Source organism: Sphingomonas bacterium (assembly GCF_903642285.1).
Classification (GTDB): Bacteria; Pseudomonadota; Alphaproteobacteria; order Sphingomonadales; family Sphingomonadaceae; genus Sphingomonas.
Genome location: NZ_CAHJWJ010000002.1, coordinates 56,633 through 171,975 on the forward strand (window position 1 = coordinate 56,633; position 115,343 = coordinate 171,975).

The following is a 115,343-nucleotide window of genomic DNA, read 5'->3' on the forward strand; positions in this document are numbered from 1 at the left end:
GACTGAGGCGTAGATCGTCTTGTTGTCAGCCCAGCGCCAGTTGGCCGTCGCGCGATACGTGCCATAGGAGTAGGTCGCCGACGGCGAGCGAACGACATTCGTCAGGAAATTGATCAAGTCGGCCGACTTGTCCTCCCAACTCCAGCGGGCCTGGCCTTCGATATCGAAGGTCGGGGTCAGCTTGAGCGTACCCAGGCCGAAAACCGATTTGGTCTTGGTTCGCTCGACGGTGCTCGTGTCGAGACTTCTTGCCGTCTCCGCCGGTCCGGTGCCTGAACTTGCGATCTGGGTGCCCACCCGGTCGTAATAATAGCCGCCGGTGGCCCAGTCGAATACGCGATTATTGTACGATTCCAGCCGCAGTTCCGAACTCCATTCGCGGGTCGGACCGACGAACGGCTGGGTGAAGATGCGGGAGGCCGTGGGTTGGGCACCGCCGCTGGCGTCCAGCGTCTGGTCCTGCAAGGCGAAGGCGTTGTATTTCGCGTACGAGCCGGTGAGCCGCGCGGTCACGGTGCCGAAATCATAGGCCAGCTTGCCGATCCCCAGATCGGTGCTGCGCGTCGAATAGGACGCGGGATCGACGTCCACCTCGGCCGGCGCGTTGAGCGTACCGCACCGATAGCGCATATTCGTGATGCCGCGCGCCGTCAGCGTGGGGATGCTGTTAAGCCCACCGCAATTGTTGGGGAAGATATAGTTCGCGCTGCCATCCTGACGATCGTCGTAATGATAATAGAACAGGTTGGCGGACAGTGCGTCGGACGGTTTCCAGTCGAGCATCGCCGACGCCGAGACCTTATGGTCCCAGCCGCCCAGGCGGCTCCCCTGCGAATTCGCGACGGTGCCGCCGAAATGCGAATAGCTGCCGACCACCTGGAAGCCCAGCGTGTCGGTTAGCGGCCCCGCAATCTTGCCCGACACCTCGTACAGATCGTCGGTCCCGACGCTCGCCTTCACGCGACCGGTCAGATGGTCGGTCGGCGTATCGAGCACATAGTTGATCGCGCCGGCGAAGGCGTTGTTGCCGTATAGCGCGCTCTGTGGCCCCTTGATGACCTCGACACGGGACAGATTGAAGAAATCGATGTCCAGGTTCGACTTGGCGGACAGATACACGCCGTCCAGGAACACGCCGACATTGTTGTCGAAGGTGGTCGTCGTCACGTTGGTGACGCCGCGGATCACCGGCGCGCCCAGGCCGCCGGCGTTGCCGGCGTTGTAGGTGAGGCCCGGGGTGAGCCGGGCAAGGTCGGCGATGCTCTCGACGCCGGCGCGCGTCAGGCTCTTTTGCGTCTCGACCTCGACGGTCGCCGGGATCGACTGGAGCGATTCCTCGCGACGTCGGGCCGTGACCAGGATGTCGCCATCCGCCGTCGTCCCGTCCGACGGCGCCGCGGACACCTGCGCCTGCGCTGCGGCGGCCGAGACCGGTACCTCCTGTGCCAACGCAGATTGTGTCGCGATCGCTGCCAGGACGATTGCCGTACCGCTCATAAAATATGATTTCATGCCAACGCCCCCTTGTGCTGATCGTCAGGTGGCAACCGTTTTGACGGTCTTGCCAGCTGTCACGGTGCTGTCACGCGATTGGTAAGGCGCAAACACATCGTCGCCGCGATATTCGCAGTGCGATCATTGAACCGCGATGGTGGATCGTGCGGCCGATCTATACGATATCTGGAGGAACGGTCCGGAGATAGCGATGCAGTACGAGCTGGCACAACGCGGTCGCGCGATGATGGATTTCGAAGTGACGACCCGACTCGCGGCGGCGGCGCTGCACCGCGCGGCGGAGGGCGAGCTGGCGGATCGCGGCATCACGGCCGATACCTTGCCCAAGGATATGGAGCAGCGCCACGACGTGATCGATACGGCGTTGAAGGACTCGCCGGTCTTCCAGGCGCGGCAGTTGCTGGGGGAATGGTGTGCCAAACAGCATGGCCGTGCCGCCGAGCAAGCCTTTGCCGAAATCGCCGACACCCTCGTCCCCGAACTGGAGCGGTTGCGCGAGGGCGGTACGACGATCACCCGGCACGATGATTATGCCGCGCCCAAATACTGGTCGGACATATGGTTTCACCGCACCCGTGGCGGCTGGGATGCCGACGTGTATAACGGCTTCGTGCACGGCGAGCTGGTCCACAAGCGATATGTCTCCAAGGTATTCCCCGGCGACATCTACGGTTCGCGTCGCGTCGTCCTGAAGGACCTGCCCCGCGACGACTATCGCCGTATCCTGGAGATCGGCACCTCGTCCGGTCATCACACGGTGGCGATCGCGGAGGTCTTTCCCGACGCCCGGCTGACCGGGATCGACCCGTCGCTCAGGATGCTCGAACAGGCGCAGCGCGTCGCCAACGAACAGGGGCTTGCATGGGACCTGCATGTCGGCGTCGGTGAGGCCCTGCCGTTCGCGGAAGCCAGCTTCGATCTGGTGACGGCCTATGCCATCCACCACGAGATGCCGCCGCGGATCATCTCGGCCATCTTCGCCGAAGCGTTCCGGGTGCTCGAACCCGGCGGCGACATGGCGATGGCCGACGTCACGCGCACCGGCGATCTCGACCGGCTGGCGGCATGGCGGATGGACTGGGCGGCGAAATGGGGCGGCGAACCGTTCTGGCGCGCGACCGCCGGGCTCGACATGGTGCCGATGGCCGAAGCGGCGGGCTTCGTCGATGTGCGGGGCTATGCGCCGAACCCCGGGCGCGATCCCTATGTCATCTACGGCCGCAAACCGGCATGAGCGGCGGTGCGGATCGTACCGCCGGCCGCCGGATCCTGCCCGAATCGCGGATCGACGATCTGGGGGAGGCGATCCTGGCGCTGACCCGCGAAATCTGGGTGCTGACCGATCGGCAGGCGGTACTCGAAGCGGTGCTGGGTCAGGCGGGAATCGATACCGGCTCCATCGATCGCTACCAGCCCGACGCTGCGATGACCGCACGATTGGCGGACAGGCGGCAACAGTTGATCGACAACATTCTGTTCGCGCTGAAGGCGAAATAGCAGCCTCGACGCTGCTATTTGCAGTCGATTCTCGTCCGTATCGCGGTCCATGCCTTCGCCTTGGCGGTATCGCCGGGATACAGGCCGGCCTGAAGGAACGTCACGACCGCCGTCCTGACCAGCGCCAGCCGCGCCGGGGTGGCGTCCCCAGTCGGCGGTCGGAGCGGCCCATCGATCCCGCCGATATAATGACCCGCGCCAGCGACCGTCATCAGACAGATGCCGCGTCCCGGCTGACTGCGACGATAGCCGTCGGTCAGCCATACCGGCCCCTGCGGCAGCGCCCAGACATTGTCGTTGCCGCCGACGATCGTCAGAACCGGGCCGCGCATGGTCGACCAATCGACCTTGAGATAGGGCGACTGCCGTTTCCAATTGTCGGTCAGCCCGTCCTCATGGCCCGGCGGCGACAGCAGGACCGCCGCCTTGATCGTCGGCTCATCGGCGTGCATCGGCTTGCCGCTGGCAGGATCGATCACGGTCGCCCCCATCACCGTCTCTGCGGTATGTCCGCCAAAGGAGTGCCCGACCACCGCGATCCGGTCGGCGTCGACCCGCGCGCGCAGACCCGGCACCGACCCGGTCACGATACCCTGATGCCCGGCGATCCACCGCACCTGCGCGATGCGCTTGCGCCAGCTATCGGGGTCGCTGGGACCCGGCGGCGCAAAGCCGTCGATCGACGCGTCGGGATGGTCCGGCTGGATCACGACGAACCCGGCCGCGACCATTGATCGGACGAGCGGCTGATAATCCTCGCGCGACAGATGAAAGCCGTGGGACAGGATGACCACCGGCATTTTCCGGCCCGTCACCAGGTAGCTGATCCGCAGCGTCAGGCCGCCGGCGCTGCCGTCGTCGACGACCACGGGATCGACCGTCGCGATCCTGGGCGCGGCGATCGGCCCTGCGTCCGTCGGCGTCGTCGCTATCGTGATGGCGAGCGCCGCGATCAGGCCGATCCGTCTGTACACTCGGTCGCTCCTCGCAATGGCGTTGCGATCGAACCTAGCTTGCGGCGACGCGCGCACGACCGCTATCATCCGCCTGTTCGCCAGGCGACCAGCCCGGTGGATCGGCGGGGGTGACAGATACGTGGCTGAACGGGACATGAAAGACGAGGCGCTGGATCGCGGTATCCCGATCCGGTCGATCAGCCGCGCGATCGCGGTGCTGCAGGCGATCAACCGGGGCCAGTCGCTCAGCATGATGGAGATCGCCAAGGCTTCGGCGGTGCCCTACCCGACCGCCTGCCGGATCGTGCAGACCCTGCTCCACGAAGGTCTCATCGAGCGCGAGGCGTCGCGCAAACGCTATCAACCGACCGCGATGGTGCAGACGCTGGCGCATGGGTTCCAGGGCCATGGCGCGTTGGTCCATGCGACCCGCCCGCATATCGCCGCGCTGACGCGCGAGATCGGGTGGCCGATCTCGCTCACCACGCATGTCGGAAGCGCGATGGTGATCCGCGATTCAACGCACGCGCAGACGTCGCTCACCTTCAACGCCTATTTTCCCGGCTACGCCATGCCGATCCTCGAATGCGCGGCCGGGCTCGTCTATCTAGCGTTTGTGGACATCGCCGAACGCAACACGATCCTGAACAGTCTCGCCTATCTCGACGACGACGATTCGCGTCACATGCTGCAACTAGCGCGCGAGGGCGGGCTGATCGATACGGTGCGCAGTTCGGGCTATGCGGCGCGCGGTTTCAACCGTTTTACGCAGAATCCGGGCAAGACGTCGTCGATCGCGGTGCCGTTGTTCGAACAAGGCGCGATTGCGGGCGCACTGACGCTGGCGTTCTTCGCGTCGGCGATCAAGATCGGCGATGCCGTGAAGCTATTCCTACCGGCACTGAACGCGTGCGCGACCGCGATCACCGAGGATCTGGATGCCGATCCGGTTGCGGCGGCAGGATAAGGATCAGGCGATCGCCGCCTCGTCGCGCAGGCTGAGGATCATCGCCTGGCGCAGCAGATACTCGCGACGCTGCGCCGCATCCGACAACAGCCCCTCCAGCCTGCGTTCCTGCGGAGTCGTGCTGTCCGAGCCACCCGCTTCGAGCATCTGCTTGTTGCTGATCGTCTGCGCCTGGACGAACTGCTGGGTGATCGCGCGGCGTTGCCGCTCGTATCGATCGAGCAGGGGGGCGGGGGCTTCGCCGTGGTTGATGATTTCCTGGAGCTTGCCGGTCAGGTTCCAGGCGTCATGCACCCCCGAATTCATACCGAATCCGCCAAGCGGGTTGTTGAGGTGCGCGGAATCGCCTGCCAGCAGCACGCGGCCCCGGCGGAACTGCCGCGCCACGCGCTGGTGCACGCGGTAGATCGTACGGTGATACGTCTCGACCGGCGTCTCGTCGCCCAGCAGACCGGCGAACACCCGGTCCTTGCTGCCATCCGACAGCAATTTCGCATCGTCCTGCGTATCGGGTGCAGGGACCAGGACCCGCCAAAGCCCCGGCACGCGCAGCAATACGCACCATTCCTCGGCATCCGCGACGTAATTAACGTTAGCGAGACCGGGTATCCGCGTTTCTATGGGAAAGGCGGTCGACAGCGTAAGGAAACGTTCGGGATAGGTGAAGCCGTCGAATTCGATCCCCAGCCATTTGCGGATCGTCGAATTGGCACCGTCGGCGGCGATGACGTAATCGGCGCGGTAACGCTCGATCGCGATCGGGCCCTCGGCACTCACCGAAACCCCGGTTTCGTCCTGCTCGATCGTCACGACACGTCGCTGGAACCGGACGTCGCCATGCGGATGCGCGGCAATCCGCTCGGTCAGCAGCCGCGACAATTTATACTGCTCGCATTGCAGCCGGTACGGGTAGGGGGTCGCATCGCCGATCTCGCCCAGATCGAGTTCGACGACGTTGCCGCTGCGGCGGTTGCGATACTGGTAGACGGGTGCCTTCAACCCGATCGCTTCCAGTTCCGCCAGAACGCCCAGCGCCGCCATCATCTCCAGCGTCGGCGGGTGGAAGGTCGATGCGCGCATGTCCTCCGGGCAACCGGCATTGGCATCGATCAGCAGCGTGTCGATTCCCGCCTGCGCCAGGCGATACGCCGCCACCGCGCCGACCGGTCCGGCACCGACGACGAGAACGCGTGTCGTCAGGGTCGCGCCGCCGGTTCCATCATTGGACATCGTCATCGCCGCGGTCAGGCCGGATCGACCAGAAGGCGCATTTCGACCACGGCAGCGTCGGCGCGGTGCACACTCGCCGCCCGATATTCAGGTGCCGCGATATAGGCGCGGGCCGCCTCTGCGGTATCGAACCGCGTCACGACCACCCGTTCACCCACGGGACTGTCGCCCTCCAGCACTTCCACCACCGGCCCCCGCACGAGCGGCGTCCCGCCGAAACGTTCGGACAGGCCCGCGATACCCTTGCCGTATAGCGCGAATTTGTCGGGATCGGTGATGCGTACCGTCGCCACGATATAGGCTGCCACCCGAAGATCCCCCGTCCTGTCGACACGTCGCTGCCGCCACCTGATGGCACCGACCTTTGCGAGACGCGCGCGGGCGGTCACGGTATATCCGTCAGGCGAACACAGCGAAGGGACGGATTTGCGCCGACCATGATCTCGCGACACCCCTTCGTGGCATTCGTACCGAGCAGGCCGGAGGAACACGATGACCGATTCCCTGGGCAGCCGGATGAAATTCGCGGTGGTGGCACCGTCCACGAACACCAGCGTCGAACCCGAATATGCCGCGATGCAGCCGCGCGGCGTAACCAATCATTTCAGCCGGATCGCGATCCCGAATACGAAGGTGACCGACGACGACAGCTTCATGGTGATGCTGCAGTCGATTCGCGACGCGACGTTCGACGCGGTCGACGTGTCGATGTCGATGGACCCGGGCTGCGTCGTGATGGGCATGTCGGCCGAAACCTTCTGGGACGGTGCCGAGGGCGCGGCGCGACTTCACGCAAAGATGGTCGAGCGCACCGGCGGCGTGCCCGTCATCATGGGATCGACCGCGGTCGATGCCGCGATCAAGGCATATGAAAGCGTCGGTGCGCCCATCCGCAAGATCGGCATCGTCACGCCGTACATGCCGGTCGGCGACCGCAACGTGAAGAAGTTCTTCGAGGATCAGGGCTATGAGGTGGTCAACCTCGTCGGCCTCAAATCGCCGTCGCCGATGCTGATCGCGCACGAGAGCAAGCAAACGTTGAAGCGCGCCGCGATCGCGGTGTCGGGCGGGGTCGATGCGGTGATCCAGGCCGGCACCAATCTCGCCTTCGCCGAAGTCGCCGCGATCGCCGAATTCTGGCTGGAAAAACCGGTGATCGCGATCAACACCGCGACCTATTGGCATGCGCTGCGGAGCATGGGCATCATGGATCAGAGGGACGGGTTCGGCGCGCTGCTGAGCCGGCATTGAGGACGACGCGATGGATTATGATTACATACCGCTACCCGCCCGCCAGCCGCTCGTCTGGCCGCACAATGCGCGCGTCGCGCTCATCCTGACGTTCAACCTCGAAACCTGGGACCTGACCAAGGACACGACCAAGCCCTATTATGCCGGTGGTCCGTCGATCCTGCCCGATATCCTGCCCGGCGATACGCCCGATTTCCCCAATTACAGCTGGCGCGAATATGGCCAGCGCGTCGGTATCTGGCGGCTGTTCGAGCTGTTCGACCAGCTGGGCGTCAAGGCGAGCTGCACCACCAACGCCGTCACCTTCGAACGCCGCAAGGCGATGACCGATGCGGTGCTGGAGCGCGGCTGGGAATTGCTGACCCATAATTGGGAGCAGGGCGAATTGCTGACCGATTTCGCCAAGGACCCCGCAAAGGAGCGCGAGATCATCCTGCGCACGCTCGACCAGTTCGAGAAATTCACCGGGCGCAAGTCGAAGGGCTGGCTGTCGTCTTCGCTGCGCGGCACGCTCCAGACCGCCGACATCCTCGCCGAACAGGGCTGCACCTTCTACTGCGACGTCATGAACGACGATCAGCCCTATCTGCTCCGTACGCCGCATGGGCCGATCGTATCGACGCCCTATTCCAACGAGATCAACGACTTCACTTTCATCACGCGCAAGAATTTCACCACCGACCAGTTCGCGCAGGCGCTGATCGAGGAACTGGACGTGCTGTACGAAGAGGGTGCCACGACCGGCCGGATCATGAATGTCGGCCTGCATCCGCATGTTTCCGGCCGCGCGCACCGCATCCGTGCGCTGCGCGAATTCATCAACCACGCGAAATCGCTGCCCGGCGTGTGGTGGGCGACGCGCGAGGAGATAGCCGACTGGTATCTCGCCAATCATGAAAGCCATATTCCCGGCCAGCTGGGATGACGCTCAGCGACCGGCTCGCGATCGGTGCGGACGGACGGCGGCCGGCGATGCAATGGCCGGGATGCTGGGACGGCCTCAGCGCGCTGCTGATCGAACGCGCCGGATTCGAGGCAGCGTTCCTGAGCGGCGCGGCGCTGTCGATGGCGCGGCTCGGTCGGCCCGATATGGGGCTGGTAACGGCAAGCGAGCTGATCGATGCCGTGTCGCAGATCGTCGACCGCATCGATATCCCGCTGATCGTCGATGGCGATACCGGTTTCGGCAACGCGCTGACGCTGCGACGCACGCTGCGCCAGCTCGAACGCGCAGGCGCGGCGGCGGTGCAGATCGAGGATCAGGTCTTCCCCAAACGCTGCGGCCATATGGCAGGCAAGCGCGTGGTACCGCTGTCGGAAGGCGTCGGGCGGATCAGGGCGGCGATCGACGCTCGCGAGGCGATGCTCGTGATCGCACGCACCGATGCGCTGTCGATCGAAGGGCTCGATGCCACGCTCGACCGCGCCGAGGCGTATCTGGCGGCGGGCGCGGATCTGCTGTTCGTCGAAGGACCGCGCACCTTTGCCGAGGCGCAGGCGATCGCCGATCGCTTCGCCGCGCGCGTGCCGCTGGTCCATAATCTCGTCGAAGGCGGCGTGACGCCCGGCCCGGACACCGCGCCCTTCTTCGCGATGGGCTATGCCGCCACGCTTCATCCGTTGCTGCTTCTGCACGGTTTCGCAGGTGTCGCACCGCGCTGGCTGTCGGTCCTGCGCGATACCGGATCGACCGCGACGCTGGCCGACGAAATCGCCGACCTGGCATATATGAACAGGCTGACCGGGGCGGACGCCCTGCTGCAGGATGCCGCCCGCTATGACTGACGCACCGCTCGACCATGATTACGCCGCGGCCGGCTTCAACGGCACGCTTCCGTTCGGCGTGTCGCCCGCGCTACTGATCGTCGATGTCGTGATGGCCTATATAGATCCAGGCTCGTCGCTCTATCTGGGGCCGGACAATGCCCTCGCGCCGTTGGCGCGGCTCGCGGACGCGTCAAGGGCCGTGGGTGCGCCGGTGATCTTCACGAACATCAGCTATGCCCCGGGTGGCGCGGAGGGTGGCATGTTCTATCGCAAGGTGCCCGCGCTCAAGGCGTTCGTGGCCGGATCGCCGCTCGGCGCTTTTCCGCCCGGACTGCAGCCGGAGCCGGGCGATCATGTCCTCGGCAAATTCTACCCGTCGGCCTTCTTTGGCACCGCGCTCGCGCCGATGCTGTCGACGATGGGCGTCGATACCGTGCTGATCGGCGGTTACTCGACTTCGGGTTGTGTCCGTGCAACCGCGCTCGATGCGCTGTGCTCCGGCTTCATTCCCTATGTCGTGAGCGATTGCTGCGCCGACCGCGATACGCGCCCGCATGCGGCCAACCTGTTCGACATGCAGGCGAAGATGGCGGAGGTCGTCGATTGCGACCGCGCCATCTCCTTGCTCGACCGTCAACGGCCATCGGCAAAGAATCGACAGGGAACGGGATGTCAACCGCAGACTGGATCGCAACCATGATGGGAATACCCGCTTGATGTTCAAATCACCGCTCGACGCGATGCAGGCAACCTCGCGGCGGCAAATTCTGGGTATCGCGGTGAGCAGCCTAGCGATGCCGGTCCGTGCAACGGGCGTTCGTGATTCCCGGTTCACGCATGTCGTCGTCGGTGCTGGCACCGCGGGATGCGTGGTCGCGAGACGGTTGAGCGACGATCCGGCGAACAGGGTGCTGCTGATCGAAGCAGGCGGCGCATACCAGCCGCCCGCGATCGACCTGCCCGCGAAGTGGTTCGGGTTGAGCGGTACGGCGATCGACTGGCGTTTCATGACCGCAGCGCAATCGCATGCCGGTAACCGTATATTGCCCGTGCCGCGAGGAAAAGTCCTAGGCGGATCGAGCGCTATCAACGCGATGATCCATCACCGCGGCACGGCCGCCGACTATGACCGCTGGGCCGCGCTAGGCGCGACAGGGTGGAACCAGGCGGTCATGGCACCGATGTTCCGCCGCTCCGAACGCTGGCTCGGTCGGCCAGATCCGCGTCGCGGCGCGAACGGCCCGACCTCTGTCTTGCCGGTCGAGGAGCCGACTGCTGCGGCATTGCGCTTCATCGATGGCGCGAAAAGCGCCGGCTATGTCCAAACCAACGATCTCAACACTGATCCTGCCGCGAGCGTCGGGCTCAATCAACTGGCGTTCGACGGGCAGCATCGCATGTCAAGCTACCGTGCCTATCTGGTTCCGGTGCTCGGCCGGACCAATCTGACGATCATGACCGGCGTTCAGGTCACGGCGCTGGATATCAAGGGATCGTGGTGCCGCGGCGTGCGCTACCGGGACGCAGGTGGTGAGCGGTTGGCGCTGGCCGACCACGAGGTAGTAGTCGCCGCAGGAGCGATCCAGTCGCCTCAGCTGCTGATGCTGTCGGGTGTCGGCCCCGCCGCCCATCTGAGGGCGGTCGGCGTCAGGCCGATCGTCGATCTCCCCGGCGTGGGCGGGAATCTGCACGAACACATGATCTTTCCGGGAGTGTCGATCGAAGCCAGGGCCCCCTTCGAACCCTCCCGCCTGATGGGCGTGGACGCCGTGTTATATGCCCGGTCGCCGCACGCGACGAAACCTCGGGACATCATGCTGAACTTCGCGGTCAATGCCGGGAAGGGACCGGGGTCGGCGATGGCGGGGGGCGGGTGCAGGGCATCCTTCTCATATCTCGCCCCCCACAGCAGAGGTCGTGTGTCGCTCGCCAGTGCCGATCCGGCGACGCCTCCGATCATCGATCCGAACGCGTTCGGCGACGGGCGCGACCTTGCCGGCTCGCTGGCGTCGCTCGAGGTGGCGCGTGCTATCCTGAACGGTCCCGCCTTCGCCGATGTTCGCCTGCGGGAGATCAATCCCGGGCCCGCCGCCGTGTCCGCCGACGACTTGCGCGCATATCTGCTGCGGACGGCGGTTATGTTCGGCCACTCGGTCGGTACGTGCCGGATGGGCAACGATGTCGACGCGGTCGTCGATCCTCTCCTCCGTGTACACGGCATCGACCATCTTCGCGTCGTCGATGCCTCGGTCATCCCGGAGATTCCTTCTGCCCCGACGAACGCCACGGTCCTGGCGATTGCGGAACGCGCCAGCGATCTGATTGGGAGACAGGATGCGGGCTAATGGACTGGAAATCAGATGCCAAAGGAGCCAACCCGACTTGGCATTGGAGAAGACCAGCGCGTAACATGCCTTGAGCGGTCGCCCTGTCGTTGCCACGGAGAACCAGTCGTGGGCGAGCAATCGTTCGGCGCGGGGGCGTGTCTTCGCTGCCTGATTGTCGCTCGACGACGGGTCGGATCGACAGCCTTATAGGCTATCGATAACGGATGTTGCTTCCTGCTATGACGTCGAGCGTCCAACGTCGTTGCCGCTAGGTGCAGGAGCGCGTAGCACTTCGGCTTTTGAAGTATCAGGACTTTAGCAGTCTGGCTCGGGGGCTTTCGTCGGAATGTTCGTTATGTCGATCGCGCTCGGCGGATGCTTGAAAGGCCCGCCGGTGGAATTCGGACTCACCGAGGATACCGGCGGACATATCACCTATGTGCTCGGTGCAGCGGTGGCGCTCGCTCGGCGCAGCGATGTCGATAGGATCGAAATCGTCACCCGGTTGATCGACGATCGGACGCTGGGCGCGGCGTATGCCGTACCCGAAGAGCGTATCGCACGCAAACTGTACGTACGTCGTCTCGATACCGGCGACCGTCGCTACCTGTCGAAAGAGGCGGGCGTTGCCGATCGCCCGGCGTTCAGGAGCGCACTAATCTGCTACATCGCGGGTTTGCCGCGCATGCCCGACCTGATCCACGCGCATTTCGCCGATGCGGGTGAGATTGCCTTGGCAGTACGGGATCGGTTCGGGATCCCTTTTGTCTATACCGCACATTCGCTCGCCATCGAAAAGGCGGCGATTGCAAGCGACGAGACGTCTCTCGCGGTGCGAATACGGGAGGAGGATCGGATCATCGGTGCCGCCGATGCGGTTATCGCCTCGTCGCGCGACGAGGCCGAGCGGCAGTTGATGTTGTATCCGTCCGCCTGTTCTTCGCGGATCCATTCCATTCCTCCCGGCGCTTCGCTCGACGGCCAGCAGCACGAAAACTTGGCGGAAGCGGAGCGGCTGGTCGCGCCCTTCCTTCGCGATCCCGCAAAGCCGATGATCCTCGCCATCGCACGGCCGGTCGCCAAGAAAAATCTTGCCGGACTGATCGAACTCTATGCCCTGGACGCGGACCTGCGCGCGCGCGCCAATCTGGTCATTCTCGCAGGGCTTCGCGACGGTCCCGGCACCGGCGAATGCGAGCAGCGGCAGGTGATCGGCTCGCTGCTCGAGCATCTCGACCGGCATGATCTCTACGGGTCGCTCGCGCTGCCCAAGCGGCACCGTCAGGAGGACGTCGCGTCGCTCTACGGTCTGGCGCGCGAGACCGGCGGAGTGTTCGCCAATGCGGCGTTCACCGAGCCCTATGGTTTGACGCTCACTGAGGCGGCGCTGCACGGCCTGCCGGTCGTCGCGACATGCCATGGCGGCGCGCCGGACATCGTCGCGGGCCTGGGTCATGGGTCGGTCGCCGATCCGCGAGACCCCGCCGGTTTCGCTGCGGCAATCCGCGCCCTGCTCGACGATCGCGGTCGTTGGGAGAAGGCGTCCGAGGCCGGTCGCCGCAACAGTAGGGCGCTAAACTGGAACAGCTATGCCGAGCGTTTCGTCGCGGTCATCAAACCGCTGATTGTCGAACAGTCTCTTCCAAGGGGCGAGCAATCGCCGACGCGGTTGCTTCTGTGCGACATCGATAACACCGTCACGGGATGTCGCATCGGTGCGAGCGAACTGGCGCGGTACCTCGCGCGGGAAGTGCCGCTCGGATTCGGCGTCGCTACCGGGCGATCTTTGCAGGAGGCGTTGCGACTGCTGCGCGAATGGCAAATGCCGGACCCGCATGTGCTGATCACGTCCGTAGGCTCCGAAATCTATTGGTGGGAGGCCGGGCGGCTCGTTCCCGATGTCGCGTTCCGGGCCCATATCGATCAAGGCTGGGTGCCTGAACTAGTCGAGGCGCGAGTCGCGGCGATTCGTGACGTTCGGCCGCAACGGCCGGTCGAACAGCGCCGTCACAAACGCAGCTATCTGGTCGATGATCCGTCGGTCGTCGCCGCCGTCCGCGATGCGGTGGCGGACTTGCCGGTGCGTGTCGTCTACAGCCACGGCCGGTTCCTCGACATCCTGCCCGAAAGCGCGGGCAAGGGCATGGCGATGATCTGGGCGGCGCGCCGTCTCGGTATCCCGCGCGACCGGGTCTACGCCGCCGGCGATAGCGGCAACGACCTCGACATGCTGGCGATGTGCCGCAATCCTATTCTCGTCGCCAACCACAGCGATGAGCTTGCCTCGCTGGCGCGATCCGCTGGTGTCTATGTCTCGCGCCGCGCGCATGCCGCCGGCATTGTCGAAGGAATGCGCGCCTATGCGGGCCGCGTTGCGGCATGACCTGTCCGATCGGGTATTTCGTCCATCACCAGGGCCGCGGCCATGCCGAACGCGCGGCCGCCATCGTCAACGCCTTGTCGCCGGACAGGCCGGTGACCATATTCTCCGCACGCACCGACATCTTTCCGCCGCTTCGCCCGAACGTCGTGGTCCAGGCGATACCTTCCTTGTTCGAGGCACCAGCCGACCTCATCGCGCGGCCGGTTCTGGCAGTGGCACGCACCCCCTCGACCTTGCACTGCGCCCCGCTCGGCTGGGCCAGCATCACGCGGGCGGTGGCGTCGATCAGCCGCTGGTTCGACGCGGTTCGGCCCGCATTGTTCGTAACCGACGTCTCGGCGGAACTCGCACAACTGGCGCGTATCGCGTCGATACCCTGCGTGCCGGTGTTGCAACATGGCGATCGTCGCGACCCCGGGCACATGGCCGCTTATGAATCGGCGGTCGGCATTCTTGCGCCCTATGCGCCCGCGCTCGAACAGGCGGATCGCCCCGACTGGATGCGGCGCAAGACATATTATGCGCCGGGCCTCGGCGTTCCGACGTTCGTCTGCACCAGGCAGGAGGCGCGCGAAACGCTTGGTCTTGCGCAGGACGCCGACATCGTCCTTGTCGTGTCGGGCGGCGGCGGAACCGGCACGCCCGCCGCGCCGCTGACGATCGGTGCGCGCGCCGATCCCGACGCACTGTGGCTGACGATCGGCATGGTGGAGCATCAATGGCACGAGACATCGCCCGGCAACCTTCGCCATCTCGGCTGGGTCGATGACCCGGCGACCCATATCGCGGCGGCCGACCGCATCGTGTCGTCGGCCGGCGATACCACGGTCCATATGATCGCGGCCGCCGGCCGGCCGTGGATCGTCATTCCCGAATGGCGCTATTTCGACGAGCAATTGTGGAAGGCGCGCCTGCTCGCGACGGCGGGGGCCGCGGTCGCGCTCGAGCATTGGCCCTCGCATGTCGGAAGCTGGACCGATGCCTGGGCACGTGCGATAGCGCTCGACCTGGCCGCGCAGCATGCGCTGGTCGACCCGTTCGCCGCGGACCATTGCGCCGCGTGGCTGGAAGCGCTGGCCGATAGCGTCGCCGCCGATCCCGCATGTTCACCTGTCCAGGGAAGCCGTTGATGAGCCTGTCCATTTGCACCATCGGCCATGGTCGGGCCGATCATCTGCTGAACCTGATCGAAGGCCTGCGGCGGCAGGTTCTGCCGCCCGCCGAAATCGTGATCGCGGTCATGCAGGACGACCCCTACGACCTTCCCGACGCCGGCTTTCCGGTGCGCCAGATCATGATGGACGACCGCGGTCTGGCACTTGCCGCCGCGCGCAACGCCGCCGCGCAGGCCGCAACGAGCGACAAGATCGCCTTTCTCGACATCGATTGTATTCCGGCACCGGATTTCGTCGCCGATTATACGAGCCTGCTCGATCGCGGCGAGGCACTATTGATGGGCGAGATGCTGTATCTGCCCGCCGGCGCGACACAGGACGGCATCGATTACGACCGCTTCGCCGGCACCGCCGTTCTTCATTCGGAACGGGCGGGGCCGCCCGACGACATGATCGGCGAATGCAGCGACTATCGCTGCTTCTGGTCGCTGAACTTCGCGATGCACCGCGCCGCGTTCGACCGGGTCGGCGGGTTCGACGAGCGCTACCGCGGCTATGGCGGCGAGGACACCGATTTCGGTAGGGTCGTGTCGATCAGCGGGCTGCCGATCAGATGGTGCCGCGGCGCGCTCGCCTATCACCAATATCACCCGCATCACATGCCGCCCGTCCATCACATCGACAGCGTCATCGCCAACGCCACGCTGTTCGCGGAAAAATGGGGCCATTACACGATGGAGCATTGGCTGCAGTGTTTCGAGCTGATGGGGCTTGTCCGGATGGACGGCCCGCGCCCGGTGCGCGTGCGGGAGGTAACCGAGGACGACTTGGCGTTGACTCGCCAGCAAGCGCATGAACCCTATGCGAGCGCTGCAACCGTATTCCGGCTGCTGACCGGGCGCGCGGCTATGGCTGCGGCGTAAGCGGCTTCGTAACCGTCGAGCATCGCGTCGACCGAGAAGACCCGTTCCACGCGCTGACGGCACGCCCGCCGCGACAGACCCATCGCCGCATCGATGGCACCCGGCAGTGCGTTCGCATCCTGCGCAAGCACGCCGCAATCGCCGATCACCTCGCGCATCGCCCCGCGATCGATCGCGGCGACGGGGACGCCGCACGCCATCGCCTCGACATTCACGAGGCCAAACGGTTCGTCCCACATCGGCGTCGACACCAGCACCGACGCAGCCCCGAGCATGCTCGCCAGCTCGGGGCCATGCAGGAGGCCGCGATAGATTCGGTCCGCGTCGAGCCGTGGCGCGACCTCCGCATCGAAATAATCCATGCAATCGATCGGCCCGACGACATCGAGTGGAATACCGAGCGTTTTTGCGGCCTCGATCGCCACCGCCGTTCCCTTGTTGGGCGTCACTCGACCACACCAGACGGCACGTCCGTTGCCTTGCGGCACGAACGGCCATGCCGCGAGATCGATGCCGTTATATACGACCGTCGCCGAGCCCGGGGGAACCGACCACCAGCTGGCCAGATGCGCATGCGACGTCGTCGTCTCACGCAGCCACGGCACCGCGTTGCGGGCCACCGCATCCGCGAGCCCGCCAAACGGTGGAATATGAAGCGAGGTCACCATCGGCTGACCGACCCGCGCCGCCCAGTTCAGCAAGGTCGGATGCATCGTATTGTTATGAACGACGTCGAAACCGTCACGTTCGATCATCATGGCCGCGGTTTCGAAAGCATCGTCCTGTATCTGCGACAGCTCGGCCGAATTCATCCACAGCGCCCATGGCAGCGTCGTCTCGTGATGGCGAGGTGTCAGCGCCCGCAGCGGCAGCGTCGCGTCGCTGTCTCCGGCGGCGAACAGCGTGACGTCGTGCCCCCGTGCCACGAGCGCCCGGGTCAGCAGATGGCTATGCGCCTCCATGCCCCCCATGAACGGCGGCGCGATCGGGTAGCGGAGGTGAGCGACGACGGCGATGCGCATTTCGATCGTCTTAGAAAGGGTCCGGCATCGATGTCCACCGTCCTGTAGCGGTTTATCGATATCGTTTCCCGCTGGAGTGGATATTCAGCCGTCGGGTTTTGATGTCCCGTAAAGTCCGGAGGGTTCGGCAGGGACCCGGTGTCGTATCCTGACCGGCAGTGGACACTACCCAAGCTTCAACCGCACGAATGCCATGCCGCTCGTGCGGTCGCCGCCATAGGACGGGTCGAGCCCGCCGGGGGTAAGCGAGCGCGCGACGAGGCCACCAATGCCGACCTTCACGTTGCGGGTCAGTCGGAAGTCGCGGATCGTCCCGACCGATGCCTTGCCGACCGTGAATTGGGGACCATGAATCTGGCCTGGCGCGGGCAGCAGTTCATCGGTGTCGATCCGCTCGGCCCGTGCGAACACGGTCCAGCGATCGTCCGGCTTCACCGTCGCTTCGATCAGATAGGCGTCGAGCCCGGGACCGCGATGTCCGTCCGCATCGATCTCCGTCTTGCGGCCCCATGCGGCCGTCGCCGCGAAATAGCCGCGCGCGCCGATCGCCTTCGTGTAGATCGCGCTTGCCGACCAGCGCTCCTGATCCTCCTGCGGGGTAAGCTGCTCGGGCGATTTGATCCGCGCCCATGATGCTTGCAGTGCCAGCGTTGCGGTCGGGTTCCAGCTTGCGCGGACGGCCGTGGAGTCGAACCTGGGTGCCTCGATGTCGTAGCGGTTCTGGTCCGGCTCGCGCCCCTTGAACCGTGACGCCTCGATCTTGACGCCGTCTTCGATCAGTCCTGCGGTCACGACGCCGAAGGTGATGTGGGTGGAATCGAACCAGTGATGCGTGATCGGCGCTTCCGGCGAGTCCATGATCGACAAGCGGTGCATGAACGACCCGGGGCCGAATGCGGGTTCGCCCGGCAGCCCCGCGTAGACGAACACCGATGCGTCCTCGCCGATGCGACGGCTGTAGGAACCGGACAGCTCCATGAATAGGTCGTGCGGGTGCTGGCGGTCTACCAGCGGCGTCCGCCCGTCGGCGGTCTCCCCGGCCGCGAGCAGCAGCGGATAGCCGCGGCTGCCCATCAACGGGTCGGGCGACAGCATCGCGCGGAACGCCACGGTGTCGTGCGCGCTGAGCGCATTTGTCGCCATGCCCATCACCATACCCGAGGCGAAGAAACGATCGCCGCCGCGTGGGCCGCTCTGGTCGTCGTACACGCCGTTTAGCATCGCTTGGCCCATGATCGTCCAGTTGCCCGCCATTCGCATCACGCCCTGCACCGGGCTCGCATCGGGTTGCCACGCGGTTCCCGACGCCTCGCGCATCATCGAATAGGGACCGAACGCGGCGGGCATCCGCATCGTCTTCCGGTCGCCGTCCGTCATGCTCATGCCGGGCATAGCGGCCATGCCGTCATGCCGGTCCGCCGATGTCTCTGCCGGAGCGGGGGTGGGCGACGGGGCGGGGGCGTTCGGCATGGTCATGCCGGGCATGGCCTGCGCGAATGCCGATCCCGGTGCCGGGAGGGCCATGGCCGCAAGCAAAAGACGGGTATGCGCTCGGGCAGTAAACCGCTGCATGACGAACTCCGGGCCGACGATCCAGCCTATGCCAAAGTGCCCCCTGGGGGTATGTAGGTATCTATGGCGTTAAATGCTTGCCCGGACCACCCCCATGCCGATCATCGCAAACAGCTTGGTCGCCTGCACCGCGTCGAAGGCCAGGTGCGCGGCATCGCCGCGATGGTCGAGGACGGGCGCTACTGCATCGACATTCTGACGCAGCTTCACGCGGCGCGCGCCGCGCTCGCGCGTATCGAACGCGACGTGCTCGACGATCATGCCGCCGCCTGCGTCGCGCAGGCGGTCGCGTCGGGTGACCCGGAGGCGCAACGGGCAAAGCTGGCCGAACTGACCGAACTGCTGCGCCGCGCGCTTCGCTGATCCCGCGTTGCCCCGGCTTAACGCGCCATGCCGTCCAACCGGCTTTCCAGGCCATGGAACGCGAATGCCTCGATGGCATCGCCGAGGCGGTCGACCGTAAGACCCTTGGCATCCGGAGCCCATTTCGCAAGCCAGATCAGCGTTCCGAGCAGCAGTTGAACGACAAGTGCGCTTTCGCATGGGGCAACGCTGCCATCGGATATGCCCTGATCGATCAGCGTTTTCAGCTTGTCGCTGAGTCTGTCGCCCCATGCGCCGATCTTTATTCTCTGCATCTCTTCGAGGTATGAGTAGTCCCCGAAATATAATTGCTGACCGTTCTGTGTGGAGTCCTCGAGGAAGGCGTGAAGGAACCGGCGTAGTTTCTCGATCCCGGTTCCATCCGCTTGATCGGTCTTTTCGAGCAGTCCTTCGAAGCGCTCCAGCGAGGATACGTGACACTCGTAGACCAACGCCTGCTTATTGGGGAAATAATAGTAAAGCGTCGCATCTCGAAGGTCCAGGCTGGCGGCGATTTCCGTCATCGTCGCCAATGCAAAGCTCTTGGCGTTGATGATGCCGGTTGCGGCGCGCATGATCTCGAGGCGTTTCTTCGCGGACTTGCGGCCCCGCGCGGTCGGTTTCGGTACCGCGTTCACACCCTGTTCCATTCACCGCTCCCAAGCGCGCGTCATCCGGCATCCGTTCATAGGCATGCGAACCGAACCGGCAAGAACCGAAGCCGCTAGAAACTCTAGGTTGCATTAGGTTTTCGTTTGGCGCATCAGGACGGCGATAAGTCCCGGATGACTCGGGGCGGTCGGAACCTAGGAGCGGTTGATGGGCATCGGTAAATTGGCAGGGGTATCGTTGTTCGCGCTGGTGGCGAGCCAGCCGGCGTTCGCGCAGTCGGGGGTGCCGACGGCGAGCCAGGGCGCGGAGACGCAATCGGTCAATGAGCGCGACAGCGCCGCCAAGGCCAACCCCGCTCCCGGTCGCGCGGCAGCCGACGCCGTCCAGTCCACCGACGACATCGTCGTGACCGCCAACAAGCGCGAGCAGACGCTGCAGGACGTACCGATCTCGGTCGCGGTGACCAGCGAGCAGACCATCGATCGTGCGCAGATCCGCGATCTGGTCGATCTCCAGTCGGTCGTGCCTTCGTTGAAGGTCCAGCAGTTCAACACGGTCGGCCAGACCAATTTCATCATCCGGGGGTTCGGCAACGGCAATGGCAATGTCGGTATCGAAGGATCGGTCGGCGTCTTCATCGACGGCGTGTACCGATCGCGCAGCGCCGCTTCGCTGAACGACCTTCCCGAAGTCGAGCGGATCGAGGTGCTTCGCGGGCCACAATCGACATTGTTCGGCAAGAACGTCTCCGCGGGTGCGATCAACATCGTGACGAAGCGTCCGCAGTTCGATGTCGGCGGGCGGCTCGATCTGACCGTCGGCGATTATGGCGAACTCATCGCGAAGGCGACCGCGACCGGACCGCTCAGCGACACGGTCGCCATCCGTCTTTCCGGCACGGTGGACGAGCGCGACGGATATGAACACAATGTCGTGACCGGGCACAGCATCAACGACCGTAACCGTCAGTCGGTGCGCGCGGACATCCTGTGGAACCCCGTCGACCGGTTGTCGGTCCGGGTCATCGCCGATTACAACGAAATCAACGAGCGCTGCTGCGGCGCGGTACAGCTGTTCAACGGCCCCGCGACGCAATTCATTGCCGCACCGCCGCCGTTCGGTCTGGGTGCCGCGGTGACCGACCCCGCAACCAAATATAGTCGCAATATCGCCTTCGACCGGGACCCGACGAACCACATCGTCGGCAAAGGCATATCGGGCGAGATCGATTACGATCTGAGCTTTGCCAAATTCACGTCGATCACCGCGTACCGAGACCAGCGTGACGATACGACGGAAGACGTCGATTTCACGGGCGCAGACCTGTCCTACCGGGCTGACCAGACGCATACCAAGACGTTCACCCAGGAGGTCCGGCTGACATCGAGCGGAAAGGGTCCGTTCAGCTGGCTGATCGGCGGTTTCTACGACCACGAGAATCTCGACACGAGCAGCCAGATCAGCTTCGGATCGCAGATTCGTGCCTTTGCCGATGCGCTGAGCGGGCCGTCAGCCGCTTTCGCCGGCAAGTCGAACTTGTTCGCGCTAGAGTACTTACAGAGCCTCGTTACGCCTTCGATCAAGCCGGGTTCCACTTACTTTGCTGCGGGGCAGGGAGTAATTGCTCCTTACACGTTAAAGCAGGACTCTTTCTCCTTCTTCGGCCAGGCCGACTACAAGCTCTTCGATCGACTTACATTAACGGGAGGCGTCGCCTATCTCAGCGATCGAAAGGCTTCGACGTCTAACATTGTCCTTACCGATGCGTTCTCACAGCTCAACTTACAAAACGTGCCTCAGTTGGCGACACTCGCAGCGCTGGGCGTCCCTGGAATTACCGCCAATTCGTTCGGTGCGCTGGGCGCGCTTCAATTCTTTTACGGCAATGCGCCGACTCACGGACCGGTCAATTACCCCAATGCCAACGAGTCCGGCATCCTGAAGGGCGACAAGGTTACCTATCTGGGCCGTGCGACTTACGACCTCGGCCCGGTCAACATCTATGCAAGCTACTCGACGGGGTGGAAGGCGGGTGCGTTCAACCTGTCGACCGATGCGCGGGCCCCCGACGCGAACGGCATCGGTCGCACTGCCGATCCCGAGAACGTTACGCTCTACGAAGTCGGGGCCAAGGCGGCGTTCCACGGCGGCTATCTGAACCTCGCGGTGTTCAAGCAGACGATCAAGGGTTTCCAGTCGAACGCCTTCACGGGCACCGGCTACAGCCTGGTCAATGCCGGGCAGGAGTCGGTGAAGGGAGCCGAGATCGAGGCGGCGTATCGCCCGATCTCCTGGCTGTCGCTGACCGGTGCCGGAACCTATCTCGACCCCAGATACGATTCGTTCCTGCGCGCGCCCTGCGTCAGCTTCGATACGGTGCAGTGCCCGCTCGATCCGACGACGGGTCAAACGCCGCCGTTTCGTAATCTTTCGGGCCAGCGCCCGGCCGGTATCCCCAAATGGAGCACGTCTGCTTCGGCGACGATCAATCACGATTTCGGCACGTTCGGGGCGTTCCTGCGCGGCGAGTATGATTATTCGAGCCGGACGCAGCTGATCGATGTCGTGCCCGCGCAATATGGCAGCACCGAAACCAGCAACGTGAACGCCAGCCTCGGTTTCGCGCTGCCGCCACAGAAGATCGAGCTGCTGTTCTTCGTGCGCAATCTGACCAAGCACAACACACTCGTCGGAGCCTTCCCGACCGTCGCGCAGACCGGGAGTTACACTGGGTACACGAACGACCCGCGGACTTATGGCGCGACGCTGACCAAGCGTTTCTGAACCAATAAAGGAGAACGAAACCACCATGTCAGATCTGCCCGACACGAATCAGGCGCTGGATTTGGAGCAGTTGCGGGATCGCTACCGGGCCGAACGCGACAAACGCACGGCGGCGGGCACCGGCGAGCGGCAGTATCGCGACGTGGCGCAGGGTTTCGCGCATCTGCTCGACGATCCGTACGGCACCGCGCCGGAGCGTTCTGCGCTGAACGACGAAGTCGACGTGCTCGTGGTGGGTGCCGGGTTTGGTGGCATGATGGTCGCCGCCCGGCTCCGCGAGGCGGGCATCGCGAAAGTGCGTATCGTCGACGCTGCCAGCGATGTCGGCGGGACGTGGTACTGGAACCGATATCCGGGTGCCGCATGCGACGTGGAATCCTACATCTATTTTCCGCTGCTCGAGGAAACGGGCTACATGCCGGTCGAGCGCTATTCGAAGGCAGCCGAGATCCGCGCGCATACCAAGCGCATCGCCGAGCATTACGATCTGTACCGCGACGCGTTGTTCTCGACGCAGGTGAAGGCGCTCGATTGGGACGCGGCGGCGGCCTGCTGGACGGCCCGCACCGACCGCGGCGATGTCATGTCCGCGCGTTTCGTCGTGCTGACGACCGGACCGCTCAACCGTCCAAAGCTGCCCGAAATTCCCGGCATCGACGATTTTGCCGGCCACAGCTTCCACACCAGCCGCTGGGACTATGCCTATACCGGCGGCAGCGCGACGGAACCGCTGTCGGGTCTTGCCGACAAGCGCGTCGGGCTGATCGGTACCGGGGCCACTTCGATACAATGCGTCCCGCCGCTTGCCGCGTCCGCCAAGCATCTGACGGTCTTTCAACGCACGCCCTCGTCCGTCGATGCCCGCGACAACAGCCCGACCGACCCCGCATGGGCGGCGAGCCTCCAGCCCGGCTGGCAGCAGCGGCGGATGGAAAACTTCACCGCGCAGTTCACTGCCGCGCTGCCGCCGCACGACGAGGTGAACGACGGCTGGACGGTACTGGCCCGCGCCGTACGCGAAAAACTCGCCGACAATCCGCAGGGTCTGGATCCCGGCACGCTCCTCGAACAGGCCGATTTCGAGAAGATGGCGCAGATCCGGGAGCGCATCGGCAGGATCGTCGAGGACCCGGCAACCGCGGAGGCGCTGAAGCCGTGGTTCAGTCTGTACTGCAAGCGGCCGTGCTTCTCCGACCTGTATCTCCAGGCGTTCAACCGGCCCAACGTCACGTTGGTGGAAACGGCGGGATACGGCATCGATCGGATCACGCCGGGCGGTGTCGTCGTAGGCGATGTGGAATATCCGCTCGATTGCCTGATCTTCGCGACGGGGTTCGAGACGTCGACCAGCTATGCCAAACGTTCTGGCATGACGATCCACGGCGTCGGCGGCCAGTCGCTGACGGACAAATGGGCGAAGGGCATGTCGACGCTTCACGGCATGCATACCCGCGGTTTCCCCAACCTGTTCGTCATCAGTCAGGCACAGGCGGGCATGTCGCCCAACTTCCCGCACATGCTGAGCGAACAGTCGCTGCACCTTGCGCACATCGTCGCCGATTGTGCCGCGAGGGGCGTCCGGACGATCGAACCGTCCGAGGAGGCGGAAGGCGATTGGGTGCGGACGATCCTGCTGATGGCGGAAGGCCGGCGCAAGTTCATCGAGGCCTGCACGCCCGGATATTACAATAACGAAGGACGCGCCTCCGAAGCCGCCGCGCGGGGATCCCCGTTCGGTGCCGGCCCGACCGAGTTCGTGAAGCTGCTGCGCGTCTGGCGCGAGCAGGGCGATCTGGCGGGCATGGAGCTTGACGGCGAGCACGCGCGTGGCACCGCAAAGGAAATGCAATGACCGTCGCCGCTGGCCGCAAGTCGATCTTCATAACCGGGGCCGCGTCGGGGATGGGCCGCGAAACCGCGCTGTTGTTCGCCGAAAAGGGCTGGTTCGTCGGGGCCTACGACGTCAATCGGCCCGGTCTGGATGCGCTTCGCGACGACATCGGCGAGGCGAACGGATTGTTCGAGGTGCTCGACGTCGCCGAGCCGATGTCGTGGTCGTCAGCCATCGACCGGTTCGCGGAAGCGACGGGCGGCACGCTCGATCTACTGTTCAACAATGCCGGCATCGGCACCAGCGGCCTTCTCGACGAGCAGTCGTGGGACGACGTGATGCGGATCGTGAACATCAACTTCATCGGCGTGATGCTGGGCGTTCGCGCCGGCACTCCGTTGCTGAAACGGACACCGGGCTCGCTGTGCCTGATCACCTCGTCGTCCTCGGCGATCTTCGGCACCGCGGGCATTTCGGTCTATTCGGCGACGAAGCACGCGGTACGCGGATTGACCGAAGCGCTGTCGATCGAGCTCAAGCGGTACGGCGTGCGGGCCGCCGATCTCCTGCCCGGGCTGATCGATACCCCGCTGCTTTCGGACGGCATGCGCCGGATGGCACCGGGCGAGGGCATGTGGCGGCTGGTGAAGCCGCGCGAGGTCGCGGAGACGGTATGGGCCGCTTATGGTGCCGACACGCTTCACTGGTACATTCCCGCGGAGCTGCGGAATTTCCATCTGCAGGTCGTCGCCGAACCAGAGGTCGTTCGTGAAGAGCGCACCGCCTTGCTCGCAGCGATGACCGCCGCGGGCTGATCAACAAACGAGGCCGTCAATGTCGATACTCGAGACTATTTCCGCAGTCGTGTCGCCCGCCGCCAGCGACGACGATGCGATCAAGCGGCTGGATGCGGCGTATCGCGCCCAGCGGGCCGCGTTCGCCAGGGACCGCCGGCCGACGATCGAGGCCCGCCGGGAACGGCTGGGTGCGCTGATCGGCATGATGCTGGCCAATCGCGATCGTATCTCCATCGCGGTCGCCGAGGATTTCGGTGCCCATCCCAAGCCCGCTTCCGATCTGATCGAGGTGCTCGGGGTGGTCGGTCGCGCCCAATATGTGCTGGAAAACCTCGAACAGTGGATGAAGCCGGATCCGCGGCATACCGATGCCGCGATGCTCGGTACGGGAACCGCGTTCGTCGACTACCAGCCCAAGGGCGTCATCGGGAACATCGTTCCCTGGAACTTCCCGTTCGATCTGTCGGTCGGGCCGATGGTCGACATGCTGGCGGCCGGCAATCGGGTGATCGTCAAGCCTTCCGACTATACGCCCGCGTGCGCCGCGCTGCTCGCCGAGATGGTCGCCGCCGCATTCGATCCCGACCTCGTCACCGTCGCGGTCGGCGGTCTGCAGCTCGCAAAGGCGTTCTCGTCGGTGCCGTGGGACCATCTGCTGTACACGGGTAGTCCATCGGTCGGCCGACAGGTCATGACCGCGGCCGCTGCCAACCTGACCCCGGTGACGCTCGAACTCGGCGGAAAATGTCCCGCGATCATGACGCCGGGGTCGGTGACCGCGGAGAATGTGGAGTCGGTCATCGGCACCAAGCTGGTCAAGAACGGGCAGATGTGCGTGTCCGTCGATTACGCGCTGGTGCCGCGGGCGGATGTCGATGCGTTTGTGGACCATGCAAGAACGTATATGACACGTGCCGCACCCGATTATTCGCGCGGCGAAGACTGTACCGGCATGATCTCGCTACGGCATCTCGATCGTATCGAGGATATGCTGACGGAAGCGCGGGACCGGCAGTTGCGGATCGTCGCGCTCGAGGAGGATGGCCGGATCGACCGCGACACCCGTCGCATGCCGGTGTCGCTCGTCATCGATCCACCCATCGAACTGCGGATCATGCAGGAGGAGATTTTCGGTCCGATCCTGCCCGTCGTGCCGTATGACGATCTTGGGCTGGCGCTGGATGCCGTCAATTCCGGTGATCGCCCGCTCGGGCTTTACGTGTTCGGCGCCGATAAGGCGGTCACCGATCATGTGCTCGCATCGACGCATTCGGGCGGGGCCGCGGTCAATACCTGCGCCATCCAGAGCGCGCTGCCCTCGACGGGCTTCGGCGGCTCCGGTATGAGCGGGATGGGACGGCACCACGGCATCGAAGGGTTCCGCGAATTCTCCAACCCGCGCGGCGTCGTCGTGCGTGGTGACGGGGATTTGATCGATGTGTTCTATCCGCCCTATGCGAAGGCGGCAGGACTGGTTCAGGCCGTCTTGTCGGGTTCGTAAGGGAGGGTTCATGACCGCTGAGCATTTCGACATCGCTACGGATGCAGGGCGAAATTTCCTGACCGTGTCGATGCGCGGCCATTGGACGACCGAGACGGTGAACGCCTACAGGAAAGCGGTCATCGCTGCGGTCAGCGGGATGCTCGCAGCGGGAACGCAGCGCGGCGATCTGCTGACGCTGGTCGATGCGCGCGACCTGAATGCGCAGTCGCAGACCGTCGTCGCCGATTACAAGGCCAGCATGGACCGGGACGGACTTGTCCCGCGGCGATTGGCGACGCTCGTCTCCAGCGCCCTGCTCAAGCGGCAGGTGGACCGTATCGCAATCCCTAATCAGCGGGTGTTTACGGAAAAGACGGAAGCCATGGCCTGGCTGTTCGCGCCGGCCGACCCAGAGTGACCGAACAGCCGGTCCCGCCGTTCGAATCGCCCGTCGCCGCGCGATTGGGCGGAGCCGCCTGGGCCTGGGCCGCATTCCAGGGTGGGCGCGATCCCTACATCATCCTCGTCGTCATCTACATCTTCGTTCCCTATCTCGCGACCAGCGTCATCGGTGATCCGGTTCACGGGCAGGCGGCGGTGGCGGGCGGTGCCAAATACGCCGGCTGGATCGTCGCGCTCACCGCGCCGCTACTAGGCGCGACGGTGGACCGGATGGGTGCGCGCAAGCCGTGGCTCGCGGGCGTGGTCGCGATCATGCTACCGCTGCTGATCGCATTGTGGTGGGCCAAGCCCGCCGGAGCGGGACTGGACATCGGCACGATTATCGCCATCCTCGCCGCGCTGTCCGCGCTGTTCGCCTATTCCGAGACGCTGCACAACGCGCTGCTGGTGCCCGCTGCTGGCATGGCCAAGGCGGGATCGGCGTCGGGTTTGGGCCTGGCGTTCGGCAACTTCATGTCGGTCACCGCGCTCGTCTTTGTCCTGTGGGCGTTCGCGCTGCCCGCCAAGGGCGGCGGCGGGCTGGTGCCCACCGCGCCGCTGTTCGGGCTCGACGTGGCCGCGCACGAGCAGGACCGGATCGTGCCGGTGATCGCCGCCGTCCTGCTCGCGCTCGGCACGTTGCCGCTGCTCTTCCGGGTGCCGGACGTGGCCGCGACCGGGATCGGCTTCGTTCGGGCGCTGCGCTTGGCGGCGACCGACCTTAAGACACTGGTGCTGGAAGCACGGGGGCACCGCGATGCGTTGACCTATCTCGCCGCGCTGATGCTGTTCACCGACGGGCTGACGGGCATCCTGCTGTTCAGCGGGGTCTATGCGGCGGGCACGATGGGATGGCACACGCTGGAACTGCTTGTGTACGGCATGGTGTTGTGCGTGTTCGCGGTGGCGGGCGGCTTGCTCGCCGGCTGGCTGGACGGGCGGGTGGGTCCCCGGCGCGCGCTTCAGATCGAGATCACGGGCGTGATTATCGCGTTCCTGCTCCTGCTCGGCAACACGCCGTCGCTGCTGCTGTACCGGCCCTATGATCCTGCAGCGCATCCGCCGATCTGGAGCGGCCCGATCTTCCGGACCGCGCCCGAGCTCGCGCTGATCGGCTGCGCGATGCTCGCGGCGGTGACGGTGACCGCGGCTTACTCCTCCCGCCGCACGATGCTGACGCGGGTCGCGCCGGCGGACAAGATCGGCGTCTTCTTCGGCCTGTTCGTGATCGCGGGCACCGCGACCATGTGGCTCGGGCCGCTGCTCGTTCAGGTGACGACCGCGGCGACCGGATCGCAGCGCGCGGGGCTGCTGCCGATCGTGGGGCTGCTGGTCGCCGGCCTGCTGGTGCTCATGCTCGTCCGTGGCGGTGGCCGATATGCCGAGGATCGGAGTGCTGCGGGATCATATCGGTGATGCGGCCTTCGTATCCGATGAACAACGGAACGTTCCGTTGATAGGACGGCGTAGCGGGCGACCCCCTTCAGGCGGAAAACGAGTGGAAACGACCCGGGCCGCGGCAGTCGAATCGCTCGTTGACGAGACGAGCATGCCGGGCGCGGTCGGCGCGCACCCGGCCGATCTCGTCACCGACGCCGCGCGGCGGTTCGGTCGCCGGGTCGCCTACACGCTGGTCGCGCCGGACGGGGGCTGCGAAACGCTGAGCTTCGACGAGGCAGACCGACTTTCGGACGCGTTCGCCGGGTTCCTGATCGCGACGCTGGGCCTCAAACCCGGAAATGTCGTTGCCGTACAGCTCGCCAACGGCCTGCCGTTCCCCATCGTCGTGTTCGGGGCGTGGAAGGCGGGTCTGGTCGTGTCGCCGATCAACCCATATTACACCGTCACGGAAACCCGGCGGCAATTGCTCGACTGCGACGCACGCGTGCTCGTGGTCGATGCAGCATCGGTCGGGTCGATCCAGAGCGAGTGCGGTATCCCCGATCTCGGCATGATCGCGGTGCACGGGCCGGGTCTGAAGTTCGATGCCGCCGGCGATCAACCGATCCATGCGCCGTCGGGAGGAAAAGCCGAACGCTGCTGGACGTTAGCCGCCGCGTTGGATGGCGAATATCCTGCACCCCATGTCCGCCACCCCGTCGCCCTCTATCAATATACGGGCGGGACGACGGGCAACAGCAAGGCCGCTATCATCACCGCGGCCAACCTCGCGGCGACCAAATCCATGGTCTCGGGCTTCTTCGCGGGTCATGGTTCGCCGATAGCCGGCGGCACGGCGCTCACGGCGTTACCCCTGTATCACGTCTTCGCCTTCCTGTTCGGCATGCTGGTCTATATCGACGCCGGGACCAACAACGTGATCGTACGAGCCGCCGCGCCGGTCTCCAACTTGCGGCCGGCGTTCGAAGGGTTCGAGATCGACTGGATGGCGGGGGTCGACACGCTCTACGGTGGTCTACTCGGCGAAGAATGGTTCAAGGCATCTCCGCCGCGTATGAAGTTCGCGATCGCCGGCGGCGCGGCGCTTCGTCCGACCGTGGCGCTGGAATGGGAACGGCTCGTCGGTCCGTTGCTCGAAGGATATGGGCTTACCGAGACGACCGGTATCGTCAGCTGCAATCCGCCGACGGCCGCCCGTCGCATCGGATCGATCGGGTTGCCGGTGACGTCGTCCCAGGTGCGTATCGTCGACGAGGCCGGGGCCGAAGTCGCACCGGGTACTTCAGGCGAGCTGTTGGTGCGGGGTCCGCAGGTCGCTGCGGGCTACCTCGATCGGGCGAACGACGCCGATGCGTTCTTCGGTGGCTGGTTCCGAACCGGAGATGTCGTCGTCGTCGATTCGCTGGGGATGCTGACGATCATGGATCGCAAGAAGGACATGATCCTCGTGTCGGGTTTCAATGTCTATCCCAACGAGGTCGAAGCCGTACTCGCTACCCATCCCGACGTCGCCGAAGCCGCCGTCATCGGGATCGCAAGCGAGCGTACCGGGGAAGCGGTTCGGGCGTACGTCGTTTTGCGAAAGAACACGGCCAATGCCAGCGAACTGGACCGCCATTGCCGATTGTCTCTCGCCGCGTACAAGGTGCCGAAGGAGTTTGTCATTCGGCCGCATCTTCCCAAATCGCCGGTCGGAAAGATCTTGCGTGCGCAATTGCGAACATCGGCTGCCAGTCGATGAAGAGATTCGGTGCCCGCTCTTCGGGCGTCCCTCATTTCGGTGCGGGGTCGCCCGCCGCGATCACCGTGGCGCTTTGCACGATACGTTGACCGTCGGCGAAGGTGAAGGTGAAAGTCATCGCGCCGCCGGGCTTGATACCCGGGTTCACGCTGGACAGCATGACGTGCCGCCCGCCGGGCGCGAAGCGGACCAGGGTCTTGGCCGGGATGTCGATACTGGCAAGCGGCGTCATCGTCGCCATTTGGCCGGCCGTACCCGATTGATGCATCTCGGCCCGGATCGCCGTGTCGGTGGCGACCGAGATCAGCTTGGCCGGCGCAGGCCCGCCATGGACGTCGAAATACGCTGCCGCCGGTCCGGTGGCGACGGCGTTCAGGCGCACCCAGGCCGCATCGACATATAGCGGCTTCGGTTTCGAACAGCCCGCCAGTGCGAGTGCGGCGAACGACAGGGCGACGACAGGGCGCATGGTATTCCTAGCGGCGGTTGGGCCATGCTGCGATGGTAGAACGCCGGCAATCTTGCGGCAAGCCGAACCCCTCCTATATCGCGCCCAGTAACGGAGATGCGCGTCGCCGTAACGGGACGCGGATTTCCTTGGGCATTATCTTTGTGAGGGGCTGTAGAGCACACATGGCTAAAGTAATCGGTATCGATCTCGGAACCACCAACAGCTGCGTTTCGGTGATGGAGGGTGGCAAGCCCAAGGTGATCGAAAACGCGGAAGGCGCGCGCACCACGCCGTCGATCGTCGCCTTCGCCAAGGACGGCGAGCGATTGGTCGGGCAGCCGGCCAAGCGGCAGGCGGTGACGAACGGCGACAACACGATCTTCGCGGTGAAGCGCCTGATCGGCCGCCGCTTCGACGATCCGGTGACCAGGAAGGACACCGAGCTGGTCCCCTACGCGATCGTGAAGGGTCAGAACGGCGACGCTTGGGTGAAGGCGGGCGGCAAGGATTATTCGCCGTCGCAGATCAGCGCGTTCACGCTGCAGAAGATGAAGGAAACTGCCGAGAGCTATCTCGGCGAGACGGTGACCCAGGCGGTCATCACCGTGCCGGCCTATTTCAACGACGCACAGCGCCAGGCGACCAAGGACGCCGGGCAGATCGCCGGCCTGGAAGTGCTGCGCATCATCAACGAGCCGACCGCGGCGGCGCTAGCGTACGGACTGGAGAAGCAGGACGGCAAGACGATCGCGGTCTATGACCTCGGCGGTGGTACGTTCGACGTGTCGATCCTGGAGATCGGCGACGGCGTGTTCGAGGTGAAGGCGACCAACGGCGACACCTTCCTGGGCGGCGAGGATTTCGACAACAAGCTGGTCGAATATCTGGCCGAGGGGTTCAAGAAGGACGAGGGCATCGACTTGTCGAAGGACAAGCTCGCGCTGCAGCGTCTTAAGGAAGCCGCGGAAAAGGCGAAGATCGAGCTGTCGTCGGCGGCATCCACCGAGGTCAACCTGCCCTTCATCACGGCGGATCAGAATGGCCCGAAGCATCTCGTCAAGACGATCAACCGCGCCGATCTGGAGCGTCTGGTCGATAGCCTGATCCAGCGGACGATCGAGCCGATGAAGAAGGCGTTGGCGGATGCCGGGCTGAAGACCGGCGACATCAGCGAAGTCGTCCTGGTCGGCGGCATGACCCGCATGCCCAAGGTGCGCGATGCGGTGAAGGCGTTCTTCGGCAAGGATCCGCATACCGGCGTCAACCCGGACGAGGTCGTGGCGATGGGCGCGGCGATCCAGGCGGGCGTGCTGCAGGGCGACGTCAAGGACGTGCTGCTGCTCGACGTGACGCCGCTGTCGCTCGGCATCGAGACGCTGGGCGGTGTCTTCACCCGGATGATCGATCGCAACACGACGATCCCGACCAAGAAATCGCAGACCTATTCGACCGCCGACGACAATCAGGGTGCCGTCACGATCCGCGTGTTCCAGGGCGAGCGCGAGATGGCTGCCGATAACAAGATGCTCGGCAATTTCGATCTCGTCGGCATTCCGCCGGCACCGCGCGGCGTGCCGCAGATCGAGGTGACGTTCGACATTGACGCCAACGGCCTCGTATCGGTCAGCGCCAAGGACAAGGGCACCGGTAAGGAGCAGCAGATCCGGATCCAGGCATCCGGCGGTCTGTCCGATAGTGACATCGACCAGATGGTGCGTGACGCCGAGAAGTTCGCCGACGAGGACAAGAAGCGTCGTGCGGGTGCCGAGGCGAAGAACAATGCCGAGAGCCTGGTGCACACCACCGAACGGCAATTGGTCGACAACGGCGACAAGATCGATGCATCGCTGAAATCCGAGATCGAGGCGGCGATCGCCGAGACGAAGACCGCGATCGAGGGCGGCGAGCCCGATGCGATGAACGAGAAGTCGCAGGCGTTGGCCCAGGTCGCGATGAAGATGGGTCAGGCGATCTACGAGAAGCAGCAGCAGGCCGAGGCGTCTCCGCAAGGTGGCGACACGCATGGCGAGCCGGCCAAGGACGATGTCGTCGACGCCGAATTCTCGGAAGTCGACGAGAAGTAAGAGTGATGCCGTCCTATCCTTCCGCGGGTCGGACCGTCGTGAGGACCTTCACTCGATCCGTCATGCCGGGCTTGTCCCGGCATCCATCGCGCCGCGTGTCCATCAGGCGATGGGACTCGCGGAGGGATGGACCCCGGGACGAGCCCGGGGTGACGGCGGTAGGGTCGTACGCTCTGGCTGGATTGGGGTCGCGGGCGACAACCGGGGGCGGTCAATGAGCACGCAAGTCGATTATTACCAACTGCTCGAATGCGAGCGCAGTGCGGACGCGACGACGATCAAATCGTCGTATCGAAAACTCGCAATGAAATATCATCCCGACAAGAATGCCGGATGCAAGGACAGCGAGTCGAAGTTCAAGGCCGTCAGCGAAGCCTATGACGTCCTGAAGGACCCGCAGAGGCGCGCTGCCTATGACCGGTTCGGCCATGCTGCGTTCCAGAATGGCGGCAGTGGTGCGAACGGTGGAGGCGCGCAGGATTTCGGTGGATTCTCCGACATCTTCGAAAGCGTCTTCGGCGAATTCATGGGCGGGCAGCGTGGCGGTGGCGGTCGTCAGGCGCAGCGCCGCGGCGCGGATTTGCGCTACGACATGGAGATCACGCTCGAGGAGGCCTATCACGGCAAGTCGACCGAGGTAACGATCGACGTCTCCGCGCCGTGCGACACCTGTCACGGCGCAGGTGCACGGCCCGGGACCCAGGCGAAGACGTGCCAGCAGTGCGGGGGCCATGGCAAGGTACGGGCGCAGCAGGGGTTTTTCGTCGTCGAGCGTGCCTGCCCGATCTGCCAGGGCGCGGGTGAAGTGATCGCCGATCCGTGCCCCGATTGTCGCGGCGAAGGCCGGGTGGAGAAGACCAAGACGCTGTCGGTGAACGTCCCCCCCGGCGTCGATGAAGGCACGCGGGTCCGGCTGACGGGCGAGGGCGAGGCCGGCGCGCGAGGGGCACCAGCGGGCGATCTGTACATTTTCCTGCACGTGAAGCGGCACCAGCTGTTCGAGCGTGAAGGTACGACCTTGTTTGCGCGCGCACCGATCAGCTTCACGACCGCATCGCTCGGCGGGACCATCTCGATCCCCGGGCTCGACGGGCAGACGCACGACATTCGGATCCCCGTCGGCATCCAGTCGGGCAAGCAGCTCCGCCAGCGCGGTGTCGGCATGCCCGTGCTGCAAGGCAGGGGGCACGGCGATCTGGTCGTCCAGATCGACGTCGAGACACCGACCAAGCTCAGTCTTCGCCAGAAGGAATTGCTGGAGATGTTTCGCGAGACCGAGACGGGCGACGAGTGTCCGGCGAGCCAGGGCTTCTTTGCCAAGCTGAAGGGTGTGTTCGCTGGAGAGTAGCGCTGCCGCGAGGGTGCTCAGGCCTTCACGACGTTCTCGCGCGATACGATGAAGTCGCAGCCGTGCAGGTCGAGGAACGACTCCTCATCGGGCCTGATCCGCTGAAGATATTCGGAATCGGAGAAGCAACGCTCCAGCGCCTCGACATCGTCGAACCAGAGTTCTGTCACGCCATCATACTTGACCGGGGGCATGCCCGGCAGCTCGACAGGCAACGCATGCTGCTGAACGTAGCGCCGCACCGTCGCCTTAACCACCGCCACCGACATGAATAGATCGGCATGGATGTTCCGGTGATGCTCGACGAACTGATCATGGGTCAGCGACGGCTTGCGCTTCAATAGAATGGTGAACTTGACCATGATCTGTCCTCTGCCGGGCGCCGCCGGCGGGACGATGCGTTGCTCAAACGGCGGCGGTGGTGCCAAGTTCCCGGCCGTCCGCCCGCGTGGAACGGCGAAGGCGATCGTCAACCCTGCCCTTGCCGCCCCTTCGCGTCGAAGGGGCGGGGGCCGATGGATCAGAGGGTGGAAATGACCACCCCGACCACCAGCGCCTGGGCCGCGATCGCCAGCATGGTGCTGGCCACGGTCTCGAACATGCGCATGGTAAGTCTCCAATGCCGGTGATATATCCGACAAGGGGGATGTGGGTATTATTGCCAAGTTGCGCAATATTGTTTCGCGTTGCCGCGATTGCATCAAACGCAATCGTGTCAGGGTAGCGTTTCGGCAGGGCCGACGCCCCACAGATTGCCGGTCTCCACGAATCCGGCCTGCCCCTTGACGTCCAGCCGACACCATCCGCTCCCGCATTGCCCGATCCGGCCGACGACGCCGGGGGCCGCGCGCCATACGAGATGAGAGTTTGCACTTGGCTGCTCGTGCATTTCCACCGGCTGCGACGAGCGGACGATCGCGGTGCGCGCGTCGCGAAGCAGCCGGTCCTCCATCCAGCCCTGCACGCCATCGGGGTCTTCGATCTTGCGCCATGCCTTGTACGTCGCGATGACACGGACGGGCAGGTCGGCGCGCTGGTAAAGCCAGCTGGCGGGGTAAATCCGGGCGGGGCCCGTTCGCATGCGTGCACGCCCGGCACCGATCGATGCGAAATAGGGCAAGGTTCGCTTCGTGCTTGCCCCGAGCGTCGCGGTCGGCACCGCGATCAGCAACACCGTGCCGCCGAGTACCGCTTTCGCCGCGAGAGATCTGATCACCTGATGCATCCATGCCTCCTATCGCGAGGTCGGCCCCGGCATCAACCACCGTTGACGCCGCCGCGCCCCTTCGCCAAGTCATGCGCGATGCCCGACACGCGCCGCTGCCCGGACCCGAAGGTCGTCGTGACCCGCGAACTGCCCGATATCGTGATGGCGCGGATCGATGCGCTGTTCGACGCGACCAACAACCGCACGGATGCCGAGATGACGCGCGATCAGCTGGCCGATGCGATGGCGGCCTGCGACGTGCTGGTCCCGACCGTAACCGATGAGATCGACGCTGGGCTGATCGCGGACGCCGGCGATCGGCTTCGGCTGATCGCGAATTTCGGTGCGGGCGTCAATCATATCGACCTGAAGGCGGCGCGCGCGCGCGGTATCATCGTCACGAATACGCCAGGCGTCCTGACCGAAGATACCGCGGACATGACGATGGCGCTGATCGTATCGGTGCCGCGACGGCTCGCGGAGGGCGAGAAGCTCGTCCGGTCAGGCGAATGGAAAGGCTGGAGCCCCGGCGGGATGCTCGGCCACCGGATCGGCGGCAAGACACTCGGGATCGTCGGCATGGGACGGATCGGCCAGGCGGTCGCGCTGCGCGCGCGGGCGTTCGGTCTGTCGGTCCATTACCATAATCGCCACCGATTGCCCGCGGTGCTCGAGGCGCAGCTGGCCGCGACGTGGCATCCCGATCTGGACGATATGGTGCGCGCGATCGATATCCTGACCATCCACACCCCGCGCAATGCCGATAGCGAGAATCTGATCGATGCCCGGCGCATCGGGCTGCTGCGCGCGCATGCGTATGTCATCAACGCCAGTCGCGGCGGCATCCTGGACGAAAATGCCCTGGTCGATGCGCTGGAAGGGGGGCGGCTGGCGGGGGCCGGGCTCGACGTATGGCGTCACGAACCGACGATCGATCCCCGGTTGCTGGCGCTGCCCAACGTCGTCATGACCCCGCATATGGGTTCGGCCACCTATGAGGGTCGTGTCGCGAGCGGGGAGCGGGTGATCGCCAACATCCGTATGTGGGCCGACGGGCACCGGCCGCCGGATCAGGTATTGGAGGGGTGGGCTTAAGGCTCGCTGCCTAAAGCGTCGCACCGTCGCGTCGAGAGCCGAACCGCGATGTATCCCGTCCGTTACGATATCCGTCTTAAAGATGAGGATTGTCGGGGGACAACGGTCGCATCATCAATCCCCCGTTAGGATACGGTCCACCAACTGCTTCACGCTCGGTACGAAGCCGTTGGAATAGAACGGGTCGCGCTTGAAACTGTACGCCGTGTGTCCCGCGAACATCAGGTTCCGTTCGGTATCGCCGCCATGCGCAATGTCTTGCAGAGTCTTCTGGATGCAGAAGCTGCGCGGATCGGCCAGACGGCCGGTCGAATTGGTCTCGGTGTCCGCCCAGCTGGAGAACGCGCATTGCGACAGGCAGCCCATGCAATCCGCCTGGTCCTTGCGGATCATCTGCTTGTCGGTCGGCGTCACGAACACGAGCGTATTGTCCGGGGTCTTCAACGCGTCGGTGAAGCCTTCGCCGTACCAGGCGCGCGCGCGCAGCAGGTCGTTGCGGGTCACCCAGAAATTCCGCCCCTTCACGCCGACGTCGAGCTGGAAGACATGATCGCCCGCTTCCTGCGTCGAGAACGCGATCTGTCGATCGGAGCGTGCTTCGAGATGGCGGAGAAACGGATTGCGCACCGCCGACGAATAGAACCCGGTCGGCGAGAAACGATGGAGCAATATCTCGCCCTCTTCGAGCGTCGACAGCCGGTCCTTCCACCCCTGCGGGATCGGGCTTTCCCGCGTCAGCAGCGGTCGCGTTCCGTACTGGAACATGATCGCGCCGAGTTCGGGGTTGTCGATCCAGTCGTTCCAGTCGCGCAGGTACCAGACGCCGCCGGCCATCACGATCGGCGTCGTGTCGGGGATGCCGCCTTCGCGCATCGTGTCGCGGAGCGCCTTGACGCGCGGATACGGGTCCTCGGGCTTCAACGGATCCTCGGCGTTGGACAGGCCGTTATGCCCGCCCGCAAGCCAGGGGTCCTCGTACACCACCGCCGCCAGCCATTCGGCCGCCTTGGAATAGGCACGCTTCCATAGCGCGCGAAAGGCGCGGCCGGAGCTGACGATCGGCAGATAGCTGACATTGTACGACGCCGCGATCTCGCTCAGCTTGTACGGCATGCCCGCGCCGCAGGTGACGCCGGCGACAAGCCCGCGGGTGCGTTCCAGGACGCCGTGCAGCACCCGCTGCGCCCCGCCCATTTCCCACAGCACGTTGATATTGATCGCGCCCTTGCCGCCTGCGATGTCGAACGCGCGCTTGACCTGCTGCACGGCACCCTCGATCGCATATTCGATCAGTTCTTCATGCCGTTCGCGCCGCGTCAACGTGCGGTAGATCTGGGGCACGATCTTGCCGTCGGGATCGTAGCTGTCGGCATTCACCGCGGATACCGTACCGATGCCACCCGCCGCGGCCCAGGCGCCCGCGGACGCGTGGTTGGTCGCGGCGACGCCCTTGCCGCCCTCGACGAGCGGCCAGACTTCGCGGCCATTATAGACGATCGGATTAAGGCCTTTGAACACGGGAACGGGCTTCCTTTCGAGCATCAGCTACGTTGCGCTATAGCGTAAGGTTGCGTTCGGGCGAGCGAAACCTGGCTAGGCCAAAGCCCCGAGGCGGCCCATTGCACCCTCGTACAAAGCACGATACCGGGCGATCATCAACGTCTCGTCATATTCGGCGCGCGCCTTCGTCCGGTTCGCGGCACCCACCGTCCCGCGCAGATCGGCGTCGAGCAGCAACGGCTGGATCGCATCGCGCAAAAACACTTCGCCCGCCGCCTCCGCGATGAACGGCGCGTTTTCGGGTGCGACCATCAGCGGCACGTCGCCCACCGGCGGCGCGGCGATCGGCAATCCAGCCGCCATCGCTTCGACGACGGAGATCGGGAATTGCTCGCTCAGTGACGAGAGCGCAAGGATATCGAACAGCCCGACATAACGGTGCGGCCGATCGAGGAAACCCGGCATCACCAGCCGGTCCGCGATCCCCATCGCCGCCGCGGCCTGGCGGATCGTGTCGCGTTCCGGCCCTTCGCCGACGATGACCAGACGAAACCGGCCCGACAGGCCACCGCACGCGCGCACCAAAGCGGGCAGGTCCTTGACCGCACGCAGGCCGGCAACCGCCCCGATCACGACGTCCTTCGGCCCGCGGACGAGGCCGGGTATCGCCTTCGGGTCGGGCTTGCCTGCGAACAGCGCGGTGTCGATGCCGTTGACGATGCGATGCACGCGCGCCGACGGCTGCTTCCAGGTCTTGCGCGCGATTGTCTCCAGCGCCTGCGACGGCACCACCAGCGCATGCGCCGCGCCAAGCGCGATCCGGCGATAGACGTTGCGTTGGGTCTTGAGCCCACCGGCTTCGTCCGCGTTGAAGCCGTCCTCGTGGTGGACGAGCGGTGGCGCGTCTCTGGCGAACACGCGCCGTGCCATCGCGCCGTCGATCGCACCCCAGTTATAGCTCAGTACGAGATCGAACCCGCGCATGAACTGCGCGATCGCCTCGTATCGCGCGACCGATGGTCGGCCCGTCAGCGGGGGCGGGTCCTGCGCGATCTCGTATCCGATGTGCTTCGCGATACCGATCGTCGCACCGGTCGCGCCCGGCACGCCGGATACGATCACGTGCCGCGCAGCCGCGCCGAACGCGTTCATCAGCCGGACGGCACGCGCCTCCTTGCCGCCCCAGTCGAACGAGGAATGGAGGTGGAGGATCTTGACGGAAGCCGGCATGCGATTGGCGTTAGCGTCTATTGCGACGTCTCGCTATCGCAGCGGCACCTGCGCCTTCGGAAACCCGTCCCATGCCTGGTCGTAATCCTCGTCCAGCGCGCCCGTCTCCAGCGCGAAGGCGGTCGGGTGGAAGACCCACCGGCTTTCGATCATGAACGCCATCGTGCCGTCGATCCTGTGCGGCTTCAGGTCCGCCGCCGACGCTGCCTGCCACGTCGCGACGTCGGGGCCATGGCCAGACATCTGGTTGTGCAGCGACAGTGCCCCCGGCCGAAACCCTTCCGCCTTCGCGTCATACGCGCCGGTGATGAGCCCCATGCATTCGCTCATGACGTTGCGGTGGAACCAAGGCGGGCGGAACGTGTCTTCCGCGACCATCCAGCGTGGCGGGAAGATCACGAAATCGACGTTCGCGGTGCCGGGCACCTCGCTTGGTGAGGTCAGGACGGTGAAGATCGACGGATCGGGATGATCGAAGCTGACCGTGCCGATCGTGTTGAAGCGCGCCAGATCATATTTCCACGGCGCATAATTGCCGTGCCACGCGACGACGTCCAGCGGCGAACGGCCGAGCTCCGTCGTCCACAGGCTGCCGAGGAATTTCTGGACAAGTTCATACTCGCCCTCGACATCCTCGAACCACGCTACCGGCGTTGCGAAATCGCGCGGATTGGCAAGGCCGTTCGCGCCGATCGGGCCGAGATCGGGGAGGCGGAAGGGGCTGCCATGGTTTTCCGCGACATAGCCGCGCGCGTTGCCGTCGGGCAGCATCACGCGGAAGCGCACGCCGCGCGGAATCAGCGCGATCTCGCCGGGCTTCACGTCGATCCGGCCGAGTTCGGTCAGCAACGTCAAGCCGCCGCGTTCGGGCAGGATCAGCAATTCGCCGTCCCCCGACACGAAGGCGCGGTCGGTCATGTCCTTGCTGGCGGCGTACAGATGCATCGCAACGCCGGTCTGCGTCGCGGGGCCATCGCCCGCGACGAGCATCGTCGTCAGGCTGTCGAGCCAGTCGGCGTCGGCGTCCGCTTCGAGCGGCCCCCAGCGCAGGCGGTTTGGCGCAAGGGGGTGTTTGTCCGTACCGGGGGCGAACCGCTTCGCCCCGTCGTAACGGATGAACGCGGGATGTGCGGCGGAGGGGCGCAGGCGATAGAGCCAGGAGCGGCGGTTCTCGTGGCGTGGCGCGGTAAAGGCGGTGCCGCTCAGCTGTTCGGTGTAGAGGCCGAACGGCGGTTTCTGCGGCGCGTTGCGGCCGACGGGGAGGGCGCCGGCGACGGCTTCGGTCGCGAAGTGGTTGCCAAAGCCAGTCTGGTAGTCGGTCATGGTCTGATCCTCGAACCCCTCTCCCCCTGTGGGAGAGGAAGGTGCCCGCCCGCGTTAGCGGGTGGGAGGGTGAGGGGCACGGTGCAGGGATACACCCCCTTCATCCGGCGCTACGCGCCACCTTCTCCCACAAGGGGAGAAGGGTTCAAGCCTCCGCCTTCGCCGGCACCACGCCGCGACGGATCTGATCCAGCTCGATCGACTCGAACAGCGCCTTGAAATTACCCTCGCCGAACCCGTCATTGCCCTTGCGTTGGATGATCTCGAAGAAGATCGGCCCGACCATATTCTCGGTGAAGATCTGCAGCAGCAGCCCGCCGCCCGTCTCCGGCGCACCGTCGATCAGGATGTCGCGCTTGCGCATTTCCTGAACGTCGTGGTTGTGCCCGGGCAGGCGCTTGTCGATCAGGTCGAAATAGGTCTGCGGCGTCGTCTGGAACCGGATGCCGTTCGCGCGAAGCCTGTCGACGGTGGCGAAGATGTCGTCGGTCGCCAGCGCCAGATGCTGAATGCCTTCGCCCTTATAATCCTTGATGAACTCCTCGATCTGCGAATGCTCGTCCTGGCTTTCGTTCAGCGGGATGCGGATCTTGTCGTCGGGCGCAGTCATCGCCTTGCTGAACAGGCCGGTCGCCTGGCCCTCGATATCGAAATAGCGGATCTGGCGGAAGTCGAAGATCGTCTCGTAATAGTTCGCCCAATACGCCATCCGCCCGCGCTGCAGATTGTGCGTGAGGTGGTCGAGCGCGTCGAGGCCGACGCTGTTGTCGTCCACGCCGGCACCCGCGACCGGCGTGAAGTCGGTGTCGTAGATCGAGCTGTGGTTCTGCCCGACCAGATACAGGTTCGCGCCGCCGATCCCCTCGATCGCCGGAATGTCGAGTTCGCCGGGGCCATGTTCGCCCGTCACCGGCGTCGCGCCGCGCTCGACCGCCAGCTTAAGCGCGGCATCGGCATCGGCGACGCGGAACGCCATCGCGTTGGCGGACGGCCCGTGCGCGTCGCGGAACCCCGCGACCTGGCCGGCCCCGTCCATGTTCAGCAGGAAATTGATGTCGCCCTGCGCGTACCGGCGGACGTTCTTGGACTTGTGGGTGGCGACATGGGTGAAGCCCATCTTCACGAACAGGTCGGCCAGCGCTTGCGGATCGGGGCCGGTGAATTCGACGAATTCGAAGCCGTTCAGGCCCATCGGATTGGCGACGTCGGACATGCGCGATTCCCTTGGTGATTTCAGATGAAACTATATGCGATGATGGTGGTGGGGTCAAAGCCTGCGTGCGTCACCCCGGGCTTGTCCCTGGGTCCAGAGTCTCACAGTACAACGCTCGTTGATCCTCGACGTCCTGGATGCCGGGACGAGCCCGGCATGATGATGGTGGTGGTGAATTGACCGATCTCAAACTCGACGATTTCCTTCCCTACCGCCTTTCGATCGCATCGAACGCCGTCTCCGATGCGATCGCCTCCACCTACCGGGCGCTGTTCGGCCTGCGCATCCCCGAATGGCGGCTGATCGCGGTCATTGCGGAAACGTCGGGCATGACGCCGCAGGCGCTGACCCATGCGACGCGGATGGACAAGGTCACGGTCAGTCGCGCCGCCGCCGCACTGGCGAAGCGCGCGCTGATCGAGCGGCGGCCCAATCCGGACGATCAGCGATCGCATTCCCTGTCGCTAACGCCGGCCGGCCGGGCGCTGTACGAACAGGTCGCACCGAAGGCACTGGAGATGGAGGCCCGCCTTTTCGGCGGGCTGAGCGCCGACGAGCAAAAACAGTTCCGCGACCTGATCGGCCGGATCGAGGCGGCGGCGGCCGACCTGGAGGCTTGAAGTCCGTGGCCGGGCTGGCCTAAGCGGCACATGACCTCCCCAGGCCAGACCGAACCGCTTTACGGAGGATATTCGCATGATCGACCGCGCCGGCCTGAAGGTCGCAGAACCGCTCGCCCAGTTCGTCGAGGAGCGCGTACTGCCGCCGCTCGGCATCGCCGCCAAGGCCTGGTGGCAGGGTGTCGCCGGCATCTTCGCGCGGTTCGCGCCGGAGAATGCCGCGCTGCTGCAGCGTCGACAAGACCTCCAGGCGGCGATCGATGCGCGCTACGAGGCCGGTGAGGCGGTCGATGCGGCGTTCCTGCGCGCGATCGGCTATCTGGTGCCCGAACCCGCGCCGTTCACGATCGGCACGACCAACGTCGATGCGGAAATCGCGACGATGGCGGGGCCGCAACTGGTGGTACCGTCGCTGAACGCGCGTTTCGTGCTGAACGCCGCGAACGCGCGGTGGGGCAGCCTGTATGACGCGTTCTACGGCACCGATGCGCTGCCCGGGAAGGCCGCGCCGGGCGGGTATGACGCGGACCGCGGGAGCGCGGTCGTCGCGGCGGCGAAGGCTTTCCTCGACGAAGCGGTGCCGCTCGGCAGCGGGACATGGGCCGACTTCATGGGGGGCGAGCCGGCGCTGTGCGATCCTGCGCAGATGGTCGGCCGGTCGGGCCGCAACCTGCTGTTCCGTCACCACGGGCTGCACATCGAACTGGTCATCGATCCTACCCATCCGATCGGCGCGACCGACCCGGCGCATATCGCCGATGTCGTCCTCGAGTCGGCGCTGACCACGATCGTCGACCTGGAGGACTCGGTCGCCGCGGTCGATGCGGTGGACAAGGTCGCGGCCTATGCCAATTGGCTTGGGCTGATGGACGGTACGCTGACCGAGACGTTCGAGAAGGGCGGCCGAACGATGACGCGTCGCCTGAGCCCCGATCGCATCTACCAGGCGGCGGACGGGGCGCTGACCTTGCCAAGTCGCAGCCTGTTGTTCGTCCGCAACGTCGGCCACCTGATGACTACGCCCGCGATCCTGCTCCCGGGCGGCAAGGAAGCACCCGAAGGTATCCTCGACGCGATCATGACCTCGACGATCGCGCTGTTCGACCTCCGCCATCTGGGCGCGCTTCGCAACAGCCGCACCGGATCGGTCTATATCGTCAAGCCCAAGATGCACGGGCCCGACGAATGCGCGTTCACCGACCGGCTGTTCGACGCGGTCGAGGACCTGCTCGCGCTCGATCGTCACACGATCAAGGTCGGGGTCATGGACGAGGAGCGGCGGACCTCGGTCAACCTCGCCGCGTGCATATATGCGGTGCGCGACCGGATCTGCTTCATCAACACCGGCTTTCTCGATCGCACCGGCGACGAAATCCACACCGCGATGCGCGCCGGGCCGACGATCCCCAAGGCGGAGATGAAGGCGACCGGCTGGATCAGGGCGTATGAGGATCGCAACGTCCGCATCGGCCTGGCACACGGCCTGTCGGGCAGGGCGCAGATCGGCAAGGGGATGTGGGCCGCGCCCGACCGCATGGCCGACATGATGGCGCAGAAGATCGGGCATCCGATGTCGGGCGCGAACACCGCCTGGGTGCCGTCGCCGACCGCGGCGACGCTGCACGCGGTGCATTATCATAAAGTCGACGTCTTCGCGCGGCAGGAGGAGATCGCGGCCGAGGCGGTTCCACCGGTCGAGGCGATCCTGACCGTACCCGTCGCGGGCGGCCGCAACTGGACCCCGACGGAGGTGGCGCGGGAACTGGACAATAATGCGCAGGGGATTCTCGGCTATGTCGTGCGCTGGGTCGATCAGGGGGTCGGCTGTTCCAAGGTGCCCGACATCGACGATGTCGGACTGATGGAGGACCGCGCGACGCTGCGCATCTCGTCGCAGCACATGGCGAACTGGCTGCTCCACGGCGTCGCGACGCCGGCCGATGTCGATGCGGCGCTGCTTCGCATGGCGGCGAAGGTGGATGCGCAGAATGAAGGCGACTCGGCGTATCGCCCAATGGCCCATCACCCCGAGAGCCTGGCCTATCAGGCGGCAAGAACGCTGGTTTTCGAGGGTGTTGGCCAGCCAAGTGGGTATACCGAGCCATTACTTCACGCCTTTCGCGCGCGGGCTAAGGCGAAAAGCTGATTTTGCCGTTGAACCTCGTTCCCGATCGTGCGTTAGCGGGTAGCGGGTGGTGAACCGGATACGGTCGCCCAAAGGGGCTTCGGGTGGCAGGTTCGATCGGTCGTCGGCATTACTGGATCGCGGTCGCGCTGATTGCCGGCACGCCCGCGCTCGGCCAGCTGCAGAAAGCGGGTACCGCACCGGTGCGCGGGCCGAAAGCGCCCAAGCCCGACGCCGGCCCGACACCCGCCGATGCCGCGCCCTCGACCGTCGATGCGCCGATCGTGACCGAGCAGCAGTTCGACAGCGCGATGCCGCCGCTGAGCGGGAACATCAACGCACCGCTGGAGCCGATGGCACCACTGCCGCCAGCGACGACGGACTCGAAGGCGACCGGAACCCCACCTCTCTCGGTATCGCCGGTCGGGCCCACCACAGCGGGCGCGCTGCCGCCGACGGTGGCGGAGGACCCGCAACTGACCCAGCCGCTGACGCCGCTCGCGGGTTTCGACACGACCCCGCTGGAGACCGCCGCCGACATCAAGAACAAGGACGCGCCGGCGATCCGTTACCGGACCGAGGTCAAAGGGCTCGATGCGGTCAAGCTCACCAGCCAGTTCAAGGCGCTGTCCGCGCTGGAACAGGGCAAGGGGAAGGCGGCGAACGCGACCCAGATCAACGCGCGTGGCAAGGAGGACGAGGCGCTGGCGGTTCGGTTGCTGAAATCGCTCGGTTATTACGATGCCACCGCCATTTCGTCGATCGAGACGGCGTCACCACCTGCCGGCTCCTCCGAGCCGGCTAGCTTGCGCGTGACGCTGAGCGCGCAGCCGGGGCGGCTGTACACGCTGTCGTCGATCGCGGTGAACACCCAACCGACGATCCCCGCCGATCTCGTCCGCACCGCGCTGCCGCTGAAGGTCGGCGATGCGATCGACGCGGCGCGGATCGAGGGGGCGGAGGCCAATGTCAGCCTGACGCTGCCGCAACAGGGATATCCGTTCGTCAAGGTCGGGCAGCGCGACATCCTGCTCGACGATCAGGCGCTCAAGGCGACGGGCGCATATGTGCTGCCAGTCGAAACCGGCGCGCGGTCGTCGTTCGGCAAGCTCGTCACGTCGGGCGATCCGGTGTTCAAGCTGGATCATCTGAACGTCTTTCCGCGGTTCGACGACGGACAATTGTACGATTCGCGCCTCGTCGACGATCTGCGCGACGCACTCGTCGCGACCAGCCTGTTCTCGAGCGTATCGGTCGAACCGCAGCCGACCGACCGGGTCAATCCCGACGGCACGCAGGCGGTCGACTTGCTGATTCGTCAGGTACGCGGACCCTATAAATCGTTGGCGGGGACTGCGGGCTATTCGACGGGTGAGGGGTTCAAGCTTCAAGGATCGTTCACCAACCGCAACACCTTCCCGCCCGAAGGCGCGATGATCTACACCGTCGTCGCGGGTACGCAGGAACAGGGGTTGTCCACCACGTTCAAGCGCGCGAACGCGGGCAAGCGCGACCGGACGGTGACGCTCGTCGCATCGATCGATCACTCCAATTACGACGCGTTCAACGCGGATACGCTCACGCTGTCGGGGCGGATCAGCTATGACTCAACGCCGATCTGGCAGAAGAAATTCACCTATGCCTATGGTTTCGAACTCGTCGGCACGAACGAGAGCGTGTATGATTTCGGTATCGGCAACCGCGTGCGGCGGACGTATTTCATCGCTGCGTTGCCCGGACAGGCCGTGTTCGACCGCTCGAATGATCTACTGAACCCGACCAAGGGCTACCGCCTGAAACTGAACCTCAGCCCCGAAACGTCGGTGCAGGGATCGATCAGTCCCTATGCACGGACGATGGCGGAGGGGGATTATTATTTCCCGGCGACACAGGCGCTGACGCTGGCCGGGCGGGTGCGCGTGGGATCGATCGACGGCATCAGCCGCGACGATCTGGCCCCGTCGCGCCGCTATTATGGCGGCGGCGGCGGGTCGGTGCGGGGCTACGGGTTCCAGCGGCTCGGGCCGCTCGATCCGCAGGGCAATCCGGTCGGCGGGCGTTCGCTGAACGAATTCTCGCTTGAGGCGCGCTACCGGTTCGGCAATTTCGGGGTCGTGCCGTTCCTCGACGGCGGGCAGGCCTATGAAAGCAGCATCCCCAAATTCTCCAGCCTGCAATATGGTGCCGGGATCGGCGGCCGAGTCTACACCAATTTCGGGCCGCTGCGATTCGACGTCGCAACCCCGCTGAACAAGCGGCCGGGTGACGGCAGGATCGCGCTCTACATCTCGATCGGGCAGGCTTTTTGATGACCGACGAGACCCCCGAAGGCGCGGCAGTCGCCGTGCATCGGCCCTTGTGGCAGCGTATCCTGAAATGGATCCTGCTGACGTTGCTCGGCATCGTCGTGCTGCTCGGGGTCGTTCTGGTCGGGATCAACACCGACCCGGGTCGGCGTTTCGTCGCGGATCAACTGGGTGGGTACACCACCGCGTCCGGGCTGAACATCAAGGTCGGGCGGATCGAAGGATCGATCTACGGCCGGATGTCGCTGTCCGACCTGCGGGTCAGCGATCCCAAGGGCGTGTTCCTGACCAGTCCGCGGCTCGACGTCGACTGGCGACCATTTCAATATCTGCACAACCATATCGACGTGCGCTCGCTCGACGCGGGGCTGATCACGCTGGCGCGTAAACCCGTGCTGAAGCCGACGCCGAGCGATCCCAACGCACCGCTGTTGCCCGATCTCGACATCGACATCGCCCATTTGAACATCGCGCGCTTCGTGATCGCGGTACCGGTCACGGGGCAGCCGCACATCCTCAGCCTCGACGGCGCGGCGCATATCGCGAACCGGCGCGCGCAATTGACCGCGAACGCCGCCGCCTTGCGCGCGCCGGGTGTGGCCGGCGGCGACCGGTTGAAGCTGGTGCTCGACGCGGTGCCCGATGCGAACAAGCTGGACGTCGACGTGCGACTGGATGCGCCGACCGGCGGCGTCGTCGCAACGATCGCCGGGCTGAAGGCACCGCTGAGCGTTCGGGTCGGCGGCAAGGGCGGCTGGGCGTCTTGGCAGGGGCGTGCGCTTGCGACACTGGGTTCGGGGCAGCTCGCGGACCTCGGCGTCGTCGAACATTCGGGACATATCGCGATCCGCGGTCTCACGCGGCCCGGGCTGTACATGCCTGGAGGCCCGGTCGAACACCTCGCGTCGCCCGCGCTTCAAGTCGCGATCGACACGACGCTCGACCAGCGCAAGGCGGATACGCGCATCAAGCTGACGTCCGGCGCGCTTGCGGTCGACGCAGGCGGGCTGATCGATCTGGCGGCGAGCCGCTTCTCGAACTTCGCCGTCGATGCGCGGTTGCTGACACCGGGCGCGATCGCGCCGCAGCTCGCGGGGCGCGACGTCGCGGCGCGCGTGGTACTGGACGGCGCGTTCGCGACGCCGACGGTGGACTACAAGTTGCGCGCCGGTGCGATCGGTTTCGCCGGGACCACGGTCGAGGATGTGTATGCCGAAGGTCTGGCCCGGGTCGATGCGAAGCGAATCCTGATCCCGGTCAAGGCCCGGGCGCGCCGCGTCACCGGGCTGAACGCCGCGGTCGGCGGGTTGCTGAGCAATGTGACGATCGCCGGCGATTTCGCGATTCAGGGCGTCAATGTCCTGACCGACAATCTACGGGTGCGATCGGACAAGATCGACGCGACCGCGATCGTCGTCGCGAACCTGTCGACCGGGCGCTATACCGGCGCGCTGAAGGGGCGGGTGAACGACTATAGCGTCGACGGGATCGGCATCGTCAATCTCGTCACCGATGCGAAGCTCGTCACCGCACCCGGTGGCGGATTCGGCATCAAGGGGCATGTGGTTGCGAAGACCGCGAAGCTCTTCAATGTCGGGGCGGCAAGCTTCCTCGGCGGCAACGCGGTCGTCGCGGCCGATCTGGACTATGCGCCAAGCGGAATCATCGCCGTGTCGAACGTCCGGCTGAACGCGCCACAATTCCGCGTGACGAGCGGCAGCGGACGGTACGATCCCAAGGGGGGAATCCTGTTCCAGGCGGATGCCTATTCCACGCAATACGGGCCGCTGACCGCGCGGGTGACGGGGACGGTCAACGACCCCGTCGTCGTCCTGACCGCGGCGCATCCGGGCGTCGGCGTCGGGCTGGTGAACCTCCATGCGCGGGTCGTCGGGCGGAACGGCTCCTATGCGGTGCTGGCGAGCGGTGGCACGAATTACGGGCCGTTCAAGGCGGACGTGCTGATCACGCCGGGCAAGACCTTGGCGGTCGACGTTCACCGTGTGACCTTTGCGGGCGTCGATTTCATGGGTCGCATCGTCCAGATGCCGGCGGGGCCGTTCGCCGGCCGGCTGACATTCGGCGGATCCGGGCTCAACGGTGTCCTGAACCTTGGCGCACAGGGCAAATACCAGCGCGTCGACGTCGATGCGCGTGCGAATGGCGCGAAGATACCAGGCCTGGTGGATTTCACGATCGGTCGCGCGATCGTGGTCGCGCATGCGGTGCTGACGCCGCAGCCGCAGATCGTCGCCGACGCGCAGGTCGCCGATGTCCGCTACGGCGCGGTGGTGCTGTCCGCGGCGCGCGCAAAGGTGAATTACGTCGGCGGTCGCGGCACTGCGCAGGCGCTGGTGACGGGGTCGAGCGGCGTGCCGTTCCGCCTTTCCGCCAATGCCAAGCTGTCGCCGAACGACTATCTGCTGGCCTTGCAGGGCCAGGCGAACGCCATCGATTTCCGCACCGTCAATCCGGCACATGTCGTGAAGGCAGGCGCGGACTATCGCCTCGCCCCGACGCAGATCGGTTTCGGTCCGGGCACCAGCGGCGCGAAGACCGGCGGATCGCTGCGTCTCGCGGGCAGCTATGGCAAGGGGCTTACGGTGCAGTCGCGGCTCGACCGGTTCGACCTGTCTGTGGTCAACGCGCTGATCCCGAATCTCGGCCTTGCCGGACAGGCGACGGGCAGCCTGGATTTCAGCCAGCCGGCCACGAACGCGATGCCGAAGGCGGATGCGCGCGTGACCGTCAGCAATTTTCAGCGTTCCGGGCTCGCGGCGGTTTCCGAACCGGTGGATATCGAATTCGCCGGTCGGCTGTTGTCCGATGGCGGCGAAGCGCGTGCATTGGTCAGGCGCGGCGGGACCGTGGTCGGTCGCCTGCTGGCATCGCTCCGGCCGTTGCCGGCGGGCGGGGGGTCCTGGTCGACGCGGCTGATGGCTGCGCCCTTGTCGGGCGGTATCCGATACAACGGACCTTCCGCGGTGCTGTTCAGCCTGGCGGCGGTGCCCAACCAGCAATTGTCCGGGCCGATCGCGGTCGCGGCGGACTTCTCGGGCAAGGTGAGCGCGCCGCTACTGCGCGGGCTGATCCGCGCGGATAATCTGACCTACGACAACGAGGTTTATGGCACGCGGCTGTCGCAGATGCGGATCGCGGGACAGTTCACCAACGACAAGCTGACCATCTCCACGCTGGACGCGAAGGCCGGCGATGGCACGGTCAAGGCGCAGGGATCGATCGGCTTCGCGGCGGACAGCGGCTTCCCGATCGATTTCCAGGCGACGCTCGACAAGGCGCAATTGGCGAAGAGCGACGCACTCGGCGCTACCGCGACGGGGAACATCCACCTGACCAATGGCGCGAACGGCGGGCTGATCCAGGGGACGCTGACGATCCCCAACGCCCGCTATGCGATCATCCGCCAGGGTTCGGCCGAGGTGCCCGAACTGACGGGCGTACGGCGCAAGAGCGCGGTCCATCCCGCACTGCCCACCGATCGCCCGGCACCGCCCGCGCCGACCGGGCTGTTCAAGCTGGATCTGACGATCAAGGCGCAGAACCAGCTGTTCGTGTCGGGCATGGGCCTCGAATCCGAATGGTCGATGAACTTGCATATCGGCGGCACCAGCGTGGCCCCCGAAATCACGGGCGGCCTCGATCTCGTCCGCGGCACCTATTCGTTCTCCGGCAAGAATTTCGAGGTGACGAAGGGCACGATTCGCTTCCGCGGCGGCGCGCTTGCCGATCCGGATATCGATATCAGCGCGTCGACGACCGCGAACGGCATTACGGTCATCATCAACATCACCGGCACCGGCGAACATCCGCAAATCGCGTTCACCTCCACGCCGACGCTGCCGCAGGACGAGGTGCTCAGCCGCTTGCTGTTCGGGACCTCGCCCGAAAATCTCTCGGCGATCGAAGCGCTGCAACTGGCCTCCGCGCTCAATTCGCTGCGCGGGTCGGGCGGCGGCGGGCTTAATCCGCTCGGCAAGCTGCGCTCGGCGATCGGGTTCGACCGGCTGCGCATCGTCGGCGCGGACTCGACCACGGGGCAGGGGACGTCGCTCGCCGCGGGCAAGTACATCACGAAGAACATCTATGTGGAGATCGTCAGCGACGCGAAGGGCTTCACCGCGACGCAGTTGACCGTCGCGCTGACCCGGACGCTCAGCGTGCTGTCGTCGGCCGGCTCGTTCGGCGGCAGCAACGTCAACCTGAAATATTCCCGCGACTTCGGCGGGGCCAAGCGATAGGTTCCTGCCCGCAACCGATCGATAATCGGGCAGGAGGACGCGGGATGGCCAGCAGCGCGTTCGAGCATGTCGACGTGATCGTCGTCGGTGCCGGCCTTTCCGGCATCGGCATGGGCTATCACCTGCAAACCCGCTGTCCGGGCCGGTCCTACGTCATTCTCGAGGGGCGTGCGGCGATGGGCGGGACCTGGGACCTGTTCCGCTATCCCGGCATCCGGTCCGATTCCGACATGCACACGCTCGGCTTCGTGTTCCAGCCCTGGACACGGGCGAAGGCGATCGCGGACGGCCCCTCGATCCGTGCCTATATCGAGGAGACGGCGACGACGCACGGGGTCGACCGTCAGATCCGCTACGGGCATCACGTGAAGACTGCCGCCTGGTCGACCAGGGACGCGCGCTGGACGGTGACCGCGACCGGCCCCGACCAGGAACCGGTCACGATGACCTGCAATTTCCTATGCATGTGTTCGGGCTATTACGATTATGCCAAGGCCCACTCGCCCGAATTCGCCGGGGCGGCCGACTTTGCGGGGCGGATCGTCCACCCCCAATTCTGGCCCGAAGACCTGGACTATGCCGGCCGGCGCGTCGTCGTGATCGGCAGCGGCGCGACGGCGGTGACGCTGGTGCCCGAATTGGCGAAGCGGGCAGCGCACGTCACGATGCTGCAACGGTCGCCCACCTATGTCGTCTCGCGGCCCGCCGAGGACGGTGTCGCCAACTGGCTGCGCGCGCATTTACCGGGCAAGCTGGCCTATGGGCTGACGCGGTGGAAGAACGTGCTGTGGGGCATCGTCTTCTTCCGCATGGCGCGCAGGCAACCTGAAAAGATCAAGCAGCGTATCCTCGGCATGGTCCGCGACCATCTCGGCCCGGATTACGACATCGCCACGCATTTCACGCCGCGTTATAACCCCTGGGATCAGCGGATGTGCCTGGTGCCGGATGGGGACCTGTTCGGCGCAATCACGACGGGCAGGGCGGCGGTCGAGACCGCGACAATCGAACGCTTCACGCCCGTCGGCATCCGTCTCGCGTCGGGCAAGGATCTGCCCGCCGACATCATCGTCACCGCCACCGGCCTGGAACTGCAACTGCTGAGCGGGGTCGCATTCACGCTGGACGGGGCACCGGTCGATCCGGCGAAGACGCTGCATTACAAGGGGATGATGTACGAAGGCGTTCCCAACATGGCTTCGGTCTTCGGTTATACCAACGCGTCCTGGACGCTGAAGGCGGACCTGACCGCGATGTATGTCTGCCGGTTGCTGAACACGATGACGCGCCGCGGGCTGCGGCAAGCGACGCCGCGCAACGACGATCCGACGATGGCGACCGAGCCGTTCCTCGATTTCTCGTCTGGCTATGTCCAGCGCGCCGCCGGCAAATTGCCGCGACAGGGGACCAAAAAACCCTGGAAGCTGAACCAGAATTACGCGCTGGATATCCTGGCGCTGAAATACGGATCGGTCGACGATAACATGGTCTTCACCAATCCGGCCCCGGCCAACACTCGCGTCGCCGCCTGATATGGGCTCTGCGTAGCAACGGAGCGGAAGACCTCAAGAACTGCGAGATCATGCATGCCCGCTGCACCGCAAAAAAACGATTGATCGGTTCGTTCGAACGAATTAGGCGGCGGCGATGCTGCAGACACGTCTCCTCGATATCGCGGTCCGCGAGTTCGGCGCGAAGGGTATCGACGGTGCCTCCACACGGGGTATCGCCGCCGCGGCAGGGACGGCGATGTCTTCCATCACCTATCACTATGGCGGCAAGGAGGGGCTGTACCTTGCTGCGGCAGACCATATCGCGGCGCAAATGGCCCGCGAAATGGACGGGTCGCTCGACGTGCAGCACGAGTTCGCATCCAACGATCCAATCGCGGCGCGCAAGCATATCCACCATTTGCTGTCCACCCTGGCAGACAAGATGGCGGCCGACGCGACTGGCGACTGGTCGCTGTTCATCATGCGCGAACAGCTCGCGCCCAGCAAGGCGTTCGACCGCATCTATGCCGGCGTGATGGGACAGATGCTGGAAATGCTTGCGAACCTTGTCTGTATCGCCAGCGGATCAAGGGATCCACGCGCCGCGCGCATCATGACGCTGACATTGTTCGGGCAAGTCATGATCCTGCGTGGATCGCGCGCGGCGTGCCTCAAACTGCTCGATCGCGACGCGATCGAACCCGATGATTTGACCGACATCAAGGCGCGGCTTCGTGTCAACACGGATGCCATGATCGACCGGCTGACCGCCGACGAACGGGGGACGCAATGAGCGACGCGAAGACCGACGGGCCGGACGAGGATCGCGGCGAAGACACCGGACATGCATCTCGCGGCGGCAGCGACCGCGATAATCCGGAAAAGCCGGACGACGGCGCGAACGGTGAGGAGTCGGAGGACGATCCGGACGAGGACGAAGACGCGAAGAAGAAGCCTTCGATCTTCAGGAAGCCGTTGTTCTGGATCATCCTGATCGTCGTCGTGACGGTGCTTGTCGTCTTCGGCGTGCTATATTGGCTCAACGCGCGGCAGTTCGAATCCACGGACGATGCGTTCGTCGACACGCATATCGTCCGGATCGCGCCACAGGTGGGCGGGACGCTGGTCAAGGTCGCGGATGTCGACAACCGCCATGTCGAGGCGGGCACGCTGCTCGGCGTGATCCAGCCCACCGGCCCGGAGGCGCAGCTTGCCGAGGCGCAGGCGAACGTCACGCAATCGCTCGCCCAGGTCGCGCAGGCCCGTGCCCAGGTGACTGCCGCGGTCGCACAGCGCAACCAGGCAGCGGCGCAATCGCGCGGCCCGCTGGCGACCGCGGTGAAGGCCGAACAGGATCTGGCGCGGTATCAGCAACTCGCGCAGATCGATCGCGCGGCGGTCTCGTCGCAACAGCTCGATCAGGCGCGCGCGACCGCGGGCTCGACCGCCGCGGACGCGCGCGCAGCCCGCCAGTCCGTCGCAAGCGCGGGTGCGCAAGTGCTGGTCGCCGAACGGCAGGTCCGGGCTGCCCAGGCGGTCGTCGGTGCCCGGCGCGCCGCGGCCCAGCAGGCGCAGGTGACGATCGGCAATCTGTCGCTGCAGGCCCCGGTCGCGGGTCAGGTCGTCAACCGATCGGTCAATCTGGGTTCCTATGTCGGGCCGGGCACGCAGCTGATGGCACTGATCCCGGACAATCTGTGGATCACCGCCAATTTCAAGGAAACCCAGCTGACGCTGATGCGCGTGGGTCAGGGTGTCGCGATCACCGTGGATGCCTATCCCGACGTGAAATTCCTCGGTCATGTCGATTCGATCCAGCGCGGTGCCGGGCAGGCCTTCTCGTTGCTGCCCGCGCAGAACGCGACGGGCAATTACGTGAAGGTCGTGCAGCGGGTGCCGGTGCGGATCACGTTCGACATCAAGAACGGCCCCGATCCGCGCCATTACGCGATCGGCCCGGGCATGTCGGTGATCCCGACCGTAAAGGTCCGCTGAGCATGGCGAGCGCGGCGCGCAGCGACGGTTGGGATCCGACCCGGTCGGTCGCAGGCGGCCTCAATCCGTGGCTGATCGTCGCGATCATCTCGATCCCGACCTTCATGGAGGTGCTCGACACCTCGATCGCGAACGTCAGCCTGGAATATATCGCCGGCGGCCTCGCCATTTCGAACGACGAGGCGACATGGGTGCTGACCAGCTACCTCGTCGCCAACGCGATCATCATCCCGATCTCGGGGTGGCTGTCCGACACGATCGGGCGGAAACGCTATTTCCAGATTTCGATCGCTTTGTTCACGATCTCCTCCTTCGTCTGCGGGATCGCGCCGAACCTGACGGTCCTCGTCCTCGCGCGCGTGTTCCAGGGGATCGGCGGTGGCGGGCTTGCGCCCGTCGAACAGTCGATGCTCGCGGATACCTTTCCGCCGGCCAAGCGCGGGCTGGCGTTCGCCGCGTTCGCGATCGTGGTGGTGGTGGGCCCCGTATTGGGACCGACGCTCGGCGGCTACATCACCGAATTCTATAGCTGGCACTGGGTGTTCCTGATCAACGTGCCGGTCGGGATCGGTGCGTTGCTTGCGGTACAGACCTTCGTCGACGAACCCGATCCGATCAAGCAGGACCGCGCCAAGCGGCTGAAGGACGGTGTCCGTATCGACTATGTCGGGGTCGCACTGGTCGCGCTGGGGCTTGGTTTCCTGGAGATCGTCGGCGACCGCGGCGAGCGCGAGGACTGGTTCTCCAGCCCGATGATCCTGGGTGCCGCGATCGTCTCGGGGGTGTCCCTCATCGCGCTGGTGATCTGGGAACTCAACCACGACGACCCGATCGTCGATCTGCGGCTGCTGAAAAAACTCAATTTCTCGATGACGTTGCTGGTTATGATGATCACCGGGCTGATCCTGTTCGGAACGACGCAGGTCATTCCGCAGATGTTGCAGCAGGTGCTCGGCTATTCGTCGCTCGATGCCGGATTGGCGCTGACCGCTGGCGGGGTCGCGACGCTGATCGCGGTGCCGTTCGCCGGCGTGCTGACCGGCAAGATCGATGTCCGGATCATCCTGATCTCCGCGCTGCTGGTACAGGCGGCGGCATTGTGGAACCTGTCGCACTTCACCGCGGACATCACCTTCTGGGATGCGGCGACAGCGCGGCTGTACCAGGCGATGGCGTTGCCGTTCCTGTTCGTGCCGATCAACGCGGTCGCCTATGTCGGGCTGCCGCAGCGATCGACCGCACAGGCGTCTGCGTTGTTGAACGTCGCGCGCAACCTGGGCGGGACGCTCGGCATATCGTCGGCGCAGACGATGCTCGCGACGTATCAGCAGGTCCATCAGTCGCGGCTGGTCGAGGGGCTGAATCCCCTGAACGGCAACTACACGCAGTGGCTGGGCCAAGCAGGACTGGCCCTTACGGGTTCGCCCGATCAGACGACGCTTGGCGTACTGTATCAAACCGTACAGCGCCAGGCCAACATGCAGGCATTCATCGGGGTGTTCTGGACGCTGATGATCGTGGTTCTGGTGGTGACACCGCTGGTGCTGCTGATGCGCCCCGCCAAACCGGGCAAGGTACAAGGGGGGATGGGGCATTGAGACGTCCGCGTCGCGTATCGCTGCTCGTTCTGGCGCTGACCGGCTGCACGGTCGGCCCGAACTACACGAAGCCCGAGACGGGCGTCCCTGCGGCTTATGCCGGACCCGTCGCGCCGGGTTCGACGGTCGATCCGTCGACATGGTGGACCGCGTTCGGCGATCCCCAGCTAACGGACCTCGTCCAGCGCGCGCTGAAGGGCAATCCGGACGTGCAGATCGCGGCGTCGCGCGTGCGTCAGGCGCGGCTGCAAATCATCGTCGCGCGTTCGCAAGGGCTGCCGCAAGTCAATGCGGATGCCAATGTATCGAACGTGGAATTCAGCAAGAATGCCGGTCTGGCGTCGATTGCGAAGGCGTTCAGCGGCGGGGGCAGCGCCGCCGGCGGGAGCGGCACTTCGTCGGCATCGGGCATCGCCTTGCCGGGTAGTGGCATCACGACCTTCGCCGTCGGGTTCGACGCGAGCTGGGAACTCGACATATTCGGCGGGGTCCGTCGCAATATCCAGTCGGCACGCGCGCGGACCGAGGCGGCCGAGTGGAACCGGCGGGACGCGGCGGTTATGCTGGCCGGCGACATAGCGCAGGCCTATTTCGCGCTCCGTCTCGACCAGAGTCAGGCGCAGGTGGTAACCGACGAACTCACGCGGCAGCGCCGGGCGTTGCAGATCGCGGGTGACGTCGCGTCGGTCGGGCTTACGCCGACCATCAATGTCACCCGCCAACGCGGCCAGTTGAACGCGACGCAGGCGAGGCTGGCACCGATCCAGGCGGATATCGCGGTACAGATCCATGCGATCGGTGTTCTGCTTGGTATTCAGCCGGAGGCATTGTCGACCGAATTGGCACCGCCGCCGGTCGTCCCGCTAACCGTGCCGGCGGTACCCGCGGGCCTGCCGTCGGACCTGCTGCGGCGGCGGCCCGATATCCGGGCGGCGGAACGTCAGCTGGCGGCGGCGAATGCCGATATCGGTGTGGCGGTTGCGGACATGTATCCGAAATTCTCCCTGACGGGGATGTCGCAGCTGATTTCGACCACGCTGGCAACCTTGTTCGAAGGGAACAGCCTGCAACTGACGGGGACCGCGATGGCGCAGTTCCCGCTGCTCGATTTCGGACGTCGTCGTGCGACCGTGGAGAGCCGTAGGGAGGATCGTACCCAGGCGCTCGTGAATTACCGTTCGACGGTACTGGGCGCGCTGCGCGACGTCGAGGATGCGCTGGTCCAGCTACAGGCCGAACGCGACCGCAATATCGTGCTGACACGCGCCGTCGCCGATCAGCAGCAAAGCGCCACCGCGATCGAGGCGCAATACCGCACCGGTTTCATCGCGCAGGACAGTCTTCTGAACGCTCAGACCGACGTCCTGACGGCGCGCGAGCAGCTCGCGCAAAGCAATGCCCAGTTGCAGCAGAAAACCGCCGCGCTGTTCAAGGCGATCGGCGGTGGATGGTCGGAAACCCCGGTACCGGAGCGGCCGGCGGACTGAGGACCGGCGGATAGTCGGCCTGTTCTTTCCGATACCGGCTTGCCATCGAGTCCCGATTCGGGACCGCTATTTGATTAGGCAAGGCAACCAAAAGAATCTGTCGCTGCTACCCGCGGAGTGGTCAGCGAATAAAAGCTCGAGGATAGGAAAGTCGTTGTTTTACAACGAGATTGCCATCCCCGAGCCGTCATTGACCAATTACCAGGGCTTGATCTGGTCACCATAGATCAGCGCGAGAATGAGCTTCAGCATGATGTTCTCCCTTGTTCGCATCACGTTGGATGCGGACAGGCATTACCAGTTTCTTGATACATCGGCAATGTGGTTGCCGATGCGTTAACCTTTTGCTTTCGCTCCCGCCGCGTACTTTAAAGATATGTTCAGTCGCAGCGCGTAGGCGACGAGAATGACCGATCACGCGTCAGAAATTTCGAAGGTTACAGCACCGGTCGATGGCATGTCGCGACGGTCGGTTCGACCGCTTGCGACGCTGTCGGCTGCGCGCGATGGCTGGCGCTTCGTGATCCTTGTCGAAATCGAGAATTTTACGGTTCTGCGGCGGCAACATGGTCGCGCGCGGACCGATGCCCTGGCCGGGGAAATCACCGCTACGCTACGCGAACTCGTCGACGGCGCGACGGCCATCTCGATCGGTCGCGGTACCATCGAAATGACGTTCGAAAGCGAGCAGCGGATCGCGCTGACTACAGCGATCACAGCGATCGAGACGGCGTTCGAGCGACCGGTCGATGTCGACGGCGAGGATCAGCAGATTGACCTGCTCGTCGGGGCCGCGGCCACGTCGAGCCTGCGTCGCGACGATGTCCGCCTGATCGAGGCGGCGGAACGTGCGTTGGCGATGGCGCAGGTCGATCGGGTAGCGGTGGTTCACGACGTGACCGGATCGCCCGAGACGGTCGATCGGATCGCGCTGGCCCGCGATTTGTCGCACGCCATCCTGCGCGACGAACTGATCCTGCATTATCAGCCGAAGGTTCATGTCCGACGGCAAGAGATTGCGAGTGTCGAAGCGCTGGTACGCTGGCGGCATCCCGTGCGCGGAATGATCCAGCCGAACGACTTCATCCCGATCGCCGAAGAGTCGCGGGGAATCGTCGCGCTCACGCTGTGGACCATCCGCAAGGTCATAACCGATCAACGAACCCTGGCCGAACACGGCCACGACCTGACCGTCTTCATCAACATCGCGGGTGTCCTTCTCGGCGATACGCGGTTCGTTCGTCAGGCGTGCACGCTGATCCAGACCAGCGGCGCTAAAATTGGGTTCGAGATCACCGAGACGTCGGTCATCCGCGATCCCGAGAGCGCGATCGCCAATCTGAAGGTTTTCGCGGGCATCGGCATCACGATCGCCATCGACGATTACGGGGCCGGGCTTTCTTCACTGGCGTATCTGAAGCAATTGCCGGCCAAGGAACTCAAGATCGACAAGCTGTTCGTTACCCAGCTTACGAGTTCGAACCGCGATCCGCTCATCGTGCGCTCGACGATCGATCTTGCCCATGCGCTCGATATGGAAGTAGTGGCGGAGGGCGTCGAGACTCCGTCCGCGCTCGCGTTGCTGTCGGTCATGGGCTGCGACATGGTGCAGGGATATCTCATAAGCCGCCCCATCGCGATCGAGGCGCTGATCGACTTCCTAGATAACGATCGGCACGTTGCGACCGCCGAGAACTCGCGGGCGGCGCTAGGTCGAATGGCCACGGTTTGGAAACGCGGTTGACGTGGTGATGCGAACCGTACGTCGTTTCGGTTTAGCGATTACGCTCTTTCTGTCCTGTATATCCGTGACAGTGTTCGCGATGGATATTGACCAGCAGCAAGTCGATCCCGGCATCGCTGATGCGCGAGCAGCTATGCTAGTCGATCCAGGTGCCGCGCTAAAGATAGCTCGCTCCGCTTATGGCCGCGCAGTGATTATTCACAACGCGGCGGACCGCAGCCTTGCTATCGCTACAGCGGCTTGGCTTGAAGGCGAAGCGCTCAACCGACTTGGCAATCCAGACGCCGCGACACCTTTAGTGGATCAAGCATTATCTATCGTGGATAGGATACCGCATACCGATAAATTAAAAGCCGAGATTTTACTGACCAGTGGAAGTATCGCGGGCGCGACGGGGCAGGTATCGACGGCACTGGCTAAGTTCCAATCAGCCTATACAATTTTCCGGCGGTTGAATGACAGCCGGAATACGGCAGTCAGCTTATTATGTATCGCATCACTCTACAGCGACGCAAATGATAACCTATCGTCATTGAAATACCTTAATCAAGCTTCCGACGTTTATCGCGGAGATGACAACATGCTGTTGTCAATCTACAACAATAGCGGTTCGAATCTTCAAGATATCGGTCGGCTCGCCGAAGCTGAGGCTCAGTATCAGAAAGCATTGACACTGGCTCGTAAACTCAAGAGTCCATTGCTTCAAGCGCGGGTTTTAGGCAATATAGGACGGGTGCGCTTAAAGAACGACGATACCGAACGAGCTGCCGCCGCGGTCGGTGACGCAATGCGATTGGCTGATAGCGGCGAGGCGGCAGTATGGAAGCCCCAGCTGCTCGCAATTGCCGCACAAATCGCACTGCAGCGGCATGACTATGTAGAGGCGAGAGCGCTGATCGCCGAGCGGTTTAGCGGCGTAAATCTCAGGACGACGACGCTGTCCTTCCGTGAAGCGCATCAGACAGCGTACGAGACCTATCGCGCCCTCGGCGACACCGAGCAGGCGCTGGTGCATCTGGCAGCGCTCAAGCGGCTCGATGACAAGGCGACGGCGCTTGCGACGTCGACCAGTACCGCATTGATGGCCGCCCGGTTCGATTTTGCGAACCAGGAGCTGCGTATTACCAAGCTGAAATACGACGAGGGTCAGCGGGCGGTCGCATACGAACGCGCGAACGCGCAGGCGCAGCGCTACATGTTTCTCGGCGGCGCCTTTGCTACCGCCATCGTCATCGGACTGTTGGTCTTCGCCCTCGTCACGGGCCGCCGCAGCCGGCTGCGCGTCGATGCAGCCAACGAGGTTCTGGCGCAGACCAACGCCGCGCTCGGCAAGGCGCTGGCGGCGAAGACCGAGTTCCTGGCGACCACCAGCCACGAAATCCGAACGCCGCTGAACGGTATTCTCGGCATGACGCAGGTCATGTTGGCCGATGCGGCGATCGGGGGCGATACACGCGACCGGCTCGGGATCGTCCATAGCGCGGGGATCACGATGCGTGCGCTGGTCGATGACATCCTGGATGTCGCGAAGATGGAGACGGGCAACCTGACCATCGAACGCGCGCCGTTCGACCTGGCCGCGACGATCCGCGATGCGACCCGGCTATGGGACGGTCAGGCGACGGCCAAGGGCATCGCATTCTCGTGCGATCTCGATCGTTGTCCGCAGATGATCGAAGGTGACGCGGCGCGGGTCAGGCAGATCGTGTTCAACCTGCTGTCCAACGCGCTGAAATTCACGCCGGCGGGTACCATCGCGCTGGTCGTCGAAACCGATGGCGACGATCGGTACCGGATCGCGATCACCGACACCGGGATCGGCATTCCGGCGGACAAGACCGATCAGATCTTCGAATCCTTTCGCCAGGCGGATGCCGGTACGACTCGCCAGTTCGGCGGAACCGGCCTCGGCCTCGCGATTTGCCGCAACCTCGCGCGGGCCATGGGCGGCGATATCGCGGTCGACAGCATTCCGGGCGAGGGATCGACGTTCAGTGTCCTCCTGCCGCTCGTGCGCGCGCTGATGCCCACCGCGAGCGAGACGATCGGGCAAAGCGGCTCCGGTATCCTGATCGTCGACCGCAATCCGATCAGCCGGGCGATGCTGCGCGCCCTGCTGATACCGCGATCGGGCATTGTCACTTTCGCGTCGTCGGCAGCGGACGCGCGGGAAAGCTTGCTGCGCATGCAGGTCGCGCATGTGCTGATCGACGATTCGACGATACGCGGCGAAGCCGATCCACTCGCCGCCACGACCCTGCTGGCCGAGACGGCGCGTGCGGGGGGCACGAAGACGGCGTTGCTATGGCCGGTCGTCGCAGTGCAAGAACGGGCGGAACTGATGGCTACCGGAATCGACCTTCTCATCGCGAAGCCGGTCAGCGGATCGGCGCTCGTCGATCAGCTGTTCGGTTCATCGGCACCCGCAATCGAGAATTTCGTTTCACGTGCAGCATGACGTCATAGCGCTCACTGATATGATACTCTATGGATCGCCTACCGTCAGCAATGAAAAGCAACGGATATGAACGTACTTTTCATCGAAGATGATCGGATGAACCGGCGGGTCGTGAAGGACATGCTGGACGTTGCTGGCGCGACCATGACGGAGGCGGACAGCGCGGAGGAGGGGCTGCGGCTGCTCGATCAGAATGATTACGCCATGCTTCTGGTCGATTTGCGGATGCCCGGCATGGACGGCCTGACCGCCATCGGCCATATCCGCGCGCGCACCGACGCGAAGGCCGGCGTTCCGATCATCGTCGTCACCGCGGATGCCGCGCTGGACCTTCGCGATCAGTGTCTGGCGGCGGGGGCGGACGAGGTGCTGTTCAAACCGGTTGCGATGGACGCGCTGTTCGACGCGATGGGACGAATCCTCGCGCGTGCCGCCGATGGCGGAACGATCGTCTGAACGCTAACGATCGGCGGCACCATCGATGCCGCCGACGGACTTACTTCGGCAGGACGACGCTCGGTCCGATCGTCGCGACGACCTTGTGCGCGTCGAACGCACGGATATCGCCTTGCGGGATTGCGCCGTGACGCATCACGATCTCCGCGGTCGCCTGGAACCGGTCGATCGTCTGCACGTCGAAATCGTCGCCGAATCCGCCAAAGCCGCCGAACCCGCCATAACCGAACCCGCCGCCGAAACGACGCCAGCCATAACCGCGGCCGTAGAAATTCCACGACGGACCCCAATAGCCACCGAAGCCGCCATAGCCCCATGGGCCACCGAGGCCGGGCGTGGCGTAGGTCCGCGATTGCAGTTTCGTATCGCGGTCGGCCATCAGGAAATAGTCATAGCCCTGTTCGAGCGTCAGCTGCGCCGCGCGGAAGAACAGATAGCGCTCGACCGTGTCGCGCGACGTCACGCTGTTGCCGGCAAAGCTGACGAGGAAGCGGCCGGGCTCGATCTGCCGATCGCTATAGCCCTGGCGTTCGAAGCCTCGTCCGGTTGCAGGGCGGAACGTGGTTTCGGTCGCGCAACCCGCGACCATCAGCGTGCTCGACGCAAGCGCTGCAAACATGATCTTGCGACCGATTGAGAAAGCCATGTGTCATCTCCGTCCGGGTACCAATGCGGTGGATGGTTCCGTATTGGCTATGAGATGTGGAACGACCGATGAACGACTTCGCTCCGTGAACGATTATTCATCGCCCGGCCGACGATGGTAGAGCGTGCCGAATGCCGCGGGACCGGCGCTGTGTCAGGCACCCAGCAAATGCAGCGCGATGTCGCATGCCCACGCAACGCGCCGGTGTAGGATGCGAAACATGACTGTCGGCGCGACCTGTCCGGAGCGGAGCAGGCTGGTCATGCCTCCGCCCGAGATCGCTGCCACGCTGAGCGTGCTTGGCGGCAGATGGAAAAATCCTGATCCTCTGGCAGCTGCTTGCGCGCACGTGCCGCTTCAATGAGCTTCGGCGTGCCATCCCCCGGTATCAGCCAGCACATGCTCACCTCCAGCCTGCGCGAGCTGGAGGACGAGGGGATCCTTTATCGGCAGGTGTTCGCGGAAGTGCCGCCGCACGTCGAGTACCGGCTCACCCCACATGGCACGACTCTGGGCGAGGTGCTTCGGGCGATGGCGGAGTGGGGCGGCACGCATTTTGCCCGTGCTCGATGATAGGACGTGCGCCGACGGGTGCAGCCCTCCTGCGGATCGATGTCGTAGCACGCGGCCCATTGCCGCCCCCGTGATGGCCCCTCCGCCCCCTCGATCGCCATCGAGGCCGCGATGGCCGCGGGATCGAGACACCAAAGGAGGTCGGACATGCCGATCATCGGCATCTTCGAGAAGACCGGCAACGCATGCACCGGCGCGATCACCCACGCCCAGCGTCAGGCCGAGGGCGTCCGCATCGCTCCCGAGGAGAACCGCGTTAGCGAAGACGTCCCCAGCCACGGGATTTCCGGGATCGTGTATGATACGTGTCGACCATGACCCGTGCCGAGCGCCTGTTTGCGGTTCTGCAATGTCTGCGCCGCCACCGCTTTCCGGTGAGCGCCGCGTCGCTTGCCGCCGAGCTTAGCGTCAGCGTGCGGTCGATCTATCGCGATATCGCCAGCCTGCGGACTCAAGGTGCCACCATCGAGGGGGAGGCGGGGATCGGCTTCGTCCTCAAGCCGGGGTTTCTGCTGCCGCCGCTGATGTTCAGTGAGGACGAGGTCGAAGCGATCGTGTTCGGCGCGCGCTGGGTCGCGATGCGCGGTGATCGCCGCCTCGCGCATTCGGGCAAGAGCGCGCTCGCCAAGATCGTCGCCGTGCTGCCGCCCGAGCTTCGTGAGGAGGCGGACCTGTCGTTCCTCCTAGTCGGGCCTGACGATGCGATCACAAGCGATGAGCCTCACCTTCCGCTGATCCGCGATGCGATCCGGCGCGAACGCCCCCTCACGATCACCTACGTCGATGCGGCGGCCGGCTCGACCGAACGTAACGTCTGGCCCATCGCTTTGGCTTATTTCGATCGCGCGCGGATCATCATCGCATGGTGCGAACTGCGACAGACGTTTCGCCACTTCCGGACCGACCGCGCGACGATCCTCGCTGTCGGCCAGAAGCGCTATCCACGACGCCGCGCGCAGCTCGTTGCCGAGTGGCGTCGCCTGGAAGGGGTACCGTCGCCGTAGCGATCGACTCTATCATGCTGACAGTTTCTGTCGCAGCCGGGGCGTAGGCTGACCGTCTCTTTCAAGGGAACGCCGATGCTCCAATATTCCCACATGACGACTACCGACCTGTCGGCTGAGCTGTTGTTCACGGCTATCGCCGCGATCGAACGCTGGCCGGAATGGGATCACGAACTTGAATGGGCCCGGATATCGGGCGAGGTGCGCGTCGGCGCGCCCTTCACGCTGAAGCCCAAGCGCGGCCCCCAAGTCGCGATGGCGGTTGTCGATATGCAGCGTCCGACTCGCTTTTCCGATCTTGCGCGCCTGCCGCTGGCCCGGATGCGCACCGACCACCAGTTTGCGTCGAGTGGCACCGTAACGACGGTTACGGTAACCATCTCCATATCCGGGCCGCTCGCGTTCGTTTGGGACCGCGTCGTTGCCCGCAAGCAGGCGGCGGGTGCGCAGGTGCAGACGGCCGCGTTCCTCGCTTTCGCGCGCGCTTTGGCATGAAGCCCCGCCCGGCGCGGTCCGGCCCCGGCTACGCATAGGCCGGCAGCGATCCTCCTCGGAACCCTGCGTATATCCGTGCGTAGCCCGTGCGGTGGCCTATTGCTCTCGCCGGCAGAAATGAGCGTCATGGTATTCGCCATGCGTAAGGCTCGCGATCCCATTCCCGAGGCTGCGGCATGTGAAGGACCCTGACGATGGTGGCATTCGATCAAGTCGAACCGACGATGGCAGAGCCCAGACTATGGCGGCGCGTGGCGTTGAGAAGCGGCCTCGCCGCTCTGGTTGCAGTAGCGGTGCCACGCCACGCCGCGGCAGCGGGCGGCTCATTGGCGAAGCCCGGGTCCGGCGTACATCCCGACGAATCGACGGACCGCGTCGCGATTACCGACGTGATCATGCTCGAGCGCTGGGCAAGAGAAACCCACAACGCCGAAGTCGCAACTTCGTGTTACCATCCTGATGCGTGGGTCGAAGTCTCCTGGTTCAAAGGCACGGCGTCGGCGTTCATCGAGACGGGAAAGCGCGAGCCGTCAGATACGGTCAACTTCGATTCGATGAGTCCTCCCGTCATCTGGGTACGGAACGGCCGGGCGATCGCCGAAACCTCCTGTGCCGTCCATACCGTCCTGGCTCTGGACGGCATCGACGTCATCAACATCAGCTATACCCGTCTGCTATGGCGTCTCCAGAACGTCGCCGGTCGATGGCTGATTTCCGGTTTGCGGGGGATCTACATCCGGGACACGTTGGCTGCCTGCGGGCCGAACCAGGACGTCAAGGTCGACGAAAGCAAACTCGCCGGTTTCAGGGCATCCTATCGCTACCTGAGCTACGTGCTCGCGGCGAGCGGCCGACCCGCGCGCGACGATCTTCCGGGCGTGGATCGCCCCGAAACGGTCGATGCCTTGCGGGCGGCAGAACGCCGGTGGCTGGAGCAGGTCTGATGCAAGGTCGGCGGCGCGGGCGGCACATGGTCGATGGCCCGTGCCGAGCTGCGATCCGCTTGCCGATGTCCGTACCGATCGCTTGTTTCTTGAGCGCCCCGTGACCCTTTCCTCGCACGAGGCTCTCGATCGGCTTGCCGTCACTGACATGATCGTACGCGAGCGCGCGGCTCGCGATGCGGGGTTGTGGTCGGACATGGGCGCGTTCTACCATCAGGACTCGACCGTCGACATATCATGGTTCACCGGCAGCGGCGTGCAGTTCACGGCTGCCACCCGGGAAGCGGCGGGCGGTCCCCTTTATACGTTCCACCAAATGGGCGCATCGGCCGTAACGGTCCTGCGTGATCGCGCATTGGTCGATTCGAACTGTACGGTACACGCATTCACGGCGGTGGACGGCGTCGATGTCGATGTCGTCAGCTACTGCCGTTTGCAGTGGCGCGCGCAGCGCGACGGCGCGCACTGGCTGATTGCCGGCTTGCGCTCGATCTACATACGCGACGTGCTTGCAGCGGTGAACCCGCAGCAAGTGCCCGAACTGGACCTCGCGCTGCTGGCAGGGTTCCGGCCGTCGTATCGCCACATCGCCTATCTGGCGGAGAAGAGCGGATCGACGGTCCGCGACGATCTCCCGGGTGTCGATCGGCCCGAAACCGTTGTCGCGTTGCGCGCAGGCGAACGGATGTGGCTGACGCAAGAAAGAATCGGAGCGTATGATGGAGAAGTATACCTGCCGAACCCGTAACCGCCCTCCACCAAATAGACTTGGCTTGATCGTCGTTCATTGCCAGGAAACCGATATCGAGCGCCGAGGAATTTGATATAGGAAGCAGCTTTTCTGCCGGCTCTTACGTTCGCGTTCCGGTTAACGAACTATAAAATGCACTGTAGCAGCTGATGAGGCTTTCACTGACTTCGAGCCCTTATGTCGGGCGTGGGCGCAAGATAGGGGTGCCCGACCTCATCCCGAACGGCGAGGTGCGCGGCGGCGAGGCGCTCGACCTGATCGAGGCCCGGGGCACCGGCCATCCGGGCGGCGTCGGCACGCTGCACGCTGGTGCCGCGGTCGGCGTGCTCGCCGCGCCCGCCTACGCCGCAGGCTCCAATATGCCCTGAGGTGCCGCTCCAGTCTATCCTTGACTCGAGCCAAGTGCCCGTCGCCAGACGACGGCGGACGAAGTTCGCACTTTCGTTCCGAATTGGCTCCCTGAGTAGGATTCGAACCTACGGCCACTCGATTAACAGTCGAGAGCTCTACCGCTGAGCTATCAGGGAATACCGGTGCGGGGGTTCCTATACCTGCGCGGAAGCGCGATGCAAGTCCTGCCAGGGGGTACGAGGCCGACGCCGCAAAGCCGTGCCGTCGGTCGTCGCCCGGGGGCGACGCGGGCCGCGCTTGGGTGAGTCCGGCCGCAATGTGCGGCTGCCCACCCTACGCGATGAACTGTTCCATCGTGATCCTGTCGTCCAGCGCGTGTTCGGGGTCGAACAACAATGTCAGTTCACGCGCGCGATCCATCGCGACGTCGATCCGCGCGACGTTGCGGACTTCGCGCTGGTCCGCCACGGCGGAGACGGGGCGCTTGTCGGCGTCGAGCACGCGGATCGCGATGCGCGTCTTGTCGGGCAGGATTGCGCCGCGCCAGCGTCGCGGACGGAACGCGCTGATCGGCGTCAGCGCGATCAACGCGGAGCCTAGCGGCAGGATAGGCCCATGCGCGGACAGGTTGTAGGCGGTCGATCCCGCCGGCGTCGCCGCCAGCAGGCCGTCGCACGCGAGATCGGGCAGCACGATGCGGTCGTTGACCGTCACTTCCAGCCGCGCGGTCTGTCGCGTCTCGCGCAGCAGCGACACCTCGTTGATCGCGGGCAGCGTATGGATGCGCCCGTCCGCCCCCTCGATCGTCGCGGACAACGGCGTGACCTTGAACGGTTTCGCACGCGACAGCCGGTCATCGAGGCCGTGGCGACGCCATTCGTTCATCAGAAAGCCGACCGTGCCGAGGTTCATCCCGAACACCGGCACGGCGGGTCTGCGGCGTTCCAGCATTGCATGCAGCGTCTGCAGCATGAAGCCGTCGCCACCAAGCGCGATGACGACATCGGCATCGTCGACATCGACCCAGTCGGCCGCGTCCGCCAGTTCTGCCGCCGCGACCTGTGCGGGGGGCGTCGGCGAGGCGACGAGCGCGCGCCGCGGATAGTCGGTCATCCGCCCCCCGGCGCGAAGCGAGTCATCCGCCGGTGACGCTCATATGCCGCGCCACTGCGGGTGCCTCGCCGACACCGATCCGGAAGTCGTGGCGCGCGGGTTTGGCGGCGAGGCCGTCGTCGATCGCGGCGTCCAACCCGGCGATCCCGCCGCCGCGCAACGCGGTCTTCAGGTCGACCCGGTCGTCATGCCCCAGACAGAGATACAGCAGGCCCTCCGTCGTCAGCCGCACCCGGTTGCAGCCATCGCAGAAATTGGCGGTCAGCGGCGAGATCAGGCCGAGGCGCGTTTCGGTACCCTCGACCCGCCAGTAGCGCGCCGGCCCCCCGGTACGCCGCCCGTCGCGGACCAGCGGAAACCGGCCCGCCAGATCGTCGAACACTCGCGTCAGCGGCAGGAAGCGGTCGACCCGGTCCTCGTCGATCGCACCCAGCGGCATCGTTTCGATCAGCGACAGGTCGAGCCCCTCGTCCGCGCACCAGGCCAGCATCGACCCGATCTCGTCCTCGTTCAGGCCGGCGAGCGCGACCATGTTGATCTTCACGCGCAGCCCTGCGTCGCGTGCCGCCATGATTCCGGCGATGACCTTCGCGACGTCGCCGTGCCGCGTGATGAAGCGGAACCGGTCTGGATCGCGGCTGTCCAGGCTGACGTTGATCCGGCGAATGCCCGCATCGACCATGGCCTCCGCATGGTCCGCCAGCCGCGTGCCGTTGGTCGTCATCGTCAGCTCGTCCAGACGCGTACCGACATGCGACCCCAACCGCTGGACAAGATCGCCGACGTCGCGGCGTACCAGCGGTTCCCCGCCGGACAACCGGATTTTCGTCACGCCGCGCGCGATGAAGCGTTCGGCAATGATCGCCATCTCGTCGAGCGTCAGCAAGGCGCTCCGCGGCAGGAAAATCATCTCCTCCGCCATGCAGTAGCGGCAGCGCAGATCGCAGCGATCGGTGACGGAGATACGCAGATAGCTGATCGTCCGCCCATGCGCATCGACGAGCGGCGCGGGCTCGGGCGCAAGCGCCGAAACGCGGTCTGGAACAGGGGCGATCGTCACCGGCCAGAGCTAGGACGCGTGCGCCGTATCGACAACCCCCTACCGGGATCGGCCCCTACCGGGATTGGCGCAGGGGGGCGTGGCGGCTACGGTCGGGTCATGGGGCAGGGTAAAGACGAGAACACGAACGCACCGGCGGCATTGCTCGTGCTCGCATGGCGAGATCAGGACGCGCTGCTGGCACGGATCGCCGATCCCGCATGGTCGGCGATCGTGCCGCACCGCACTATCGACCCGGCGAGGGCATTCGTCGACAGCGGCGCGTCTGTCGTGCTCGTCGATGCGCGGGGTTCGATCGATCCTGCGCTCGAGGCGGCAGGCGGTCTGGGCGGCCTGATCGAATCGCGATCGGCGGCGCTGCTGGTGCTGCTGGCCCGCGGCGATACGGAAATGCTCACCGATTTCTATGCCGCGGGTGCGACGCATTTCCTCATCGACTCAGGCGATGCCAGTGAAGTGCGCGAGGCGATCCGGTTCGCCGCGCGCCATGCCGAACGCACCGGCGGTAAAGGCGATCCGGAGGTCGAACGGCGTGGCGGACCCACCGATGACCGCGACGCGGGCGATGCCCGCCGCTGGCTCGATGCGCGGATCGCCGCGGGTCTGCCGGTCGGGGTGGTACTGGCCTCGCTGTCGCGGCTCGACATCGTCAACGCGGCCTATGGTCGTCCGGTCGGCGATGCGTTGATCGACGCCGCTGGGCGAAGGATAGCGACGACCGCACGTGCCGTCGGGGGCGAGGGGCTGCTGACGCTCCGGATCGGTGCGGCGGAATATGCCCTGCTGGTCGAGGACGCGACCGCCGATCGGATCGAGGTGCTGGCGGCTCGGCTGGGCGAGGCGCTGGCGCGGCCCTTCATCGTCGAAGGCGCGACCGCCGCGCTTGGATCGCGGCTCGGCGTCGCGCTGGCGGATGCCGGGGACGACGGCGCGGCCCTGATGCGCCGGGCGAGCATGGCGCTGATTCGCGCAAAGGCGAGCGATGGTGCGACGATGCACGTCGCCGACGCGGAAGGTGCGACATCGATCGATTCGCTCGCGGTCGATCTGCACCACGCCATCGAGCGCGGCGAGATCGACATCCTGTTCCAGCCGCAAGTGGAGATCGCAAGCGGCCGGATCACGGGCGTCGAGGCGCTGGCGCGATGGGAACATGGTGCGCTCGGCGTGCTGGGGGCCGAGGCACTGTTCGCCGCCGCCGAGCGTGCCGATCTGGGGATCGCGCTGTCCGAACATATCCAGCGGCTGGTGCTGGCACGCGCGGCGCGCTGGCCGCAGGCCTTGGCGGGCTTGCGCGTTTCCGTGAACCTGACCGCGGCCGATGTCGCGCGCCCGGGCTATGCCGCCCTGTTCCTCGCGCGTCTGGATGCCAGCGGTTTCCCGCGCGGACGTCTGACGATCGAAGTCACCGAATCGGGGCTGATGGAGGACCTGACTGCGGCTTCCGCCTTCCTCGCGGCGTTGCGCGGGGCGGGATGCCGGGTCGCGATCGACGATTTCGGGACGGGCTATTCCAGCCTCGCCTATCTGAAGACATTGCCGCTCGATTATCTCAAGATCGACCGCGCGCTGACCCGCGACATCGGCGGATCGGCGCGCGACCGGGTCGTCGTGGGCGGGGTCATCACGATGGCGCGCTCGCTCGGACTTGGCGTGATCGCCGAAGGGGTCGAGACGACCGACCAGCGCGCGTTGCTGGCCGCGGCCGGTTGCGACCTGTACCAGGGTTTCCTGACCGCACCGCCGCTCGACGAGGCGGCGCTGGTCGCGATGATGGCGGGGGAATGACGATGCGGTGGACGCTTTTACCGGTGGCGGCGATGACGATGGCGGTGACGCCGGTGGCGGCATGGCAGGCCGGGATCGACGGGGCGATGACGGCCAGCGCGGCGGGATGGAATGCGGGTAAGCTGGACGCGTTCGTCGCGATCTACGCCGACGATGCCATTTTCGTTACGCCCGGCGGGTTGATCCACGGCCGGCCCGAAATCGCCGACCATTACCGCCCCAGTTTCATCGCGGGCAGGAATCGCCGCGGTCGGCTGTCGTTCGATCTGCTTCGATATCGCCCGCTCGACGATTCGCACGTCATCCTGTTCGCGCGCTGGCACCTGACACCGGGCGATCCGGCAAAAGCAGCGGAGCACGGCATGACGACGCTCGTCTTCGAACAGCGGCCCGAGGGGTGGAAGGTCATTTCGGATCACAGCAGCTGATCTCGTCACCCCGGGCTCGTCCCGGGGTCCAGGGCCGCAGCGGGATCGGCGCGCGGCTCTGGATGCCGCGACGAGTCCGGCATGACGGACGGGGACGCACCGTCATCCCGCCGCCTTCGCCAACCCCTTCGCCAGCTGCAGCGCGCCGTGAAGCCGCGCCTTCGCGTCGGGCCAGGCGCGTTGCAGCACCAGCTTGCTGTCGGGTCGCAGCTTCGCGAGACCGTCGAGCCGCGCGACATAGGCCAGCAGCCCCTCGACATTGGGCGGCTTGTCGTCGTGGAAGCCCACCAGCACGCCCTTCGGTCCGACATCCATCTTCGCGATGCACGCCCGCTTCGACGCCAGCTTGATCTCGATGACTCGGATCAGGTTCTCGGTCGCGTCGGGCAGCGCGCCGAAGCGGTCGATCAGCTCGGCCGCGAACGCCTCGATCTCGCTCGCGGCGTCGAGTTCGTTGAGGCGGCGGTACAGCCCCATGCGCAGATCGAGATCGGGCACATAGTCCTCGGGGATCAGGATCGGCGCATCGACGGTGATCTGCGGGCTGAAATCGCGTGGGGCGTTACGGATGCCGCCCGCCTTCGCATCCATGATCGCCTCCTCCAGCATCGACTGGTAGAGTTCGAAGCCGACCTCCTTGATATGCCCCGACTGTTCGTCGCCCAGCAGATTGCCGGCACCGCGGATATCGAGATCGTGGCTCGCCAGCTGGAACCCCGCGCCCAGCGAGTCGAGGTCGGACAGGACCTTCAATCGCTTCTCCGCCGTATCGGTCATCTGCCGGTCGGGCGGGGTGACGAGATAGGCATAGGCCCGCGTCTTCGATCGCCCGACGCGGCCGCGCAGCTGGTACAACTGCGCCAGCCCGAACCGGTCGGCGCGGTGGACGATCATCGTATTGGCGCTCGGGATGTCGAGCCCGCTTTCGACGATCGTGGTCGACAGCAGCACCTCGAACTTCTTGTCGTAGAATGCGCTCATCCGCTCCTCGACCTCGGTCGGGGACATCTGGCCATGCGCGACGACGTAGCGGACCTCGGGCACCGCCTCGCGGATGAAATCCTCGATCTCGGACAGGTCGGCGATCCGCGGCACGACGACGAAGCTCTGCCCGCCGCGATAATGCTCGCGCAGCAATGCCTCGCGCAGCACGACCGGGTCCCAGGGCATGACATAGGTGCGGACCGCCAGGCGATCGACCGGGGGCGTCTGGATCACCGACAGCTCGCGGATGCCCGACATCGCCATTTGCAGCGTCCGCGGGATCGGCGTAGCGGTCAGCGTCAGCATGTGGACGTCCGCTCGGAGGGTTTTCAGCCGCTCCTTGTGGGTGACGCCGAAGCGCTGCTCCTCGTCGACCACGACGAGGCCAAGGTGCTTGAAATCGATCGACTTCGCGAGAATCGCATGCGTGCCGACGACGATATCGATCGTGCCCTCGGCCAGCCCATCGCGCGTCTTCTTCGCTTCCGCCGCGGTGACGAGGCGCGACAGGCGACCGATCTCGATGGGGAAGCCTTCGAAGCGCGCGACGAAATTGTTGAAATGCTGGCGGGCGAGCAACGTCGTCGGGCAGACGACCGCGACCTGCTTGCCCGCCAGCGCCGCGACGAACGCAGCCCGAAGCGCGACCTCGGTCTTGCCGAAGCCGACATCGCCGACGATCAGCCGGTCCATCGGCTTGCCCGCGGACAGGTCGACCATGACGTCGTCGATCGCGCGGTCCTGATCGTCGGTCTCCTCGTACGGGAAGCGGTCGACGAAGCTCGGATAGCCGCTCGAATCGCGTTCCAGCACGTCGCCCGGCCGCACCGCGCGTTCGGCGGCGACCGCGATCAGGTCACCCGCGATCTCGCGGATTCGCTCCTTCATCTTCGACTTGCGGCGCTGCCACGCCTCGCCGCCCAGCCGGTCGAGCGACGCGCCGTCCTCGCCCGATCCGTAGCGCGACAGGACTTCCAGATTCTCGACCGGCACGAACAATTTGTCGCCGCCCGCATATTCCACCGCGACGCAGTCGTGCGGGCTCTGGCCGACGGGGATCGAGGTCAGCCCCTGATAACGGCCGATGCCGTGATCCACGTGCACCACGAGATCGCCCGGGGTCAGCGTCGCGAGTTCCGCCAGGAACGCGTCCGCCGACTTCTTGCGCTTGCGCCGCCGGACGAGGCGGTCGCCGAGCATGTCCTGCTCGGTGAGGACGGCGATGCCGGGGGCGGTGAAGCCGTGGTCGAGCGGGAGGACGACGAGCGCGACGCCCGCGGTCTTGCTGGTGTCGGCAACGCCCAGCGCTGCCTGCCAAGTCTCCGCTGCCGTGCCGCCGTGCAGCCCGTGATCCTTCAGCAACCCCGCGAGCCGCTCGCGCGATCCGGTCGAATAGCTGGCGAGGATCGGCTTGCGGCCCTCCTTGCGAAGCGCGCCGATATGCTCGACCACCGCCTCGTAGATATTCGCCCCGCTGTTGCGCTCCGGCCCGAAATCGCGGGGACCGTCGACTCCGAAATCCAGCACCGTCGCGCTTTCCGGCTCATGGAACGGGGTCGCGATGTGCGACCGTGCATCCGTCAGCGCCTGGGTCCACTCTTTCGCGTTTATATACAGCGCCTTAGCGGGAAGTGGCCGATAACTTCCCGGCTGCGAAGCCTCCGCGCGCCGGCGATTCTCGAAATAATCGGCGATCGCCTCCAACCGCCCCTCGGCCGCCTGCGCGACGCCCGCGTCGTGAACGACGATCGCCTCTTTCCCGAGGTGATCGAACAAGGTCGCCAGCTTTTCCTCGAACAGCGGCAGCCAATGTTCCATCCCCGCCTGACGCCGCCCGTCCGAGACCGCCTGATAGATCGGATCGCCCGTCGCGGTCGCGCCGAAGCTCTCGCGGTACCGGCTGCGGAAGCGTTTGACTTGCTCGGCATCGAGCAGCGCCTCGGACGCGGGCAGCAGCGTGAAGCCGTCGATCCGCCCCGTGGTCCGCTGGTCCTGCGGATCGAACGTCCGTACGCTCTCGATCTCGTCGCCGAAGAAATCGAGCCGCAGCGCCTGATCCTCGCCCGAAGGATAGAGATCGACGAGGCCGCCGCGGACCGCATATTCGCCCTGGTCATGGACGGTATCGGTGCGGACATAGCCGTTCGCCTGGAGCAGCGTCGCCAAATCGTCGCGCCCGATCCGCTCGCCGGGCGCGAGCGAGGCGACCAGCTGGCGGATGCGGAACGGGGTCAGCACGCGCTGCGTCGCGGCGTTGACCGTGGTCAGGACGAGTTGCGGGCCTTTCGGGGCCGCCTGCAACCGGTGCAGCGCGCCGATCCGCTCCGCCATGATCCTGAGCGTCGGTGATGCGCGGTCGTAGGGCAGGCAATCCCAGGCGGCGAATGGCACGATTTCCAGGTCTGGCGCGAAGAACGCCGCCGTCGCCGCGATCGCCCGCATCGCGGCGTCGTCTGGCGCGATGAATACCGCGCGCGACGGTGCGGCGCGGGCAAGGTCGGCGAGCAGCGAGGGCAGGAAACCGGTCGGAACGCCCGCGAGCGTCAGCGGGGCCTTGGCGGTCAGGATCGTCTTGAGGTCGGGCATTTCAACTTTCGTCACCCCGGCCTTGTGCCGGGGTCCAGGGTACAGAGCGCCAAGGGCCGTTGGTCGCGGAACCCTGGACGCCGGGACGAGCCCGGCATGACGGAGGTTACTCCGCCACCGTCACGTAATCGATCGAGCGCATCGCGTGCATCATCGGCCCGTCCCATAGCGGCGGACACGCGATCGATCCGATCGCCCAGCCCATGATGTCGACATCCTGCTCCTCCAGCAGCGCCTCGAACCAGTCGAGTTCTGCCGGGTTCCACGACACGGCATGGGCATCGAAGAACCCGCCGATCATCATGTCGGCTTCCTTCGTGCCGCGGTGCCAGCTGCGGAAGCGAAGGCGTTTCAGGCGGGTTTCGTGGTCCATGATGCTCCAACGGCGAAGATCCGACTTTCCTAACCGTTCGCCCTGAGCTTGTCGAAGGGCCCTTCTTTCTTCTACGACGGATGCAGAAGGGAAGGGGCTTCGACAGGCTCAGCCCGAACGGGAAGAGAGTGCCGGATACCGGCAGATAGTCATGCGCCCCGAAATCCTCAATCCGCTGTTTGCCGAGATCACCGCGCTGAAGGGCGTGGGGGCCGCGATCGCCAAGCCGCTCGAACGGCTGGGGCTGGCGCGGGTGGTCGATGTCGCATTCCACCTGCCGACCGGCTTCCTCGACCGCGTGCCGCGCGACGAACTGGACGAGGCCGATATCGGGCGAACGATCGCGATCACCCTGACCCCGCGCGATTACCGGTCGAGCGCGGGTCACGGGCCGACGCGAGTCAACGCCTATGACGCCAAGGGCAATCATGTCGGGCTGGTCTATTTCGGCGGGTCTTCCGGCTATGCGAAGAAGCTGCTCCCCGCCGGCGAGGCGAAGCGCGTGTCGGGGCGGCTCGATCGCTACGGCCAGGAATTGCAGATCGTCCATCCCGAACTCGGCGAGCCGGGCGAGGATTTCACCGGGCGCGAGGCGATCTATCCGCTGTCGGAGGGCCTCACGTCGCGCCGCCTCGCCGCCTTCGCCGCGCAGGCGATCGCGCGTGCGCCGGCGCTGCCCGAATGGATCGAGCCGGGGCTGAAGGCGCATCGCGGCTGGCCCGATTGGCGCGCGGCGCTGGAGCGGATCCATGCCGACCCGGCGGATGCGGAGGCGCGCGAGCGGCTGGCCTATGACGAGGTGTTCGCGAACCAGCTCGCGATGACCTTGGTCCGCGCCGACACGCGCAAGCGCCGCGGCCGTGCGCTGGCGGGCGACGGGCGGCTGCGCGACATGCTCGATCTGCCGTACACGCCGACGGGCGCGCAGGCGCGGACGATCCGAGAGATCGAGGGCGACCTGGCGCAGGAGGCACCGATGCTGCGGCTGCTGCAGGGCGATGTCGGATCGGGCAAGACGCTGGTCGCGGCGATGGCGCTGCTGATTGCGGTCGAGGCGGGCGCGCAGGGGGCGATGCTCGCGCCGACCGAGATCCTGGCGCGGCAGCATTACGAAACGTTGCGATCGTTGCTTACCGGGCTGCCGGTCGAGATTGCGGTGCTGACCGGGCGCGACAAGGGGCGGGTGCGGGAGGCGACGCTGATGGCGCTGGCGTCGGGGGCGATCGATATCCTCATAGGAACGCACGCTATTTTCCAGGAAGCGGTCGGGTATCGCGACCTCGCCTTGGTGGTGGTGGACGAGCAGCACCGGTTCGGGGTGGCGGAGCGGATGATGCTGCAGGCCAAGGCGATCCGGCCGCCGCATCTGCTGGCGATGACCGCGACGCCGATCCCGCGCACGCTGACGCTGGCGCAATATGGCGAGATGGATGTCAGCCGCCTCGACGAGATGCCGCCGGGGCGGCAACCCATTGAGACTAGGGTAATTTCCGAGGATCGGCTCGACGATGTCGTCAACGCGCTCGGGCGGCATCTGGGGGATGGGGGGCAGGCCTATTGGGTGTGCCCGCTGGTCGAGGAGAGCGAGAAGAGCGACCTTGCTGCGGCCGAGATGCGTGCGGAAACGCTGCGGGCGCGGTTCGGGGAGCGGGTCGGGCTGGTGCACGGGCGGATGAAGCCCGCGGAGAAGGATGCGGTGATGGCGGCGTTCTCCGCGGGGACGCTCGGCGTGCTGGTCGCGACGACGGTCATCGAGGTGGGCGTCGACGTGCCCAATGCGACGCTGATCGTGATCGAGCATGCCGACCGCTTCGGTTTGGCGCAGCTCCACCAGCTGCGCGGGCGCGTCGGGCGGGGCGGGGGGCGGTCGGTGTGCCTGCTGGTGCGCGGTTCGGCGCTCAGCGAGACGTCGCGCGCACGGCTGGCGCTGATGCGCGAGACCAATGACGGTTTCCGCATCGCCGAGGAGGATCTGCGCCTGCGCGGTGCGGGCGAGATACTCGGGACGCGCCAGTCGGGGGAGATGGCGTTTCGGTTGGCGACGCCGGAGATGATGGCCGACCTGCTGCAATGCGCGCATGACGATGCGCGGTTGCTGGTGGATCGTGATGGGGGCTTGGCGGGGGAGCGGGGGCAGGCGGCGCGGGTGTTGCTGTATCTGTTCGAGCGGGATGCTGGGGTGGCGTTGCTTCGGTCAGGGTAAGCGCCGTTCGACCCCGACAGTCTTAATATCCCCCAGTCAATCGGTTCGAAGATGAACTGCGCAATCCGGGCTTACATCTTACCCAGTTACCACTAATCGTCGAATTTGCCTTGTATCTCCAGCATATACCTCGTTCATTTAGTTGATTCTCCTCTTCATTGCTCTCGTCGCAAGCACGGTTCCAAGCTTGCTCTTGCCAAAGCTTTTTTCGATCGCTGGAATGGTCAAGGCAGTATTTATTACTCTTTTCGACGTCATTTATTACCGATCGCTCCTCGCTAGTGAGACCAGCCGAAATGGTATGGCGAGGCGTTGCGGCGCTTGAAGCCATCGAAACGGTGATGTTTGTAGCGATGAAATACAAAAGAAAATTCCTGCCACAAAGTTTATTATCGAACATGGACGATCCTTTTGCCGAATCTATCAATTTGAGGCGAAAGATATGGACAATTAAACGGCAATTTGCGTGCAGTTTACCGCAAACACCCATCCAACCCATCGCCCCGCACCGTCCCCACCCGCCGCGCCAGCGTATCGCCATGCCGCCGCACGAACCCATGCGGGTCGATCGCGGCGCGCTTCTTGGGCAGCGGCAGGACGGCAGCAATGCGGCCGGCCTCCGTCGGCGACAAGTTCGACGCGTCGTGCCCGAAATATCGCATCGCACCCGCGTTCGCGCCGTAGGTGCCGATGCCGGTCTCGGCGATGTTGAGATAGACCTCCATGATCCGGCGCTTGCCCCACAGCGCCTCGATCAGGACGGTGAAATACGCCTCGAAACCTTTCCGGACATAGCCGCCGCCCTGGAACAGGAAGGCGTTCTTCGCGGTCTGCTGGCTGATCGTGGAGCCGCCGCGGATGCGGCCGCCTTGCGCGTTGCGCACCGCCGCGCCGGCCAGCGCGTGCCAGTCGAAGCCGTGGTGCTGGCAGAAGCGGGAGTCTTCGCCGGCGATCGCGGCGCGGGGCATGTCGGGGTCCATTCGGCTGAGCGGCATCCAGGTCTTGGTGACGCCGTGGCCGGCGATGACGTCGCCGAGCATGGTGAAGGTGAAGGGTGGGGGCACGAAGCGGTAGAAGCCGACCCACAGCACGGTGACGAGGACGAAGCCGAGGATGGCCTTCAGGAGGATGCGGAGGGCGCGGATCATGGGGTGATCCTAGAGCAAGAGGGCTGGGGATTGGAACGGCTCTTGGTATGTTGCACCAGACATCCCTGCGCCCACCCCGGCGAAGGCCGGGGCCCAGTCGGGAAAGCGGCCGTGAGGAAACGCATCGGATCGTCGCGGCTGTCCCCCCGACTGGACCCCGGCCTTCGCCGGGGTGGGGGAGGGGGCAGGCGGGCGTCGCCATGGGCGAGAGGATCGCCGCCGCCGCGCACCCTCCGTCACCCCGGCCTTGTGCCGGGGTCCATCGTGCCGCGCGCTTGGCGCTCCTGGTTCGAGCGGTGCGCTTGCCGCGCCATGGACCCCGGCGCGAGGCCGGGGTGACGGAGGGTTGGCGGATGATCACACTCAAGAATGGGTGGCTGGTGCCACCATCACCGTCACCCCGGCCTTGAGCCGGGGTCCCGCTTCTGCTTGTCCGCTGAAGAAGCGGGGCCCCGGGTCAAGCCCGGGGTGACGGGTGGGGGGGCGCTGATCGCAAGGTTTCGTCATGCCGCGTTTGTCCCGGCATCCAGAGCCACGCACGTTCGACTTGTGGCCCTGGACCCCGGGACGAGCCCGGGGTGACGAAGGGGGTCAGGCGTGCGTCCGCATCCCCGCCAGGATCGCCGCGGCCGCCGCGATTCCCGTCTCGTACGCGCCATGCGCGGTCGAGAAATCGGTCGGGTGGCAGGCCTCGCCCGCGAAGAAGATGCGGTCGTCCACCGGCTCGGCCAGTACCTGCCGCTGATGCGCCTGGCCGATCCGGGCATGCGAATAGCTGCCATGGATGAAGGGTTCGTGCCGCCAGCGGCTCGCGCCCGCCGGGGTCAATCGCCGCCGCCAGTCGCTGCCGAGGAGCGCGACCAGTTCGTCGATCGCAAACGCCGTCGCCGCGCCTTCGTCGTCCAGCGCCTCGGCACAATCGCCGCCAAAGAAGCTCTCGATCACCGGCAGGCCGAACGGGGAAAGACGATGGCTGGCGGTGCAATGGCTGTGCGGATTGCCGGTCAGATGCGCATTGGTCGGCCATGCGGGATCGTCGACCAGTGTGAACGCCTTGTCCGCCAACCCCAGCGGCAGCGCGGCGGCGGCGTCGTGCTTGGCGGGTAGTGGGGGATCGAAGACGAGGCGCTCGAACGCCGTAGTCGGCAGCGCGACGATCACGCGGTCGGCCTCGATCGTGCCCGCGGGCGTCTCGACCCGGATGCGTCGGCCGCGATGATCGATGCGGGTGACCGGCGTGTTCAGCCGGACGGGGACTTCGGCGGCGTGCGATGCGATCAGCGTGCCATAGCCTTCGCGGACCGCCCAATTGTCGTCGGTCGACGCGTTCTCATAGGCCGCCCAATCGTGGAGCGAGACCTGCGACAGCGGTGCGCCGTTCGCATAGCCGGAGATCGAGTCGATCATCGGCCGCCAGCGATCGTCCGTGGCGACGAAGTCGGACAGCGGGCGGTCGGGGCCGTCGACCGCCGCCATCGCGGCCTCGTTCCAGCGCGCGAAGGCGGCGTGTGCGGCTGTCTGGTCGGCGGGCGGGAAGCCGAGGTCACGCCACTGCGTGCGCCAGTTGGCGGGAGCGCGGTCGACGGTGAAGCCGGTGGCTTCCGCGATGCGGGTCCAGGGATTGCGCTTGGCGGAGTGAAGCCAGCCGCAGCCGAGGTCGACCACCATCCACCCCGGCGAAGGCCGGGGTCCAGGGGCGCGCGTTCGGGTGTCCGTTGCTGCGTTTACCCAACTGGACCCCGGCCTTCGCCGGGGTGGCTCGGAAAGAGTAACACTCCGCGCCCGCCCCCCAAGCCGGTCCTTCGCCTCGACCAGCAGCACGTCCTCGCCGGCGTCGTGCAACGCCCGCGCCGCCGCGGTTCCCGCCGCACCGCCGCCGATGACGACGGTGCCGACCATCTACGCCGCGATCAGGCGCTTTTCGCCGGCGATCCGCATCATCGCCTTTTGCAGCTTTTCGAACGCGCGGACCTCGATCTGGCGGACGCGTTCGCGCGACACGCTGTAGACCTGCGACAATTCCTCGAGAGTCTTGGGATCGTCGGTCAGCCGGCGCTCGGTCAGGATGTGCTTCTCGCGGTCGTTCAGGTCGTCCATCGCATCGACCAGCATCGAATGGCGGACGTTCGCCTCCTGCTCGTCGGCGACGATCTTGTCCTGAAGCGGCGCGTCGTCCTGCAACCAGTCCTGCCACTGGCCCTCGCCGTCTTCGCGCATCGGCACGTTCAGCGAGGTGTCGCCGCCCATCGCCATGCGGCGGTTCATGCTGGTCACCTCGGCCTCGGTCACGCCCAGGTCGGTCGCGATCTTGGCGACATGTTCGGGGCGCAGATCGCCGTCTTCGAACGCGTCGAGCTTGGACTTCATCCGGCGCAGGTTGAAGAACAATTTCTTCTGCGCCGCGGTGGTGCCCATCTTCACGAGGCTCCACGACCGCAGGATATATTCCTGGATCGACGCGCGGATCCACCACATCGCATAGGTCGCGAGGCGAAAACCCCGATCGGGTTCGAACTTCTTTACGCCCTGCATCAGGCCGATATTGCCCTCCGAGATCAGCTCCGACGTGGGCAGGCCATAGCCGCGATAGCCCATCGCGATCTTCGCGACGAGGCGGAGGTGGGAGGTGACCAGCTGTGCCGCCGCATCCGGATCGCCATGCTCCTGGAAACGCTTGGCGAGCATATATTCCTGCTCGGGCTGGAGCAGCGGGAATTTCTTGATCTCGGCGAGGTAGCGGTTGAGACCGGCTTCGCTACCGAGCGCTGGGATCGTCGCGGGGACGTTGCTGCGGGCTGGCATGGTTCTTACTCCCTCTTTGGACCTCGCCGCACTGCGGCACAGACCCGGTATCTATACGTGAAGCTGACTGAACAGTTCCTGCATGTCGGCGGGCATTTCGCTTTCGAACGCCATCGCAACCTGCGTTATCGGATGGATGAACCCCAGCCGCGCCGCGTGCAAGGCCTGGCGCCGGAACCCCAGCCTTTCCAATAACGCGCGTTTCGCCCCGCCGCCGCGGCCATAGACCGGGTCGCCGAGCAGCGCGTGGCCGATCGAGGCCATGTGGACGCGGACCTGGTGCGTCCGTCCGGTCTCCAACCGGCATTCGACGAGCGCCGCGCCCTGGAGCGGCTCGATCGTGCGGTAATGCGTCACCGCGCGCTTGCCGCCTTCGACGATCGCGATCTTCTTGCGGTTCTGCGGACTGCGCGCGAGCGGGGCGTCGACCGTGCCGCTGGCGGGGGTGGGGACGCCGGTGGTGATCGCCTTGTAGCGCCGGTCGATGCTGTGATCGTGGAACTGGCGGGCCAGCCCCTCGTGCGTGCGGTCGGTCTTCGCCGCGATCATCAGGCCGGACGTGTCCTTGTCGATCCGGTGGACGATCCCCGGCCGCGCGACCCCGCCGATCCCCGACAGCGATCCGCGGCAATGGTGGAGCAGCGCGTTGACGAGCGTGCCGTCGGGATTGCCCGCGGCGGGGTGGACGACCAGGCCGGCGGGCTTGTCGATCACGATGAGGTGTTCGTCCTCGTACGCAATGACGAGCGGAATATCCTGCGCCTCGTTATGTGCGGGCGTCGGGTCGGGCAGCGCGATCGCGAAGACCTGGCCACCCGCGGCCTTCTTGGCCGAATCGCGCCAGGCCAACCCGCCAAGCGACACCGCCCCGCTCGCGATCAGCACCTTCAACCGTTCGCGCGACAGCGTCGGCACCGCGTCCGCCAGCGCGCGATCGAGCCGCCAGCCATCCGCCTCGCCCGCGATCGTCGCTTCGATGATGGAAACCCCCCGGTTCATGTGGCACCGATGTGGCGATGGGCCGCATGATTTCAACCGAGCTGTTGGCGCGGATCGTCGCGGAGGCGGCGGTATCGCCGGGGGTGGAGGTGTGCGGGCTGCTGCTGGGGCGGGGCGGCCATGTCGAGGAAGCACGTCCCTCCCGCAATGTCGCGGCCGATCCATCGTGCATGTTCGAGATCGACCCCGCCGCCCTGATCGCTGCGCACCGCGCGGCGAGGGCAGGTGGCCCCGCGATCCTCGGCTGCTACCATTCGCACCCGTCGGGTTCGGCGGAACCATCGGCCCGCGACGCGGCGGATGCCGTGGCGGAAGGGTGGTTGTGGGCGATCGTCGCGGGGGACGGGGTGCGCGTCTGGCGGGCGGTTGCGGGTGGACCGGTATGGGGGCGGTTCGAGGAGGTTTGTTGACGGCAGAGATCGACGGCGAGCGGTCCGGCGGTTTTCGGACCGGCGATTCCCAGAGTTGCCGTTCCGCTCGTGCCCGGCTTTCCCGAAAACGATGGTATTTAGGGTATCACGGCAAAGGGGGATCGTTGGCGATTACCACCTTTCCGGCCTTAGTCTTAAGACGGATGGCTGGAGGAACAGTAGGGTTGGTCGGATAGCTCTGGCCGTCAAATTGCAATCGCGCTTCGTACCCGTTGATGATTCCACCGCCAGCGACGATGATGCCCAAATCGTGCCACCCATGCGTGATGCTCGGCAGAACGCGGACTGGCGGGCGGCGATCGAAATATTTGAAATCTGCCGGTAGCCGGCAGCAGTCAGGGACAGGACATAGAGGTCACAACCTCCGCTGCCGCACTCATCGAATTGTAGACCACCGGCAATTGTCGACATCGCGTAGATCAGCGCCTCAGGGCGTTTATCGCCATCAAGGTCAACCAACGCGACACTGTACCGAGTAAGATGATGGTCCTTCACGAAGGCCATGACGCCGGGCGTCATCATGGTGCTCAAAGATGCCGCGCCAAGAAGCATCATTGCGATCGACGATATCATGATCCACGCCCGCCAGCTAATGAGGTGCGGTCCATAGCATGGTTCTACCGTCTGGTCTTCTACAAAGGACCGTCGTTTCTTAAACAGCGGGCCTCGACCTACTTTCTTATAATAGCCATTTTATTGGATAGATCGAAGGATACAAACTCTTGGTATAATCCTTTACCTACACCGGGAGTTCTTACATATGCCCCCCAGCGGAATGTCCTAGCTATAGTATCACACGACATAAACTCAACACGATCAAGAACCCGACCATTAAAAAAGTCGTTTAGCTTTGATGTCGCATCACTCACCGAGGTGCCATCAACCAGTATACTGGATATGGATGTGCCTTCGTATAACCTAGTGTCTATCGTTATCTCGGCGTGCATAGAGCCACATGTAACACGACTTATAGTCTGTCTAGAAGACGCAGTTTCGGGATCCCTCATCCTAATGTCGGTGGGGCTAGACGCCTGGGCGCTTAATGACATTAATATCAACAAGGATTGAAACATGACTAATTAGTTCCGCTAAAGAAGGTATCAGTCCTTAATTATACGACGGATTAGAAGCGTCTCGTCCATCTAACCCAAAGCTCTTCCATAATCACCGCGACGGCATAGCATGGTGCGGGATAAAAGTGGGCGCGGTTTCATATAGATGGTAGCGCGCTGGCGTTGGCGTTGGCGGCGGGGGCAGCTTGGTTGAGCCGTCCACGGCGACCAACCATTGCTCCCAGACAGTGTATGCTCGAGTTTCGGTAAGACGTGTCAAACAGATAGTCGCGAACGAACCAGCAATCGTCCCACCGGCATATTCTCTAGATACAGCGCTACATTCGGCATCACGGTATGTTTCCCACGCCACTTTGGCTTGATCGAACGCTTTCACGGCCCCAGCCTCCATAGCGTTTGATCCAACATATGAGTCGATCTCTATCGCTCGCTGGCGGGCGGCGGCCATATATTGGGATAGGAGCTTATTTGCCTTAGCTAGCTTCTCGTTCTGACAAGCTTGATCGTCCGGGGTGCTCGTCCCAAGACACGGATCAGCAGCTTTTGCCTGCAAAGGCATAGCTACCGCAGCGATGGCGTAGAAGATCAAAGTCGACATGCCGTTCCTTTATATGTTCCCGGGCTTACGGCCGAAAGCTAAAGCCTGCAATCATCGCTGGAACAAGACCGTCCGCCCGCTCCGGCTTCCCCCGCAAACGAACCCGTAGCGGGAACGCCTCCCCGGCGATCGCCCCGGCGGCTGTCCAGGTTTCCGCTTTCCCCAAACCTCTTCCCGATTGCTCGTTCCCGAGATTGGCGCTCGGAGATGGAGAACCGGGAAAGATCGCGCCGACCGAACGGCTGCTTCTCTATCGCGGCCTGAGTCAACAGGCGCAGGGCACTCCCCGCCGCCGCGAGTGCGCCGGTCTGATGAATTGGTAGGCACCGAAATACAAATACTGTTTTTCTCCCGGGCTTGAGATCGCCACACGGGGTTCGTGCTTCTCTCCGGGGTCGGCACGTGGCCGCCCCATGATGGGGTAAGAGACAGCGGCGTGGATCAATCTTTTGGACGCCCTTGCCACTAGCGACAGGGCTGCAGCCATTACGATCTCACACCACCTTCATCCCCGTGAGGACATCTTCCTGCCGAGGCAGAACCGCGAAAGCTCCTGTTTGAGATCGTATCAGGCGGCCGCGGCCGCGGTGCCGGGTTCGTTGCCCCAGCGGAAGTCGGTGCCGTCCGTCCACATGCGGTGGAGCACGACGGCCAGGCGACGCGCGACGGCGACGATGGCGCGCCGCATGCCCCGGCGCTTTGCGACCTTCATCCCCCAAGCCTTAAGCCACGACCAATGCCGGCTTTGGGTCATCAGGATCTGCGCCGCTTCGTACAGCATCGTTCGCAGCATGATGTCACCGGACTTTGAGATGCCGCCATCATAGTCGATCTCGCCCGACTGATGCCGCCGGGGTGTCAGCCCGGCATGCGCACCAACCGCTCTGGAATGGACGAAGCGCTGCGGCTGGTCGATCGAGGCCCGATAGGTGAGCGCAACTACCGGGCCGACCCCGGGCGCGGTCATCAACCGCCGGCATACCGGATCGTGCCGGACCGTGTTGAGTAGCATCTTGTGGAGCGTGGCCAGCTGCTGGCGCATCACCCGCCGCACCGTCAGCAGCGGCTCGATGATCGCCGCCAGTCGTGGGAAGCCTCGACCAGGTGACGGATACGAGCCTCGTAACCGATCGTGCTCACGATACCGACCTTGAGGCCGAAGTTGCGCAGCGTGCCGCGCATGTCGGACTCGATGTCGATCAGCTTGCGCTGCACAAGCTTGCGGCTGGTCAGCAGCATGCGCTGCTCCTGCGCGGCCAGCGTCTTCACGTGCACCGGCTTGAACAGGCCGACCGCATCATCTGGGCGATCCCTCGCGCGTCGTTGCGGTCCGACTTGTTGATCTGCTGCGCCTGCAACAGAGCCTTCATGTGGCGGGTCTCGACGCAGATAACCGGCAGCCCCCGCCTCGCTCAGCCCGTTGACCAACCACTGCGACAGCGGCCCGGCCTCGATACCGACCCGAACATAATCGCCACCGACCGACGTCAGCAGTACGGCAATGTCATCCGGCTCGGTCGGCACCTTGCGCTCGCACACCACCTTGCCAGCATCGTCCACTACGCATACCGACGTCTCCTTCACCGAAACGTCCAGACCCACAAAATGCGCCATCGCTCCACTCCTTCCCTCGATGCACGAGGTCAGGCTGACCCCGATCCAGGCATCGTACGTGAAGCGGCTGCAATCTCGCCAAGATCGATATGCAGCCGCCGCGATACACCATCTTTCGGTAGCTGATGGCCTACTTGGACGTCGATGTTTGGGGCTGAACCCGAGCCTACCCCCTGTCCTACAAACCGCCGCCCGTGCCATGGCTGAGCGATGCCCTCCCACGCCACCCCGCTGTCCGTCGCCCTTGCCCGACCCCCCGTAACCCCTTGTTTTCCGCCAAAGTGGAAAGTGCATGGCATGCCTCCACTTCCTCCACTTCCAGCTCCGATCCGCGCCATCCCGGACGCCATTTCCCGCCCGCCGCCTTGCGCCCGCGACTCGCGCACGTCACAAGCGGCGCATAGTTTCAGGAACGCCCCATGCCCGTAAGTCCCGTCGATTTCGCCAGCCTGCTCTGTTCGCGCCTGTGCCACGATCTGTTGTCGCCGGTCGGTGCGCTGAACAACGGGCTGGAGCTGCTCGCCGACGAGACCGATCCGGCGATGCGCGAACGCTGCATGGACCTGCTCGCGGAAAGCGCGCGGACGTCGGCGAACAAGCTGAAGTTCTTCCGCCTGGCGTTCGGCGCGGCGGGCGGGTTCGGCGAGATGGTCGATGCGCGCGAAGCCAGGACCGCGATCGAGGGATTGTTCGCGGACAACAAGCGGCTGACGCTGGCGTGGATGGTCGAGGACGAGGTGCTGCCAAAGGCGGCGATCAAGGTGCTGCTGAACCTGGCGATGATCGCGGGCGACGCGCTGGTCCGCGGTGGTAAGCTGGACATCGGCGGCGAGAGCAATGGCGGTCAGGTCGAGATCGCGATCAAGATCGAGGGACCGCGTATCCTCCTCGATCCCGATCTGCGCCGCACGCTGGTGGAGGGGGAGGGCGCCGACGGCGTCACCGCGCGGGCGGCCGCCGCGTATCTGGTCCATACATTGGTCGCGCAAGGCAAGGGCCGGGTGCAGGTGTCGGAGCCTGCGGACGCGGTCATGATCTTCGGCGCGGCGTTCACGGCGGATGCCTCTGCGGGGTAACCGGAGGCGGGGCGGGTAAACGCGGTCTTAACCCCGAGCGGTGCAAGACGGCACGCGGCCACAGACGCTCGGGAACCCATGGACGATCTGCTTCAGGAATTCATCGCCGAAACCCGCGAGACGCTTGCAGCGCTGTCGGGCGAGATCGTGGCGTGGGAATCGATGCCGGCGGACCGGTCGCGGCTCGATTCGATCTTCCGGTTCGTCCACACCGTCAAGGGCAGCTGCGGCTTTCTCGACCTGCCGCGCCTGCTGCGCCTCAGCCATTTCGCCGAGGACGTGCTGGCGGCGGTGCGCGACGGCGTGCGTATCCCCGATGCGGCGCTGGTCAGCGCCGTGCTGGCGATCGTCGACCGGATCGGCGAGGTGGTCGAGGCGATCGATGCCGGCATTCCGCTCGACGATTCGTCCGAGGACCTGCTGATCGCGGCGCTGGCGGAAGATGCCGCGCCCGCCGCCGCACCGGTCGCGCAGACGATGGTGCCGCGCGCGCCGACGCGCAGCATCCGGTTGAACGTCGATCTGCTCGACCGGATGATGAGCGGCATGTCGGACATGGTGCTGGCGCGCAACGAACTCGCGCGGCGGCTGCGCGACGAGGTGGTCGATCCGCGGGTCGAGACCGCGCTGGAGCGCCTGTCGCTGACCGTGGCCGAGATGCGCGAGACCGTGACGCGGACGCGCATGCAAAAGATCGAGGCGCTGTTTTCCGCGCTGCCGCGCATGGTGCGCGACACCGCGGGCGAACTGGGCAAATCCGTGACGCTGGATATCGACGGTGCGGATGTCGAACTGGACCGCGAGATGATCGAGATGATGCGCGATCCGCTGGTCCACATCATTCGCAACGCGGTGGACCACGGCCTGGAATCCCCCGCCGATCGCCGCACCGCGGGCAAGCGCGATACCGGGCAGTTGACGGTGTCCGCGCGGCAGGCAGGCAACCAGATCGTGATCGAGATCGCCGATGACGGTCGCGGGATCGACGTCGCCGCCGTGGCCGCGAAGGCGGTCGCGCGCGGGCTGCATACCGCGGCGCAGGTGGCCGCGATGGACGAGGCGCAGAAGGTCGCTCTGGTCTTCGAACCCGGCCTGTCCAGCCGCGACAGCGTCACCTCGATTTCCGGGCGCGGCGTCGGCATGGACGTGGTGCGCGCCAATATCGAACATATCGGCGGCCGCATCCTCCTGCAGAACCGGCCGCGCCAGGGTCTGACGATCGTCATCCTGGTGCCGCTGACGCTGTCGATCCTGCCGACGATCGTCGTCGGCGTAGGCGGCGAACGCTTCGCGCTTGCCCGGCAGTCGGTCGAGGAGATCGTCAAGCTGTCGGGTGCCTCCGTGCGGACCGACGTCATCGGCGGCCGTCCCGTGGTCACCGTGCGCGGCCGCCGGTTGCCGCTGGTCGATCTGGCCGGGCTGATCGGCGTCGGCACCCCGTCCGCGGAAACGCTGGCGATCGTATCGACGCGCGACGGCACCTATGCGCTGGCGATCGAGGCAGTGCTGGATACCGAGGAACTGGTGGTGAAACCCGCCGCGCCGGCGGTGATGGCGACCGGGCTGTACGCCGGCCAGACCTTGCCCGACAGCGGCCTGCCGATGCTGCTGCTCGACGGCGCGGGGATCGCCAAGATCGCCGGGCTGCGCTTCGACCAGCTGCTCGTCCAGGAGACCGAGGTCGCGCAGACCGAGGCACCGGGTGTAGCCGCCTTGCTGTTCGAGGATCTCGACGGTCGTCGCAGGGTCATGCCGCTCGCCGCGATCGACCGGGTCGAACAGGTTGAGGCCGCCGCGGTTCGCCACAGCGCCGGGCGGTTGCGGATCGCGATCGGCGGCAATCTGATCCTGCTCCACGCGGTGGCGGATCATGCCGTTCGCCCGGTATTGACGGTATTGCGGCTGACCGACGGCGTACGCGAGATCGGCTACGCCGTCGCCGACCCGATCGAGATCGTCACCCTGCCCGCGGATACCGCACCCGCTTACGGGAACGGGCCGATCGCGGGCGTGGTGATGATCGAGGGCGAACAGGTCGAACTGATCGACATCCATGCGATGTTCGCGGGCGAGGAGGGACCGGTCGCGGGCCGGACGATCTGCCTGTTGAACGACGATGCCGGCGGCTGGATGCGCATTTTTCTTCAGCCGGCGCTGGAGGCGAGCGGCTATCGCTGCGTCACCGAATTTCCCGCCGGCGAACGACCCGCCATCGCGCTGGCGATGGAAGGCGCGGTCGAGACGCCGGGCCTGCCGACCCTGCGGCTGCGGCGCGACGTCGGCCGGAACGGGCCCGACGACGCCAGTATCTACCGGTACGATCGTGCTGCCCTGCTGGACGCCATCGCCACGCACGTCCGCACCGGAAAGGCCGCCTGATGGAATTGTTCCTCGTCGCACAAATCGCCGGTCGCTGGGTGGCGATCGATACCGGTCAGGTCGAATCGGTCGTCGATCTGGGCGAGATCGTCGCGGTTCCCGGGGCCAGTCGCGCGATCCGGGGGCTGGCTGCGCTGCGGAGCAGGGTCGTGACCGTGGTCGATACCGGCACCGCACTCGGCATCGATCCGACCCCCGCCGATACGACGCGCGCGGTCATCACCTGGATCGACGGGCATCATTACGCGGTGCTGGTCGAGGCGTTGGAGGACGTCCGCGAATTCGTGCGCCAGCCATTGTCGCGCGGGCTGGTGCTGGATCGCGGCTGGGCGACGATCGGGACGGGCCTGATCGAACGCGACGGCGAACCGCTGCTGATCGTCGATCTGGCCGCTCTGGTCCCGACATTCGCCGCCGCTGCTTAACGCGACGCTTACGCTTTGCTGTCACACACGCGCTATCCAGCGGGGAAGATCATTCCATGAAGACCTGTCTTGTCGTCGACGACTCCAAGGTGATCCGTAAGGTCGCGCGTCATATTCTGGAGACCATGGACTTTGCGGTGAGCGAGGCCTGCGACGGGCGCGAGGCGCTCGACGCGTGCATGTTGGCGGCACCGGACGTCATCCTGCTCGACTGGAACATGCCGGTGATGAGCGGCATGGATTTCCTGCGCGCATTGCGCGAGTCGACGATCGTCAAGCGGCCGAAGGTCGTGTTCTGCACGACCGAGAACGGCATGGCGTATATCCGCGCGGCCATCGAGGCGGGCGCGGACGAATATGTCATGAAACCGTTCGATCGGGACACGCTGGAAAGCAAGCTCCAGATCGTCGGCATGGCCTGATCCGGCGTCGGACGATGATATCGGCATCTCCCGTTTCCGCGCGCAACGTTCCGCCCGATCACCGGTCGGTGTTGATCGTCGACGATTCGGCGGTGGCGCGGTCGATGATCGCGCGCATGGTCGACGCGAGCGACCGATACGCCGTTGCGGGGTCCGTCGCGAACGTCGACGCCGCCTTCGCCTTCCTGATGCGCGCACGCGTCGACGTCATCCTGCTGGATCTGGAGATGCCGGGCGTGAGCGGCCTGACCGCGCTGCCCGATCTCATCACCGCCGGGCGGGGCGCCAAAATCCTCGTCGTGTCGGCGTCGACTCCCGATGGCGCATCCGCCACGGTGCAGGCGCTCGCCCTCGGTGCGGCGGACACGCTGGTGAAGCCGGGTGCCCAGACGACGTCGAGCCGTTTTGCCGAACTGCTGTCCGAACGGCTCGATCGGTTGTTCGACCCGCCCGCGCTCGTCGTACCCAGGGGTGCCGGCGCGGCCGTCGAGCCGAAGCTGTCGGCGGCACCGCCGTGTCCGACATCCGCAGCATCGGGACGCGGTACGTTCGATGTCGTCGCGATCGGCGCATCGACGGGCGGGATTCACGCGCTTAGCCTGTTGTTGCGCGAATTGCCCGCATCGTTCAGCGCCCCGATCCTGATTACGCAGCATCTGCCCACGACCTTCATGTCGCATTTCGCGGCGCAGCTGGCGGTGCTCGGTGGCCGACCGTGCGACGTCGCCACCGATTACATGCGGATCCGCCCCGGCCGGATCGTCGTCGCGCCCGGCGATCATCATATGAAAGTCGTCGCATTGACCGACGGTGCGGCGATCCGGTTGATCGATGATACGGTCGCCAGCGGCTGTCTGCCGTCGATCGATCCGATGTTCGACAGCATCGCCGAGGTCTTTGGCGCAAGGGCGTTGGGCATCGTGCTGAGCGGCATGGGTCGCGATGGCTCGACCGGGGCCGTCAGCCTGCATCGGGCCGGCGGCACGGTCATTGCACAGGATGTCGCCAGCTCGGTCGTATGGGGCATGCCCGGCGCGGCGGTGGCGACGGGCGTCGTCAGCGCCACGATGCCCCCCGACGCGATCGGCCGACTGATCGCGGCGCGTCCGAAGCCATGATCCACGAACCGATCCTCGCATCCGGCGCATCCTCCACCACGGTCAGCGTCCTGACCGCGCTGCTCGAGGCGCGGACCGGGCAGCAGATGGCTGCGTACCGGTCCTGGCGGATCGACACCGCGCTTAAGCCGCTGCTGCGCGACCGCGGCTTCGACTCGCTCGACCGGCTCGTCCAGCTGTTGCTCGACGGGACCGAGCCGACGATCGGCGATGCCATCGTCGATGCGCTGCTGAACCAGGAAACCTCGTTCTTCCGCGATGCGCAGGTGTTCGACCTGATCGTCGAGGCGGTCGCGGCGGTCGAGGGGACGGGTCGCGTGCCGCGTATCTGGTGTGCGGGTTGCTCGACCGGCCAGGAGCCGCTGTCGCTGGCGATGGTCTTCGCCGAACGTGCCGAAGACACCGGCAAACGCGCGCCGGAGATCGTCGCGACCGACGTATCCCCCGCCGCGATCACGCGGGCGAAGACCGGCCGCTATACCCAGTTCGAAATCCAGCGCGGATTGCCGATCCGGCGGATGATGCGCTGGTTCGACAGTGAAGGTGCGGACTGGACGGCGAAGCCCGTATTGACCGGCGCGGTTCGCTATAGCCGCCACAATCTGGTCGGGGGCCGGCCGCCGCCCGGACGGTTCGATATCGTGCTGTGCCGCAACGTGCTGCTGTACCTCGCGCCCGAGACGAAGGCGACGGCGTTCGCGGGGATCGCGGCCGCGATGAACCCCGGCGGGACGCTGGCACTAGGTGCTGGCGAGACGGTGATCGGCCAGACCCGTGCCTTCACGCCAAGCAAGACGCATCGCGGGCTCTACACGCACACCGGCTGACGGTTTACATTGCTGGGCCGCTCGGCCAAGCATCCGCGGTGACGTTTTCGCTACCGATCATCGAGACGCCCTCGCCCAATTTCGACGAACGCGCACTGCCGGTGTCGATGATCGTGCTACATTATACCGGCATGAAGGACGGACCGAGCGCCATCGCGCGATTGCGCGATCCGGCAGCGAAGGTCTCCGCGCATTATATCGTAGCGGAGGACGGCACGATCGTCCGGATGGTCGCGGAGGACAAGCGTGCCTGGCATGCGGGCCGGGCGCATTGGCGGACGATCGACGACGTCAATTCGGCCAGCATCGGGATCGAGATCGTCAATCCCGGGCATGAATTCGGCTATCGGCCGTTTCCCGACGAGCAGATCGGCGCGCTGGTGCCGCTCGTTGCGGATATCAAGGCGCGCTACGGGATCGGTCGGGGCGACGTGGTCGGCCATTCCGACATCGCACCCGCGCGCAAGCGCGATCCGGGTGAACTGTTCCCCTGGCACACGCTGGCCCGCGTCCGCCTCGCGCTGCCGCGACCGACGCGTAATCTGATGGACCCGATGTGGACCGAGGCCGGCTTCCTGCTGGCGCTCGAACGCTTCGGCTATGACGTCGAGGACCGGATGGCCGCGATCATGGCGTTCCAGCGCCGCTTCCGCCCCGAATTGATCGACGGCGAGATCGACGGCGAATGCCGCATGATCCTGCTCGCGCTCCTGCTTCCCAAACCGCAGGGCGACGACTAGAGGAGAGCATGTCAGAGGGTCGGGCGGCCGCGGGCGTTTTCGGACGCGCGAGGAAAGTCCGGGCTCCATGGAACGACGGTGCCGGGTAACGCCCGGCGGCCCCGGGCTCGATCCGGGGTCAGGGAAAGTGCCACAGAGAGCAGACGGCTACGGCTTCGGCCAAGTCAGGGTGAAAGGGTGCGGCAAGAGCGCACCGCGCGACCGGTAACGGAAGCGGCACGGCAAACCCCACCGGGAGCAAGACCGAATAGGGATGGCATGGGGTTCGCCCCGGGGCGTGTTCCCGCCTGCCGTCCGGGTTGGTCGCTTGAGGCGGCGCGCAAGCGTCGTCCTAGAGGAATGGTCGCACACCTCCTTTACGGAGGGGACAGAACCCGGCTTACAGACCCTCTGGCAATTTCCCGTCCGCCGGCACACCGTAAAGGTCGTGCTCGTCCGCATCCTCGACGACGACCGGTACGATATCGCCCACCGCCAGATGTCCCGCGTCGCGCAGGAAGACCTCGCCGTCGATCTCGGGCGCATCGGCCTTGGAGCGGCCAGTGGCCCCGCCGTCTTCATCGACCGCATCGATCAGTACGTGGATCGTTCGGCCGATCTTCGCGGCGAGCTTCGCGGCGGAGATCGCGGCGGTCCGCTCCATGATCCGGGCGTAGCGTGCCTCCTTCACCGACTCGGGCACCGGATCGGGCAGGGCGTTCGCGGTCGCCCCCTCGACGGGTTCGAACCGGAACGCGCCGACGCGGTCGAGCTGCGCCTCGTCCAGCCAGTCGAGCAGATACTGGAAATCGCCTTCCGTCTCGCCGGGGAAACCGACGACGAAGGTCGACCGGATCGCAATGTCGGGGCAGATGTCGCGCCAGGCGTGGATGCGGCTCAGGACCTTCGCATCGTTCGCAGGGCGCTTCATCCGGCGCAGCACTGCGGGCGCGGCGTGCTGGAACGGGATGTCCAGGTACGGCAGCACCAGCCCCTCCGCCATCAGCGGGATGACTTGGTCGACATGGGGGTAGGGGTAGACATAATGCAGCCGCACCCACGGCGCGATATGCCCCAGTTCGCGCGCGAGATCGGTCATGTGCGCGCGGACCTCGCGGCCGTGCCAGGGGCGCGGCTGATGGCGGATGTCGACGCCGTAAGCCGACGTGTCCTGGCTGATGACCAGCAACTCCTTCGTCCCCGCGGCGACCAGCTTCTCCGCCTCGCGCAGGATCGCGTCGGGACGACGACTGACCAGATCGCCGCGCAGGCTCGGGATGATGCAGAAGGCGCAGCGGTGGTTGCAGCCTTCGGAGATCTTCAGGTAGCTGTAATGGCGCGGCGTCAGCTTCAGGTCGGTATCTTCGACCGCGCCGCCTGCCGGGTGCTCCCTTGTACCGACGAGATCGAGATAGGGCGACCGTTGGGCGGGGGCCGCCAAATGGACCGCCTCTACCACCTGTTCGTACTGGTGCGCGCCCGTGACCGCGAGCACTTGCGGGAAGCGCGTCCGGATCGTCTCGGCTTCCTTGCCCATGCATCCGGTCACGATGACGCGGCCGTTCTCTGCGATCGCCTCGCCGATCGCCTCCAGCGATTCCTCCTTCGCGCTGTCGAGGAAGCCGCAGGTATTGACCAGCACGACGTCCGCGCCCGCATAGTCGGGCGACATGCGATAGCCGTCGGCGCGCAGCTTCGTCAGAATGCGTTCGCTGTCCACGAGGTTCTTCGGACAGCCGAGCGAAACCATGCCGACGCGCGGCGGGGAAGGGAGACGGGTTGCCATTGGAGGTGCGGCACATAGCGCCATCCGCCATATTTTTCCAGCGCTTGCATTATTCCCGTTCCCCCGCGAAGGCGGGGGTCCAGTCCGGACGGCAGGACTGGACCCCGCCTTCGCGGGGGAACGGGGAAGGCGATGCTCGCAATTGGCCTGATGTCCGGCACCTCGCTCGACGGCATCGATGCCGCGTTGATCGAAACCGATGGCCGCGACCATGCCCGGCCGATCGCGTTTCGGGGCGAGGCCTATTCCGACGCGGCGCGCGCGCAACTGGCAGAGGCGACCGCGGCGGCGCTGACCTATGACCGTCCGCGCGCCAGTCCGCCTTTGATTGCCGCCGCCGAACTGATCGACCGTTGCCACGTCTTCGCGGTGCGCAAGCTGTTAGCGGATGCACAGGTTGCCGCCACGGATATCGACGTCATCGGCTATCACGGCCAGACCGTCGCGCACCGGCCCGACCGCGGCTGGACGTGGCAGATCGGCGATGGCGCGGTGATCGCGGCGGCGACTGGGATCACGACGGTGTCCGATTTCCGAAGCGCGGACGTCGCTGCCGGCGGGCAGGGGGCACCGCTATTGCCGGTGTACCATGCCGCGCTGGCCGCCGGGCTGGAGAAGCCGCTGGCGATCCTGAATCTGGGCGGCGTCGCGAACGTGACCTGGATCGGCCCGGACGGCGATCTGGTGGCGTTCGACACCGGCCCGGCGAACGGCCTGATCGACAGCTGGGTCGAGGAGGCGCGCGGGCTTCGCTTCGACGAGGGCGGTGCGATCGCCGCCGCCGGGCGGGTCGATGATGCCGTCCTGACCGCGATGCTGGACAATCCCTGGTTCGACGCGCTCCCGCCCAAATCGCTCGACCGCGGCGACTTCACGATCCAGCCGGCTCGTGGCTTGTCGGTCGAGGACGGTGCCGCCACGCTAACCGATTTTACCGCACAGACCGTTGCACTGGCGCTTCGTCTGTTACCCGCAATACCGCGCCGGTTGATCGTCGTCGGGGGCGGGCGCCACAATCCGACGCTGCTGCGCGCCATCGCGAATCACACCGGGCTGACCCCCGAATCGAGCGACTCGCTTGGATGGAACGGCGACTCGGTGGAGGCGGAGGGCTTCGCCTATATGGCGGCCCGAACGCTGCAGGGGCTGCCGATCAGCTATCCGGGGACGACTGGCACACCCTGTTCGGTCGTCGGCGGCGCGATCCACCGTATGTAAGCGTCGATTGGACGAAACGGCGGATTTGTTCATGGACTCCGCGGCGCGCCATTATCACACGTTAACTCTGGCGAACCGGGAGGGACCGTCCCGCATGGAATCCGATCTTCGATATTATACGCGGCGTATCAGCATGGAGCACCGGGCGGCGGCATGCGCGGTGACTGCGAAGGCGCGCGACCGCCGGCTGCAACTGGTCGAACGCTACCGTGCGAAGGTGGCCGAACTCGTCGGCTGAGCCTCAGCGTTTCCGCGTCAGTTCGCGCATGCCCTCGTCCAGCCCGCCCAGCGTCAACGCATACATGCGATCGTTCATCAATTCGCGGATGATGCCGATCGATTGCGAATAGCCCCATTGCTCCTTCATCACCGGGTTCAGCCACACCGCCGCCGGATAGGTCGTGGTCAGCCGGTGCATCCACGCCGCCCCCGATTCCTCGTTGAAATGTTCGACCGATCCACCGGGGTGCGTGATCTCGTACGGACTCATCGACGCGTCGCCGACGAACACCAGCTTATAGTCGTGGCCGAATTTATGAAGCACGTCCCACATCGGCGTGCGTTCGGCGAAGCGGCGCTTGTTGTCCTTCCACACGCCCTCGTACGGGCAGTTGTGGAAGTAGAAGAATTCGAGGTTCTTGAACTCGCTGGTAGCCGCCGAAAACAGCTCCTCGCATAGCTTCACGAACGGGTCCATCGATCCGCCGACATCGAGGAACAGCAGCAGCTTCACCGCATTGCGCTGTTCCGCGCGCATGACGATGTCGAGATAGCCCTGCCGCGCGGTGCCCGCGATCGTGCCGTCGATGTCGAGTTCGTCCGTCGCGCCTTCGCGCGCGAAACGGCGCAGGCGGCGCAGCGCGATCTTGATGTTGCGCGTGCCCAGTTCGCGCGTGTTGTCCAGGTTGCGAAACTCGCGCTGGTCCCAGACCTTCACCGCGCGCTTGTGCGTCGACTCGCCGCCGATCCGGATGCCTTCGGGATTATAGCCCGAATTGCCGAACGGGCTGGTCCCGCCGGTGCCGATCCATTTGTTCCCGCCCTGATGGCGTTTTTCCTGTTCGGCCAGACGCTTCTGGAGCGTATCCATGATCTCGTCCCAGGAGCCTAGCGCTTTGATCGCCTCCATTTCCTCCGGCGTCAGAAACTTCTCCGCGACCGCCTTCAGCCAGTCGGCGGGCAGTTCCTGCCCCTGCGTCCCGAACGTCGTGGCGATCCCGCGGAACACCTTCGCGAAGACCTGATCGAACCGGTCGAGCAGCCCCTCGTCCTTCACGTACACCGCGCGCGAGAGGTAATAGAAATCCTCCGGCGTCCGCTCGATCACATCGGCGTCCAGTGCCTCGAGCAGCAGCAGATGCTCCTTAAGGCTGGCAGGGATGCCGGCACTGCGCAGCTCGTCGAGGAAATTCAGGAACATGCCGGCCTCAGTCGCTGACGCTGGTCGTCGTGGTGGCGACGGGGGCCGGGCCTGCGGGCACCACCGGCAACTCGATGAAGCTCGCCTCGCGCGGGGCGTGGAATATCGTGACCGTCGCCTTGCGGTAATCGGCCGGCTTCGCGTCGAGGATATTGGCGACATAGGTCTGCGGGTTGCGGTCGTAGAGCGGGAACCAGCTCGACTGGATCTGCACCATGATGCGGTGGCCGGGCAGAAACATGTGGTTCGCGTTCGGGAGCGCGAAGCGGATCGTCGTCGGCCGGTTGGCGACGAGCGGTTCGGGGGTGCCGAACCCCTTCGCGGCATAGCGCCCGCGGAAGATATCCATCGCGATGCCGAGCTGATAGCCGCCCATTTCGGGCTTTTCGGGATATTCGTCCGGATAGACGTCGATCAGCTTCACGACGAAATCGCCATCGGTGCCGGTCGTCGCGGCGATCAGGTTGACGACGGGTGCGCCGCCGATCGCGACGGCTTGCGTGAGCGCCGGGGTTTCGTAGACGAGTACGTCCGGGCGATCCGCGAAGGCGCGCTGGTCGTCCGCGAGCCAGCGGCCCCAGGTCGATCCCTTGGCATAGGTCGGGCGGATCGGGCGCAAACGGTACGGGATCGGCTTGGCGGGATCGGAGACGTAGCTGTCGCTCGCGGCGTCGGCGGTGCGCACGAGCGGACCTGTGAAGGACAGCTGGCCGGCGGGTGCCAGGTACAGCCGCTGTACGGGCGACGCACAGCCGGCGCTGCAGGCCTGCGGCCAGTGATCCAGCCTTTGCCAGTCGTTCGCGCCGGTCCGGAACGCGAGTACCGGCGGCAGGTTCGCCGAGCTACCCCCGGTTTTGAGATGCTCGTCCAGAAACGGCAGCATGACGTTGCGGCGGAACCAGAGCGCGGTATCGCTGCCGAACTGAACCGCTCCCAGCGACGACCCGTCGCCCGCCCAGCCGCCATGCTTCCACGGGCCGATGACCAGATGGTTGACGTGATCCCGATCGTTCCTGCTCACCGCCTCATACGCGGCGACCGCGCCGTACATGTCCTCCTGGTCCCATTGCCCGGCGACCCACAAGGTCGGTACCGTCTGTTTCTGTTTCGGCAGGATTTCGTCCAGCGCCTGCGCATGCCAGAACGCATCATAGGCGGGATGGTCGTGCATCCGGTTGACATAGGGCAGCTGGCCAAGCCCCCGGCTCTTCACGAAAGCGGAGGCGGAACCGGCGCGCAGGAAAGTATCGTAATCGTCGTACGCATCACGCCACAGATCGCCCGCATCGCCCTTCGCGGCGTCCTGCGCATAGTAATAGTCGTATCCGATTAACCGGAATGCGCCGCCGTGGAAATCGTCGTCGTTCATCCACGTATTGATGACCGGATTTTCCGGCACCGCGGCCTTCAGTGCCGGATGCGGATGGACCAGCGCCATCGCCGCCATCATGCCGTCATAGCTGGTGCCGGCGATGCCCACGCGGCCATTGGTACCGGCGACATGCTTCACCAGCCAGTCGATCGTGTCGTACGCGTCGGTCGAATGATCGATGCCCGACGCGTTGAGGGGCCCCGCCAGCGGGCGCTCGTTGACATAGGCCCCTTCCGACCCGTGCTTGCCGCGGACGTCCTCGAACACCAGGATATAGCCTGCCGTCAGCAGCATCGCGTTGGCGGGCGACACCAGCATCGCGCCGTGCGCGCTCGACGCCTTGCTGCTCGAATCGTCGGCTCCATAAGGCGTCCGGTCGAGCAGGATCGGCGCGTCCTTCAGGCCCCTGGGCGACAGGATGATCGCGTGGAGCTTCACGCCGTCGCGCATCGGGATGTCGACTTCGGTCCGGCTATGGTCGAAGCCGGTATTGGCGGGGGTGAAATGCGCCGGGATGTCGGGCGGCAATTGCTGCGCCGATGCGGTGCCGGACAATAAGAGGAGAAGGCTCGCGAAGCATGCGCGCATGGGTCGTTCCGTCGATCGAGGTCGACGCAGTCGTGCCAGTGCAACCGTCCCTAGCGCAACCTCTTAGTGGGCCCGCCGCCCTGCATCGGGGACATAGGCGTCGATCAACGCGGCGACGTCGTCGGGATGGCGTCCGGTCAGCCCGCGCGTCGGCGGCCCGGGGGCGTAGACGAAGCCGCTGACGGGATAGACCGTCGTGCCGAGCCCGTCCGAATCCCGGTACCAGACCTTCACGTCGGTCCAGTCGTTGTTCGGCGAGACGTCGTACAACGTCACGTCCTGTTCGGCATGCCCACGCTCGCCATTCTGCCGCGACCAGTTGGCATGGGTCAGCATGACGACCCGGCTTTCGACGATCCGGCTGATGACGGCGACATGGCCGAGCGGCAGGCGGCCGGTGCGGCGAAAGACGATGACCGCGCCGACTTCGGGCCAGTGGCCGCGTTCATATCTGCCCTGTGCCTGGTCCCACCAGCTCCAGGCGTCGCCGTAGATCTCGATCCCCGACGCCGCGCGCGCGAACGGCACGCATTGGCCGACATAGTCGAGCAGCGGCGCGGCGACGCCGGGCGCAGAGACGGCCATGGAGGCGATGAGGAGGCCAAGCTTGCGCCACGCGATACGCATGCACTCTGTCTAGCGGGGCGGGGTGACCTCTGGGTTAGTCGATGTGGTTAACGGAAAGATGTGCGGAACCATCATTTCCGATCTTTATCATCCTATGAATCATAGACATTCTTCAGATGACAAGAGTGACACCTCATAGCGGCGACGACGAAATGGAGAATGCGAATGAACAGGACGGGGGCGATGCTGGCGCTGGCTGGCTGCTTGATCAGCGCAACGGCGAGCGCGCAGAGTTTCAACTATTGGCCTGCGGCGGCAGCGGTCGGTGACCGCACGATGTACGTGCCGATGGGCACACCGCTGACGCTGATAACCCGCACGCAAGTGTCCACGAAGGACAACAAGTCCGGCGACCGGATTTATTTCACCGTCGCCGAGACGATGTCGTTTCGTGGGCAGGTCGTGATCCCGGCGGGTGCGGTCGCCGTTGGCGAAGTCGCGCGGTCGGATCGCAACGGACATCTCGGCAAGAAGGGCAAGATCGACATCAACCTGCTCTATGTCGAGACGCCCAACGGCCCGGTCCGCCTATCGGGCGGGGCCGCCAACCGGGGGACCAGCGGTGTCATTCCGTCGGTTGCGACGATCGTCTTCGTCAGCTGGCTCGGTTATTTCATTCACGGCACCAGCGCGCATATTCCGCCCAATGTACCGGTCCACGCCTATCTCGCAGAGGATCTGCACTTCGCGATGGGCACGCCGGCCCCCGCCGTCGCGGCGACCGCGGTCCAGCCGGACGTGGTCCGCACACTGCCCGCGAGCTTCGACGACGCGCACCGGTCGAAGGTCGTACAGACCGCGCAACGCTGATCCGTTCGGCATCCGCGGATTACCCGCGGATGCCGATCGCTTAGGGCCGGTTCGCCTGTCGCTTCGCCATGAACGCCAATCGTTCGAACAGCATCACGTCCTGTTCGTTCTTCAGCAGCGCACCGTGGAGCGGCGGGATCGCCTTGGTCGGGTCGCGGTTCTGCAGGACGTCGAGCGGCATGTCCTCGTGCAGCAACAGCTTCAGCCAGTCGAGCAATTCGCTTGTCGAAGGCTTTTTCTTCAGCCCCGGTACGTCGCGGACGTCATAGAAGATGTCCATCGCCTTCGACACCAGGATCTTCTGGATGCCGGGGAAATGGACATCGACGATAGCCTGCATCGTCGCGCGGTCGGGGAACTTGATATAGTGGAAGAAGCATCGGCGAAGGAATGCATCGGGCAGTTCCTTTTCGTTGTTGCTCGTGATGACGACGATCGGCCGTTCCACCGCGCGCACCGTCTCCTTCGTCTCGTAGACATGGAATTCCATGCGATCGAGTTCTTGGAGAAGGTCGTTGGGAAATTCGATATCGGCCTTGTCGATCTCGTCGATCAGCAGGACGGGGGGCTGGTCCATCGTGAACGCCTCCCACAATTTTCCGCGGCGGATATAGTTGGCGATGTCGTGGACCCGCTCGTCGCCCAGCTGGCCGTCGCGAAGCCGGGCGACCGCGTCATATTCGTACAGACCCTGCTGCGCCTTGGTCGTCGATTTCACGTTCCATTCGATCAGCGGCGCGTTGACCGCCTTGGCGATCTCGTAGGCCAGTACGGTCTTGCCGGTGCCGGGCTCGCCCTTGACGAGGAGGGGGCGGCGAAGCGTCACCGCGGCGTTGACGGCGACCTTCAGGTCGTCGGTCGCGACATAGCTCTGCGTGCCTTCGAAGCGCTTCATGGCCGATCCGTCTCTCTTCAAAACCGGATCGTTCGATGGCGGATCAGGCGGTTCGGCGCAAGCCGGTCGACCGTGTCCGGCGCTTCAACTGCGCGCGGCGGCGCGCGCCTCCAGCAGGTCCCACAGCCCGCGATGCTGCGCGAACAGCGCCTGTGCGCCGAAGCTGATCGCGCGTTCGCTGGCGGGGTCGTCGCCTAGCGCGGTGACGACCGTCGCGGTCTCCGCCCGGGGCGGTAGCGGGTCCATGGGAATGTCGATCCCGAAATGCTTTGCCGCCGCATTCAGCACGGCGCGGATCGACCGCCAGTCGATCGTCAGCGCCGCGATCGCCCCGGTTGCGCACCCGCGCCGCGCGGACCGTGCCAGCATCTCCAGCGCGTGACGATGCCCGGATATGGCGGCTTCGCTCGCCTGTTGTCCGGGGGTGGAGGGCAACGGGCCGACCGCCGCGGTCAGCCGCGCCAGATACGCGCGCTCGCCGGCAAAGGCATCGGAAAGGACGGCGAGCCAGTCCTGCGCGTCTTCCTGCGCGCGCGCCGCATAGGCTTCGTCGGGCATGCCGGGATGGCGACCATGCGTCGCGCAAAGCGCGTGAACCGCATCCGCCAGATCGCGTTGATCGGGCCGCCGCGCACCGAGCCGGAGTACATGCGGGTGCCGGGCGATGCCGTCGACCAGGGCCAGCCGCTCGACCAATTCCCACGCGCCGGTATCGCGGCCGATCGATGGAGGTGCGAGCGTCATTTCAGCGGGTCGTTCCTGGTGATGCGCGCTGGGTGCGTCGATCGCGGCATCTTTCGGCGTCACTTCTATACCGAAGCGCGTAAAGACGAGGTTTATGGCGCATTCAGCGTTTTTGCGGGAAAGAAGTGCGGCCTTCGATCCGATCTGAACCGGGTCTACGGCCACCCTCGTCGGATGAATGCCGCATGCTCACGCTTCTGGTTTCGTTGCACGATGGACCCCGGGACAGCCCGGTGTGACGAGTATGCATTGCGCGTAAACACTGCCCCTTCGTCAGGGACCTTTACGCCCCACTCGCCCGTCGTGATAAGCACCCATCGGCGATCGCTCGCCACGGCCAGGAGGAAATGGATGCGCGCATGGGTGTTGAGGCTGGCATTAACTTCGGTCGGAGCTTCGATCGGGATGTCGATGGGGACCGCGGCGATGGCCGCTGAGGACCCCGCACAGGTGCTGGCGACCGCACCGGCCCAGTCTCTCTCGGCCCAGCCTCCCTCGCCCCAGCCTCCTGCAGACGCGCAACCGGCGGTGCTGACGATCGCGCGCGTGTTCGGCAATCCCGGCCTCGGGGGGGCATCGCCACATGCGCTGCGCCTGTCGCCCGACGGCACGCTGCTGACATCGTTGCGGCCGCGAGCGGACGACAAGGATCGGCTCGATCTGTGGGCGCGCGACACCCGGACGGGTGCCGAGCGGATGCTGGTCGATTCCAAGAAGGTCGGCAGCGGCGCGGAACTGAGCGAGGCTGAGAAGATGCAGCGCGAACGCGCGCGGATCGGCGGATCGAAAGGGATCATCGCCTATGAATTCGCGCCCGACGGACAGTCGATCCTGGTACCGCTCGACGGCGACCTCTATCTTGCGACGCTCGACGGGCAGGCGCGGCGACTGACTCAGACGCCGGGCGGCCAGTTGAACCCGATCGTCAGCCCCAAGGGCGGGTTCGTCAGTTTCGTCCGCGACCAGAATCTCTGGGCGCAACCGCTCGCCGGCGGAGCCGCCAAAGCACTGACGACGGGCGGCGGCGGCACGATCCATTTCGGCGAGGCGGAATTCGTCGCGCAGGAGGAAATGGATCGCCGCACCGGCTATTGGTGGTCCCCCGACGAGCGCCACATCGCGGTCGAGCGGTTCGACGAAGCCCCGGTTCACGTCGCGACCCGCGCGGCGATCGGCGCGACGGGGACTAGCGTCTACCGGCAGCGCTACCCCGGCGCGGGGACGCCCAACGTTCTGGTCGAGCTATACGTCATCAATCCCGACGGCGGCGGGCAGGTGAAGGTCGATCTCGGCGTCGATCCCGATATCTATCTCGCCCGCGTCGACTGGCTGCCCGACGGCACTGCGCTCCTCGTCCAGCGCGAGAGCCGCGACCAGAAGCGGCTCGACATGCTCCGCGTCGATCCGGCGACGGGCAAGTCCGTGATCCTGTTCAGCGAGAAGGCGGGCGCGAAGAGCTGGCTCAACCTGTCCGACGCGTACAAGCCGATGAAGGACGGCGGGTTGATCTGGCGATCCGAACGCGACGGCTATGGCCATCTTTATATGTTCGCCAAAGGGCATTGGACGCAATTGACCAGGGGGCCGTGGGTGGTCACGTCGCTGGTCGGCGTCGACGAGGCGAAGCGGCGCGTCTATTTCATGGGGACGAGGGACGATGTGCTGGAGCAGCAGCTCTATGTGATCGATCTGGCGCATCCCGGCACCCCGACCCGCCTGACCGAGCGTGGCTGGACCAACGCGGCGACGATGGACGCGGCGAATACCCGGCTGATCGTGACGCGTTCGAATCCGAACCAGCCGCCGCAGGTGTACCTGGCCGATACCGACGGCAAGCGGCTGGATTGGATCAGCGAGAACGCGGTCGTCGCGGGGCACCCCTATTATCCGTATCTCGCCGCGCACCGGCCGACGCAGTTCGGAACGATCAAGGCCGCCGACGGCACGACGCTCTATTGGGAGATGATCGCGCCGCCGCTGGTCGAGGGCAAGAAATATCCCGTGTTCTTCCAGCATTATGGCGGCCCCGGCACCGGGCAGCAGGTCACCCGCGGCTGGCAGGGCGCGCTGCCGCAATATCTCGTCAGCCAGGGGTATATCTTCTTCCAGATCGACAATCGCGGATCATACAATCGCGGCAAGGCGTTCGAGGATCAGATCTATCACGCGATGGGCACCGTCGAGGTGCAGGATCAGCTTGCGGGCGCGAAGTATCTGCAATCACTGCCCTTCGTCGATGGCGCGCGGATCGGCATCTACGGCTGGTCCTATGGCGGCTACATGTCGCTGAAGATGCTGGAGAAGACACCGGGGGTCTATGCGGCGGCGGTATCGGGTGCGCCGGTCACCGACTGGCAGCTGTACGACACGCATTACACCGAACGCTATCTGGGCGATCCCGCGAAGGATCCGGCAAGCTACGCAACATCGGCGGCCTGGGCGCAGACGTCGGATATCAAGGACCCATTGCTGATCATCCACGGCATGTCCGACGACAATGTCTTCCTGGACAATTCGCTTAAGGCGATCGCGCACATGCAGCAGACGGACACGCCGTTCGAGATGATGCTCTACCCCGGCAACACGCACCGCGTCGGCGGTCCCGGGATCAGCGAGCATCTGTGGGGCACGATCATGGAATTCATGGATCGCAAGGTGAAGAACAAGCCCTGAGCCAAGCCATTCTTTGTCGCCCCGGCCTTGAGCCGGGGTCCCGCTCCCTCTAGGCGGGGGCGGAAACAGCGGGACCCCGGCGCGAGGCCGGGGTGACGGAGGAATGATGGGTTATAGAATCGCCGTCGTCGGTGCGACGGGCAATGTCGGGCGCGAGATGGTCAACATCCTTGCCGAGCGCGAATTCCCGCTCGACGAGATCGCGGTGCTGGCCTCGTCGCGCAGCCAGGGCGACCAGATCGAATATGGCGACACGGGCAAGATGCTGAAGGTCCAGAACCTTGAGCATTTCGATCCGGCCGGATGGGACATCGCATTGTTCGCGATCGGCAGCGAAGCGACCGCGGTCCATGCGCCACGGTTCGCCAAGGCGGGCTGTACGGTGATCGATAATTCGTCGCTCTACCGGATGGACCCCGACGTGCCGTTGATCGTGCCGGAAGTGAACGCCGCGGCGATCGACGGCTACCGCGCGAAGAACATCATCGCCAACCCCAATTGCTCGACCGCGCAGATGGTCGTCGCGCTGAAGCCGCTGCATGACGCCGCGACGATCAAGCGAGTCGTCGTCGCGACCTATCAGTCCGTGTCGGGCGCAGGAAAGGTCGGCATGGACGAGCTGTTCGAGCAGAGTCGCAACATCTTCGTCGGCGATCCTGCCGAGGCGAAGACTTTCACCAAGCAGATCGCGTTCAACGTCATCCCGCATATCGATGTCTTCCTCGACGACGGGTCGACCAAGGAGGAATGGAAGATGGTGGTCGAGACGAAGAAGATTCTCGACCCGAAGATCAAGATCAGCGCGACCTGCGTCCGCGTGCCCGTCTTCGTCGGACATAGCGAGGCGATCAATATCGAGTTCGAGCGTGACATCGGCGCCGCCGATGCGAAGCGAATCCTGCGCGAGGCACCGGGCGTCATGCTGATCGATAAGCATGAGGACGGCGGCTATATCACACCGATCGAGGCGGCGGGCGACGACGCCACCTATGTCAGCCGGGTGCGCGAGGATCCGACGGTGGAGAACGGGCTTTCCCTATGGTGCGTGTCTGACAATCTGCGCAAGGGTGCCGCGCTGAACGCGGTACAGATCGCGGAATTGCTCGGGCGGCGGCATTTGAAGAAGGCAGGTTGAGCGGATGATAGCATGATGCTATCATCTTGCCCTGGCCCATTTACTCGTTCGCCAGCTGGATGATGCGACGATCAAGCGGCTTAAGATCATCGCGCGCGAACGCAAGACCTGTGTCGAGGCGCTGGCCCGGCCGCGATAAGCGATGTCGCGCAACTGGCGATCGAAAATATGACCACGCGATCTATGGCTGCGTCTATCCCGCGGTGGCGGAAGCGTTGGATAGCGAATTGATGACGGCCGACGGGAATTTTGCCCGAAAATTGGCGGAGACCGGCAATGCGACGCGCGTATTGATGCTGGCACGACGATGACCACAACAGAACCACAATATTTCAACAGCTTCGATGGCGTTGCCATTGCCTGGCACGAAGTCGGTGAAGGACGTCCTGTCGTTCTCATCCATGGCTTCATGTCCGACGCGAAGACCAACTGGATTCGCTTCGGTCACGCCGCGGCGATCGCGGCGAAGGGTTACCGCGTCATCATGCCGGACCTGCGCGCGCACGGCGACAGCGCGAAGCCGCATGACGCCGCAGCGTACCCGCTCGACGCATTGACGCGCGACGGGCACGCGCTGGTCGTGCATCTGGCGCTGACCGATTACGATCTGGGCGGTTACTCGTTGGGTGCACGGACGGTGTCGCGGATGCTGGCGACTGGGGCGACGCCCGCACGCGCGATCTTCTCCGGCATGGGGTTGGAGGGGCTGACCACAACGGGTCGTCGTGCCGGACATTTCCGCAACATCCTGACGCGTCTCGGCCAGCACGAGCGCGGCAGCCCCGAATGGCTCGCGGAGGCGTTTCTGAAGACCAGCGGCGGCGATCCCGTCGCGCTGCTCGGTGTCATCGACACGTTCGCGGACACTGCGATCGAGGATATCCGCACTTTCGCCATGCCCGCTCTCGTCGTGTGCGGTGCGGACGATCACGACAACGGTTCCGCGCCCGCGCTCGCCGATGCGTTACCCGGTGCACAATATTTCGCGGTACCCGGCGGGCATATGAGCGCCGTTACCAAGCCCCAACTCGGGCTTGCGATCGCAAACTGGCTGGGCGGCTAGGGAGCGGACGCCGGTCCGTCGCTCCCCGCGCTCAGTTGGGCACCGTCCCCTCGTCGGCGACGCCCGCCTCGAACGACCTGGACGAATCGCGGCCGTCGATCTGATGCGCGCCCTTGTCAGGTTTGGCTTTTTCCGCCGCCTTGGGCGTGCTGCCGCGCAAGGACAGCAGCGCCGCGGTTGCCGCTGCGCCGATCGCGGCGACGCCGCCGGCGACCGCCGCCACCTTGCCCCAGCTGCCACCCGATTTCTCCGATGCGGTCGATGCGCCCTTGGTACGCTTCGTGTTCGGCGACTTTGCCGATGCGTGCGGTGTCGCGCGCTTCGTGGAGCGGGGCTTGGGCGTCTTTCCGGTCGCAGTCTTGCGCGCCGTATCCGCTGCGGATTTGACGGCGTCGATCGTCGCTTCCGGCGCGGCCTTCACCGCGGCGGTCGCCTTCGCGACGACGGTTTTCGCGGTCGATGGCTTGGGTCCGGTCTTGGCCGTCGTCGCGCGTGGCGCACGGCGGGGCGTCGTTTTCGGCTTGGCAGCCGCTGCGTCGGTGTTCGGCGTTTCGGGTGTGTCGGCCATGCTGCTCTCCCTGAAAGTGATTCCGGATGCGTAACGCAACCGTCATAGCTTGGTTCAATTGCCCGCCTGGCGCTAGCGGAATGGCGGCTCGTCGAACGCACGCAGCTTGCGGCTGTGCAGTTTTGCACCCTCCAAACGCAATTGTTCGCACGCCTCGATCCCGATCCGCATATGCTCGCTGATCGCGCGCTCGTAGAAGCGGTTGGCCTGCCCCGGCAGCTTGAGTTCGCCGTGCAGCGGCTTGTCCGACACGCACAGCAATGTCCCGTAAGGTACTCTGAAACGGTATCCTTGCGCCGCGATCGTCGCCGACTCCATGTCGATCCCGACCGCGCGCGACAGCGAGAAGCGAAGCGCCGACCGCGAATAGCGCAGTTCCCAGTTACGGTCGTCCGTCGTCACGATGGTGCCGGTACGAAGACGCCGCTTCAGCTCCTCGCCCGATTGCCCCGACACGATCTCCGCCGCCTTCGCCATCGCCACCTGCACCTCGGCGATCGCGGGCACCGGGATTTCGGGGGGCAGCACATCGTCCAGGACATGGTCGTCGCGCAGATAGGCATGCGCCAGCACATAGTCGCCGATCCGCTGCGACGGCCGTAGCCCGCCGCAATGCCCGATCATCAGCCACGCCTCGGGTCGGATGACCGCCAGATGATCGGTGATCGTCTTCGCATTCGACGGCCCGACGCCGATATTGACGAGCGTAATCCCCGTCCGATCCGGTGCCATCAGGTGATAGGCGGGCATCTGATGCCGCCGCCACGCGCTGTCGTTGATCAGCTCGTTCGCGTCGTCCCCCGGCCGGATGACGACATCGCCCGCCCCCGACAGCGCGGTGAAGCGGCTGCCGTCGCCCAGCTGTCCGGCCGCCCAGCGAACGAATTCATCGACATAGCGGTGATAGTTCGTGAACAATACGAACCGCTGCGTATGCTCCGCGGGCGTGCCCATATAGTGCCGGAGGCGCGCAAGCGAGAAGTCGGTGCGAAGCGCATCGAACAGCGCGAGCGGCCGTGCCGCGGCGGCTGAATTCCACAGCCCGTCCGCGATCTCGTCGCCGATATGCGCCAGGTCGGTCGCCGGGAAATGGCGCGCCAGTTCGCCGGCGGACACCGAGTCGAGGCTAAGCGCGTGGCCGGGGTCGAGCACATAGGGAAACGGAATTTCCTGCCGCCCCGGCACCGCCTCCACCGACACGTCGTAATCCTCGATCAGCAGCGTCAGCTGCTCGGTCAGATAGTCCGCAAACAGCCCGGGCTTGGTCACGCTGGTCCGATATTCGCCGGGCTGCACAAGCCGTCCGAACGAACGCAGCGGCGTCGGTCGATCGTCGCCGCCACGGAAGATCAGCCGGATGTCGGGATAGGCGAACGATCCATCGGTGCGCGCTGCCGCTTCGGGAATTGTGCCGTTCGTCAGATAGGCACCGAGCGCGGCCTGCAGACGGGCGACGGAGGCGAGGTACAGGCGATCGAGGTCGGCGACGATGGTGGCAGCGATGGTCATCGCCCCGGGCTACCGGGCGCATATGACACTGGCAAGCGCGGCCGGTGCTAGGTCCGGACCTGCCTGGCGATGGCGTCGAGCAAGCCGTTGACGAAGCCCGACTCCCGCCGTTCGTAGAACGCGTGGGCGACATCGACATATTCGGTGATCACCGCCGCCGCAGGCACGTCGGCGCGTGCCAGGAGTTCGTAAGTGCCGGCGCGCAGGATCGCCTTCATCGGCTTATCGAGCCGTGGCAGCGTCCAGCCCTTCGCCAGCTTCGCCTCGATCGCGACGTCGATCTCGCCGATCCGCGCGACCGCGCCTTTTACGATATCATCGAAGAAATCGGCATCGGCCTCGGCATATTCGACATCTTCGATCGTCGCGCCGATCCGGTGCTGATGGAATTCATGGAGTAGCGCGGTGACCGCGATACCTTCCATCTCATGCTGGTACAGCGCCTGGACGGCGGCAAGCCGCGCGGCGGCGCGGGCCTTCGATCGGGTGGCGGTGCGGGACATCGCGGGGGCTTTAGGCGGTGGGGGCGGGCGCGTCACCCCCTGCGGTCGATAGTGAGCGGTTGCGAATTTGACCGAGGCTTGCGAACACGAGCCGAACGATCGGGGGAATGCGATGTCCGACCTATCGGCGCTGACGGAGCGTGAGCGACGGGTCTTGGTCATGCTGGGCCGTGGGCACGACGCCAAGTCGATGGCGGTCGAACTCGACCTGTCCGTTCACACGGTCAACGAGCGGCTTCGCACGGCGCGACGCAAGCTGGGCGCGTCCAGCAGTCGGGAAGCCGCGCGCATGCTGGATGCGCTAGAGAGCTGCGAGTCCGCCTGGTCCGGCCCCAAATTTTCTGGACCTCAGAAATTAGGGGTTACGGGGCAGGTCGATCTTCAGGCTGAGCGAGGGGCGCGGACTGATCCGCGAACGCCTTTGAGGCGCGCTTTCCTTTACACCACTGGAGCGATGCTCATGATCTTCGTCACTATTTCCGCGATCGCTTTCTGGATGGCGGTTCCCACCGAAGGGCCCGCTGTAGGGTCGCAAGCCGCGCCGCATGTTATTCGAACCTTACCGGCTGCCGGTGCCACCATCGCGCCCGGTCCATTCCTGCTGTCCGTGACCTATGATCGGCCGATGCGCGGCGGGTCGTATTCGTTCGTGCAGTCGTCCGCCGATAGTTACCCCGCTTGCAGTAATCGCCCGACGCAATCGGCCGATGGTCGGACTTTCATGATGCGGTGTACCGCGGCACCGGGGCGGACGTACCATGTCGCGTTCAACGAGACGCCTTACATGAATTTCAAGTCGGTCGATGGCGTCCCTGCAACGCCTTTTCACCTGACCTTCACGGCGGGTTCGTATTGATCTACTAGAATCCCCCGTGCAGCCGTACCGCCAGCACGTTCGCCGGCCCGCGGTCGCGATTGTAGCCGGGGTTGGCGATGTGCTGCGCGTCGAGTGTCAGGTTGATGCCCTTCAGCGCTGCGAGATCATAATAGAGTTCCGCGATCTGCTCCGCCCCGGCATCCGGCAAACGCCCGTCGCCGATCAGCACGCCGATCCCGCCCGCCGCCAGATAGCGCCGATGCGCCGCAGAGATGCCGTTGACGACGAGTGCCAGCCCGACCCGGTCGTTCGTGCGACCCCAGCCCTTGCCCGACAGCGCGCCGCCGACCTGGGCGGTGCGGTCGATGTCGGTGAAGTCGTACGGCTCGATCGACCCGTCCGCATAACCCGCGCGGACGAAGAGCCCGAACGTGTCGGTCAACGCCTGCTCGGCGTTTACCTGCGCGCCGATCCGCGTCAGGCGGCGGCGGGTGGGGACGGGGTCGACGGGCCCGCCCGTCGCCAGCGCATAGGCGACCGCATCGTCGAACCGGCTGAACTGTCCGCGGTTGCGGAAGACCGTCACCCTGACCGCGCCCGCGCGTCCCGCGACAGTGTGGCGATGCTCGACCTCGGCATCGACCTGATACTGGCCGAAGCCCGTTTCCAGCGTCTCGCCATTGGGGATTTTCGACAGGTTGAACCCGCCGAGCCGGAACGTCCACGGACCCGTATAAAGCTCGCCCGACACGCCGTAGCTATAGCCCCACGCGTCCGCCGCGTAATCGAACGTGCCGGCGTCGACGACCGACCAGTTGAGGAAATCGCCGCGCGGATCGTGCGCATAGGCATTGGTGTCGAACACGTCGCCGACGCCGAACTTGCCGATCGTCAGGACGATCCGGTTGGCGTCATGGCTGCCGCCGAGCATGTTCTGCGCAGCATCGACCGCCTGTCGCTCGCCGCCCAGCCCGATGGTCTGGCGGAAGAAGAGCCGTTGCAGCCGGAAATAGGGCGACGCCTTGCCGACCTTGTACGCCTCCGCACTCGGGAAGCCCGCCGCGCCCAGCGTGTTCGACAGGCCGAACCCCTGGTCGATCTCCGGGTTCGCCCATAGCTCCGCGCCGCGCCACGGCCGAACGCCAATGAACGCGGTGGCGTCGAAGGTTTCCTTCACCTGATGCGGCGTCAGACTGTTCGTGCCGGCATAAGGCGAAGCAAACCCGCCGACGCCCTGCGCGACGAAGGTCGCCTGCCCGTGGATCGCATAGGTCTGATCGGACGGCGGCGCGGGGGTGTCGGGCGTCGTCTGGGCAGCAGCCGTCCCCGTAGCGACAAGCCCGGCCAGTGTGATCGCCGCCGCGCGGATCACCGGTTCAGCCGCAGCCTCAGCGCGACCGAGCGCGCATGCGCGGGCAGACCCTCCGCCTCCGCGAGCGCGACCGTCGCCGGGCCGAGTTCGCGCAGCGCGGCTTCGTCGAGCCCGAGGAAACTGGTCCGCTTCATGAAGTCTAGCACCGATAGCCCTGACGCGAACCGCGCTCGGCGGCCGGTGGGGAGAACATGGTTGGGCCCGGCAACGTAATCGCCGATTGCTTCGGGCGTGTGACGGCCGAGGAACACCGACCCGGCGTGGCGGACGCGGTCGAACAGGGCCTGCGGATCGTCGATCGCGAGCTGCAGATGTTCGGGCGCGAGACGATCGACGAGCGGCATGGCGTCCTCGAGCGTCGACGTCACGACGATCGCACCATTGGCCTTCCACGCGGTGCGCGCCGTCGTGCCGGTGCCGAGCGTGTCCAGTTGCCGATCGACCGCGGCAGCGACCCGGTCGGCGAAGGCATCGTCATCGGTGAACAGGATCGACTGGGTGGTGACGTCGTGTTCGGCCTGGCTCAGCAGGTCGGCGGCGATCCATTCGGGGTCGTTCAGGCCGTCCGCCACGACGACGATCTCGCTCGGCCCTGCGACCATGTCGATGCCGACGACGCCGTAGACCTGCCGCTTCGCCTCCGCGACCCAGGCGTTGCCGGGGCCGGTGATGATATCGACCGGCGCGATCGGGCCGGCACCGTACGCCAACGCGGCGATCGCCTGCGCACCGCCGATGCGCCATACCTCGTCGACGCCCGCCAGATGCGCCGCGGCGAGGACGAGCGCGCTGATCTGCCCGTCCGGCGTCGGCGTGACCATCGCCAACCGCCCGACCCCCGCGACCCGCGCGGGGATCGCATTCATCAGCAGCGACGACGGATACGCCGCGCGCCCGCCGGGGACGTAGATCCCCGCCGCATCGACCGCGCGCCACCGCGCGCCGAGCCGGACACCGGCGGCATCGACATAGTCGGTATCGGTCGGGCGCTGCTTCTCATGATAGGCGCGGATGCGGGTGGCGGCGAGTTCGAGTGCGGCGCGCAGGTCCGGGTCGAGCGCATCGAACGCGGCGGCGCAGTCCTCCGGCGCGATCCGCCAGCCGGTGGTGGCGAGGTCGTGGCGGTCGTGGCGACGGGTCAGCTCGGCGACCGCGGTCTCACCATCGCTGCGGACGGCGGCGATGATTGCGGCGACGTCGCGCGCGACGTCGGTCGAGGATTCGCGGCGATCCTCGACGAGTGCGGTGAAACGATCGGCGAAGTCGGGTTCGGCGGTGTGGAGGCGGATCACCTCTCACTCCCCTGCCGTGTACGGGAGGGGGAGCAGAAGAAGGCCGCGCTCACGACGCCGCCACCCCAACCGCGCGCCGGAACGCCTCGACCAGCGGTACGACCTCGGGCCGCGTCTTCATCGCCGCGCGGTTGACCACCAGCCGCGACGTCACGTCCATGATCCGTTCGACCTCGACCAGCCCGTTCTCGGCCAGCGTCCGCCCGGACGACACCAGATCGACGATCCGCGGTGCCAGCCCCAGGGTCGGCGCCAATTCCATCGCGCCGTTCAGCTTCACGCATTCCGCCTGCACCCCCCGCGCGGCGAAATGCGCGGCGGTGACGTGCGGGTATTTGGTGGCGACGCGAACATGGCTCCATCCGCGTGGGTCGTCGGTAGCGGCCATGTCGACGGGCTCGGCGACCGACAGCCGGCAGTGACCGATGCCGAGATCGACCGGCGCATAGAGTTCGGAATAGGTGAATTCGGCAAGCACGTCGGACCCGACGATACCGATCTGCGCCGCACCATGGGCGACGAAGGTCGCGACGTCGAATGCGCGCACGCGGATCAGTTCGATGCCGGACACGTCGGTCGCGAAGCGGAGCGCACGGCTGTCTTCGTCCATAAAGCCGGCCTCGGGCCGTATACCCGCCGCCGTCAGCAAGGGGATCACCTCCGCCAGGATGCGTCCCTTGGGGACCGCGATGATGATCGGGGTGGCCATTTCCCGCCGGGCTTTACGGGGGGGGAGGGGCGGGTGCAACATGCCCGCCGACAGGAGGGCAGGATGGCAACCGAAGATACCAATCGCGGCGCTTTTCGCATCCAGGAACATTATTGCCGCGCGAACGCCTCGCCGATCTATGCGGAGGTCTGCGCCGCGCTCGCGGATGGGCTGACGCGCGAGACGCGGACGGGTGCGCGCGTGCTGGACTGGCCGGGCGAGCCGACCCGCGATGCGGTGCCGCTGCGGCTGATCGGTGCGCTGCACGCGCTGGTCTTGGCCGGGGCGGATGCGGACTTGGCGGACATGTTCGCGGGGCGAATCGCCGCGCCCGGCCGGATCGCCGCAGTCGTGGCCGACGTCCTGCGCGACCATGACGATGCGTTGTATCCCTGGCTCGACGGTCCGCCAGACGAACGAGCCCGGTCGATCGGCTGCGCTGATTACCGGACTGATCGCCACCGCCGCGCGGTTCGGGCCGAAGCTGGAGGTGCTGGAGATCGGATCGAGTGCCGGGCTGAACCTGCTGATCGATCGCTTCCGGATCGATCTGGGCGGCACGGTCGTCGGGCCGGCGGATGCGCCGGTGTCGATCGTGCCCGACTGGCGTGGGCCGCCGCCGCCATCGGTCCCCGTCGACATCGTTGCCGTCCGCGGCTGCGACGTTAAGCCGATGGATGCGACCGATCCCGCGGTCGAGGCCCGGCTGGCGGCGTTCATCTGGGCCGAGGCACCCGAGCGGCTGGCCCGCGTGCAGGGCGCGATCGCGATGCTGCGCGAACGGCCGGTCGATCTGGTGCAGGCCGACGCCGCGGACTGGATCGAGGCGCGGCTCGCCGAGCCGCAGGCGGCGGGGGTCGCGCGCGTCCTGATGCACTCGGTGGTGTGGCAATATCTGCCCGAGCCCGTCGCGGAACGTATCCGCACGGCGATGATTGCGGCGGGTGCGCGCGCGACGGTCGACCGTCCGCTGGCCTGGGTGTCGATGGAACCGGACCGGTCGCTCGGCCATATGGTCGTGCGGGTGTGCGGCTGGCCGGGGGATGATCGCTGGCAGGTGTCGGCGACGGCGCATGCGCATGCGGCGTGGATCGATTCGCGGGCGCCCGATGCGGGGGATGGGGGGATCGCGTTGCCGGAGGGTGCGGAGGTTCGGGTTTGATTGTTCTTTGGAGGGACGCGGAGTGCAAGCTGAGCCTTCATTCCCACCCTGGCGAAGGCCGGGGCCCAGTTGCACCGTCGCTAGCTAACGCGGGTATCTCGCAGCCATTATCGTCTCGTAACCGGGCCCCGGCCTTCGCCGGGGTGGGGATAAGGGCGTACGTGCTATCCCGCCCACCCC

Annotated in this window: 97 protein-coding genes, 1 tRNA gene, 1 other RNA gene and 4 pseudogenes (2 of these 103 running past the window's edge); 62 read left to right on the forward strand and 41 right to left on the reverse strand. The window is 65.4% G+C overall.

What is annotated here, in order from left to right; translation table 11 throughout:
* Positions 1-1,512, reverse strand: the 5' portion of a protein-coding gene (locus HUU99_RS01455; RefSeq protein WP_174284803.1) for a TonB-dependent receptor. It extends 762 nt beyond the left edge of the window; 1,512 of the gene's 2,274 nt are visible here — the first part of the coding sequence; it begins with the start codon at positions 1,510-1,512; its stop codon lies beyond the left edge, outside the window.
* Between the two features lie 193 nt (positions 1,513-1,705).
* Here HUU99_RS01455 and HUU99_RS01460 point away from each other — a divergent pair, with 193 nt between their 5' ends.
* Together HUU99_RS01460 and HUU99_RS01465 are read left to right on the forward strand one after the other, a co-directional pair.
* On the forward strand, positions 1,706-2,749 hold the full coding sequence (locus tag HUU99_RS01460) for a class I SAM-dependent methyltransferase (protein ID WP_174284804.1): 1,044 nt from the start codon (positions 1,706-1,708) through the stop codon (positions 2,747-2,749).
* Positions 2,746-3,012, forward strand: a complete 267-nt coding sequence (locus HUU99_RS01465; RefSeq protein ID WP_174284805.1) for a hypothetical protein — start codon at positions 2,746-2,748, stop codon at positions 3,010-3,012. Before HUU99_RS01460 ends, HUU99_RS01465 begins: the two co-directional genes overlap by 4 nt.
* Positions 3,013-3,026: 14 nt before the next feature.
* Here the strand turns inward: HUU99_RS01465 and HUU99_RS01470 are convergent, their stop codons facing one another.
* Positions 3,027-3,986: an alpha/beta hydrolase family protein gene (locus HUU99_RS01470; protein WP_174284806.1), complete on the reverse strand. Its 960-nt coding sequence runs from the start codon at positions 3,984-3,986 to the stop codon at positions 3,027-3,029.
* Positions 3,987-4,122: 136 nt separating this feature from the next.
* Between HUU99_RS01470 and HUU99_RS01475 the strand changes: the two genes are divergently transcribed.
* Positions 4,123-4,935, forward strand: coding sequence for a helix-turn-helix domain-containing protein (locus HUU99_RS01475; RefSeq protein ID WP_174284903.1), 813 nt, complete (start codon positions 4,123-4,125; stop codon positions 4,933-4,935).
* Between the two features lie 3 nt (positions 4,936-4,938).
* On the opposite strand, the gene HUU99_RS01480 is transcribed toward HUU99_RS01475, so the two are convergent.
* Both HUU99_RS01480 and HUU99_RS01485 read right to left on the reverse strand, forming a co-directional pair.
* Positions 4,939-6,171: an FAD-dependent oxidoreductase gene (locus tag HUU99_RS01480; protein ID WP_254602854.1), complete on the reverse strand. Its 1,233-nt coding sequence runs from the start codon at positions 6,169-6,171 to the stop codon at positions 4,939-4,941.
* 8 nt (positions 6,172-6,179) lie between these two features.
* The gene (locus tag HUU99_RS01485) at positions 6,180-6,473 is read right to left on the reverse strand and encodes a DUF1330 domain-containing protein (RefSeq protein WP_174284807.1); all 294 of its coding nucleotides are present in this window, start codon (positions 6,471-6,473) and stop codon (positions 6,180-6,182) included.
* A gap of 184 nt (positions 6,474-6,657) precedes the next feature.
* On the opposite strand from HUU99_RS01485, the gene HUU99_RS01490 reads away from it, so the two are divergent.
* The 8 genes from HUU99_RS01490 to HUU99_RS01525 all read left to right on the forward strand — a co-directional run bounded on the left by HUU99_RS01490 (position 6,658) and on the right by HUU99_RS01525 (position 15,931).
* On the forward strand, positions 6,658-7,416 hold the full coding sequence (locus HUU99_RS01490; protein WP_174284808.1) for a maleate cis-trans isomerase family protein: 759 nt from the start codon (positions 6,658-6,660) through the stop codon (positions 7,414-7,416).
* A 10-nt stretch (positions 7,417-7,426) separates the two neighbouring features.
* On the forward strand, positions 7,427-8,341 hold the full coding sequence (locus HUU99_RS01495; protein WP_174284809.1) for a polysaccharide deacetylase: 915 nt from the start codon (positions 7,427-7,429) through the stop codon (positions 8,339-8,341).
* Complete coding sequence (locus tag HUU99_RS01500) at positions 8,338-9,201, forward strand: isocitrate lyase/PEP mutase family protein (RefSeq protein ID WP_174284810.1); 864 nt, start codon at positions 8,338-8,340, stop codon at positions 9,199-9,201. The genes HUU99_RS01495 and HUU99_RS01500 overlap by 4 nt, the downstream gene beginning before the upstream one ends.
* On the forward strand, positions 9,194-9,883 hold the full coding sequence (locus tag HUU99_RS01505) for an isochorismatase family protein (protein WP_174284811.1): 690 nt from the start codon (positions 9,194-9,196) through the stop codon (positions 9,881-9,883). Before HUU99_RS01500 ends, HUU99_RS01505 begins: the two co-directional genes overlap by 8 nt.
* Positions 9,884-9,899: 16 nt before the next feature.
* Complete coding sequence (locus tag HUU99_RS01510) at positions 9,900-11,528, forward strand: GMC family oxidoreductase (protein ID WP_254602866.1); 1,629 nt, start codon at positions 9,900-9,902, stop codon at positions 11,526-11,528.
* A 376-nt stretch (positions 11,529-11,904) separates the two neighbouring features.
* A complete protein-coding gene (locus HUU99_RS01515) occupies positions 11,905-13,893 on the forward strand; it encodes an HAD-IIB family hydrolase (RefSeq protein ID WP_174284813.1) in 1,989 nt (662 codons plus the stop codon).
* On the forward strand, positions 13,890-15,023 hold the full coding sequence (locus tag HUU99_RS01520; RefSeq protein WP_174284814.1) for a glycosyltransferase: 1,134 nt from the start codon (positions 13,890-13,892) through the stop codon (positions 15,021-15,023). The genes HUU99_RS01515 and HUU99_RS01520 overlap by 4 nt, the downstream gene beginning before the upstream one ends.
* Positions 15,023-15,931 carry a galactosyltransferase-related protein gene (locus HUU99_RS01525; protein WP_254602855.1) on the forward strand — a complete coding sequence of 303 codons (909 nt, stop codon included), beginning with the start codon at positions 15,023-15,025 and terminating at the stop codon, positions 15,929-15,931. Before HUU99_RS01520 ends, HUU99_RS01525 begins: the two co-directional genes overlap by 1 nt.
* Here HUU99_RS01525 and HUU99_RS01530 read toward each other — a convergent pair.
* Positions 15,868-16,953, reverse strand: a complete 1,086-nt coding sequence (locus HUU99_RS01530; RefSeq protein WP_174284816.1) for a glycosyltransferase family 4 protein — start codon at positions 16,951-16,953, stop codon at positions 15,868-15,870. The two genes, HUU99_RS01525 and HUU99_RS01530, sit on opposite strands and share 64 nt — an antisense overlap.
* A 165-nt stretch (positions 16,954-17,118) precedes the next feature.
* Positions 17,119-18,477 (reverse strand): hypothetical protein, encoded by a 1,359-nt coding sequence (locus tag HUU99_RS01535; protein ID WP_217430730.1) that lies wholly within the window; start codon positions 18,475-18,477, stop codon positions 17,119-17,121.
* A 210-nt stretch (positions 18,478-18,687) separates the two neighbouring features.
* Here HUU99_RS01535 and HUU99_RS01540 point away from each other — a divergent pair, with 210 nt between their 5' ends.
* Complete coding sequence (locus HUU99_RS01540) at positions 18,688-18,888, forward strand: metal-sensing transcriptional repressor (RefSeq protein ID WP_368039897.1); 201 nt, start codon at positions 18,688-18,690, stop codon at positions 18,886-18,888.
* A 17-nt stretch (positions 18,889-18,905) separates the two neighbouring features.
* Here the strand turns inward: HUU99_RS01540 and HUU99_RS01545 are convergent, their stop codons facing one another.
* Positions 18,906-19,538 carry a TetR/AcrR family transcriptional regulator gene (locus HUU99_RS01545; protein ID WP_174284819.1) on the reverse strand — a complete coding sequence of 211 codons (633 nt, stop codon included), beginning with the start codon at positions 19,536-19,538 and terminating at the stop codon, positions 18,906-18,908.
* Positions 19,539-19,707: 169 nt separating this feature from the next.
* On the opposite strand from HUU99_RS01545, the gene HUU99_RS01550 reads away from it, so the two are divergent.
* From HUU99_RS01550 to HUU99_RS01580, 7 genes are all read left to right on the forward strand, one after another.
* Positions 19,708-22,284, forward strand: coding sequence for a TonB-dependent receptor (locus tag HUU99_RS01550; protein ID WP_174284820.1), 2,577 nt, complete (start codon positions 19,708-19,710; stop codon positions 22,282-22,284).
* A gap of 25 nt (positions 22,285-22,309) precedes the next feature.
* Positions 22,310-24,136: a flavin-containing monooxygenase gene (locus HUU99_RS01555; RefSeq protein ID WP_174284821.1), complete on the forward strand. Its 1,827-nt coding sequence runs from the start codon at positions 22,310-22,312 to the stop codon at positions 24,134-24,136.
* Positions 24,133-24,930: an SDR family oxidoreductase gene (locus tag HUU99_RS01560; protein ID WP_174284822.1), complete on the forward strand. Its 798-nt coding sequence runs from the start codon at positions 24,133-24,135 to the stop codon at positions 24,928-24,930. Before HUU99_RS01555 ends, HUU99_RS01560 begins: the two co-directional genes overlap by 4 nt.
* Before the next feature lie 19 nt (positions 24,931-24,949).
* A complete protein-coding gene (locus HUU99_RS01565) occupies positions 24,950-26,413 on the forward strand; it encodes an aldehyde dehydrogenase family protein (RefSeq protein WP_174284823.1) in 1,464 nt (487 codons plus the stop codon).
* Positions 26,414-26,423: 10 nt separating this feature from the next.
* A complete protein-coding gene (locus tag HUU99_RS01570) occupies positions 26,424-26,813 on the forward strand; it encodes a hypothetical protein (protein WP_174284824.1) in 390 nt (129 codons plus the stop codon).
* The gene (locus HUU99_RS01575; protein WP_254602856.1) at positions 26,810-28,252 is read left to right on the forward strand and encodes an MFS transporter; all 1,443 of its coding nucleotides are present in this window, start codon (positions 26,810-26,812) and stop codon (positions 28,250-28,252) included. The genes HUU99_RS01570 and HUU99_RS01575 overlap by 4 nt, the downstream gene beginning before the upstream one ends.
* Positions 28,253-28,334: 82 nt before the next feature.
* The gene (locus HUU99_RS01580) at positions 28,335-29,978 is read left to right on the forward strand and encodes an AMP-binding protein (protein WP_254602857.1); all 1,644 of its coding nucleotides are present in this window, start codon (positions 28,335-28,337) and stop codon (positions 29,976-29,978) included.
* Positions 29,979-30,009: 31 nt separating this feature from the next.
* On the opposite strand, the gene HUU99_RS01585 is transcribed toward HUU99_RS01580, so the two are convergent.
* Entirely contained in the window at positions 30,010-30,447 is a 438-nt protein-coding gene (locus tag HUU99_RS01585) for a copper chaperone PCu(A)C (protein WP_174284825.1), read from the reverse strand.
* 164 nt (positions 30,448-30,611) lie between these two features.
* On the opposite strand from HUU99_RS01585, the gene dnaK reads away from it, so the two are divergent.
* Positions 30,612-32,513 (forward strand): molecular chaperone DnaK, encoded by a 1,902-nt coding sequence (dnaK, locus tag HUU99_RS01590; protein ID WP_174284826.1) that lies wholly within the window; start codon positions 30,612-30,614, stop codon positions 32,511-32,513.
* Between the two features lie 214 nt (positions 32,514-32,727).
* On the forward strand, positions 32,728-33,861 hold the full coding sequence (dnaJ, locus tag HUU99_RS01595) for a molecular chaperone DnaJ (RefSeq protein WP_174284827.1): 1,134 nt from the start codon (positions 32,728-32,730) through the stop codon (positions 33,859-33,861).
* 17 nt (positions 33,862-33,878) lie between these two features.
* Here the strand turns inward: dnaJ and HUU99_RS01600 are convergent, their stop codons facing one another.
* Positions 33,879-34,223: an EthD domain-containing protein gene (locus HUU99_RS01600; protein WP_174284907.1), complete on the reverse strand. Its 345-nt coding sequence runs from the start codon at positions 34,221-34,223 to the stop codon at positions 33,879-33,881.
* Positions 34,224-34,576: 353 nt separating this feature from the next.
* Positions 34,577-35,077, reverse strand: coding sequence for an SH3 domain-containing protein (locus HUU99_RS01605; protein ID WP_254602858.1), 501 nt, complete (start codon positions 35,075-35,077; stop codon positions 34,577-34,579).
* Between the two features lie 87 nt (positions 35,078-35,164).
* On the opposite strand from HUU99_RS01605, the gene HUU99_RS01610 reads away from it, so the two are divergent.
* Positions 35,165-36,163, forward strand: a complete 999-nt coding sequence (locus HUU99_RS01610) for a 2-hydroxyacid dehydrogenase (RefSeq protein ID WP_174284829.1) — start codon at positions 35,165-35,167, stop codon at positions 36,161-36,163.
* Positions 36,164-36,277: 114 nt separating this feature from the next.
* Here HUU99_RS01610 and HUU99_RS01615 read toward each other — a convergent pair whose 3' ends face one another.
* From HUU99_RS01615 to hppD, 4 genes are all read right to left on the reverse strand, one after another.
* Positions 36,278-37,681, reverse strand: coding sequence for an NAD(P)H-dependent flavin oxidoreductase (locus tag HUU99_RS01615; RefSeq protein ID WP_174284830.1), 1,404 nt, complete (start codon positions 37,679-37,681; stop codon positions 36,278-36,280).
* Positions 37,682-37,756: 75 nt separating this feature from the next.
* A complete protein-coding gene (locus HUU99_RS01620; RefSeq protein WP_174284831.1) occupies positions 37,757-38,893 on the reverse strand; it encodes a glycosyltransferase family 4 protein in 1,137 nt (378 codons plus the stop codon).
* 33 nt (positions 38,894-38,926) lie between these two features.
* Positions 38,927-40,216, reverse strand: a complete 1,290-nt coding sequence (gene hmgA, locus HUU99_RS01625) for a homogentisate 1,2-dioxygenase (protein ID WP_174284832.1) — start codon at positions 40,214-40,216, stop codon at positions 38,927-38,929.
* Positions 40,217-40,361: 145 nt separating this feature from the next.
* On the reverse strand, positions 40,362-41,429 hold the full coding sequence (hppD, locus tag HUU99_RS01630) for a 4-hydroxyphenylpyruvate dioxygenase (protein ID WP_174284833.1): 1,068 nt from the start codon (positions 41,427-41,429) through the stop codon (positions 40,362-40,364).
* Between the two features lie 176 nt (positions 41,430-41,605).
* Between hppD and HUU99_RS01635 the strand changes: the two genes are divergently transcribed.
* The 12 genes from HUU99_RS01635 to HUU99_RS01690 all read left to right on the forward strand — a co-directional run bounded on the left by HUU99_RS01635 (position 41,606) and on the right by HUU99_RS01690 (position 61,970).
* Positions 41,606-42,049: a MarR family winged helix-turn-helix transcriptional regulator gene (locus tag HUU99_RS01635; protein ID WP_174284834.1), complete on the forward strand. Its 444-nt coding sequence runs from the start codon at positions 41,606-41,608 to the stop codon at positions 42,047-42,049.
* Positions 42,050-42,125: 76 nt separating this feature from the next.
* Complete coding sequence (locus HUU99_RS01640; protein ID WP_174284835.1) at positions 42,126-44,195, forward strand: malate synthase G; 2,070 nt, start codon at positions 42,126-42,128, stop codon at positions 44,193-44,195.
* An 83-nt stretch (positions 44,196-44,278) separates the two neighbouring features.
* On the forward strand, positions 44,279-46,483 hold the full coding sequence (locus tag HUU99_RS01645) for an autotransporter assembly complex protein TamA (protein ID WP_254602859.1): 2,205 nt from the start codon (positions 44,279-44,281) through the stop codon (positions 46,481-46,483).
* Entirely contained in the window at positions 46,483-50,739 is a 4,257-nt protein-coding gene (locus HUU99_RS01650) for a translocation/assembly module TamB domain-containing protein (protein WP_174284836.1), read from the forward strand. The genes HUU99_RS01645 and HUU99_RS01650 overlap by 1 nt, the downstream gene beginning before the upstream one ends.
* Before the next feature lie 44 nt (positions 50,740-50,783).
* A complete protein-coding gene (locus tag HUU99_RS01655) occupies positions 50,784-52,271 on the forward strand; it encodes a flavin-containing monooxygenase (RefSeq protein WP_174284837.1) in 1,488 nt (495 codons plus the stop codon).
* 115 nt (positions 52,272-52,386) lie between these two features.
* A complete protein-coding gene (locus HUU99_RS01660) occupies positions 52,387-53,025 on the forward strand; it encodes a CerR family C-terminal domain-containing protein (RefSeq protein ID WP_174284838.1) in 639 nt (212 codons plus the stop codon).
* A complete protein-coding gene (locus HUU99_RS01665) occupies positions 53,022-54,227 on the forward strand; it encodes an HlyD family secretion protein (protein ID WP_174284839.1) in 1,206 nt (401 codons plus the stop codon). The genes HUU99_RS01660 and HUU99_RS01665 overlap by 4 nt, the downstream gene beginning before the upstream one ends.
* A 2-nt stretch (positions 54,228-54,229) precedes the next feature.
* Positions 54,230-55,825 carry a DHA2 family efflux MFS transporter permease subunit gene (locus HUU99_RS01670; RefSeq protein WP_174284840.1) on the forward strand — a complete coding sequence of 532 codons (1,596 nt, stop codon included), beginning with the start codon at positions 54,230-54,232 and terminating at the stop codon, positions 55,823-55,825.
* Positions 55,822-57,312 carry an efflux transporter outer membrane subunit gene (locus HUU99_RS01675; protein WP_174284841.1) on the forward strand — a complete coding sequence of 497 codons (1,491 nt, stop codon included), beginning with the start codon at positions 55,822-55,824 and terminating at the stop codon, positions 57,310-57,312. The genes HUU99_RS01670 and HUU99_RS01675 overlap by 4 nt, the downstream gene beginning before the upstream one ends.
* A 406-nt stretch (positions 57,313-57,718) precedes the next feature.
* Positions 57,719-59,056, forward strand: a complete 1,338-nt coding sequence (locus HUU99_RS01680; protein ID WP_254602860.1) for an EAL domain-containing protein — start codon at positions 57,719-57,721, stop codon at positions 59,054-59,056.
* A gap of 79 nt (positions 59,057-59,135) precedes the next feature.
* On the forward strand, positions 59,136-61,514 hold the full coding sequence (locus tag HUU99_RS01685; RefSeq protein ID WP_254602867.1) for an ATP-binding response regulator: 2,379 nt from the start codon (positions 59,136-59,138) through the stop codon (positions 61,512-61,514).
* Positions 61,515-61,580: 66 nt separating this feature from the next.
* Positions 61,581-61,970, forward strand: a complete 390-nt coding sequence (locus tag HUU99_RS01690) for a response regulator (protein WP_174284843.1) — start codon at positions 61,581-61,583, stop codon at positions 61,968-61,970.
* Positions 61,971-62,010: 40 nt separating this feature from the next.
* Here the strand turns inward: HUU99_RS01690 and HUU99_RS01695 are convergent, their stop codons facing one another.
* Positions 62,011-62,616, reverse strand: a complete 606-nt coding sequence (locus tag HUU99_RS01695) for a CC0125/CC1285 family lipoprotein (protein ID WP_174284844.1) — start codon at positions 62,614-62,616, stop codon at positions 62,011-62,013.
* A 360-nt stretch (positions 62,617-62,976) separates the two neighbouring features.
* Between HUU99_RS01695 and HUU99_RS01700 the strand changes: the two genes are divergently transcribed.
* From HUU99_RS01700 to HUU99_RS15450, 7 genes and pseudogenes are all read left to right on the forward strand, one after another.
* A complete protein-coding gene (locus HUU99_RS01700; protein WP_254602861.1) occupies positions 62,977-63,189 on the forward strand; it encodes a winged helix-turn-helix transcriptional regulator in 213 nt (70 codons plus the stop codon).
* A 147-nt stretch (positions 63,190-63,336) separates the two neighbouring features.
* A complete protein-coding gene (locus tag HUU99_RS01705; RefSeq protein ID WP_174284845.1) occupies positions 63,337-63,507 on the forward strand; it encodes a hypothetical protein in 171 nt (56 codons plus the stop codon).
* Positions 63,504-64,193 (forward strand): helix-turn-helix transcriptional regulator, encoded by a 690-nt coding sequence (locus tag HUU99_RS01710; protein ID WP_174284846.1) that lies wholly within the window; start codon positions 63,504-63,506, stop codon positions 64,191-64,193. The genes HUU99_RS01705 and HUU99_RS01710 overlap by 4 nt, the downstream gene beginning before the upstream one ends.
* A gap of 93 nt (positions 64,194-64,286) precedes the next feature.
* Positions 64,287-64,688 carry a hypothetical protein gene (locus tag HUU99_RS01715; protein WP_217430732.1) on the forward strand — a complete coding sequence of 134 codons (402 nt, stop codon included), beginning with the start codon at positions 64,287-64,289 and terminating at the stop codon, positions 64,686-64,688.
* A 194-nt stretch (positions 64,689-64,882) separates the two neighbouring features.
* Entirely contained in the window at positions 64,883-65,632 is a 750-nt protein-coding gene (locus HUU99_RS01720) for a nuclear transport factor 2 family protein (protein WP_254602862.1), read from the forward strand.
* Between the two features lie 100 nt (positions 65,633-65,732).
* The gene (locus HUU99_RS01725) at positions 65,733-66,380 is read left to right on the forward strand and encodes a nuclear transport factor 2 family protein (RefSeq protein ID WP_174284848.1); all 648 of its coding nucleotides are present in this window, start codon (positions 65,733-65,735) and stop codon (positions 66,378-66,380) included.
* A 209-nt stretch (positions 66,381-66,589) separates the two neighbouring features.
* Positions 66,590-66,712: pseudogene (locus HUU99_RS15450) on the forward strand (ATPase, T2SS/T4P/T4SS family); the annotation flags it as partial.
* A gap of 123 nt (positions 66,713-66,835) precedes the next feature.
* On the opposite strand, the gene HUU99_RS01735 reads toward HUU99_RS15450, so the two are convergent.
* From HUU99_RS01735 to moaA, 3 genes are all read right to left on the reverse strand, one after another.
* Positions 66,836-66,910 (reverse strand) — tRNA-Asn (locus HUU99_RS01735).
* A gap of 157 nt (positions 66,911-67,067) precedes the next feature.
* Positions 67,068-67,847, reverse strand: coding sequence for an NAD kinase (locus tag HUU99_RS01740; protein ID WP_174284849.1), 780 nt, complete (start codon positions 67,845-67,847; stop codon positions 67,068-67,070).
* A gap of 22 nt (positions 67,848-67,869) precedes the next feature.
* The gene (gene moaA / locus HUU99_RS01745) at positions 67,870-68,907 is read right to left on the reverse strand and encodes a GTP 3',8-cyclase MoaA (RefSeq protein WP_302479964.1); all 1,038 of its coding nucleotides are present in this window, start codon (positions 68,905-68,907) and stop codon (positions 67,870-67,872) included.
* A 99-nt stretch (positions 68,908-69,006) separates the two neighbouring features.
* Here moaA and HUU99_RS01750 point away from each other — a divergent pair, with 99 nt between their 5' ends.
* Together HUU99_RS01750 and HUU99_RS01755 are read left to right on the forward strand one after the other, a co-directional pair.
* The gene (locus HUU99_RS01750) at positions 69,007-70,695 is read left to right on the forward strand and encodes a putative bifunctional diguanylate cyclase/phosphodiesterase (protein WP_174284850.1); all 1,689 of its coding nucleotides are present in this window, start codon (positions 69,007-69,009) and stop codon (positions 70,693-70,695) included.
* Positions 70,696-70,697: 2 nt separating this feature from the next.
* Positions 70,698-71,123 carry a YybH family protein gene (locus HUU99_RS01755; protein ID WP_174284851.1) on the forward strand — a complete coding sequence of 142 codons (426 nt, stop codon included), beginning with the start codon at positions 70,698-70,700 and terminating at the stop codon, positions 71,121-71,123.
* Between the two features lie 102 nt (positions 71,124-71,225).
* Here the strand turns inward: HUU99_RS01755 and mfd are convergent, their stop codons facing one another.
* Positions 71,226-74,693 (reverse strand): transcription-repair coupling factor, encoded by a 3,468-nt coding sequence (mfd, locus tag HUU99_RS01760; RefSeq protein ID WP_174284852.1) that lies wholly within the window; start codon positions 74,691-74,693, stop codon positions 71,226-71,228.
* Between the two features lie 106 nt (positions 74,694-74,799).
* Positions 74,800-75,066, reverse strand: a complete 267-nt coding sequence (locus tag HUU99_RS01765) for a succinate dehydrogenase assembly factor 2 (protein WP_174284853.1) — start codon at positions 75,064-75,066, stop codon at positions 74,800-74,802.
* Between the two features lie 151 nt (positions 75,067-75,217).
* On the opposite strand from HUU99_RS01765, the gene recG reads away from it, so the two are divergent.
* On the forward strand, positions 75,218-77,269 hold the full coding sequence (gene recG / locus HUU99_RS01770) for an ATP-dependent DNA helicase RecG (protein ID WP_174284854.1): 2,052 nt from the start codon (positions 75,218-75,220) through the stop codon (positions 77,267-77,269).
* A 473-nt stretch (positions 77,270-77,742) separates the two neighbouring features.
* On the opposite strand, the gene mtgA is transcribed toward recG, so the two are convergent.
* The 4 genes from mtgA to HUU99_RS01790 form a co-directional block, all read right to left on the reverse strand.
* Positions 77,743-78,417, reverse strand: a complete 675-nt coding sequence (gene mtgA, locus HUU99_RS01775; protein ID WP_174284855.1) for a monofunctional biosynthetic peptidoglycan transglycosylase — start codon at positions 78,415-78,417, stop codon at positions 77,743-77,745.
* 591 nt (positions 78,418-79,008) lie between these two features.
* On the reverse strand, positions 79,009-80,316 hold the full coding sequence (locus HUU99_RS01780; protein ID WP_174284856.1) for a flavin monoamine oxidase family protein: 1,308 nt from the start codon (positions 80,314-80,316) through the stop codon (positions 79,009-79,011).
* On the reverse strand, positions 80,317-81,219 hold the full coding sequence (gene rpoH / locus HUU99_RS01785) for an RNA polymerase sigma factor RpoH (protein ID WP_174284857.1): 903 nt from the start codon (positions 81,217-81,219) through the stop codon (positions 80,317-80,319). It lies immediately after the preceding gene.
* Positions 81,220-81,270: 51 nt separating this feature from the next.
* The gene (locus tag HUU99_RS01790; RefSeq protein ID WP_174284858.1) at positions 81,271-82,218 is read right to left on the reverse strand and encodes an RluA family pseudouridine synthase; all 948 of its coding nucleotides are present in this window, start codon (positions 82,216-82,218) and stop codon (positions 81,271-81,273) included.
* Positions 82,219-82,235: 17 nt separating this feature from the next.
* On the opposite strand from HUU99_RS01790, the gene HUU99_RS01795 reads away from it, so the two are divergent.
* A complete protein-coding gene (locus HUU99_RS01795) occupies positions 82,236-82,628 on the forward strand; it encodes a M67 family metallopeptidase (protein WP_174284859.1) in 393 nt (130 codons plus the stop codon).
* Between the two features lie 132 nt (positions 82,629-82,760).
* Here HUU99_RS01795 and HUU99_RS01800 read toward each other — a convergent pair whose 3' ends face one another.
* The 3 genes and pseudogenes from HUU99_RS01800 to HUU99_RS01810 all read right to left on the reverse strand — a co-directional run bounded on the left by HUU99_RS01800 (position 82,761) and on the right by HUU99_RS01810 (position 85,934).
* Positions 82,761-83,222, reverse strand: coding sequence for a hypothetical protein (locus tag HUU99_RS01800; protein WP_174284860.1), 462 nt, complete (start codon positions 83,220-83,222; stop codon positions 82,761-82,763).
* Between the two features lie 591 nt (positions 83,223-83,813).
* A complete protein-coding gene (locus HUU99_RS01805; protein WP_174284861.1) occupies positions 83,814-84,320 on the reverse strand; it encodes a lysozyme inhibitor LprI family protein in 507 nt (168 codons plus the stop codon).
* Positions 84,321-84,888: 568 nt separating this feature from the next.
* Positions 84,889-85,934 (reverse strand): annotated as a pseudogene (locus HUU99_RS01810) (IS110 family transposase).
* Between the two features lie 419 nt (positions 85,935-86,353).
* Between HUU99_RS01810 and HUU99_RS01815 the strand changes: the two are divergent.
* From HUU99_RS01815 to rnpB, 8 genes are all read left to right on the forward strand, one after another.
* Complete coding sequence (locus tag HUU99_RS01815) at positions 86,354-87,010, forward strand: histidine phosphotransferase family protein (RefSeq protein WP_174284862.1); 657 nt, start codon at positions 86,354-86,356, stop codon at positions 87,008-87,010.
* A gap of 78 nt (positions 87,011-87,088) precedes the next feature.
* Positions 87,089-89,389, forward strand: a complete 2,301-nt coding sequence (locus HUU99_RS01820) for a chemotaxis protein CheA (RefSeq protein ID WP_174284863.1) — start codon at positions 87,089-87,091, stop codon at positions 89,387-89,389.
* Complete coding sequence (locus HUU99_RS01825) at positions 89,389-89,814, forward strand: chemotaxis protein CheW (RefSeq protein WP_174284864.1); 426 nt, start codon at positions 89,389-89,391, stop codon at positions 89,812-89,814. The genes HUU99_RS01820 and HUU99_RS01825 overlap by 1 nt, the downstream gene beginning before the upstream one ends.
* Before the next feature lie 56 nt (positions 89,815-89,870).
* Positions 89,871-90,236: a response regulator gene (locus tag HUU99_RS01830; RefSeq protein WP_174284865.1), complete on the forward strand. Its 366-nt coding sequence runs from the start codon at positions 89,871-89,873 to the stop codon at positions 90,234-90,236.
* A 14-nt stretch (positions 90,237-90,250) separates the two neighbouring features.
* Positions 90,251-91,354 (forward strand): chemotaxis-specific protein-glutamate methyltransferase CheB, encoded by a 1,104-nt coding sequence (gene cheB, locus HUU99_RS01835; RefSeq protein ID WP_174284866.1) that lies wholly within the window; start codon positions 90,251-90,253, stop codon positions 91,352-91,354.
* Positions 91,351-92,181, forward strand: a complete 831-nt coding sequence (locus HUU99_RS01840) for a CheR family methyltransferase (RefSeq protein ID WP_174284867.1) — start codon at positions 91,351-91,353, stop codon at positions 92,179-92,181. The genes cheB and HUU99_RS01840 overlap by 4 nt, the downstream gene beginning before the upstream one ends.
* Before the next feature lie 107 nt (positions 92,182-92,288).
* Positions 92,289-92,921, forward strand: coding sequence for an N-acetylmuramoyl-L-alanine amidase (locus HUU99_RS01845; RefSeq protein WP_174284912.1), 633 nt, complete (start codon positions 92,289-92,291; stop codon positions 92,919-92,921).
* A gap of 11 nt (positions 92,922-92,932) precedes the next feature.
* An RNA gene (gene rnpB, locus HUU99_RS01850) (RNase P RNA component class A) lies at positions 92,933-93,319 on the forward strand.
* 8 nt (positions 93,320-93,327) lie between these two features.
* Here rnpB and rimO read toward each other — a convergent pair.
* Positions 93,328-94,686: pseudogene (rimO, locus tag HUU99_RS01855) on the reverse strand (30S ribosomal protein S12 methylthiotransferase RimO); the annotation flags it as partial.
* Between the two features lie 132 nt (positions 94,687-94,818).
* Here rimO and HUU99_RS01860 point away from each other — a divergent pair.
* Together HUU99_RS01860 and HUU99_RS01865 are read left to right on the forward strand one after the other, a co-directional pair.
* Positions 94,819-95,904: an anhydro-N-acetylmuramic acid kinase gene (locus HUU99_RS01860; RefSeq protein ID WP_174284868.1), complete on the forward strand. Its 1,086-nt coding sequence runs from the start codon at positions 94,819-94,821 to the stop codon at positions 95,902-95,904.
* Between the two features lie 94 nt (positions 95,905-95,998).
* Complete coding sequence (locus tag HUU99_RS01865; protein ID WP_174284869.1) at positions 95,999-96,142, forward strand: hypothetical protein; 144 nt, start codon at positions 95,999-96,001, stop codon at positions 96,140-96,142.
* 3 nt (positions 96,143-96,145) lie between these two features.
* On the opposite strand, the gene HUU99_RS01870 is transcribed toward HUU99_RS01865, so the two are convergent.
* The 3 genes from HUU99_RS01870 to HUU99_RS01880 all read right to left on the reverse strand — a co-directional run bounded on the left by HUU99_RS01870 (position 96,146) and on the right by HUU99_RS01880 (position 99,911).
* Positions 96,146-97,324 (reverse strand): vWA domain-containing protein, encoded by a 1,179-nt coding sequence (locus tag HUU99_RS01870; RefSeq protein WP_174284870.1) that lies wholly within the window; start codon positions 97,322-97,324, stop codon positions 96,146-96,148.
* A 7-nt stretch (positions 97,325-97,331) separates the two neighbouring features.
* The gene (locus HUU99_RS01875) at positions 97,332-99,284 is read right to left on the reverse strand and encodes a CocE/NonD family hydrolase (RefSeq protein WP_174284871.1); all 1,953 of its coding nucleotides are present in this window, start codon (positions 99,282-99,284) and stop codon (positions 97,332-97,334) included.
* Between the two features lie 63 nt (positions 99,285-99,347).
* Positions 99,348-99,911 carry a CHAP domain-containing protein gene (locus HUU99_RS01880; RefSeq protein WP_174284872.1) on the reverse strand — a complete coding sequence of 188 codons (564 nt, stop codon included), beginning with the start codon at positions 99,909-99,911 and terminating at the stop codon, positions 99,348-99,350.
* 165 nt (positions 99,912-100,076) lie between these two features.
* On the opposite strand from HUU99_RS01880, the gene HUU99_RS01885 reads away from it, so the two are divergent.
* Positions 100,077-100,721 (forward strand): hypothetical protein, encoded by a 645-nt coding sequence (locus HUU99_RS01885; RefSeq protein ID WP_174284873.1) that lies wholly within the window; start codon positions 100,077-100,079, stop codon positions 100,719-100,721.
* Between the two features lie 40 nt (positions 100,722-100,761).
* Here the strand turns inward: HUU99_RS01885 and HUU99_RS01890 are convergent, their stop codons facing one another.
* Together HUU99_RS01890 and HUU99_RS01895 are read right to left on the reverse strand one after the other, a co-directional pair.
* The gene (locus HUU99_RS01890; RefSeq protein ID WP_174284874.1) at positions 100,762-101,616 is read right to left on the reverse strand and encodes an AAA family ATPase; all 855 of its coding nucleotides are present in this window, start codon (positions 101,614-101,616) and stop codon (positions 100,762-100,764) included.
* An 84-nt stretch (positions 101,617-101,700) separates the two neighbouring features.
* On the reverse strand, positions 101,701-102,360 hold the full coding sequence (locus HUU99_RS01895) for a DUF6975 family protein (RefSeq protein WP_174284875.1): 660 nt from the start codon (positions 102,358-102,360) through the stop codon (positions 101,701-101,703).
* Between the two features lie 351 nt (positions 102,361-102,711).
* Here HUU99_RS01895 and HUU99_RS01900 point away from each other — a divergent pair, with 351 nt between their 5' ends.
* Both HUU99_RS01900 and HUU99_RS01905 read left to right on the forward strand, forming a co-directional pair.
* Positions 102,712-105,033, forward strand: a complete 2,322-nt coding sequence (locus tag HUU99_RS01900; RefSeq protein WP_174284876.1) for a S9 family peptidase — start codon at positions 102,712-102,714, stop codon at positions 105,031-105,033.
* Positions 105,034-105,139: 106 nt separating this feature from the next.
* On the forward strand, positions 105,140-106,168 hold the full coding sequence (locus HUU99_RS01905; RefSeq protein WP_174284877.1) for an aspartate-semialdehyde dehydrogenase: 1,029 nt from the start codon (positions 105,140-105,142) through the stop codon (positions 106,166-106,168).
* Positions 106,169-106,361: 193 nt separating this feature from the next.
* Here HUU99_RS01905 and HUU99_RS01910 read toward each other — a convergent pair whose 3' ends face one another.
* Positions 106,362-106,571: a hypothetical protein gene (locus tag HUU99_RS01910; RefSeq protein WP_174284753.1), complete on the reverse strand. Its 210-nt coding sequence runs from the start codon at positions 106,569-106,571 to the stop codon at positions 106,362-106,364.
* On the opposite strand from HUU99_RS01910, the gene HUU99_RS01915 reads away from it, so the two are divergent.
* Entirely contained in the window at positions 106,476-107,231 is a 756-nt protein-coding gene (locus HUU99_RS01915) for an alpha/beta fold hydrolase (protein ID WP_174284878.1), read from the forward strand. The genes HUU99_RS01910 and HUU99_RS01915 overlap by 96 nt on opposite strands.
* 31 nt (positions 107,232-107,262) lie before the next feature.
* Here HUU99_RS01915 and HUU99_RS01920 read toward each other — a convergent pair whose 3' ends face one another.
* The 3 genes from HUU99_RS01920 to nusB all read right to left on the reverse strand — a co-directional run bounded on the left by HUU99_RS01920 (position 107,263) and on the right by nusB (position 109,811).
* Positions 107,263-107,799 (reverse strand): hypothetical protein, encoded by a 537-nt coding sequence (locus HUU99_RS01920; RefSeq protein ID WP_174284879.1) that lies wholly within the window; start codon positions 107,797-107,799, stop codon positions 107,263-107,265.
* 72 nt (positions 107,800-107,871) lie between these two features.
* Positions 107,872-109,308, reverse strand: a complete 1,437-nt coding sequence (locus HUU99_RS01925) for an AMP nucleosidase (RefSeq protein WP_174284880.1) — start codon at positions 109,306-109,308, stop codon at positions 107,872-107,874.
* Positions 109,309-109,355: 47 nt separating this feature from the next.
* Positions 109,356-109,811, reverse strand: a complete 456-nt coding sequence (gene nusB, locus HUU99_RS01930) for a transcription antitermination factor NusB (RefSeq protein ID WP_174284881.1) — start codon at positions 109,809-109,811, stop codon at positions 109,356-109,358.
* 112 nt (positions 109,812-109,923) lie between these two features.
* On the opposite strand from nusB, the gene HUU99_RS01935 reads away from it, so the two are divergent.
* Positions 109,924-110,667, forward strand: a complete 744-nt coding sequence (locus HUU99_RS01935) for a helix-turn-helix domain-containing protein (protein ID WP_174284882.1) — start codon at positions 109,924-109,926, stop codon at positions 110,665-110,667.
* A 4-nt stretch (positions 110,668-110,671) separates the two neighbouring features.
* Here HUU99_RS01935 and HUU99_RS01940 read toward each other — a convergent pair whose 3' ends face one another.
* From HUU99_RS01940 to hisG, 3 genes are read right to left on the reverse strand one after another with little or no spacing between them, the layout of a single operon-like run.
* Positions 110,672-112,000 (reverse strand): carbohydrate porin, encoded by a 1,329-nt coding sequence (locus HUU99_RS01940; protein WP_254602863.1) that lies wholly within the window; start codon positions 111,998-112,000, stop codon positions 110,672-110,674.
* Complete coding sequence (gene hisD / locus HUU99_RS01945; protein WP_174284883.1) at positions 111,997-113,292, reverse strand: histidinol dehydrogenase; 1,296 nt, start codon at positions 113,290-113,292, stop codon at positions 111,997-111,999. The genes HUU99_RS01940 and hisD overlap by 4 nt, the downstream gene beginning before the upstream one ends.
* 49 nt (positions 113,293-113,341) lie before the next feature.
* Positions 113,342-114,001: an ATP phosphoribosyltransferase gene (gene hisG, locus HUU99_RS01950; RefSeq protein WP_174284884.1), complete on the reverse strand. Its 660-nt coding sequence runs from the start codon at positions 113,999-114,001 to the stop codon at positions 113,342-113,344.
* A gap of 63 nt (positions 114,002-114,064) precedes the next feature.
* Between hisG and HUU99_RS15455 the strand changes: the two are divergent.
* A pseudogene (locus HUU99_RS15455) lies at positions 114,065-114,343 on the forward strand (DUF2332 family protein); the annotation flags it as partial.
* 37 nt (positions 114,344-114,380) lie between these two features.
* The gene (locus HUU99_RS01955) at positions 114,381-115,163 is read left to right on the forward strand and encodes a DUF2332 domain-containing protein (RefSeq protein ID WP_254602864.1); all 783 of its coding nucleotides are present in this window, start codon (positions 114,381-114,383) and stop codon (positions 115,161-115,163) included.
* A gap of 164 nt (positions 115,164-115,327) precedes the next feature.
* Here HUU99_RS01955 and HUU99_RS01960 read toward each other — a convergent pair whose 3' ends face one another.
* On the reverse strand, positions 115,328-115,343 hold the 3' end of the coding sequence (locus HUU99_RS01960; RefSeq protein WP_174284885.1) for an alpha/beta fold hydrolase. 866 nt of this gene lie beyond the right edge of the window; 16 of the gene's 882 nt are visible here — the last part of the coding sequence; the start codon falls outside the window, past its right edge — the gene reads right to left on this strand; the stop codon is at positions 115,328-115,330.

Excerpts from the sequence above, each read along its gene's own strand:
- HUU99_RS01640 (WP_174284835.1), top strand. The coding sequence starts at position 42,126 with ATGATCGACCGCGCCGGCCTGAAGGTCGCAGAACCGCTCGCCCAGTTC.
- HUU99_RS01560 (WP_174284822.1), top strand. The coding sequence starts at position 24,133 with ATGACCGTCGCCGCTGGCCGCAAGTCGATCTTCATAACCGGGGCCGCG.
- HUU99_RS01830 (WP_174284865.1), top strand. The coding sequence starts at position 89,871 with ATGAAGACCTGTCTTGTCGTCGACGACTCCAAGGTGATCCGTAAGGTC.
- HUU99_RS01920 (WP_174284879.1), bottom strand. The coding sequence starts at position 107,799 with ATGGCCGACACACCCGAAACGCCGAACACCGACGCAGCGGCTGCCAAG.
- HUU99_RS01535 (WP_217430730.1), bottom strand. The coding sequence starts at position 18,477 with ATGGCCCTCCCGGCACCGGGATCGGCATTCGCGCAGGCCATGCCCGGC.
- HUU99_RS01840 (WP_174284867.1), top strand. The coding sequence starts at position 91,351 with ATGATCCACGAACCGATCCTCGCATCCGGCGCATCCTCCACCACGGTC.
- mfd (WP_174284852.1), bottom strand. The coding sequence starts at position 74,693 with ATGCCCGACCTCAAGACGATCCTGACCGCCAAGGCCCCGCTGACGCTC.
- HUU99_RS01740 (WP_174284849.1), bottom strand. The coding sequence starts at position 67,847 with ATGACCGACTATCCGCGGCGCGCGCTCGTCGCCTCGCCGACGCCCCCC.
- HUU99_RS01610 (WP_174284829.1), top strand. The coding sequence starts at position 35,165 with ATGCCCGACACGCGCCGCTGCCCGGACCCGAAGGTCGTCGTGACCCGC.
- HUU99_RS01495 (WP_174284809.1), top strand. The coding sequence starts at position 7,427 with ATGGATTATGATTACATACCGCTACCCGCCCGCCAGCCGCTCGTCTGG.
- HUU99_RS01825 (WP_174284864.1), top strand. The coding sequence starts at position 89,389 with ATGGAATTGTTCCTCGTCGCACAAATCGCCGGTCGCTGGGTGGCGATC.
- HUU99_RS01880 (WP_174284872.1), bottom strand. The coding sequence starts at position 99,911 with ATGCGTATCGCGTGGCGCAAGCTTGGCCTCCTCATCGCCTCCATGGCC.
- HUU99_RS01655 (WP_174284837.1), top strand. The coding sequence starts at position 50,784 with ATGGCCAGCAGCGCGTTCGAGCATGTCGACGTGATCGTCGTCGGTGCC.
- hmgA (WP_174284832.1), bottom strand. The coding sequence starts at position 40,216 with ATGACCGACTACCAGACTGGCTTTGGCAACCACTTCGCGACCGAAGCC.
- HUU99_RS01795 (WP_174284859.1), top strand. The coding sequence starts at position 82,236 with ATGGGCCGCATGATTTCAACCGAGCTGTTGGCGCGGATCGTCGCGGAG.
- HUU99_RS01865 (WP_174284869.1), top strand. The coding sequence starts at position 95,999 with ATGGAATCCGATCTTCGATATTATACGCGGCGTATCAGCATGGAGCAC.
- HUU99_RS01540 (WP_368039897.1), top strand. The coding sequence starts at position 18,688 with ATGGTCGAGGACGGGCGCTACTGCATCGACATTCTGACGCAGCTTCAC.
- HUU99_RS01665 (WP_174284839.1), top strand. The coding sequence starts at position 53,022 with ATGAGCGACGCGAAGACCGACGGGCCGGACGAGGATCGCGGCGAAGAC.
- HUU99_RS01765 (WP_174284853.1), bottom strand. The coding sequence starts at position 75,066 with ATGGACCACGAAACCCGCCTGAAACGCCTTCGCTTCCGCAGCTGGCAC.
- HUU99_RS01500 (WP_174284810.1), top strand. The coding sequence starts at position 8,338 with ATGACGCTCAGCGACCGGCTCGCGATCGGTGCGGACGGACGGCGGCCG.
- mtgA (WP_174284855.1), bottom strand. The coding sequence starts at position 78,417 with ATGATCCGCGCCCTCCGCATCCTCCTGAAGGCCATCCTCGGCTTCGTC.
- recG (WP_174284854.1), top strand. The coding sequence starts at position 75,218 with ATGCGCCCCGAAATCCTCAATCCGCTGTTTGCCGAGATCACCGCGCTG.
- HUU99_RS01585 (WP_174284825.1), bottom strand. The coding sequence starts at position 30,447 with ATGCGCCCTGTCGTCGCCCTGTCGTTCGCCGCACTCGCACTGGCGGGC.
- HUU99_RS01910 (WP_174284753.1), bottom strand. The coding sequence starts at position 106,571 with ATGGATGAGAACGACAGGACGTCCTTCACCGACTTCGTGCCAGGCAAT.
- HUU99_RS01790 (WP_174284858.1), bottom strand. The coding sequence starts at position 82,218 with ATGAACCGGGGGGTTTCCATCATCGAAGCGACGATCGCGGGCGAGGCG.
- HUU99_RS01890 (WP_174284874.1), bottom strand. The coding sequence starts at position 101,616 with ATGAAGCGCTTCGAAGGCACGCAGAGCTATGTCGCGACCGACGACCTG.
- HUU99_RS01815 (WP_174284862.1), top strand. The coding sequence starts at position 86,354 with ATGCCCGTAAGTCCCGTCGATTTCGCCAGCCTGCTCTGTTCGCGCCTG.
- HUU99_RS01805 (WP_174284861.1), bottom strand. The coding sequence starts at position 84,320 with ATGTCGACTTTGATCTTCTACGCCATCGCTGCGGTAGCTATGCCTTTG.
- HUU99_RS01545 (WP_174284819.1), bottom strand. The coding sequence starts at position 19,538 with ATGGAACAGGGTGTGAACGCGGTACCGAAACCGACCGCGCGGGGCCGC.
- HUU99_RS01690 (WP_174284843.1), top strand. The coding sequence starts at position 61,581 with ATGAACGTACTTTTCATCGAAGATGATCGGATGAACCGGCGGGTCGTG.
- HUU99_RS01905 (WP_174284877.1), top strand. The coding sequence starts at position 105,140 with ATGGGTTATAGAATCGCCGTCGTCGGTGCGACGGGCAATGTCGGGCGC.
- HUU99_RS01885 (WP_174284873.1), top strand. The coding sequence starts at position 100,077 with ATGAACAGGACGGGGGCGATGCTGGCGCTGGCTGGCTGCTTGATCAGC.
- HUU99_RS01780 (WP_174284856.1), bottom strand. The coding sequence starts at position 80,316 with ATGGTCGGCACCGTCGTCATCGGCGGCGGTGCGGCGGGAACCGCGGCG.
- hppD (WP_174284833.1), bottom strand. The coding sequence starts at position 41,429 with ATGTCCGACGTCGCCAATCCGATGGGCCTGAACGGCTTCGAATTCGTC.
- HUU99_RS01520 (WP_174284814.1), top strand. The coding sequence starts at position 13,890 with ATGACCTGTCCGATCGGGTATTTCGTCCATCACCAGGGCCGCGGCCAT.
- HUU99_RS01620 (WP_174284831.1), bottom strand. The coding sequence starts at position 38,893 with ATGCCGGCTTCCGTCAAGATCCTCCACCTCCATTCCTCGTTCGACTGG.
- HUU99_RS01715 (WP_217430732.1), top strand. The coding sequence starts at position 64,287 with ATGACGACTACCGACCTGTCGGCTGAGCTGTTGTTCACGGCTATCGCC.
- HUU99_RS01480 (WP_254602854.1), bottom strand. The coding sequence starts at position 6,171 with ATGACGATGTCCAATGATGGAACCGGCGGCGCGACCCTGACGACACGC.
- HUU99_RS01895 (WP_174284875.1), bottom strand. The coding sequence starts at position 102,360 with ATGACGCTCGCACCTCCATCGATCGGCCGCGATACCGGCGCGTGGGAA.
- HUU99_RS01700 (WP_254602861.1), top strand. The coding sequence starts at position 62,977 with ATGAGCTTCGGCGTGCCATCCCCCGGTATCAGCCAGCACATGCTCACC.
- nusB (WP_174284881.1), bottom strand. The coding sequence starts at position 109,811 with ATGTCCCGCACCGCCACCCGATCGAAGGCCCGCGCCGCCGCGCGGCTT.
- HUU99_RS01705 (WP_174284845.1), top strand. The coding sequence starts at position 63,337 with ATGCCGATCATCGGCATCTTCGAGAAGACCGGCAACGCATGCACCGGC.
- rpoH (WP_174284857.1), bottom strand. The coding sequence starts at position 81,219 with ATGCCAGCCCGCAGCAACGTCCCCGCGACGATCCCAGCGCTCGGTAGC.
- HUU99_RS01750 (WP_174284850.1), top strand. The coding sequence starts at position 69,007 with ATGGGGCAGGGTAAAGACGAGAACACGAACGCACCGGCGGCATTGCTC.
- HUU99_RS01870 (WP_174284870.1), bottom strand. The coding sequence starts at position 97,324 with ATGTTCCTGAATTTCCTCGACGAGCTGCGCAGTGCCGGCATCCCTGCC.
- HUU99_RS01555 (WP_174284821.1), top strand. The coding sequence starts at position 22,310 with ATGTCAGATCTGCCCGACACGAATCAGGCGCTGGATTTGGAGCAGTTG.
- cheB (WP_174284866.1), top strand. The coding sequence starts at position 90,251 with ATGATATCGGCATCTCCCGTTTCCGCGCGCAACGTTCCGCCCGATCAC.
- HUU99_RS01935 (WP_174284882.1), top strand. The coding sequence starts at position 109,924 with ATGTCCGACCTATCGGCGCTGACGGAGCGTGAGCGACGGGTCTTGGTC.
- HUU99_RS01800 (WP_174284860.1), bottom strand. The coding sequence starts at position 83,222 with ATGATATCGTCGATCGCAATGATGCTTCTTGGCGCGGCATCTTTGAGC.
- HUU99_RS01550 (WP_174284820.1), top strand. The coding sequence starts at position 19,708 with ATGGGCATCGGTAAATTGGCAGGGGTATCGTTGTTCGCGCTGGTGGCG.
- HUU99_RS01565 (WP_174284823.1), top strand. The coding sequence starts at position 24,950 with ATGTCGATACTCGAGACTATTTCCGCAGTCGTGTCGCCCGCCGCCAGC.
- HUU99_RS01570 (WP_174284824.1), top strand. The coding sequence starts at position 26,424 with ATGACCGCTGAGCATTTCGACATCGCTACGGATGCAGGGCGAAATTTC.
- HUU99_RS01530 (WP_174284816.1), bottom strand. The coding sequence starts at position 16,953 with ATGCGCATCGCCGTCGTCGCTCACCTCCGCTACCCGATCGCGCCGCCG.
- HUU99_RS01710 (WP_174284846.1), top strand. The coding sequence starts at position 63,504 with ATGACCCGTGCCGAGCGCCTGTTTGCGGTTCTGCAATGTCTGCGCCGC.
- HUU99_RS01525 (WP_254602855.1), top strand. The coding sequence starts at position 15,023 with ATGAGCCTGTCCATTTGCACCATCGGCCATGGTCGGGCCGATCATCTG.
- HUU99_RS01600 (WP_174284907.1), bottom strand. The coding sequence starts at position 34,223 with ATGGTCAAGTTCACCATTCTATTGAAGCGCAAGCCGTCGCTGACCCAT.
- HUU99_RS01875 (WP_174284871.1), bottom strand. The coding sequence starts at position 99,284 with ATGCGCGCATGCTTCGCGAGCCTTCTCCTCTTATTGTCCGGCACCGCA.
- HUU99_RS01695 (WP_174284844.1), bottom strand. The coding sequence starts at position 62,616 with ATGGCTTTCTCAATCGGTCGCAAGATCATGTTTGCAGCGCTTGCGTCG.
- HUU99_RS01915 (WP_174284878.1), top strand. The coding sequence starts at position 106,476 with ATGACCACAACAGAACCACAATATTTCAACAGCTTCGATGGCGTTGCC.
- HUU99_RS01680 (WP_254602860.1), top strand. The coding sequence starts at position 57,719 with ATGACCGATCACGCGTCAGAAATTTCGAAGGTTACAGCACCGGTCGAT.
- HUU99_RS01955 (WP_254602864.1), top strand. The coding sequence starts at position 114,381 with ATGCGTTGTATCCCTGGCTCGACGGTCCGCCAGACGAACGAGCCCGGT.
- HUU99_RS01845 (WP_174284912.1), top strand. The coding sequence starts at position 92,289 with ATGATCGTGCTACATTATACCGGCATGAAGGACGGACCGAGCGCCATC.
- HUU99_RS01650 (WP_174284836.1), top strand. The coding sequence starts at position 46,483 with ATGACCGACGAGACCCCCGAAGGCGCGGCAGTCGCCGTGCATCGGCCC.
- HUU99_RS01490 (WP_174284808.1), top strand. The coding sequence starts at position 6,658 with ATGACCGATTCCCTGGGCAGCCGGATGAAATTCGCGGTGGTGGCACCG.
- HUU99_RS01510 (WP_254602866.1), top strand. The coding sequence starts at position 9,900 with ATGTTCAAATCACCGCTCGACGCGATGCAGGCAACCTCGCGGCGGCAA.
- HUU99_RS01860 (WP_174284868.1), top strand. The coding sequence starts at position 94,819 with ATGCTCGCAATTGGCCTGATGTCCGGCACCTCGCTCGACGGCATCGAT.
- HUU99_RS01505 (WP_174284811.1), top strand. The coding sequence starts at position 9,194 with ATGACTGACGCACCGCTCGACCATGATTACGCCGCGGCCGGCTTCAAC.
- HUU99_RS01660 (WP_174284838.1), top strand. The coding sequence starts at position 52,387 with ATGCTGCAGACACGTCTCCTCGATATCGCGGTCCGCGAGTTCGGCGCG.
- HUU99_RS01685 (WP_254602867.1), top strand. The coding sequence starts at position 59,136 with ATGGATATTGACCAGCAGCAAGTCGATCCCGGCATCGCTGATGCGCGA.
- HUU99_RS01925 (WP_174284880.1), bottom strand. The coding sequence starts at position 109,308 with ATGACCATCGCTGCCACCATCGTCGCCGACCTCGATCGCCTGTACCTC.
- HUU99_RS01755 (WP_174284851.1), top strand. The coding sequence starts at position 70,698 with ATGCGGTGGACGCTTTTACCGGTGGCGGCGATGACGATGGCGGTGACG.
- HUU99_RS01670 (WP_174284840.1), top strand. The coding sequence starts at position 54,230 with ATGGCGAGCGCGGCGCGCAGCGACGGTTGGGATCCGACCCGGTCGGTC.
- dnaJ (WP_174284827.1), top strand. The coding sequence starts at position 32,728 with ATGAGCACGCAAGTCGATTATTACCAACTGCTCGAATGCGAGCGCAGT.
- dnaK (WP_174284826.1), top strand. The coding sequence starts at position 30,612 with ATGGCTAAAGTAATCGGTATCGATCTCGGAACCACCAACAGCTGCGTT.
- HUU99_RS01465 (WP_174284805.1), top strand. The coding sequence starts at position 2,746 with ATGAGCGGCGGTGCGGATCGTACCGCCGGCCGCCGGATCCTGCCCGAA.
- HUU99_RS01720 (WP_254602862.1), top strand. The coding sequence starts at position 64,883 with ATGGTGGCATTCGATCAAGTCGAACCGACGATGGCAGAGCCCAGACTA.
- HUU99_RS01820 (WP_174284863.1), top strand. The coding sequence starts at position 87,089 with ATGGACGATCTGCTTCAGGAATTCATCGCCGAAACCCGCGAGACGCTT.
- HUU99_RS01900 (WP_174284876.1), top strand. The coding sequence starts at position 102,712 with ATGCGCGCATGGGTGTTGAGGCTGGCATTAACTTCGGTCGGAGCTTCG.
- HUU99_RS01475 (WP_174284903.1), top strand. The coding sequence starts at position 4,123 with ATGAAAGACGAGGCGCTGGATCGCGGTATCCCGATCCGGTCGATCAGC.
- hisG (WP_174284884.1), bottom strand. The coding sequence starts at position 114,001 with ATGGCCACCCCGATCATCATCGCGGTCCCCAAGGGACGCATCCTGGCG.
- HUU99_RS01460 (WP_174284804.1), top strand. The coding sequence starts at position 1,706 with ATGCAGTACGAGCTGGCACAACGCGGTCGCGCGATGATGGATTTCGAA.